Annotated in this window: 76 protein-coding genes, 1 tRNA gene and 3 rRNA genes (2 of these 80 cut by a window edge); 32 read left to right on the top strand and 48 right to left on the bottom strand. The window is 70.4% G+C overall.

The genetic code is table 11. The features are described from left to right. On the top strand, positions 1-101 hold the 3' end of the coding sequence (locus tag DEJ19_RS15335) for a PIN domain-containing protein (protein WP_027465940.1). 304 nt of this gene lie to the left of the window's left edge; 101 of the gene's 405 nt are visible here — the last part of the coding sequence; its start codon lies beyond the left edge, outside the window; the stop codon is at positions 99-101. Positions 102-108: 7 nt separating this feature from the next. On the opposite strand, the gene DEJ19_RS15340 is transcribed toward DEJ19_RS15335, so the two are convergent. Both DEJ19_RS15340 and DEJ19_RS15345 read right to left on the bottom strand, forming a co-directional pair. Continuing rightward, a complete protein-coding gene (locus DEJ19_RS15340; protein WP_111232838.1) occupies positions 109-360 on the bottom strand; it encodes a DUF6458 family protein in 252 nt (83 codons plus the stop codon). A gap of 64 nt (positions 361-424) precedes the next feature. Then, positions 425-2995 carry a DEAD/DEAH box helicase gene (locus DEJ19_RS15345; protein ID WP_111232837.1) on the bottom strand — a complete coding sequence of 857 codons (2571 nt, stop codon included), beginning with the start codon at positions 2993-2995 and terminating at the stop codon, positions 425-427. Between the two features lie 122 nt (positions 2996-3117). On the opposite strand from DEJ19_RS15345, the gene DEJ19_RS15350 reads away from it, so the two are divergent. After that, a complete protein-coding gene (locus DEJ19_RS15350) occupies positions 3118-4131 on the top strand; it encodes an LLM class flavin-dependent oxidoreductase (RefSeq protein WP_111232836.1) in 1014 nt (337 codons plus the stop codon). A gap of 511 nt (positions 4132-4642) precedes the next feature. Here DEJ19_RS15350 and DEJ19_RS15355 read toward each other — a convergent pair. Then, entirely contained in the window at positions 4643-7123 is a 2481-nt protein-coding gene (locus tag DEJ19_RS15355; protein ID WP_111232835.1) for a beta-glucosidase H, read from the bottom strand. 176 nt (positions 7124-7299) lie between these two features. Between DEJ19_RS15355 and DEJ19_RS15360 the strand changes: the two genes are divergently transcribed. Further along, positions 7300-7890 (top strand): TetR/AcrR family transcriptional regulator, encoded by a 591-nt coding sequence (locus DEJ19_RS15360; RefSeq protein ID WP_110864205.1) that lies wholly within the window; start codon positions 7300-7302, stop codon positions 7888-7890. Positions 7891-7938: 48 nt separating this feature from the next. Here DEJ19_RS15360 and DEJ19_RS15365 read toward each other — a convergent pair whose 3' ends face one another. Further along, positions 7939-8256 carry a hypothetical protein gene (locus DEJ19_RS15365; protein ID WP_146237681.1) on the bottom strand — a complete coding sequence of 106 codons (318 nt, stop codon included), beginning with the start codon at positions 8254-8256 and terminating at the stop codon, positions 7939-7941. A 296-nt stretch (positions 8257-8552) separates the two neighbouring features. Here DEJ19_RS15365 and DEJ19_RS15370 point away from each other — a divergent pair, with 296 nt between their 5' ends. After that, positions 8553-9416: an NAD-dependent epimerase/dehydratase family protein gene (locus DEJ19_RS15370; RefSeq protein WP_111232927.1), complete on the top strand. Its 864-nt coding sequence runs from the start codon at positions 8553-8555 to the stop codon at positions 9414-9416. Positions 9417-9419: 3 nt separating this feature from the next. Here DEJ19_RS15370 and DEJ19_RS15375 read toward each other — a convergent pair whose 3' ends face one another. Beyond that, a complete protein-coding gene (locus tag DEJ19_RS15375) occupies positions 9420-11042 on the bottom strand; it encodes a DUF7059 domain-containing protein (protein WP_258377358.1) in 1623 nt (540 codons plus the stop codon). Then, positions 11039-11404 (bottom strand): ArsR/SmtB family transcription factor, encoded by a 366-nt coding sequence (locus DEJ19_RS15380; protein ID WP_071245119.1) that lies wholly within the window; start codon positions 11402-11404, stop codon positions 11039-11041. The genes DEJ19_RS15375 and DEJ19_RS15380 overlap by 4 nt, the downstream gene beginning before the upstream one ends. 103 nt (positions 11405-11507) lie before the next feature. Here DEJ19_RS15380 and DEJ19_RS15385 point away from each other — a divergent pair, with 103 nt between their 5' ends. After that, positions 11508-12761, top strand: coding sequence for an MFS transporter (locus DEJ19_RS15385; protein ID WP_111232833.1), 1254 nt, complete (start codon positions 11508-11510; stop codon positions 12759-12761). A gap of 172 nt (positions 12762-12933) precedes the next feature. Here the strand turns inward: DEJ19_RS15385 and DEJ19_RS15390 are convergent, their stop codons facing one another. After that, entirely contained in the window at positions 12934-13383 is a 450-nt protein-coding gene (locus DEJ19_RS15390) for a TIGR02611 family protein (protein ID WP_071405873.1), read from the bottom strand. Positions 13384-13513: 130 nt separating this feature from the next. After that, positions 13514-13846: a TraR/DksA family transcriptional regulator gene (locus tag DEJ19_RS15395; protein ID WP_071405871.1), complete on the bottom strand. Its 333-nt coding sequence runs from the start codon at positions 13844-13846 to the stop codon at positions 13514-13516. A 50-nt stretch (positions 13847-13896) separates the two neighbouring features. On the opposite strand from DEJ19_RS15395, the gene DEJ19_RS15400 reads away from it, so the two are divergent. Further along, a complete protein-coding gene (locus DEJ19_RS15400; protein WP_111232832.1) occupies positions 13897-14934 on the top strand; it encodes an LLM class flavin-dependent oxidoreductase in 1038 nt (345 codons plus the stop codon). A 10-nt stretch (positions 14935-14944) separates the two neighbouring features. Here DEJ19_RS15400 and DEJ19_RS15405 read toward each other — a convergent pair whose 3' ends face one another. After that, on the bottom strand, positions 14945-15403 hold the full coding sequence (locus DEJ19_RS15405; RefSeq protein ID WP_220035299.1) for an ASCH domain-containing protein: 459 nt from the start codon (positions 15401-15403) through the stop codon (positions 14945-14947). A gap of 124 nt (positions 15404-15527) precedes the next feature. Here DEJ19_RS15405 and DEJ19_RS15410 point away from each other — a divergent pair, with 124 nt between their 5' ends. Then, complete coding sequence (locus tag DEJ19_RS15410) at positions 15528-15974, top strand: DUF2510 domain-containing protein (RefSeq protein ID WP_111232830.1); 447 nt, start codon at positions 15528-15530, stop codon at positions 15972-15974. A gap of 162 nt (positions 15975-16136) precedes the next feature. On the opposite strand, the gene DEJ19_RS15415 is transcribed toward DEJ19_RS15410, so the two are convergent. The 29 genes from DEJ19_RS15415 to infC form a co-directional block, all read right to left on the bottom strand. Further along, a complete protein-coding gene (locus tag DEJ19_RS15415) occupies positions 16137-17117 on the bottom strand; it encodes a site-specific tyrosine recombinase XerD (protein ID WP_111232829.1) in 981 nt (326 codons plus the stop codon). A 37-nt stretch (positions 17118-17154) separates the two neighbouring features. Continuing rightward, a complete protein-coding gene (locus DEJ19_RS15420) occupies positions 17155-17754 on the bottom strand; it encodes a DUF1349 domain-containing protein (protein WP_111232828.1) in 600 nt (199 codons plus the stop codon). After that, a complete protein-coding gene (locus tag DEJ19_RS15425; protein ID WP_071245128.1) occupies positions 17751-18326 on the bottom strand; it encodes an NUDIX domain-containing protein in 576 nt (191 codons plus the stop codon). The genes DEJ19_RS15420 and DEJ19_RS15425 overlap by 4 nt, the downstream gene beginning before the upstream one ends. A gap of 239 nt (positions 18327-18565) precedes the next feature. Further along, positions 18566-20281, bottom strand: coding sequence for a CTP synthase (gene pyrG / locus DEJ19_RS15430; RefSeq protein WP_111032684.1), 1716 nt, complete (start codon positions 20279-20281; stop codon positions 18566-18568). Between the two features lie 126 nt (positions 20282-20407). Then, a complete protein-coding gene (recN, locus tag DEJ19_RS15435; protein ID WP_111232827.1) occupies positions 20408-22102 on the bottom strand; it encodes a DNA repair protein RecN in 1695 nt (564 codons plus the stop codon). Between the two features lie 90 nt (positions 22103-22192). Beyond that, positions 22193-23116, bottom strand: coding sequence for an NAD kinase (locus tag DEJ19_RS15440; RefSeq protein ID WP_071245131.1), 924 nt, complete (start codon positions 23114-23116; stop codon positions 22193-22195). Continuing rightward, positions 23113-23925 (bottom strand): TlyA family RNA methyltransferase, encoded by an 813-nt coding sequence (locus DEJ19_RS15445; protein ID WP_258377357.1) that lies wholly within the window; start codon positions 23923-23925, stop codon positions 23113-23115. Before DEJ19_RS15445 ends, DEJ19_RS15440 begins: the two co-directional genes overlap by 4 nt. Positions 23926-23938: 13 nt before the next feature. Beyond that, the gene (locus DEJ19_RS15450; protein WP_181422652.1) at positions 23939-24106 is read right to left on the bottom strand and encodes a hypothetical protein; all 168 of its coding nucleotides are present in this window, start codon (positions 24104-24106) and stop codon (positions 23939-23941) included. Between the two features lie 10 nt (positions 24107-24116). Beyond that, the gene (locus tag DEJ19_RS15455; RefSeq protein ID WP_111032681.1) at positions 24117-25106 is read right to left on the bottom strand and encodes an HAD-IIA family hydrolase; all 990 of its coding nucleotides are present in this window, start codon (positions 25104-25106) and stop codon (positions 24117-24119) included. A gap of 13 nt (positions 25107-25119) precedes the next feature. Continuing rightward, positions 25120-25971, bottom strand: coding sequence for a tetratricopeptide repeat protein (locus DEJ19_RS15460; RefSeq protein WP_110864218.1), 852 nt, complete (start codon positions 25969-25971; stop codon positions 25120-25122). Next, positions 25962-26885 (bottom strand): hypothetical protein, encoded by a 924-nt coding sequence (locus DEJ19_RS15465; protein ID WP_181441483.1) that lies wholly within the window; start codon positions 26883-26885, stop codon positions 25962-25964. The genes DEJ19_RS15460 and DEJ19_RS15465 overlap by 10 nt, the downstream gene beginning before the upstream one ends. A gap of 433 nt (positions 26886-27318) precedes the next feature. Beyond that, positions 27319-27435, bottom strand: a 5S ribosomal RNA gene (gene rrf / locus DEJ19_RS15470). 152 nt (positions 27436-27587) lie between these two features. Next, positions 27588-30716, bottom strand: a 23S ribosomal RNA gene (locus DEJ19_RS15475). A 433-nt stretch (positions 30717-31149) separates the two neighbouring features. Then, positions 31150-32671, bottom strand: a 16S ribosomal RNA gene (locus tag DEJ19_RS15480). The 16S, 23S and 5S rRNA genes sit together here, the layout of an rRNA operon. A gap of 580 nt (positions 32672-33251) precedes the next feature. Further along, positions 33252-34565, bottom strand: coding sequence for a tyrosine--tRNA ligase (tyrS, locus tag DEJ19_RS15485; protein WP_111095341.1), 1314 nt, complete (start codon positions 34563-34565; stop codon positions 33252-33254). A 63-nt stretch (positions 34566-34628) separates the two neighbouring features. After that, a complete protein-coding gene (locus DEJ19_RS15490; protein ID WP_111233688.1) occupies positions 34629-35327 on the bottom strand; it encodes a DNA-3-methyladenine glycosylase in 699 nt (232 codons plus the stop codon). Continuing rightward, positions 35324-36760, bottom strand: a complete 1437-nt coding sequence (argH, locus tag DEJ19_RS15495; RefSeq protein WP_071405137.1) for an argininosuccinate lyase — start codon at positions 36758-36760, stop codon at positions 35324-35326. The genes DEJ19_RS15490 and argH overlap by 4 nt, the downstream gene beginning before the upstream one ends. Positions 36761-36837: 77 nt before the next feature. Beyond that, a complete protein-coding gene (locus DEJ19_RS15500; RefSeq protein ID WP_111047954.1) occupies positions 36838-38034 on the bottom strand; it encodes an argininosuccinate synthase in 1197 nt (398 codons plus the stop codon). An 18-nt stretch (positions 38035-38052) separates the two neighbouring features. After that, positions 38053-38976 (bottom strand): ornithine carbamoyltransferase, encoded by a 924-nt coding sequence (gene argF, locus DEJ19_RS15505; protein WP_110865444.1) that lies wholly within the window; start codon positions 38974-38976, stop codon positions 38053-38055. Beyond that, the gene (locus tag DEJ19_RS15510) at positions 38973-40196 is read right to left on the bottom strand and encodes an acetylornithine transaminase (protein WP_110865443.1); all 1224 of its coding nucleotides are present in this window, start codon (positions 40194-40196) and stop codon (positions 38973-38975) included. Before DEJ19_RS15510 ends, argF begins: the two co-directional genes overlap by 4 nt. Further along, on the bottom strand, positions 40193-41245 hold the full coding sequence (gene argB, locus DEJ19_RS15515) for an acetylglutamate kinase (RefSeq protein WP_071405141.1): 1053 nt from the start codon (positions 41243-41245) through the stop codon (positions 40193-40195). Before argB ends, DEJ19_RS15510 begins: the two co-directional genes overlap by 4 nt. Next, on the bottom strand, positions 41245-42444 hold the full coding sequence (gene argJ / locus DEJ19_RS15520; protein WP_111032408.1) for a bifunctional glutamate N-acetyltransferase/amino-acid acetyltransferase ArgJ: 1200 nt from the start codon (positions 42442-42444) through the stop codon (positions 41245-41247). The genes argB and argJ overlap by 1 nt, the downstream gene beginning before the upstream one ends. Beyond that, positions 42441-43538, bottom strand: coding sequence for an N-acetyl-gamma-glutamyl-phosphate reductase (locus tag DEJ19_RS15525; protein ID WP_111047952.1), 1098 nt, complete (start codon positions 43536-43538; stop codon positions 42441-42443). Before DEJ19_RS15525 ends, argJ begins: the two co-directional genes overlap by 4 nt. A 77-nt stretch (positions 43539-43615) precedes the next feature. Further along, positions 43616-46108 (bottom strand): phenylalanine--tRNA ligase subunit beta, encoded by a 2493-nt coding sequence (pheT, locus tag DEJ19_RS15530; RefSeq protein ID WP_111233687.1) that lies wholly within the window; start codon positions 46106-46108, stop codon positions 43616-43618. Continuing rightward, a complete protein-coding gene (gene pheS, locus DEJ19_RS15535) occupies positions 46108-47148 on the bottom strand; it encodes a phenylalanine--tRNA ligase subunit alpha (protein WP_111233686.1) in 1041 nt (346 codons plus the stop codon). The genes pheT and pheS overlap by 1 nt, the downstream gene beginning before the upstream one ends. Positions 47149-47244: 96 nt before the next feature. Continuing rightward, positions 47245-48096, bottom strand: a complete 852-nt coding sequence (locus DEJ19_RS15540) for a TrmH family RNA methyltransferase (RefSeq protein WP_111233685.1) — start codon at positions 48094-48096, stop codon at positions 47245-47247. 65 nt (positions 48097-48161) lie between these two features. Then, positions 48162-48545, bottom strand: coding sequence for a 50S ribosomal protein L20 (gene rplT / locus DEJ19_RS15545; RefSeq protein ID WP_017887975.1), 384 nt, complete (start codon positions 48543-48545; stop codon positions 48162-48164). A gap of 27 nt (positions 48546-48572) precedes the next feature. Then, the gene (rpmI, locus tag DEJ19_RS15550; protein ID WP_017887976.1) at positions 48573-48767 is read right to left on the bottom strand and encodes a 50S ribosomal protein L35; all 195 of its coding nucleotides are present in this window, start codon (positions 48765-48767) and stop codon (positions 48573-48575) included. 60 nt (positions 48768-48827) lie between these two features. Further along, complete coding sequence (gene infC, locus DEJ19_RS15555; RefSeq protein ID WP_081827403.1) at positions 48828-49502, bottom strand: translation initiation factor IF-3; 675 nt, start codon at positions 49500-49502, stop codon at positions 48828-48830. A gap of 284 nt (positions 49503-49786) precedes the next feature. Here infC and DEJ19_RS15560 point away from each other — a divergent pair, with 284 nt between their 5' ends. Next, positions 49787-50137: a DUF1844 domain-containing protein gene (locus DEJ19_RS15560; protein ID WP_027466553.1), complete on the top strand. Its 351-nt coding sequence runs from the start codon at positions 49787-49789 to the stop codon at positions 50135-50137. Between the two features lie 75 nt (positions 50138-50212). On the opposite strand, the gene DEJ19_RS15565 is transcribed toward DEJ19_RS15560, so the two are convergent. Further along, positions 50213-51553 carry a phosphotransferase gene (locus DEJ19_RS15565; RefSeq protein WP_220035332.1) on the bottom strand — a complete coding sequence of 447 codons (1341 nt, stop codon included), beginning with the start codon at positions 51551-51553 and terminating at the stop codon, positions 50213-50215. Between the two features lie 128 nt (positions 51554-51681). On the opposite strand from DEJ19_RS15565, the gene DEJ19_RS15570 reads away from it, so the two are divergent. From DEJ19_RS15570 to DEJ19_RS15585, 4 genes are all read left to right on the top strand, one after another. After that, positions 51682-53154 (top strand): CHAD domain-containing protein, encoded by a 1473-nt coding sequence (locus DEJ19_RS15570; protein WP_111233684.1) that lies wholly within the window; start codon positions 51682-51684, stop codon positions 53152-53154. 20 nt (positions 53155-53174) lie between these two features. After that, positions 53175-53630 (top strand): MaoC/PaaZ C-terminal domain-containing protein, encoded by a 456-nt coding sequence (locus DEJ19_RS15575; protein WP_110865435.1) that lies wholly within the window; start codon positions 53175-53177, stop codon positions 53628-53630. Positions 53631-53720: 90 nt separating this feature from the next. Then, on the top strand, positions 53721-55601 hold the full coding sequence (locus tag DEJ19_RS15580; protein WP_111233683.1) for a glycoside hydrolase family 2 protein: 1881 nt from the start codon (positions 53721-53723) through the stop codon (positions 55599-55601). Positions 55602-55751: 150 nt separating this feature from the next. Further along, on the top strand, positions 55752-56972 hold the full coding sequence (locus tag DEJ19_RS15585; protein WP_181441578.1) for a putative hexosyltransferase: 1221 nt from the start codon (positions 55752-55754) through the stop codon (positions 56970-56972). A gap of 16 nt (positions 56973-56988) precedes the next feature. Here the strand turns inward: DEJ19_RS15585 and DEJ19_RS15590 are convergent, their stop codons facing one another. Then, complete coding sequence (locus DEJ19_RS15590; RefSeq protein WP_258370888.1) at positions 56989-58047, bottom strand: amidase domain-containing protein; 1059 nt, start codon at positions 58045-58047, stop codon at positions 56989-56991. 105 nt (positions 58048-58152) lie between these two features. Between DEJ19_RS15590 and DEJ19_RS15595 the strand changes: the two genes are divergently transcribed. Next, entirely contained in the window at positions 58153-58536 is a 384-nt protein-coding gene (locus DEJ19_RS15595) for a response regulator (RefSeq protein WP_071405149.1), read from the top strand. 121 nt (positions 58537-58657) lie between these two features. On the opposite strand, the gene DEJ19_RS15600 is transcribed toward DEJ19_RS15595, so the two are convergent. Next, on the bottom strand, positions 58658-59485 hold the full coding sequence (locus DEJ19_RS15600; protein WP_111233682.1) for a glycoside hydrolase family 25 domain-containing protein: 828 nt from the start codon (positions 59483-59485) through the stop codon (positions 58658-58660). A 241-nt stretch (positions 59486-59726) separates the two neighbouring features. Between DEJ19_RS15600 and DEJ19_RS15605 the strand changes: the two genes are divergently transcribed. Further along, the gene (locus tag DEJ19_RS15605) at positions 59727-60059 is read left to right on the top strand and encodes a PadR family transcriptional regulator (RefSeq protein ID WP_111233681.1); all 333 of its coding nucleotides are present in this window, start codon (positions 59727-59729) and stop codon (positions 60057-60059) included. Continuing rightward, complete coding sequence (locus tag DEJ19_RS15610) at positions 60056-60901, top strand: permease prefix domain 1-containing protein (protein WP_111032401.1); 846 nt, start codon at positions 60056-60058, stop codon at positions 60899-60901. Before DEJ19_RS15605 ends, DEJ19_RS15610 begins: the two co-directional genes overlap by 4 nt. Here DEJ19_RS15610 and DEJ19_RS15615 read toward each other — a convergent pair whose 3' ends face one another. Further along, positions 60902-69337, bottom strand: a complete 8436-nt coding sequence (locus DEJ19_RS15615) for a non-ribosomal peptide synthetase (RefSeq protein WP_181441577.1) — start codon at positions 69335-69337, stop codon at positions 60902-60904. It lies immediately after the preceding gene. Between the two features lie 290 nt (positions 69338-69627). On the opposite strand from DEJ19_RS15615, the gene fabD reads away from it, so the two are divergent. The 12 genes from fabD (at position 69628) to DEJ19_RS15675 (ending at position 107057) form a co-directional block, all read left to right on the top strand. After that, entirely contained in the window at positions 69628-70875 is a 1248-nt protein-coding gene (gene fabD, locus DEJ19_RS15620) for an ACP S-malonyltransferase (protein ID WP_181441576.1), read from the top strand. A gap of 13 nt (positions 70876-70888) precedes the next feature. Then, a complete protein-coding gene (locus DEJ19_RS15625; RefSeq protein WP_111233678.1) occupies positions 70889-75526 on the top strand; it encodes an SDR family NAD(P)-dependent oxidoreductase in 4638 nt (1545 codons plus the stop codon). Between the two features lie 70 nt (positions 75527-75596). Continuing rightward, the gene (locus tag DEJ19_RS15630) at positions 75597-80513 is read left to right on the top strand and encodes an SDR family NAD(P)-dependent oxidoreductase (protein ID WP_111233677.1); all 4917 of its coding nucleotides are present in this window, start codon (positions 75597-75599) and stop codon (positions 80511-80513) included. A gap of 2 nt (positions 80514-80515) precedes the next feature. Next, positions 80516-81535 carry a hypothetical protein gene (locus DEJ19_RS15635; RefSeq protein WP_181441575.1) on the top strand — a complete coding sequence of 340 codons (1020 nt, stop codon included), beginning with the start codon at positions 80516-80518 and terminating at the stop codon, positions 81533-81535. Next, positions 81525-83444, top strand: coding sequence for a beta-ketoacyl [acyl carrier protein] synthase domain-containing protein (locus DEJ19_RS15640; protein ID WP_181441574.1), 1920 nt, complete (start codon positions 81525-81527; stop codon positions 83442-83444). Before DEJ19_RS15635 ends, DEJ19_RS15640 begins: the two co-directional genes overlap by 11 nt. After that, a complete protein-coding gene (locus tag DEJ19_RS15645; RefSeq protein ID WP_181441573.1) occupies positions 83441-84211 on the top strand; it encodes a thioesterase II family protein in 771 nt (256 codons plus the stop codon). The genes DEJ19_RS15640 and DEJ19_RS15645 overlap by 4 nt, the downstream gene beginning before the upstream one ends. Then, on the top strand, positions 84211-85152 hold the full coding sequence (locus DEJ19_RS15650; RefSeq protein WP_111032394.1) for an ABC transporter ATP-binding protein: 942 nt from the start codon (positions 84211-84213) through the stop codon (positions 85150-85152). Before DEJ19_RS15645 ends, DEJ19_RS15650 begins: the two co-directional genes overlap by 1 nt. A 7-nt stretch (positions 85153-85159) precedes the next feature. After that, entirely contained in the window at positions 85160-86296 is a 1137-nt protein-coding gene (locus DEJ19_RS15655) for an ABC transporter permease (protein WP_111032393.1), read from the top strand. Further along, the gene (locus DEJ19_RS15660) at positions 86293-87414 is read left to right on the top strand and encodes an ABC transporter permease (protein WP_111233674.1); all 1122 of its coding nucleotides are present in this window, start codon (positions 86293-86295) and stop codon (positions 87412-87414) included. The genes DEJ19_RS15655 and DEJ19_RS15660 overlap by 4 nt, the downstream gene beginning before the upstream one ends. A 2-nt stretch (positions 87415-87416) precedes the next feature. Next, on the top strand, positions 87417-88313 hold the full coding sequence (locus tag DEJ19_RS15665) for a CPBP family intramembrane glutamic endopeptidase (RefSeq protein ID WP_111233673.1): 897 nt from the start codon (positions 87417-87419) through the stop codon (positions 88311-88313). After that, a complete protein-coding gene (locus tag DEJ19_RS15670; RefSeq protein WP_146250690.1) occupies positions 88310-94636 on the top strand; it encodes a non-ribosomal peptide synthetase in 6327 nt (2108 codons plus the stop codon). The genes DEJ19_RS15665 and DEJ19_RS15670 overlap by 4 nt, the downstream gene beginning before the upstream one ends. Positions 94637-94661: 25 nt before the next feature. Next, positions 94662-107057 (top strand): non-ribosomal peptide synthetase, encoded by a 12396-nt coding sequence (locus tag DEJ19_RS15675; protein WP_111233671.1) that lies wholly within the window; start codon positions 94662-94664, stop codon positions 107055-107057. 558 nt (positions 107058-107615) lie between these two features. Here the strand turns inward: DEJ19_RS15675 and DEJ19_RS15680 are convergent. Further along, positions 107616-108977 (bottom strand): pyridoxal phosphate-dependent decarboxylase family protein, encoded by a 1362-nt coding sequence (locus tag DEJ19_RS15680; RefSeq protein WP_246552853.1) that lies wholly within the window; start codon positions 108975-108977, stop codon positions 107616-107618. Between the two features lie 105 nt (positions 108978-109082). On the opposite strand from DEJ19_RS15680, the gene DEJ19_RS15685 reads away from it, so the two are divergent. Beyond that, positions 109083-109919, top strand: coding sequence for a metallophosphoesterase family protein (locus DEJ19_RS15685; RefSeq protein ID WP_111233887.1), 837 nt, complete (start codon positions 109083-109085; stop codon positions 109917-109919). Beyond that, entirely contained in the window at positions 109916-110581 is a 666-nt protein-coding gene (locus tag DEJ19_RS15690) for a 4'-phosphopantetheinyl transferase family protein (protein ID WP_220035337.1), read from the top strand. Before DEJ19_RS15685 ends, DEJ19_RS15690 begins: the two co-directional genes overlap by 4 nt. A gap of 94 nt (positions 110582-110675) precedes the next feature. Here DEJ19_RS15690 and DEJ19_RS15695 read toward each other — a convergent pair. From DEJ19_RS15695 to galU, 4 genes are all read right to left on the bottom strand, one after another. Further along, a tRNA-Ala gene (locus DEJ19_RS15695) sits at positions 110676-110751 on the bottom strand. 72 nt (positions 110752-110823) lie between these two features. After that, complete coding sequence (locus tag DEJ19_RS15700; RefSeq protein WP_111233886.1) at positions 110824-111918, bottom strand: hypothetical protein; 1095 nt, start codon at positions 111916-111918, stop codon at positions 110824-110826. Positions 111919-112036: 118 nt separating this feature from the next. Next, positions 112037-112696: a GNAT family N-acetyltransferase gene (locus tag DEJ19_RS15705; protein WP_017887986.1), complete on the bottom strand. Its 660-nt coding sequence runs from the start codon at positions 112694-112696 to the stop codon at positions 112037-112039. Positions 112697-112783: 87 nt separating this feature from the next. Next, positions 112784-113674 (bottom strand): UTP--glucose-1-phosphate uridylyltransferase GalU, encoded by an 891-nt coding sequence (gene galU / locus DEJ19_RS15710; protein WP_027466560.1) that lies wholly within the window; start codon positions 113672-113674, stop codon positions 112784-112786. A 114-nt stretch (positions 113675-113788) separates the two neighbouring features. Here galU and DEJ19_RS15715 point away from each other — a divergent pair, with 114 nt between their 5' ends. The 3 genes from DEJ19_RS15715 to mscL all read left to right on the top strand — a co-directional run bounded on the left by DEJ19_RS15715 (position 113789) and on the right by mscL (position 115237). Then, entirely contained in the window at positions 113789-114373 is a 585-nt protein-coding gene (locus DEJ19_RS15715) for a 5-formyltetrahydrofolate cyclo-ligase (protein WP_111092765.1), read from the top strand. 1 nt (position 114374) lies between these two features. Continuing rightward, positions 114375-114665 (top strand): FmdB family zinc ribbon protein, encoded by a 291-nt coding sequence (locus DEJ19_RS15720; protein WP_111233885.1) that lies wholly within the window; start codon positions 114375-114377, stop codon positions 114663-114665. Positions 114666-114742: 77 nt separating this feature from the next. Continuing rightward, on the top strand, positions 114743-115237 hold the full coding sequence (gene mscL, locus DEJ19_RS15725; protein WP_111092766.1) for a large conductance mechanosensitive channel protein MscL: 495 nt from the start codon (positions 114743-114745) through the stop codon (positions 115235-115237). Positions 115238-115331: 94 nt separating this feature from the next. Here the strand turns inward: mscL and DEJ19_RS15730 are convergent, their stop codons facing one another. Next, a protein-coding gene (locus DEJ19_RS15730) for a CDP-alcohol phosphatidyltransferase family protein (RefSeq protein ID WP_051596961.1) crosses the window boundary here: on the bottom strand, positions 115332-115343 show its final stretch. It continues 573 nt past the right edge of the window; 12 of the gene's 585 nt are visible here — the last part of the coding sequence; the start codon falls outside the window, past its right edge; it ends in the stop codon at positions 115332-115334.

Genomic DNA, 115343 nt, shown 5'->3' on the forward strand with positions numbered 1-115343 from the left:
CCGTGCGGAACGGGGCAACCGTCCTCAGCTCGGATCGCGACTACGACCACATCGCCGACGCGGTCGCCGATTTCCGGCACGAGTACCTGCCGGAGCACTGACCGCGGGTCAGTAGGTCCCGTCGCGCCGATCCTGCTGCGTGATCTGCTCCCCCGACGCCGGGTCGACGCCCGAGCGCGTGGTGGTCGTGGTGCGGCGACCGCCGAAGGCCACGGCGAGGCTGATGATGAGCAGCACGACACCGGCTGCCATCAGGATGTAGCCGATCAGGCGGAGGTCGATACCGGCGAGCTGGATGTTCAGCGCGAAGGCGACGATCGCGCCGATGACGATCAGGGCGATGCTGGATCCGATGCGCATGACGCAGTCCTCTCGGGTGGGGGTGGTGCCGGAGACGGTACACGTCCGACAACCCCAGCGCCGATCAGTCGACGTCGACCTCGGCCCACCCGTCGAACCGCCCGATCTCGGTGACCCGCACGACGGCCTCGCCGACCTCGTCCGAGGCGTCCAGGTCGATCGTCGCCGAGAACCCGAAGTCCTTGTCGCCCTCGGGGTCGGCGAAGATCTGCCGCGCCTTCCAGACCCGGGGTGATGCGGTGGCGCCGCTCTCGTCGAGCACCAGGTACTGCATGGAGCGCGCGTCGGCATCGGTGCCGATGCTGTCGTGTTCCTCGTAGTACTCCTCGAGCACGTTGTCCCACGCGGCTCGGTCGAAGCCCGCGGTCGCGTCGAGTTCCCCGAGCCCGTCGATGTCGTCGGCCGCGGCGAGCAGCACCCGCTGGAACAGGGCGTTGCGCACGAGCACCCGGAACCCCCGCGGGTTGCCGGTGAGTCGTGCGGGCTGCGGCGGCGCGATCTCCTCGTGCTCCTCGGAAGCCAGCAGGACGTCACCGTTGAGCAGCGCCTCCCACTCGTCGACGAGCGAGGAGTCGGTCTGCCGCACGACCTCGCCCAGCCACTCGATCAGGTCGTCGAGCTCCTGGGTCCGCTGTTCCTCGGCGATGGTCTGCCGCATGGTCCGGTACGCATCGGACAGGTAGCGGAGCACGAGCCCCTCGGAGCGGGTCAGCTGGTAGAAGCGCACGAAGTCACCGAAGGTCATCGCGCGTTCGTACATGTCACGGACGACGGCCTTCGGGGACAGCTGGAAGTCGAGCACCCAGGGCTGTTCGGCGGCGTACGCCTCGTACGCGGCCTCCAACAGTTCGGACAGCGGGCGAGGCCAGGTGACCTCCTCGAGCAGCTCCATCCGCTCCTCGTACTCGATCCCCTCCTGCTTCATGCGGGCGACGGCCTCGCCGCGCTCCTTGAACTGCTGCTGCGACAGGATCGCCCGCGGGTCGTCAAGGGTGGCCTCGACAACCGAGACCATGTCCAGTGCATAAGTGGGAGAAGAAGGGTCGAGCAACTCGAACGCGGCGAGCGCGAACGGTGACAGCGGCTGGTTGAGCGCGAAGTTCGGCGCGATGTCGACGGTCAAGCGGTAGGCACCGTCGACCTTCTCGATCACCCGCGCGTTGATGAGGGTCCGGGCGATGACGAGTGCCCGTCGAGCCATGGCGAGCTGCCGGGAGCGCGGTTCGTGGTTGTCGTAGACCAGCGACCGGACGTCCGCGAAGGCATCGCCACCACGGGCGACGACCGACAGCACCATCGCGTGCGTGATCCGCATGCGCGACACCATCGGCTCCGGCTCGGCGGCGATCAGCCGCTCGAACGACGCCTGGCCCCAGGACACGAAGCCCTCGGGCGCCTTCTTCCGCTTGATCTTGTTCTTCTTCTTCGGGTCGTCGCCGGCCTTGGCGACGGCGCGGGCGTTCTCGATGTCGTGCTCGGGTGCCTCGGCGACGACGTCACCCTCGGTGTCGTAGCCGGCACGTCCGGCCCGGCCGGCGATCTGGTGGAACTCCCGCGCGGACAGCTGGCGCATCTTCGTGCCGTCGAACTTCGTCAGCCCGGTGAACAGCACGGACCGGATCGGCACGTTGATCCCGACGCCCAGGGTGTCGGTGCCGCAGATGACGGGCAGCAGGCCGCGCTGGGCGAGCTGCTCGACGAGTCGTCGGTACTTCGGCAGCATGCCGGCGTGGTGCACGCCGATGCCGGCCCGGATCAGGCGCGACAGGGTCTGTCCGAACCCGGCGCTGAACCGGAAGCCGGCGATGGCGTCGGCGATCTGGTCGCGGCGTTCGCGCGAGGCGACCTTCGCCGACATCAGCGACTGCGCCCGTTCGAGTGCAGCCGCCTGGGCGAAGTGCACGATGTAGATCGGCGCCTTGCCCTCCTCGAGGAGCCGTTCCACCGTCTCCTGCACGGGCGTCATCACGTACTGGTACTCGAGCGGCACGGGTCGCGAGACACCGGTCACGCGGGCGGTGGGCCGGCCGGTCCGGCGGGACAGGTCGTCGGCGATCGTTGTGACGTCGCCGAGGGTCGCCGACATGAGCAGGAACTGCGCACGCTCGAGCACGAGCAGCGGCACCTGCCACGCCCAGCCGCGGTCGGGGTCGCCGTAGAAGTGGAACTCGTCCATCACGACGACGTCGACGTCGGCGTCCGGTCCCTGTCGCAGCGCCAGGTTCGCCAGGATCTCGGCGGTGCAGCAGACGATCGGGGCGTCCGCGTTGACGCTCGAGTCGCCGGTGACCATGCCGACGTTCTGTGCACCGAACAGCTCGACGAGCTGGAAGAACTTCTCGGACACCAGCGCCTTGATCGGTGCCGTGTAGTAGCTCCGCTTTCCCTCGGCGAGCGCGGCGAAGTGCGCGCCGGCCGCGACGAGCGACTTCCCGGTGCCGGTCGGCGTGCTCAGCACGACGTTCGCGCCGGACACGAGCTCGATGACCGCTTCGTCCTGCGCCGGGTACAGCGGTCGGCCGCCCACCGCGGCCCAGGCCGCGAAGGCCTCGTAGACCTCGTCGGGGTCGACGACGCCGTCCACCGCCGCCGGGATCGCGGCGACGAGCGGGGGCAGGGCGGTGACGTCGGTCATGCGCCCATCCTCCCAGGTGCGGCCATGACGGACTGGAGGCGCGGTGCCAGCCCGCCACGGGCCTCCCGTCCGCCCCGTCGCCGACTCAGGCGCATTTCGATACGTGCGCATAGACTCGCGACATGCGCGAACTCGGCTTCCTCTCCTTCGTCCCGAACCACGGCGGCACCGACGGCGCCGCCCGCGCCCTGGAGGACGGCCTGCGCCTGTTCGAGACCGCCGAGTCGCTCGGCTACGGGACGGGCTGGGTGCGCGGACGGCACTTCGAGCCGTACCTGACGAGCCCGATGACCTTCTTCGCGGCCGCCGCGCAGCGCACGAGCACCATCGCGTTCGGCACCGCCGTGCTCGGCATGCGCTACGAGGACCCGGTGCGCCTGGCCGAGGATGCCAGCACGGTCGACCTGCTCAGCGGTGGCCGGGTGCAGCTCGGCATCAGCACGGGCATCGCCGGGTACGGCCCGATCCTCGACCCGGTGTTCGGCACGGTCGACCGCAGCTTCCGCGACGAGGCCGAGGCCCGCGCCGCACGGCTGCTCGAGGTGCTGCAGGGCGAGCCCCTCGGCAGTGCCGGCAAGGGCTACGAGAGCATCCCCGCCGGGGCCGACCTGACCCTGCAGCCGCTCAGCCCGGGTCTGCGCGACCGCGTGTGGTGGGGCGGCGGCAGCATGGGCACGGCGGTCCGCACGGCCGAGAAGGGCCTCCTGTTGCACTGCTCGACCCTGAACACCGAGGACACCGGCGCGCCGTTCGCCCAGGCGCAGGCCGACCAGATCGCCGCCTACCGTGAGCGGTTCGCCGAGCTGCACCCGCAGCGCGAGTCCAAGGTCGCCGTGGGCCGGATCGTGGTGCCGCTCCTCGACGACCACGACCGCGAGGTGCACGAGGAGTTCCTGACCGGGTACGCCTCCGGGATGGACGACGAGGGTCGACCGCTCTCGGGCACCCCGCCGTTCCGCTTCAGCAAGGTCGTGTCCGGCGAACCGGCGGCCATCGTCGACAGCCTGCTCGCCGACCCGGCGGTCACCGCCACCGACGAGCTGGTCATCACCCTGCCGGCGAACGGCGACCGTGCGGCGCACGAGCGGATCCTGCGCATCGTGGCCGAGGAGATCGCCCCGGCGCTGCGGGCCTGAGGGCCGGTGCCGCGAGCCTGAGGGCGGACGCCGCGGGCCCGACCACCTGCGGTCCCGCCGCCGCACCGCCACCGAGAGTCAAGGGCATCCGGCGGGGCTCTGATCGAGTTGGTGAGGCCCGAGAGCCCGGCCGGATGACCATCTCGTCCCTGATCCGCACGAGATGGTGCACCCATCGTTCCACCTACCGAGCGGTTTGTCACACCGTTCCGCGCACCTGGGACGTATGAAGTTGACCAAGTGTCACTCGTTTTTCCGAACCGGGACGAAGTGCGGCAACCGGTTCACCGGTGCGCATCCAGGCCGGAACGACGAATGCGTCCCCGCGCGGACGCGGGGACGCATTCTGGGACGCACCGGGGAGGCCAGGGCAACAACGGCCGGATCAGGAGACCGAGTCGCTCACCCAGCGACCCCGTAGTCGGTGCGTGCGCGGACGGTAACCAGCCGACTCGCGCAGAACGATGTTACTGAACGGAGTCGGGAGCTGCGCGGAAACCGGACGACTTCGTCACTCCAGTTCGAGGGACGCGGTTCCGGCGTCGTCGACGACCGAGGCGCCGACGTGCAGCGTGAAGGTCCCCGACTCGTACTGCCACGAGCCGTCCCAGTGGGCGAAGGCACGCGCCGGGACCTCGATCGAGACCTCCGTCGAGGCGCCCGCGGCGAGCCGGACGGGGGCGAACCCGACCAGCCAGCGCACCGGGCGGTCGACCGCCGACTCCGCACGGGACGCGTAGACCTGCACGACGTGCTTGCCGGCACGGTCGCCCGTGTTCACGACGGTCGCCGTGACGATGACGGCGTCGCCCTCGCGCACGGTCGGGGTCGCGGAGACGCCCTCGATCGACCAGGTGGTGTAGCCGAGGCCGTGCCCGAACGGGTACGCCGGCTCCGTGCCGGCCCGCAGCCAGGCCCGGTAGCCGACGTGGACACCCTCGTCGTAGGCGACCTTCCCGTCGACCGGGGTGACGTCGAGCACGGGGACGTCGGCCATCGCGACGGGCCACGTGGTGGGCAGGCGGCCGCCGGGCTCCTGCGCCCCCGTCAGCACGTCGGCCAGGGCGTTGCCGTACTCCTGCCCACCGAACCAGGTCAGCAGCACCGCGGCGACGTCATTCCGCCAGGGCATATCGACCGGCGACCCGGCGTTCACGACGACGACCGTGTTCGGGTTCGCCGCGGCGACCGCGCGCACCAGGTCGTCCTGGTGGCCGGGCAGTGCCAGCGAGGACCGGTCGTAGCCCTCGGACTCGACCTTGGAGTTCGTGCCGACCACGACGACGGCGACGTCCGCACCACGGGCGGCGTCCACCGCGGCCTCGATGAGCACGGCGGGGTCGTCGTCCGACGGCTCGGTGCCGAACTGGTACGCCAGCACCCCGCCGAGCGTCTCGTCCTGCACGATGTCGTACTCGATGCGGATCGCGACCTGCTGTCCCGCCGTCACCTCGACCGGCACCGACCGCGCCGGCGGGTTGAGGAATGCGGCACCGAGCTGGTCACCCTCGAACGGCACGTCCTCGTCGAGCAGCAGCTCGCCGTCGATCCACATGCGGGACCGTCCGGCCGCGCCGATGCCGAACCGCACGGTCCCGGTCGACTCGGCCGTGTAGGTGGTGGTGATGTCGAGCCGGTCGGCTTCGCGGGTCGGGGCGTCGCCGCCGAACCAGAACAGTGCCGTCGCGCGGCGGTCCTCGACGAACAGCTCCTCGCCGTCCTTGACGAAGGCGACCCGGGCGCCGGGTTCCCCGGTGCCGGGGTTCGTGATGGCGGACAGCGGGAACTCCGCGATGCCCTCCTGCACGACGGCGCCGATCGCGTAGTCCACGCTCGCGCCGGGGAACGCCGAACGGATGCCGTCCAGCGGTGACACGACCTGCGACGGCACGACCGTGGCCGAGCCGCCGCCCTGCGTGCGGGCCTGGTCGGCGTTGTGCCCGATCACCGCGATGCGCGACACGGCGCGGGCGTCGAGCGGCAGGACACCGGTGTTGCGCACCAGGACCGTGCCCTCGGCCTCGGCCTCGCGGACGAACGCGATGCCGTCCTCGACGTGCACGGGCGACGCGGCGACGGGCTCGAAGCCCTCGAGCGCGCCGACGCGGGCAGCCACGGTCAGGATCCGGCGGACCTTGCGGTCGACCGCCGCCATCGGCACCTCGCCGGACTGCACGGCGGCGAGCAGCGGGCCCTCGCTCCACCACGGGTTCGGCCCGGGCATCGCGACGTCCTGCGAAGCCTTCGCCGAGTCCACCGAACGCACCCCGGTCCAGTCGGACACGACGATGCCGTCGAAGCCCCACTCCGAGTTGAGCGGGGTCTCGAGCAGGTCGTTCTCCGACGCCGTCACACCGTTGATCGCGTTGTACGACGACATGATCGCCCAGGCGTGCGCCTCGGTCACGGCCTTCTCGAACGCCAGCAGGTACAGCTCGCGCAGCGCGCGGTCCGACACCTCGGTCGACGCGGTGAAGCGGTCGGTCTCGTAGTCGTTCGCGATGTAGTGCTTCGGGGTGGCGGCGACACCGTTCTCCTGCACGCCGTCGACGTACGACGCGGCCAGGTCACCGGTGAGCACCGGGTCCTCGCTGAACGCCTCGAAGTGCCGGCCACCGAGCGGGGACCGGTGCAGGTTGATGGTCGGGCCGAGCACGACGTCGACGCCCTTGCGGCGGGCCTCCACCGCGGCGGCGGCGCCGTAGCGCTTCGCGATCGCGCGGTCCCACGAGGCACTCAGCGCGGTCGCCGACGGCAGGTTCAGGGACGGGTCGCGCTCGTCCCACACCTCGCCGCGCACGCCCGACGGTCCGTCCGACATCAGGATCCGGCGCAGCCCGATCTTCTCGATGGGCCAGGTGGTCCAGAAGTCACGTCCGGTGAGCAGCTGCACCTTCTCGTCGGTGGTCAGCTGGCCGAGGAGCGCATCGATGCGCTCGGTCAGCGGCGTCGACGGACTGGAGGCTGTGCTCGCGTCGTTCACGGTGGTCACGGTGGTCGGTCCTCTCGTTCAGGGCCGCGGGGCGCCGCCTGGACAGCCGGGGCCTCGTCGCCCACACCCACCATCCACAGGGTTCGCCGCCCGCGCTGGCAGCTCCTGCACCGTACCACCCAAAACCAACCGTTGCTTGGTTTTCTCGGGTCTCCTGCGGGCGGTACAGTCTGGCCATGGCACGACGGGGTTCGTACGCAAAGGGCATCGCGAAGCGCGAGGAGATCCTCACGGTCGCGCTGGACCTCGTGGCGTCGCAGGGCTTCCGGCGGACGAGCATCAAGGACATCGCCGACGCCGTGGAGCTGACCCAGGCCGGCCTGCTGCACTACTTCGACTCCAAGGACGAGCTCTGGGTGGAGATCCTCCGCCGCCGTGACGAGCTCGACCTCGCGCACGACTGGCAGGCCGCGGACCCGGCAGCCCTGCTCGCGGCGATCGTGCGGCACAACGCCGAGGTCCCGGGCCTGGTGCAGATGTTCGTCAACCTGTCCGCCGCCGCTGCCACCGACGCCGAGCACCCGGCGCACGAGTACTTCCGCGAGCGCTACGAACGCAGCCGCCGCGTGCTGTCCGCCGACTTCCGGACCATGCAGCAGGACGGCCGGCTGCGCACCGACATCGACCCCGACGAGCTCACCAGCGTCCTGCTCGCGGTGTCCGACGGCATGCAGATCCAGTGGCTCTTCGACCCCACTCGCGACATGGCCGAGCACGTCGAGCTCGTCGCCCGCCTCGCGATCGCCCAGGTCGCCCCCACCGCCTGACGGGAGGCGCACCGCACGTCCGCGCCGAGCCTCCCGCCGGCCAAGTGGTCAGGGCAAGCGCACGGCAGCGAGTTCGTCCGCCGCGGTGCTCCACGCGCGGACCTGCGTCTTCGAGAGGGGCTCCTCCGGAGACATCGACCAATCTGAGATGTTCCGGCCCCGCATCTCCCGCGCGAGGTGGTCACGCACCGCTCGCTTCGAATCCGTCGACAAGGCCGCTCCGTAGTGCTCCGCACCAGGAACGTCGGCCAGTTCGGTCAGGTACGCCTGGCAGAACCAATCCGCTGCTTCGGCCCGCAGGTACGGGCTCTCGAGCGTGGCGTACCAGCGGCGGAAGAACTCGTCGTACGGGCCAGAGTCCTGCATGAACCCACCAGAAGCAAAGAGGAGTTCACGGACCCGCTGAGGGGTGAGCCCGCGGGCGGCTCGGACGGCATCACCGATCCTTCCACCGTCGACGAGGTGCGCTATCTCGCTCATTTCATTGCTCATGAGGTCTGCGATCGTTCCATGGTCGAACACTGGCGCATGGGTGTCGACATGTAAAACGGGACCAGCCGCCAGCTCCGGGGTACGGACAGGGCCTGGTCGCGTCAGGTGCGGCGGGGCAGGATGGTCGATGCCCGCCAGGGTGTGTTCCGACGACGATGTGGAGTGACGCGATGACGCGTGTAGTGGTGACCGGTGGCAGCGGCAAGCTCGGACGAGCGGTGGTGCGTGACCTCGATGCGCACGGGTACGACGTGGTCCTGCTCGACCGTGTCCCCTCCCCCGACAAGCCCGAGCGTGTCCCGTTCGTGCGGATCGACCTGACCGACCACGGCCAGGTCCTGAACGCCCTGCTCGGCATCGACGACCGGTACGACCACGTGGACGCCGTCGTGCACCTCGCGGCGGTGCCGGCCCCGGGGCAGGTCCCCGACGTGGCCCTCATCACGAACAACGTGACCTCGTCGATCAACGTCTTCCACGCCGCACGTGCCGCGAAGATCAAGAACGTCGTGTGGGCGTCGAGCGAGACCCTGCTCGGCATCCCGATGGGCGAGCACCACCCGCCCTACCTGCCGGTCGACGAGGAGTTCGCGGTCCGCCCGCAGTCGTCGTACTCGCTCGGCAAGGCGGTGGAAGAGGAGATGGCCCGCCACTTCACCCGCTGGGACCCGGAGCTGAAGATGATCGGCCTGCGCTTCTCGAACGTGATGGACGAGACCGACTACCCTTCGTTCCCGTGGGACGCCACCCCCGAGGCGAAGACGTTCAACCTGTGGTCGTACATCGACTCCCGCGACGGGGCCCAGGCCGTCCGCCGGGCACTCGAGGCCGACCTCACCGGGTTCGAGGCGTTCGTCATCGCCAGCCCCGACACGGTGATGGACACCCCGACCATCGAGCTCGTCGAGCGCTTCGTGCCGGACATCGAGCGCCGTGCGGACATCGACGGCGTCAGCTCGCTGCTGTCGTCGGAGAAGGCCCGCGAACTCCTCGGCTACACGCCCGAGCACAGCTGGCGCGACCACCGCGCCTGATCGTCAGGCGGCGGGGACGAGCAGCCCGTCGAGCACCAGGTCGCGCGCCGCCGGCAGCAGGTCGGCGGCGAGCGCCTGCTCGTCCACGCCGGTGATCTGCGCGAGCGCTCCGATGATCGCGGCGACGGACAGGTCGCCGTCGCACGCGCCCACGAACGCCGCGAGCGCGGTGTCCGCGTCCACCCGGCGCCCGAGCCCGCCACCCTGCACCAGGGTCATCACGGTCGGGTCGTCGTTGCCCGGCCAGTAGTACCGCTCCTCGGTGACGTCACCGGCCACCGACAGGTGGGCGGCGGCGAGCGCGGCATCGTCGTGCGCGGCGAGCCAGGCGGCTGCGTCGAGGACGCGGGCGACCGTCGCGCCGAGGCCCGCGGGGTTGGAGCCGAGCGTCTCGGGGACCCGCTCGAACCGGCGGAGGCGGGACGGGCCTCCTGGCAGGGGTCGACGCACCACGACGTAGCCGAAGCCGACGCCGGTGACGCGACGGTCCGCGAAGTCGTCGAGCCAGGCGCCCATCAGGTTGTCGAACTCGGCCGTGCCGGGCTTCGTCCCGCCGTCGCGGATCCAGGTCTCCGCGTAGGACGTCGGGTCCTGCCGCTCGCGCTCGATCACCCAGACGTCGAGGTCGGTGTCGGCGAACCAGCCGCGCACGCGGTCCAGGCCGTCGACGCCCCAGTGGTACTCCCAGTTGCCGAGGAGCTGAGCGGTGCCGCCGGGCTCCAGGTGGTCGGACAGGCCGCGGAGCACCGTCTCGACCAGGGCGTCGCCGACCATGCCGCCGTCGCGGTACTCGTACGACGGGACGCCCTCGCGACGGGGTGTGATGACGAAGGGCGGGTTCGAGACGATCCGGTCGAAACGCTCCCCCGCAACCGGCTCGAACAGTGAGCCGAACCGGAAGTCGATGCCGTCGATGCCGTTGAGTCGGGCGTTGAACCGGGCGATGTCGAGGGCACGGCGCGAGATGTCGGTGGCGACCACCTGGTCGGCGAAGCGCCGCGCGTGCATGGCCTGGATGCCGCACCCGGTGCCGAGGTCGAGCACACGCTCGACCGGGACGGGCACCTGCAGGCCGCTCAGCGTCGTGGTGGCGCCGCCGATGCCGAGGACGTGTTCCTCGCTGATGGCGTGCCCGAGGGCGAGCTCGCCGAGGTCGGAGACGATCCACCAGCTGCCGGCGCCGAGGTCGTCGACGAAGGCGTAGGGGCGCAGGTCGACGGTGGGGTGGACGAGCACGTCGGCGCCGCTGCCGTTGCCGTCGCCGTCGCCTTCGCCTTCGCCTTCGCCTCCACTGCGCAGCAGGCCCGCGGCGATGACGGCGTCGAGCCCGGCGGTCGGGAAGGCCGCGGCGGCCTCGGCCCGCGCCACCGGCAGGCCGAGCACGAACAGCGTCGCCAGGGTGCCGAGCGGCGTGGTCTCGCGGGCGGCGAGCGCACGGAGCGCGGCGACCCGCGAACCGCGGTGCAGCGATGCGGCGGCCTCGGCCCCCCACAGCGAGTCGAGCCGGTCGACGGTGAAGCCGGCCGCCGTCAGGTCCACGGCGAGCGCCGTGGTGACGGCGGGGTCCGCGGAGATCGACGGCAGCGTGCGCACCGTGTCCACGCCGGTGCCCGCGCCGGCGCTCACGAGGCGATCCCCTCGCGCAGCAGTGCCGCGGGGACCTGCCAGTCGAGCACCAGGTCGAGGAGCCCGGGGAACCGCTGCTGCACGTCCTCGACGCGGACGCGGCTGACGCGGGTCAGGCCCTCCAGGTGCTGCTCGAGCAGACCGGCCTCGCGCAGGACCCGGAAGTGGTGGGTCAGCGTGGACTTCGGCCGGTCGATGCCGACCCAGCCGCAGCTGCGCTCACCCCCGGCCGCGTCGACCAGGTAGCGGTGCAGGATCGCGAGCCGGATCGGATCGCTCAGGGCGTCCATCACGACCGGGAGGTCCATCTCGGCCACGGACGGCTGCGGCAGCCGTTCAGGAGCATCGACGTGCGCGGGCATGGACGGGACGCTACCACCGTTCGGCTTGCTGTACGACTTGCGTCGTACTGTTCGAGTGCGGTACGAATGCAGTCGTACTGCACGGAGATGGAAAGGGGTGCGCATGCACCAGTCAGCTCGTTCGGTCGCCGGGTTCTGGATCCTGGCGGCGATGCTCCTGGTCTCGGTCGCGTCGTCGGCCGTGCCGTCGCCGATCTACCCGGTCTACGCAGCCGAGTGGCACCTCACCCCGCTCATGCTCACCGGGGTCTTCGCCATCTACGTCGCCGGCCTCCTGGCGAGTCTGCTCGTCGCGGGCCGCCTGTCCGACCACGTCGGCCGCAAGCCCGTGCTGGTCGTCGGCGGCCTGGGCGTCGCGCTGTCGCTCGGCCTGTTCGCGATGGCGGACGGGGTCGTCGCGCTCATCGTCGACCGGATCGTGCAGGGTGTCTCGGTCGGGCTGCTCATCGGGGCCCTCGGTGCGGCCCTCATCGACAACTCCCTCGAACGCCACCCGACCATGGCCGGCGTGCTGAACGGCGTCATCCCGCCGATCGCACTCGCCACCGGCGCGATGTCGAGCGGCGCGCTGGTGCAGTGGGGCCCGGCACCGGAGCAGCTCGTCTACCTGCTGTTCGGCGCGCTCCTCGTGCTGCTGGTGCTCGCACTGTTCGTCGTCCCCGAGCAGGTGCAGCGTCGTCCCGGCGCTCTTCGCTCCCTGCGTCCGACGATCAGCGTGCCGCGGTCCTCACGCCGGCTGTTCCGCGGCGTCGCCGGCTCGCTCGTCGCCAGCTGGGCCCTCGGCGGCATGTTCCTGTCGCTCGTCCCCTCGGCGCTGGGCACGGTGTTCGGCATCACCAACCACTTCGCCGCCGGTGCGCTCATCGCCGTGGTCACGGGCGTCGGCGCGCTGACCGGCCTGGCGATCCAGCGGATGGACACCCGTCGCGCGGTCCTGCTCGGACTCGTGGCCCTCGTGCTCGGCCCGATCGTCACCGTGTCGTTCGTGTTCACACACTCCCTTCCGGGCATGGTCGTCGGCAGCGCGATCGCCGGTGTCGGATTCGGCGCCGGGTTCCAGGCGCCGCTGCGGATGCTGCTCGCCACCGCTGCCCCGACCCACCGCGCCGGGCTGCTCTCCACGATCTACGTCGTCAGCTACCTGGCGTTCGGGGTGCCCTCGGTCATCGGCGGGCTGCTCGAGCCCTCGGTCGGGCTCGTCCCGGTCATCGCCGGGTACGGCGGTTTCATCGTGCTCGCTGCGGTCGTCGCCCTCGTGCTGCAACTGTCGTCGAAGGACGCCGCCGAGGTCGAGGAGCGCGCCGCCGAGATCATCGAGCGCACCGCCACCGGCTCGATCCGGGTCGCGGCCGAGTAGCGAGCCGTCCGGCACGGTTGGACACGCTCGCACAGTGCGACGCGCTCGCACGGTGCGGAGATGCCCATTCGGTGCGAGGTTGATCGCTCGGTGCGGGCCTGCAGCGCCGCACGGAGCCATCAACCTCGCACGCGGTGACCAGCACCACCAGCGCCCGTCCGCAGCGGCCCGACTAGTGGCCCGGTCGCGCCGAGTTCGTCCCGCGAGCGCGCGCACGCACGCCGACGGTCCGCGCCGCACCGGTGTGCGCAGCATCGACGTCAGCCTTGCCCCGGTCCGCAGCATCGCGCAGACGCTTCGGCCCGTGCCGCTTGGCCCAGTCCCAGAAGCGGTGCAGCTGCGCCTTGAGCCACGTGATGATCTTGTGGAAGAAGTGGAACTCGCTCGCCAGCACCGTGAGGCCGATGAACACCACGAGCCACCCCGGGCCCGGCAGCGGCACCAGGATCAGCCCGATGATGACGACCAGCCCGCCCACCAGACCGACCAGCACCTTGTAGAGCAGGTGCACGTGCGGCCGCGCGTGGATCCAGGTGCGCAGGCGGTGGAACCACTGGAAGCGCTGGCGCGGCGCGCCGTCGGCCCGGGCTTCGCCGGGTCGGTCGTTCGGGTCGCCGTCCATGCCGAAAACGTAGGGCGCGCGGCTGGGAATCAGCGGCGCACGGGGTGGACGCGGGGTGCGCATGCCGGGAGGTGCGTGCCGGGGACACACCGCGCCTCCAGGCCGTCGGGCGGCACCGATCGCGTGCCCCTCACGCGTGCGCGACGCACGTCGCCGCCCACGGGACGGCGGCCAGCCGGGCCTCCGGGATCGGCTCACCACCGACCGTGCAGCGCCCGTAGGTGCCGTCGTCGAGTCGTGCGAGCGCTGCGTCCACCTGGCGGACTCGCAGTTGGGCGCCGTCGCGGACCGCACCGAGCGAGCCGCGTTCCCAGGCCAGGGTCGCACCCTCCGGGTCGTGTTCGTCGTCGGAGTTCGCGTCCTGCCGGGCGTCACTGACGTCACGCATGCTCCGCTCGACGTCGAGCAGCAGCCGTTCGTTGCGGGCGCGTTCGGCCTCGAGTGCGGGGCGGGGGTCCTCCATGCCGGCCACGGTAGTCGCGGCGGAATGGCCCCGCCTCCGGATGCGTTCGCATGGACATGACGAAGATCGGGTTCCTGTCGTTCGGACACTGGCGTGACATGCCGGGGTCGAAGGTGCGCAGCGGGCGGGAGGCCTTGGTGCAGGCGATCGACCTCGCGGTCGCAGCCGAGGAAGCCGGCGTCGACGGCGCCTACTTCCGCGTCCACCACTTCGCGCCGCAGCAGGCCGCACCGTTCCCGCTGCTCTCCGCCATCGCCGCGAAGACCAGCCGGATCGAGATCGGCACCGGCGTCATCGACATGCGCTACGAGAACCCGCTCTACATGGCGGAAGAGGCCGCGGCCACCGACCTGATCTCCGGCGGCCGACTGCAGCTCGGCGTCTCGCGGGGATCACCCGAGACCGCCCTGGCCGGCTACCAGCAGTTCGGGTACGTGCCCGACGCCTCCGACGAGAACGGCGGCGACATGGCCCGAGCGCACACGAACGTGTTCCGCCGCGCGATCGCCGGCGAGCCGATTGCCAACGCCAACCCGCAGATGACCGGGTCGGTCGGGTCCCTGCCGATCTCCCCGCTCTCCGACTCGCTCGTCGACCGGATCTGGTGGGGTGCCGGCACCCGAGCGACCGCGGAGTGGACCGCAGAGCAGGGCATGAACCTGATGTCCTCGACCCTGCTGACCGAGGACACCGGCGTGCCCTTCGACCAGCTGCAGGCCGAGCAGATCGAGCGCTTCCGCCGGGTCTGGTCGGAGTCCGGCTGGGACCGCGAACCGCGCGTCTCGGTGTCGCGGAGCATCATCCCGATCATCGACGACGAGTCGCGCCACTACTTCGGCGTCCGCGCGCAGGTCGAGGGGCAGGACCAGGTCGGGCACCTCGACGGCGGGCTGGCCCGGTTCGGCCGGTCCTACATCGGTGAGCCCGAACAGCTCGTCGCGGAGCTCGCGGCCGACCAGGCCGTCCGTGCTGCCGACACCGTGCTCGTCACCGTGCCGAACCAGCTCGGTGTGGACTTCAACGCCCGGCTGCTCGCCGCCGTGAAGGATGTGTTCACCGAGGTCGACGCGGAGCCGGTCCCCGCCTGACCGGAAGACCTCAGCCGTCCGGCCAGAGCAGCCGGAACCGCTCGCACACGACCGGCATGTCCGGCGCGAACCCCCGCGGGTTCTCCGAGTGTGTGCGCCAGAACGCCTCGTGCACCCTCCGCCAGTGGTCGAGCGTCCGGTCGCCTTCCCCCTCGGCCCAGGCGTGGTCGGCGTCGACCTGGTCGAACGGCACCACCCGGACCGCCGTCGTCTCGATGACGGCACGGGGCGCACCCGAGCCGTCGGTCACGATGCTCACCTCGTCGGCCGCTGGCAGCGGATCGCCGGTCGCCTCGTAGTCCCAGAGCGACGACGCCGTGCCGACCTTGACCCCGTCGAGCACGAGCTGCAGGAGCCCGTCCGCCTGCTCCGGGGTCGCGCCGAAGGACCACGCCTCCGGCACCGCCGTCGGAAGACTCGGACGCTCGCTGCGTCGCGCGGTCCAGAAGTCGTCGAGCGTCGAGGGCACGCCCCGACCGTAGTGCACCGGTCCGGTCCCCCCTTGTGCTGACACCCGGCTGGGGACTGGGGCGAAGCCGACCGCGCTCCTAGGCTCGGGAGCGTCGATCCACCCCGCACCTCGAGGAGCAACCGTGACGCTGCCGGCCGCAGGCTGGTTCCCGGACCCGCAGGACGCCCGTCGTCTGCGCTGGTGGGACGGTCGCACCTGGGGCGCAGCCACGCGGGTCCCCGCGGCCGCTGCTGACCCGGTCGCGCCGATCGTCGTCGCGCCGGTGGGGCCGTCGTTCTCGGTGCAGACCGCGGCGATCCGGACGGACGCGTGGGCATCGGGCACCGCCGGCGCCCGTCGGCTCTGCGTGTTCACGGTGCTCGCGGTGCTGCTCGCCGTGGTCTCGGTCGTCGCGAACCCCTGGGGCCTGGCGGGGCTGCTCGCCGTGGCGTGCGGGGTCATCGGCATCGTCCGTCCCGGGGCCGTCGGTGCCTGGGCCGTCCTGGCGCGGAGCGCTTCGGCGAGCGCCCTCGTCGTCGCGGTGACGACGACGGTCATCGCCGCGTCGGCCCAGTTCCACCTGTTCTGAGCGCGTAGGGACCGCCTACCGCCGCGGTCCACGGCACTTCGTGAGCAGAAATGGTCGGGTGAGACGGCGCGACCCGACCATTTCTGCTCACGAAACGCGCCCCTCGCGCACCCGCACCCGCACCCGCACGGCCCAGGCACCCGCACGGCCCACCGGGCCCGCCTACCGCCGCGCCCGCGGGTGTGCCGTCTGGTACACGTCCCGCAGCATGTCCGCCGTGACCATCGTGTAGATCTGCGTCGTGGCGACACTCGCGTGGCCGAGCAACTCCTGCACCACGCGCACATCGGCACCGCCCTCGAGCAGGTGCGTCGCGAACGAGTGCCGGAACGTGTGGGGAGACACGTGCGCCTCCAGGTCGGCGGCAGCAGCGGCGGCCTGGATCACGAGCCAGGCACTCTGCCGCGACAACCGCGCTCCACGGGCACCGAGGAACAGCGCCGGCGTCGACGGCCCTCGTGCCGCGAACACCGGCCGTGCCCGCACCAGGTACGCGTCGATCGCTGCACGGGCGAAGCTGCCGAGCGGCACGATCCGCTGCTTGTTGCCCTTGCCCGTGACCTTCACGACCGAGAGCTCGCCGTCGGCGTCCGACAGCGTCGTCACGTCGTCGACCGACAGTCCCACCGCCTCGGAGATCCGCGCACCGGTGGCGTAGAGCAGCTCGAGCAGGGCCTTGTCCCGCAGCTGGACGGGGTCGTCAGCATCGACGGACACCGCCCCGAGCAGCCGTTCCATGTCCTCGACGGGGATCGCCTTCGGCAGTCGCATCGGGGCCTTCGGCGGCCGGACGGCGGTGCCGGGGTCGAGCGGCAGCCAGCCCTCCCCCGCGGCGAAGGCGGTGAACGACCGCACCGAGCTGAGCATCCGCGCGATCGACCGCGGTGCGAGCGGACCTTCCGGTCGGGTGGCCAGGTGTGTCACGAACCCCGAGACGTCCGCCCGTGCCAACCGTGCCACGTCCTGCAGCACCGAGGAGCCCCCGGCCCGGTCCGCACCGTCCGACTCGACCACCGGTGCGGCCTCGAGCCACTCCGCGAACACGGCGAGGTCCCTCCGGTACGCCGACAACGTGTGCTGCGAGAGTCCCCGCTCGATCGCGACGTGCCGCAGGTACGTCTCCGCGGCACGGTCGAGGGGCATCACCTCAGCAGGCTAACCGGCGCGGGGCCACCCGCCGTCAGTGCAACGCCTCGTCCGGCGTGCCCACGCGGAACCCGGTGAACGTCACGGTCAGCCCGGCCCGCGTCGGCCCGGCGCACAGCAGCCCCGCGGACACGACGGCGTCCGGGTCGAGGTACGCGACCCGGACGAGGCGGGGTTCCTCACCCTCGGCCCACGCCCGGATCGTCACGGCGTCGCCATCGCGGCTCGCGCGGACGGTCACCACCCGGTCCGCCCACTCCGGCACGGGCGACACCGACCAGTCCGAGAACCCCCGCGTCACCACGGCGCCGAGCTGCGGCGCTCCGTCCGAGAACTCCACACCGGCCTTGATCCAGGTCTGTTCGTCGACGCGCAGGAACACCCCGGCCTGGTCGAACTGCTCGGTGTAGTCGAGCACGAACGACGCCTCGACCGAGAACGGCCCGTCCGTCGGCTGCAGCAGCGCGTGCTCGGAGTCGTGCACGAACCCGTACGAGGTGGTCCGCCAGGCGTCACTGCCCTCGACCGCGGTGACGCGGAACACGTCGCCGTCGAACCCGGCGACCTCCGGCTCGTGCGTCCAGCTGCCGGAGGTGACCAGGTCGCGCAGACCGTCGGCCGCGGACCCGCTCACTTGCCGCGCTGTTCGATGGCCTCGACGGCGAGCGTCGCGACGACGAGGGCTGAGTTGTTGAGCCGACCGCCCAGGATCCCCTCGAGCAGCTCCGCCCGCGGGACCCAGCGCGTCACGATGTCGGCCTCTTCCGCCTCGCGCTCGAACGCAGACTCGGTCGACCGGACACCGCGCGCCCGGTAGATCTGGATGAACTCGTCGCTGCCGCCCGAGGACGTGTTGTACCGGACCAGGGGCTCCCACGTGTCGGCCTCGAGGTCGGCCTCCTCGCCCAGCTCGCGCTTCGCGGCCGTCAGGTGGTCCTCGCCCTCCATGTCGAGCAGGCCCGCGGGCAGCTCCCAGTCGCGCAACCGCACCGGGTGCCGGTACTGCTGGATGACCAGGACGCGGCCCTCGTCGTCCTCCGCGTACACGGCGACGGCACCGGTGTGGTCGATGTACTCGCGGACCATCGAGTCGCCGTTGTACGCGACGGTGTCGCGGCGCACGTCCCAGACGGCGCCCTCGTACACGACGGTGGATTCGGTGACCTCGAAGGAGGCGGACTCGTCAGCGATCGGTGCGTCTGTCACGTCCCCATCCAAGCACGCGCCCCCCTGACGCCCCCATCGGAACCAGGTTCCGGACACAGCACCGCGTCGTTCCGCGGTTCCGTGTCCGGAACCAGGTGCCGTGGACGCGACCCCGGACGGACGGGAGCGCGCCCCGCTCAGCGGCAACGCGAAGCGTTGCGCGGGGCGCGCCGACCGAGCCTGCGAGGGAGGAGTGCCAGCTGGCACCGCGCCTCCCGTCCGATCGTGGAGACCGGCGCTTACGCGACCTGCTCCTCGGTCTGCGGGTCGAACAGGCTGGACGCCTCGTGGCGCTCGATCGCGGCCGCGACGAGCCCCGCGAACAGCGGGTGCGCATCGGTCGGACGCGAGCGGAGCTCCGGGTGCGCCTGGGTGGCGATGTAGAACGGGTGCACGTCGCGCGGGAGCTCGACGTACTCCACCAGCGTGCCGTCGGGCGAGGTACCCGAGAAGACGAGGCCGGCGTCCGCGATCTGCTCGCGGTACTTGTTGTTCACCTCGTAGCGGTGACGGTGGCGCTCGGAGGCCTCGGGCGCTCCGTACAGCTCCGCCGCCAGCGAGCCTTGCGTGAACGACGCCGGGTACAGGCCCAGGCGCATCGTGCCGCCCAGGTCGCCGCCCGCGATGATGTCGACCTGCTCCGCCATCGTCGCGATGACCGGAGTGGAGGTCTCCGGGTCGAACTCGGTGCTCGACGCGTCGGTCAGACCGACCTCGTGGCGGGCGTACTCGATGACCATGCACTGCAGGCCGAGGCACAGGCCGAGTGTCGGGATGCCCTGCTCACGCGCGAACTTCAGCGCGCCGAGCTTGCCCTCGATGCCGCGCACGCCGAACCCACCGGGGATGCAGATGCCGTCGACGTCGCCGAGCTGCTTCGCCGCGCCCTCGGGCGTGGTGCAGTCGTCGGACACGACCCACTTCAGCGTCACCTTGGCGTCGTGCGCGAAGCCGCCGGCACGGAGCGCCTCGGTGACGGACAGGTAGGCGTCCGGCAGGTCGATGTACTTGCCGACCAGGGCGATCGTGACGGCCTTCTTCGGCTCGTGCACGGCCTTCAGCACCGGGGTCCACGCGGTCCAGTCGACCGGACCGGCGTCGAGCTTGAGCGCCTCGACGATGACCTGGTCGAGGCCCTGGTTGTTCAGCAGCGTCGGCAGGTCGTAGATCGAGGGGACGTCGACGGCGTTCACCACGGCGTCCTCGTCGACGTCGCACATCAGCGCGATCTTGCGCTTGTTCGACTCCGACACCGGACGGTCCGACCGCAGCACGAGCGCGTCGGGCTGGATGCCGATCGACCGGAGCGCGGCGACGGAGTGCTGCGTGGGCTTGGTCTTCTGCTCACCCGAAGCGTTCATGAACGGCACCAGCGAGACGTGCACGAAGAACACGTTGTTGCGGCCGAGCTCGTGCCGCACCTGACGGGCGGACTCGATGAACGGCTGCGACTCGATGTCGCCGACGGTGCCACCGACCTCGGTGATGATGACGTCGGGCTGCGGGTCGTTCTGCGCCTGCTCGCGCATCCGGCGCTTGATCTCGTCGGTGATGTGCGGGATGACCTGCACCGTGTCGCCGAGGTACTCGCCGCGACGCTCCTTGGCGATCACCGTCGAGTACACCTGACCGGTCGTGACGTTCGCGGCCTGCGACAGGTTGATGTCGAGGAAGCGCTCGTAGTGCCCGATGTCGAGGTCCGTCTCCGCACCGTCGTCGGTCACGAAGACCTCGCCGTGCTGGAACGGGTTCATGGTGCCCGGGTCCACGTTGAGGTACGGGTCGAGCTTCTGCATGACGACCTTGAGGCCGCGAGCCGTGAGCAGGTTGCCGAGGCTGGCCGCCGTCAGGCCCTTGCCGAGAGACGAGACGACCCCGCCGGTCACGAAGATCTGCTTCGTCACCTTCGGGGTCGAGTTCGAAGAATTGGTACCGCCGCTGAGAGTGTCCGCCACGGGATTCCATCGTACGTCAGAACTGCCGGGAGGCGCGACCTCGGTTCGCCGTGGGCGTTGCGCGGGTGGGTGGCTGGGTCCTCGGGCCGTGGCCGGGTCGGCGGGCGGCACCCGCCTGCTTGGTCGTCAGGCTCGCTGGCCGGCCACGTCGAGCAGCTCGCGGGCGTGCTCGATGCCGCTGGCGCTGTCACCGAGTCCGGAGAGCAGCCGTGCCATCTCCTGCAGCCGGTCCTCGCCCTCGAGCCGGCGCACGCTCGACGACGTGACGGCCCCGCTGGCGTCCTTCACGACGTTGAGGTGGTTGTTCGCGAAGGCCGCGACCTGGGCCAGGTGCGTGACGACGATGACCTGCGTGCGCTCGGCGAGCTTCGCCAGCCGTCGGCCGATCTCGATCGCCGCCGCCCCGCCGACACCGGCGTCGACCTCGTCGAAGACGAACGTCGGCACCGTGGTGCTGCCGGCCATGACGACCTCGATCGCGAGCATCACGCGCGACAGCTCACCGCCGGACGCCCCCTTGCCGATCGGCCGGGGGTCGGTGCCGGAGTGCGGCTGGAGCAGGATCGTGACCTGGTCACGGCCGTGGCGGCGGTACTCGCCGGCGTCGGTGACCTCGACCACCAGCGTCGCGCCACCCATCGCGAGGGTCTTCAGCTCAGCGGTCACGCGCTTCGCCAGGTCGGTGGCCGCCTTGGTGCGCGCCGTCGTGAGCGCGGCGGCGGCGGACTCGAGCGCCTGCTCGTCCTGCTCGACCGACTGCTGCAACGCCGCGATCCGGTCGTCGTCGCCGTCGAGCTCGAGCAGCCGGTCGCTCGCGCGCTGTCCGTAGGCGATGACGTCGTCCACCGTCTCGCCGTACTTGCGGGTGAGGCCGGCCAGCAGGGCTCGGCGTTCGTTGATGAGTTCGAGGTCGTGCCCGGCCTCGGGTTCCAGGGAACCGAGGTAGCTCGAGATGCTCGCCGAGGCCTCGGCCGCCTGGATCCCGAGCTCCGTGAGCTGCTCGAGCACCGGCTGCAGGGCACTGTCCGACGACGCGACGCGCTCCACGGCACGGCGTGCGGACTCGACCAGGCCGACGACGTCGGAGACGCCGTCGAGGGACTCGCTGGACAACGCCTCGTGCGCCAGGGCCGCGGACAACCGGAGCTCCTCGAGGTTCCCCAGCCGTTCGGCACGCTCGGCCAGCTCGACGGCCTCGCCGGGCTGCGGGTCGGCGGCTTCGATCTCGTCGGAGGCCGCACGGATCCGCTCGGCCTCGGCCACCCGGTCGTCCCGGTCGCGGACCAGGACCTCGAGTTCACCCGCGTGCTGCTGCCAGGCGTCGTAGGCGGCGACGTACCGGGCGAGGGCCTTCTCGACCGAGGCTCCCCCGAACCCGTCGAGGGCAGCCCGCTGTGCCGTGGCCGAGGTCAGGCGGATCTGGTCCGACTGCCCGTGCACGGTGACGAGCTGGTCGGCGAGCTCGCCGAGCACCGCCACGGGCGCACTGCGACCGCCCACCGTGGCACGGCTGCGTCCCTCGGCGGAGACCGTGCGGGTGAGGATGAGTTCGCCGTCCTCCACGGTGCCGCCGGCGTCCTCGACACGTTCGGCGACGGCGTCCTGCTCGGGGACGTGCCAGCGACCTTCGACGACGGCGCTCGACGCACCGCGGCGCACCGAACCGGCATCGGCCCGCGCACCGAGCAGCAGCCCGAGCGCCGTGACGATCATGGTCTTGCCCGCACCGGTCTCGCCGGTGACGACGGTGAAGCCAGGCCCGAGTTCGAGCGTGGTCTCACCGATGACACCGAGGTCGCGGATCGCGATCTCCTCGATCATCGGTCGTCCTCCGTCGTTCCCTGCGCCACGGCTGACCCGGCGGAAGCGATGCTGCACCCTTCCACGCCGATCATCGGTCGTCCTCCGTGCTCATCGGTCGTCCTCGTCGCTCTGGGGGCCGCGCCACCCGGCGACGGGCAGCTGGAACTTCGCGACCAGGCGGTCCGTGAACGGAGCGTCCTTGAGGCGGGCGACCCGCACCGGGTCGGGCGAACGCCGGACCTCGACTCGGGCGCCCGGGGGCAGGTCGTGGGTCCGTCGGCCGTCGCACCAGAGGACACCGACGCCGCTCGTGCGCCGCAGGACCTCGATCGCGAGCGTGCAGTCCGGCCCGACGACGATCGGTCGGGCGAACAGGGCGTGGGCGCTCAGCGGCACCATGAGCAGCGCGTCGACGTCCGGCCACACGATGGGGCCACCGCCGGAGAACGAGTACGCCGTGGAGCCGGTCGGGGTCGACACGACCACGCCGTCGCAGCCGAACGACGACAGCGGGCGGCCGTCGACCTCGGTGACGACCTCGAGCATCCGTTCCCGGGAGGCCTTCTCGATCGTGGCCTCGTTCAGCGCCCAGCTCGAGTAGACGATCTGGTTGCCGACGACCACGTCGACCTGCAGGGTGACGCGTTCCTCGACGTTGTACTCGCCGGACAGCGCGCGCTCGACCGTCTCGGACAGGCCGTCACGCTCGCTCTCGGCCAGGAACCCGACGTGCCCGAGGTTCACCCCGATCAGCGGAGCGCCGGTGTTCCGCACGAGTTCGGCCGCGCGGAGGATCGTGCCGTCGCCACCGAGCACGATGACGATCTCGAGCTGGTTCGGCTGGACGTCGACGCCGAGGATGTCGACCTTGCCGACCGACGCTTCGGCACGACGGATGTCGGCGTACTCGTCGAAGGGCATGACGGGCGTGAGACCGGCTGCGTGCAGGAGGTCGCAGACCTCGACCGCAGCGTCGATCGAGTCGCGGCGACCCGTGTGGGACACGAGCAGGATGTGCCGTTCGTCACTCATGAAGACCCTTCCGTGAGTTCGGTCGCCCGGACTCTCCATTCTGTCGGATTGCCCCCGACACCGCGCTGGAAGCGGGCCAGGTACTCGTGGTTGCCGTGTGTCCCGACGATCGGGGACGCGGCGAGCCCACTGGTGCCGAGGCCCAGGTCCCACGCCGCCCACAGCACGTTCATGAGCGCGTCGTTCCGGAGCCCGGCGTCGTGCACGATGCCCTCGCGCACACCGCCACGACCCACTTCGAACTGGGGCTTCACCAGGAGCACGAACTCGTCCGCGGGGACGGCTTCGGCCAGCGCCGGCAGCACGAGTCGGAGCGAGATGAAGGACAGGTCCCCCACCACCAGGCTCGTCTCGGCGGCGGCGCCGTCGAGCGCCAGGTAGTCGGCGCGCGTGAGGTTCCGCGCGTTCGTCCCCTCGACCACGGCGACGCGTTCGTCGAGCGCGATGGTCGGGTGCAGCTGTCCGTGCCCCACGTCGAGCGCGATGACACGGCGCGCGCCGCGTGCGAGCAGCACCTGGGTGAACCCGCCGGTGCTCGCGCCCACGTCGAGCACGACCCGACCGGAAGGGTCGACGTCGAACGCGTCGAGTGCACCGACGAGCTTCCGGGCCGCGCGCGAGACCCACTCGTCCGCGGCGTCGACCTCGATGTCCGCGTCGGACGCGATCGGCGTCGACGGCTTCAGGACAGCACGGCCACCCACGAGCACCCGGCCGTCCTGGATCAGCTTGCTGGCGACGGTGCGCGACCGTGCGAGCCCGCGTGCAGCGAGGAGGGCGTCGAGGCGGACCTGGGTCGCGTCGTGCACGGCTCCGTCCGGCTCAGGCACTCGCGGAGCCGCCGCTCTCGAGCCGCGTCCGCAGCTCGTCGTGCAGGGCGGAGAAGGCGTCGGCGCGGTCGGCGAGCGGCAGGGCCTCGGCCTCGGCGGTGCGCGCGGCGAAGGCGTCCTGCTGCTCGGGTTCGGCGGACGGCTGCTCGGGGTTCGGCACGTCCGACACGCTACTCGCCGCCGTACAGCTGCGGGTCCACGTCGAGGCCGTAGATGGCCAACCCGGACTCCCAGATGAGCGTCGAGCCGGCACGGAGCCGATCGATGTCCGTCCCGGCGTCGAGCACCCGGACGACGTGGCCGCGCATCGCCACCGTCGCAGTACCGACGGTCACGTACCGGGTGCCGTCCTCGTCCTCGCGCCGCACCGTCTCCGGGTACGGCTGGGACAGCCCGCGGAGGTCTTCGAGCACGTAGGTGGGACGCGAGCGCTGGTCGGCCGCGAGCACCTGCTTCGCCTTGTCGATGCCGGTGAGCACGAGCACGCTCGGGATCCCGACGTCGTTCGCACCCTTGATGTCGGTGTCCAACCGGTCCCCGATGAACAGGGTCCGACCGCCGCCGAAGCGCTCGACCGCCGTGTCGAAGATCGGCCGCTCGGGCTTGCCGGCGACCACGGGCATCCGGCCGACCGCCTGGTGCACGGCGGACACGAGCGTGCCGTTGCCGGGCGCGATGCCCCGCTCGACCGGGATCGACCAGTCCATGTTCGTGGCCACCCACGGCACGTCCGGGTCGGCCAGGGCGAAGGAGGCCTCGGCCAGTTCCTTCCAACCGAGGTCCGGTGAGAAGCCCTGGATGACCGCGGCCGGGGAGTCCTCGGCACTCGAGGTGACGGTGAACCCGGCTTCCTCGACGATGCTGGACAGCCCGAGCCCGCCGGTGACCAGGACGGTCGCTCCGGCCGGCACCAGGGTCGCGAGTAGCTGGACGCCAGCCTGTGACGAGGTGACGACGTCGCCCTCGGACACCTCGAGCCCGTAGCGCTCGAGGTGCTCGGCGACGTCGATCGGCCGGCGCGATGCGTTGTTCGTGATGTAGCCGACCCGCGCCGTGAGCGACGCCCGGGTCAGGGCTTCGACCGCGTGCGGGATGGCGTTGCGGCCCCGGTAGACGACGCCGTCGAGGTCGGTGAGGACCACGTCGACGCCGTCGGTCAAGGCCGCCGAGTGCTCAGCCGGCTGCGGAGCCGTCGACGTCGCGGGGGTTGTCGTCGTCGATCTCGCCGGGCTCGTCGGCTGCGGAGGTGTCGTCGTCGAGGTCGTCGAGGGCGGGTTCGTCATCGAGGTCGTCGTCGATGTCGTCGGCGGATTCGTCGTCGCCGTCGAGTTCGTCGGTCGCGACGTCGTCGGCTCCGAGGTCATCGGCGGCGTCGTCTCCGGCGTCTCCGTGTTCTTCGACTTCGAGCGTTTCCTCGACCACATCAACTGTCTCCCAAGCGTTGTCGTCCGCGATTTCGGCGAGGGCCGCTGCCGCGCGGTCCACACGGGCCCACCATTCGTCGGCCTCGTCCTGTCGACCGAGCTCCTCGAGCGTGGCCGCGTAAGCACTGTAGAGCGCGGGGGACCACGTGTAGGCGGTGGACGGGTCGAGCTGTGGAATCTCCAGCTCGCCGAGGGCGGCTGTGGGATTCCCGAGGTCGAGACGAGCGCCGGACATGGCGATCGCGAGCTCGACCTGCACCGGGGTCTCGAGGGCCGAGCGCTCGACCGAACGACCGAGCTCGAGTGCCCGCTCCGGACGGCCCAGGCCACGCTCGCAGTCCACCATCATCGGCAGCTGGTCGTTGCGACCGGAGATCCGACGGTAGGTGCGGAGCTCCCGGAGCGCGGTGGCGAAGTCGCCGAGGCGGTACGCGGTGATCGCGGCCGTCTCGCGGACGACACCGACACGACCGGCACGACGAGCAGCACTCAGGGCGTGCTGGTTGGCCGTCTCGGGGTCGTCGTCGACGAAGAGCGCTGCAGCCACGAGGTGACGCGCAACCCAGTCGGCGTTGTCCTTGCTGAGGGTCTTCAGCTCCATCCGGGCCGCAGGGTCGAGGTCGCGCGCCTGGATCTCCTCGGGGATCTCCGGGTCGTCGTGGCGCGGACGGATCGACTTGGTGCCGTAGGGGTCGCGGTCTTCCCAGTCGTCGCGCGCGGCCTCACCGAAACGGGCGCCGGCGTGACGGCTGCCGTCACCGAAACGACGACGGTCTTCGCCGCCGTCGCGAGCCGGGCGATCCGACGAACCCCCGCGGAACGGACGGTCGGACGAACCACCACGGTACGGACGGTCGGACGAACCACCACGGTACGGACGGTCCCCGTCACGAGCGGGACGATCGGAGCCCCCGCGGTACGGACGGTCCCCGTCACGAGCGGGACGATCGGAGCCCCCGCGGTACGGGCGGTCGCCATCGCGACGCGGACGGTCAGAACCGCCCTGGAAGGGTCGGTCCCCGTCACGGCGGGGCCGGTCCGACGACCCGCCACGGTACGGACGATCACCATCACGAGCCGGGCGGTCTGACGGGCCACCGCGGTACGGGCGATCGCCGTCACGCGCCGGGCGGTCGGACGATCCACCGCGGTAGGGGCGGTCGCCGTCACCAGCGGGACGATCGGACGATCCACCGCGGTACGGGCGATCGCCATCACGACGCGGACGGTCAGAACCACCCTGGAACGGGCGGTCACCGTCACGGCGCGGACGGTCAGAACTCCCGCCACGGAACGGACGATCACCGTCACGAGCCGGGCGGTCCGAGCCACCACGGAACGGACGATCGCCATCGCGTCGCGGACGATCGGCACCGCGCGGACCATCGCCACGCGGCGGCCGGCCGGAGTCACCACGGTCGCCCTGCCACGACGGACGGTCGTTCCGGTCGCCGGACCGGAACGGACGATCCCCATCGCGACGCGGAGCGCTGTCCCGGCGGGGTACACCGTCACGGAACGGACGGTCTCCACCCTGCGGACGATCACGACGGTCGCCTTCGCGGCGCTCGAACTCACGAGGACCGGACGACCAACGACCATCGCTCTGGCCGTCCCGACGCGGAGCGCCGTCGCGACGCGGGAACCGGTCGCCGTCCCGCCGGGGTCGATCTCCGCGGTCCCCGTCGTTCCGCCGCTGATCGTCGTCGTTCGCCACCGTTGCTCCTCATCGCGTGCCCGGTGCAGTGCCTCGGGCGTTCGTCCGCTGTGTCGTTGTGTTGGGTGCCGCGTCGGTCAACCGACGTCGGCCTCCAGTCCATCACGAACCAGAGCCGGCGTCGAGCGAACGGCGGCAGAAACAGAAATGGCCACCGGCCCCGACCGAGAACGAGGGTTTCCCCTGCGAATTCTCGATGGAGGGCCGATGGCCACATCTTTCATACGTTAAGTCCGGCGGCGTCCTACTCTCCCACAAGGTCCCCCTTGCAGTACCATCGGCGCTGAGAGGCTTAGCTTCCGGGTTCGGAATGTGACCGGGCGTTTCCCTCTCGCTATGACCACCGGAACACCTTCGACCATGATCTGGTCTCAAATCTGTCCCGGCTGCTGCCCTCCGTGAAGAGGGCAGAGCGGTGTATTCAGTTTCGATTCCCGATCGTCTGTCGGGAACCACAAAGTGGACGCGAGCCCGTGCAACAAGTGCACGGAAATCAGTGTGTTATCAAGTCTTCGGCTTATTAGTACCGGTCAGCTCCACGGGTCGTTAGTCCCCGCTTCCACATCCGGCCTATCAACCCAGTAGTCTGCTGGGAGCCTCTCACACTCAAGGTGCATGGAAATCTCATCTCGAAGACGGCTTCCCGCTTAGATGCTTTCAGCGGTTATCCGGTCCGAACGTAGCTAATCAGCGGTGCCCTTGGCAGAACAACTGACACACCAGAGGTTCGTCCATCCCGGTCCTCTCGTACTAGGGATAGATCTTCTCAAATTTCCAACGCGCGCAGCGGATAGGGACCGAACTGTCTCACGACGTTCTAAACCCAGCTCGCGTACCGCTTTAATGGGCGAACAGCCCAACCCTTGGGACCTACTCCAGCCCCAGGATGCGACGAGCCGACATCGAGGTGCCAAACCATGCCGTCGATATGGACTCTTGGGCAAGATCAGCCTGTTATCCCCGAGGTACCTTTTATCCGTTGAGCGACAGCGCTTCCACAAGCCACTGCCGGATCACTAGTCCCGACTTTCGTCCCTGCTCGACCTGTCAGTCTCACAGTCAAGCTCCCTTGTGCACTTACACTCGCCACCTGATTGCCAACCAGGTTGAGGGAACCTTTGGGCGCCTCCGTTACTCTTTGGGAGGCAACCGCCCCAGTTAAACTACCCATCAGGCACTGTCCATGAACCCGATCAGGGTCCTACGTTAGACATCCAAAGTGACCAGAGTGGTATTTCAACAATGACTCCACGAACACTAGCGTGCCCGCTTCACAGTCTCCCACCTATCCTACACAAGCCACTCCGAACACCAATACCAAACTGTAGTAAAGGTCACGGGGTCTTTCCGTCCTGCTGCGCGTAACGAGCATCTTTACTCGTAGTGCAATTTCGCCGAGTTCGCGGTTGAGACAGCTGGGAAGTCGTTACGCCATTCGTGCAGGTCGGAACTTACCCGACAAGGAATTTCGCTACCTTAGGATGGTTATAGTTACCACCGCCGTTTACTGGGGCTTAAATTCAGAGCTTCGCCCAAAGGCTAACCCTTCCTCTTAACCTTCCAGCACCGGGCAGGCGTCAGTCCGTATACATCGTCTTGCGACTTCGCACGGACCTGTGTTTTTAGTAAACAGTCGCTTCCCACTGGTCTCTGCGGCCTTCAACGCTCACGGAGTAAATCCGGTCACGTGTCCGGCCCCCCTTCTCCCGAAGTTACGGGGGCATTTTGCCGAGTTCCTTAACCACGATTCTCTCGATCTCCTTGGTATTCTCTACCTGACCACCTGAGTCGGTTTCGGGTACGGGCGGCTGCAACCTCGCGTCGATGCTTTTCTCGGCAGCATAGGATCACTGATTTCCCCTTACGGGTACGCGTCGGATCTCAGGCATACAGACGACGGATTTGCCTATCGTCAGCCCTACATCCTTACACCAGGTTCACCTTACGGATACCATCGCCTGGCTCAGCTACCTTCCTGCGTCACACCTGTTCATACGCTAACCGCACCAGCATGGGGTCGAGCGTTAGACCGGCCACCATCACCCCGAAGGGATCCGGTTGTACCGGGTTAGGACTCTTAGCACCACTGGATTAGCTTGGGCGGTTGTTCGCCGGTACGGGAATATCAACCCGTTGTCCATCGACTACGCCTGTCGGCCTCGCCTTAGGTCCCGACTTACCCAGGGCGGATTAACCTGGCCCTGGAACCCTTGGTCTTTCGGAGGACGGGTTTCTCACCCGTCTTTCGCTACTCATGCCTGCATTCTCACTCGTGTAGCGTCCACGGCTGGATCACTCCGCCGCTTCACTCGCCACACGACGCTCTCCTACCACTCCGCACGACTGAACCACGAAGGCTTGTCTATAGTGCGAAATCTACAACTTCGGTGGTGTGCTTGAGCCCCGTTACATTGTCGGCGCGGAATCACTTGACCAGTGAGCTATTACGCACTCTTTCAAGGGTGGCTGCTTCTAAGCCAACCTCCTGGTTGTCTGTGCAACTCCACATCCTTTCCCACTTAGCACACGCTTAGGGACCTTAGTTGGTAGTCTGGGTTGTTTCCCTCTCGACGATGAAGCTTATCCCCCACCGTCTCACTGCTGCGCTCTCACTCACCGGCATTCGGAGTTTGGCTGACGTCAGTAACCTGTTGAGGCCCATCGGCCATCCAGTAGCTCTACCTCCGGCGAGAAACACGCAACGCTGCACCTAAATGCATTTCGGAGAGAACCAGCTATCACGAAGTTTGATTGGCCTTTCACCCCTATCCACAGCTCATCCCCTCCATTTTCAACTGAAGTGGGTTCGGTCCTCCACGACGTCTTACCGTCGCTTCAACCTGGCCATGGATAGATCACTTCGCTTCGGGTCTAGAACATGCGACTCAAACGCCCTATTCAGACTCGCTTTCGCTACGGCTGCCCCTCACGGGTTAACCTCGCCACATATCACTAACTCGCAGGCTCATTCTTCAAAAGGCACGCCGTCACCCCTACTAAGGAGGCTCCGACGGTTTGTAAGCAAACGGTTTCAGGTACTATTTCACTCCCCTCCCGGGGTACTTTTCACCTTTCCCTCACGGTACTTGTCCGCTATCGGTCATCTGGGAGTATTTAGGCTTATCAGGTGGTCCTGACAGATTCACACGGGATTTCTCGGGCCCCGTGCTACTTGGGATACACATCCGGCCATAACACCATTTCGTCTACGGGGCTGGCACCCACTACGGCCCGGCTTTCAAACCGGTTCGACTATGATGCGCTGTAACCGTCCCAGTCCGGCAGAACTGAGTGACGTGTCCCACAACCCCGACCATGCAACGCCCGCCGGCTATCACACATGATCGGTTTAGCCTCATCCGCTTTCGCTCGCCACTACTCACGGAATCACATGTTGTTTTCTCTTCCTGTGGGTACTGAGATGTTTCACTTCCCCACGTTCCCTCTACCCGCCCTATATATTCAGGCGGGAGTCACCAGGTCGCAAAAGCGCCTGGCGGGGTTTCCCCATTCGGAAATCCTCGGATCACAGCTCGATTATCAGCTCCCCGAGGCTTATCGCAGATTTCTACGTCCTTCATCGGCTCCAGATGCCAAGGCATCCACCGTTTGCTCTTAGAAACTTGACCACAAAGATTAAAATTGCGATCCAACGTCACACCACACCAACCCGAAGGCGGATCATGGATGACGCGAATCAAAGATGCTCGCGTCCACTGTGTAGTTCTCAACATACGATCGGCACCAGCACTCCCCCACCACAACGGTAGGTTCACCCTGGCCCGACGAAGGACCCGTAGGCCCAACCCCCACCACCACTCACGTGACAGTAGGAAGCCTGGTCCCTCAGGACCCAACAACGTGCACCAGCCGGCAGCTCCACCCACGACCCGTCCCAACCCTGCAAGCAGAGCGTACTGAGGTCGGAAGCATCACTCCCAACTGCACTGTCAATGTTCCACCCATGAGCTACCCGTCGGACACGTTCGGTCCGAAACAGGCGCCTGGACCAGCAACCAACCACCCATGATGGGCGACCAGCACTGACCAGATGCTCCTTAGAAAGGAGGTGATCCAGCCGCACCTTCCGGTACGGCTACCTTGTTACGACTTAGTCCTAATCACCGATCCCACCTTCGACGGCTCCTTCCACAAGGGTTAGGCCACCGGCTTCGGGTGTTACCGACTTTCATGACTTGACGGGCGGTGTGTACAAGGCCCGGGAACGTATTCACCGCAGCGTTGCTGATCTGCGATTACTAGCGACTCCGACTTCATGAGGTCGAGTTGCAGACCTCAATCCGAACTGAGACCGGCTTTTTGGGATTCGCTCCACCTTACGGTATCGCAGCCCTTTGTACCGGCCATTGTAGCATGCGTGAAGCCCAAGACATAAGGGGCATGATGATTTGACGTCATCCCCACCTTCCTCCGAGTTGACCCCGGCAGTCTCCTATGAGTCCCCGGCATAACCCGCTGGCAACATAGAACGAGGGTTGCGCTCGTTGCGGGACTTAACCCAACATCTCACGACACGAGCTGACGACAACCATGCACCACCTGTACACCGACCACAAGGGGGCGACCATCTCTGGCCGTTTCCGGTGTATGTCAAGCCTTGGTAAGGTTCTTCGCGTTGCATCGAATTAATCCGCATGCTCCGCCGCTTGTGCGGGCCCCCGTCAATTCCTTTGAGTTTTAGCCTTGCGGCCGTACTCCCCAGGCGGGGCGCTTAATGCGTTAGCTACGACACAGAAACCGTGGAAAGGTCCCTACATCTAGCGCCCAACGTTTACGGCATGGACTACCAGGGTATCTAATCCTGTTCGCTCCCCATGCTTTCGCTCCTCAGCGTCAGTTACGGCCCAGAGATCTGCCTTCGCCATCGGTGTTCCTCCTGATATCTGCGCATTCCACCGCTACACCAGGAATTCCAATCTCCCCTACCGCACTCTAGTCTGCCCGTACCCACTGCAAGCCCGAGGTTGAGCCTCGGGATTTCACAGCAGACGCGACAAACCGCCTACGAGCTCTTTACGCCCAATAATTCCGGACAACGCTTGCACCCTACGTATTACCGCGGCTGCTGGCACGTAGTTAGCCGGTGCTTTTTCTGCAGGTACCGTCACTTTCGCTTCTTCCCTACTAAAAGAGGTTTACAACCCGAAGGCCGTCATCCCTCACGCGGCGTTGCTGCATCAGGCTTTCGCCCATTGTGCAATATTCCCCACTGCTGCCTCCCGTAGGAGTCTGGGCCGTGTCTCAGTCCCAGTGTGGCCGGTCACCCTCTCAGGCCGGCTACCCGTCGTCGCCTTGGTGAGCCATTACCTCACCAACAAGCTGATAGGCCGCGAGTCCATCCCCAACCAAAAAATCTTTCCACCACCAGACCATGCGGCCAGTGATCATATCCAGTATTAGACGTCGTTTCCAACGCTTATCCCAGAGTCAGGGGCAGGTTACTCACGTGTTACTCACCCGTTCGCCACTAATCCACCCAGCAAGCTGGGCATCATCGTTCGACTTGCATGTGTTAAGCACGCCGCCAGCGTTCGTCCTGAGCCAGGATCAAACTCTCCGTAAAAAAATACAGACCCAACACCCGAAGGCATCAGACCGAGTTGATTCTGACTGTTGACTGTCTACTGACAATCTTCAATCCAAAAGGAATTGCTTCATGACCCAGTCAGCAAGCCGACCAGGCACGAGGTCAATCAATAAATTGGCATTGACAATGTGCACGCTGTTGAGTTCTCAAGGACCAGACGCACTTGCTCCTCGGCTCGAGTTCGAGCTTCAGCCACAAGGCTTGTGTTCTTGGCTGCCACCGGTTGTTCGTCGGACCCGGAGGTCCATTGGCTCATCCCGAGGGGAGAGAACCGGTGGGCTTGTCATCCTAGGCGTCGAAGCGATCCGGCGCAAGGCCAGATCTGAACTTCAGTGGAGGATGGTCCCGCTTGAGGGCCGACGTGCTCTGGGCTTTCGCTCCAGCCGCTCCGCCGCACCTTTGGGGTGACGAGTAAGAACTATACGCAGCCCTGAGCGAGTGCGCCAAGCCAGCCCCCATCCCGGGCGTGTCGCGTTGTGCAACACACGTCGCCCGGACGCAACGATGCCCGGTTCCACAGGGGAACCGGGCATCGCAGGGGGTCGAGCAACCGGGATCAGGCGAGCGTCACTCCGGCGAGGGTCTTCTTGCCACGACGGAGGACGAGCACTCCCCCGGGCAGGGCGAGTCCGGACAGCGGGGCGGCCGGGTCTTCGGCCCGGACGTTGTTCACAGAGACGCCGCCCTGGTCGATCGCGCGGCGGGCTTCACCGAGGGACTTCACGAGTCCGGTCTCCACGAGTGCCCGTGCGACGTCCGCTCCGGAGTCGAGTGTGACCGACCCCGGCAGCGCGGCGATCGCCGACCGCAGGGTCTCCACGTCGAGCGCACCGAGGTCACCGTTGCCGAACAGCGCGGCCGCGGCATCGATCGCCGCCTGGGTCGCCGCGACTCCGTGCACGATCGAGGTGACCTCGAACGCCAGGGTCCGCTGGGCCTCTCGTCGGAAGGGTTCGTCGGCGACGACCTGCTCGAGTCGTTCGATCTCGGCACGCGTCAGGAACGTGAACTGCCGCAGCCGGGCGATCACGTCGGCGTCCGCGGTGTTGAGCCAGAACTGGTACAGCGCGTACGGCGAGGTCATCTCGGCATCGAGCCAGATGGCGTTGCCCTCGCTCTTGCCGAACTTCGTCCCATCGGAGTTCGTGATGAGCGGGGTCCCGAGGGCGTGCACCGTGGCACCTTCGGCACGACGGATGAGTTCGGTACCGGAGGTCAGGTTGCCCCACTGGTCCGAGCCGCCGGTCTGCAGCGTGCACCCGTACTGCCGCCAGAGTTCGCGGTAGTCGAGCCCCTGGAGGATCTGGTAGCTGAACTCGGTGTAGCTGATCCCCGCATCAGAGTTCAACCGTGCGGCCACCGCGTCCTTCTTGAGCATCGAGTTGACGCGGAAGTACTTGCCGATGTCGCGCAGGAAGTCGATCGCCGACAACGGTGCGGTCCAGTCGAGGTTGTTCACCAGCCGGACGCCGTTGTCGCCGTCCGGACTGAGGAACCGGGACACCTGGGTCTGCAGCCGGGACACCCACTCCGCCACGGTCTCCGGCGTGTTCAGCGTGCGCTCGGCCGTGGGACGCGGATCGCCGATGAGACCGGTCGAACCACCCACCAACGCGAGCGGCTTGTGCCCGGCGAGCTGCAGCCGACGCATGGTCAGGAGCTGCAGGAGGTTGCCGCAGTGCAGCGACGGCGCGGTGGGGTCGAAGCCGCAGTAGTACGTGATCGGCTCACCGTCGAGGGCCTCTTGCAGCGCGGTCTCGTCGGTCGAGACCTGCACCAGACCGCGCCACTGCAGTTCGTCCCACACCGAGTCGAAGGCGGGGTCGTTCTGCTGGCGCGTCAGGACGTCTTGAGCGGTATCACTGGACACCCCGCCATCGTAGCGGCGACGGACGTCCGGCAGGCGCGGCAGCCGGGAGGCCCGTGGCCGGGTTCACGAGTCGAGGGCGCCCTTGTGCCGCCGGTACGTCGAGACCGTGGGGTCACCCGTCAGCCAGAAGCGCCAGGGGTACCGCGCCCCGCCGGCGATGCCGCCGACGCCGGTGCGCGGGCCCCGGGAGATCCGCGGGACCGCAGCGCCCGCGGGCGGACCGGCCAGGGTCTCGGACAGGAGCTCGTCGATCACGTGGGCCGGTCCGGCAGAGGCGAGCCGGGCCTCCAGGCCGGGTGCCAGGGTGAGCTCGAACGGGCCGGACCCGTCGAGGAGCGACGTGCCGTCGTCCTGCCCGAGGACCGCTCCGAGCGCACCACCGAGGTTGCCGGGCCCGCGTGCCAGGGCGACGTCCGCGACCTTCGACCCGCGACGCGCTCGCGCGACGTCGAGTCCTTCGACGACCTGCGCACCGCGCAGCAGGGAGCCCGACGAGGTGCCGGCAGGCCCGCTCACGACGTTGACGCAGGTGTGGATGCCGTACGAGCGGTAGGCGTACAGCGTGCCGGGCGGACCGAACAGGTGGCGGTTGCGCTCCGTCATCCCCCGGTGACCGTGTGATCCGGGGTCGGTGGGGCCGGAGTAGGCCTCGACCTCGGTGATGCGGAGCGCCACGCCGCGCCCCGCGATCGTCGCACCGAGCAGGGCCGGCGCGGCGATCGGGGCGGGCTCGGCGAGCAGCGCGGCGATCCCCTCGGTCATCGCGAGAAGGGCGCGCCCTCGGCCAGGTCGCGGACGCGGCGGGTGACGGACGCGAGCTGCTCGGCGACCCGGTCGGGTGCGGTGCCCCCGACGCCGGAGCGCGATGCGACGCTGCCCTCGATGGTCAGGACGGCACGGACGTCGGGCGTGAGGTGCTCGGACACCGACCGGTACTCGTCGTCGGTCGGCTCGTCGAGCTCGATGCCGCGCTCCTCGCAGTACCGGACGAGCGCGCCGGAGACCTCGTGCGCATCCCGGAACGGGACCCCCTGGCGGACAAGCCACTCGGCGACGTCCGTCGCGAGCGAGAAGCCCTGCGGCGCGAGCTCGGCCATCCGGTCGGTGTCGAAGGTCAGGGTCGCGATCATGCCGGTGAACGCGGGCAGCAGGACCTCGAGCGTGGCGACGGAGTCGAAGACCGGCTCCTTGTCCTCCTGCAGGTCGCGGTTGTACGCCAGCGGCAGTCCCTTGAGGGTTGCGAGGAGCCCGGTCAGGTTGCCGATCAGACGCCCCGACTTGCCCCGGGCGAGCTCGGCGATGTCCGGGTTCTTCTTCTGCGGCATGATGCTCGAGCCGGTCGAGAAGGCGTCGTGGAGCCGGACGAAGCCGAACTCCTTCGTGTTCCAGAGGATGACCTCTTCCGACAGGCGCGAGACGTCGATGCCGATCTGCGCGAGGACGAACGCGAACTCGGCGACGACGTCACGGGCTGCCGTGGCGTCGATCGAGTTGTCCGCCGGACGGTCGAAGCCGAGCTCCGCGGCGATCGCGGCGGGGTCGAGGCCGAGCGAACTCCCTGCCAGCGCACCGGCACCGTACGGGCTGACGCTCGCGCGGCCGGCCCAGTCGCGGAGGCGCTCGAGGTCGCGGACGAGCGGCCAGGCGTGCGCGAGCAGGTGGTGGGCCAGGAGCACGGGCTGTGCGTGCTGCAGGTGCGTGCGCCCCGGCATGATCGCGGCCGGGTGCTCGGTCGCCTGCTGGGTGATCGCGTCGACGAGGTCGATCACGAGCCGGCCGATGCGCCGCCCGTGGTCGAGCATGTGCATGCGGCCGAGGGTGGCGATCTGGTCGTTGCGGCTGCGACCCGCGCGGAGCTTGCCACCGAGTTCGGGACCGAGGTCGGCGATGAGCAGGCGTTCGAGGGCGCCGTGGACGTCCTCGTCGGAGTCGTCGGGCTGCAGTGTGCCGTCGGCGTGCGCCGCTTCGAGCCGGTCGAGGCCGGCGAGCATCCGTTCGAGCTCGTCGGCGGTCAGGTAGCCCGCGGTGTGCAGCGCCCGGGCGTGGGCTCGGGACCCCGCGATGTCGTACGGCGCGAGCTGCCAGTCGAAGTGCGTCGACTTCGAGAGCGCGGCGAGGGCCGCACTCGGGCCGTCGGCGAAGCGGCCGCCCCAGAGGGCACCGGTGTTGGTGGCGTCGGTCTTCTCGTCGGTCATGTCGTCCTGCGTCGTTTCGTCGGTGCCCGGGTGAGGCTGGGGCCGCGGGCTGTTGGTCGGTGCGGGGCTGCTGTCGGTCAGTTCGCCGCGTCGCGGCGGGCGGAGATCTTGCTGGGCAGTGACCAGAGCTCGATGAACCCCCTGGACACGGACTGGTCGAACGCGTCGCCGGTGTCGGACGTCGCCAGGTCGAAGTCGTAGAGGCTCTGCTCCGACCGACGGCCCGTCACGGTGGCACGCCCGCCCTGCAGCCGCAACCGGACGTCGCCGGAGACGTGCTGCTGGGTGTGCTCCACGAACGCGTCGAGGCTGCGCTTGAGTCCGCCGAACCACAGGCCGTCGTAGACCAGGTCGGCCCACTCGGACTCGACGCCGCGTTTGAACCGGGCGACGTCGCGCTCGAGGGTGAGGCTCTCGAGCTCCTCGTGCGCGGCGATGAGCGCGATCGCGGCCGGCGCCTCGTAGACCTCGCGCGACTTGATGCCGACCACCCGGTCCTCGACGACGTCGATCCGCCCGACGCCGTGCTTGCCGGCGACCGCGTTGAGCTCCTGCACCATGCGCAGCACGCTGAACCGCTGCCCGTCGAGGGCGACCGGGACACCGCGGTCGAAGGTGATCGTGACCTCGTCGGCCTGCTGCGGGAGCGCCGGGTCCTGCGTGGTCGCGTAGAGGTCGTCGGCGGGGGCGGTCCACGGGTCCTCGAGGAGCCCGGTCTCGACCGCTCGGCCCCACACGTTCTGGTCGACCGACCACGGCTCCCGCTCCGAGTGCTGGATCGGCAGCCGGTGCTCCTCCGCGTAGGCGATGGCGCGGTCGCGGGTGAGGGCGAGGTCCCGCACCGGGGCGACGGTCCGCAGGTCCGGTGCGATCGCCGCGACGGCTGCTTCGAAGCGGACCTGGTCGTTGCCCTTGCCGGTGGAGCCGTGCGCGACGCTGTCGGCACCGAGTTGCTTCGCCGTCAGTGCGAGGTGCTTCGCGATGAGCGGGCGGCTCAGTGCCGAGACGAGCGGGTACCGCTTCTGGTAGAGCGCGTTGGCCCGGAGCGCCGGCACGATGTACTCGTCGGCGAACTCGTCCTTGGCGTCGACGACGAGCGACTCGACGGCGCCGCAGTCGAGCGCACGCTGCCGGACCGCCTCGAGGTCCTCGCCGCCCTGGCCGACGTCGACCACGAGCGCGACGACGTCCTTGCCGGTGGCGTCGCGCAGCCAGCCGATCCCGACGGAGGTGTCGAGACCGCCGGAGTACGCGAGGACGACGCGGTCAGCCACTGGTGATCGGTCCGTCGGCTAGTCGTTGGCGAGCAGCCAGGCCAGCAGCGCCTTCTGGGCGTGCAGACGGTTCTCCGCCTCGTCCCAGATGATGCTGCGGGGGCCGTCGATGACGTCGGCGGTCACCTCGAACCCGCGGTCAGCCGGCAGGCAGTGCATGAAGACGGCGTCGTCGGCGGCGTGCGCCATGAGCGCGTCGTCGACGCGGTACCCCGCGAAGGTGTCGAGGCGCGACTGCTTCTCGGACTCCTTGCCCATCGACACCCAGGTGTCGGTGACGACCACGTCGGCACCCGCGACCGCGGCCACCGGGTCGCTCACCACGAGGACGGAGCCGCCCGTCACGGCGGCGCGTTCCTCGGCGTCGGTGACGACCTGCGGCGACGGGGAGAACTCGGCGGGGGCTGCGACGCGGACGTGCATGCCCGCCGTCGCCCCGGCGAGCAGGTACGACTGCGCCATGTTGCTCGCACCGTCGCCGATGAATGCCACGGTCTGCCCGGCGAGGGCGCCGCGGTGCTCCCGGATGGTGAGCAGGTCGGCGAGGAGCTGGCAGGGGTGGAAGTCGTCGGACAGCGCGTTGACGACGGGGACCGTCGTGCCGGCGGCCATCTCCTCGAGCCCGGCCTGACCGTAGGTGCGCCACACGATCGCCGACACCATGCGCTCGAGCACGCGGGCGGTGTCCGACGGGGTCTCCTTGCCGCCGAGCTGGCTGTTCGCCGTCGAGATGATCAGCGGGCTGCCGCCGAGGTCGGAGATACCGACGTGGAAGGACACCCGGGTGCGGGTCGACGACTTGTCGAAGATCACCGCGACGCTCTGCGGACCGGCCAGCGGCTTCTCCGCCCAGCGGTCGGCCTTCATGCGGTCGGCGATGTCGAGGATCGCGGACTGCTCGGCCTGGCTCAGGTCGTCGTCACGGAGGAAGTGGCGGGTCATGCGGTGGGCTCCTGCGCTGCGGCGACGGCCGCGAGGCTCTGGGCGAGGATCGACAGGAACTCGTCGATCTCGGCGTCGGACACGATGAGCGGCGGCGCGATGCGCAGGCTCGACTCGTTGGGGGCGTTGATGATGAGGCCACGCTCGAGGGCGGCTGCGTTGACGGCCGGACCGATCGGACCGGTCAGACCGACGCCGATGAGCAGGCCGGTGCCACGGACCTCTTCCACCAGCGGGGAACCGATGGCGCGGATGCCGTCACGGATCCGCTCGCCCTTGACCACTGCGCCGGCGACGAGTTCCGCACGCTCGATCTCCTCGAGCACCGCGTTCGCGACGCGGGTGCCGAGCGGGTTGCCGCCGAAGGTCGACCCGTGCTGGCCGGCCGAGAACAGGTCGGACGCCCAGCCGAACGTGACGAGGGCGCCGATGGGGAAGCCACCGGCGATGCCCTTCGCGACGGTGATCGCGTCCGGCGTCACGCCGTGGCCCTGGAACGCGAACCAGTTGCCGGTCCGGCCGACACCCGTCTGGATCTCGTCGAGGATCAGCAGTGCGCCGTGCTCCGCGGTCAGTCGGCGTGCCGCCAGCAGGAAGCCCTCTGGCAGGTCGACCACGCCGGCCTCGCCCTTGATGGGTTCGAGGATCAGGGCGGCGACGGAGTCGTCGATCGACGCTTCGAGCGCCTCGATCGAGGTGTCGATGTGCTCGACACCCGGGATCATCGGCAGGAAGTCCTGCTGCAGCGCAGGCTTGCCGGTGAGCGCGAGGGCACCCATCGTGCGCCCGTGGAAGCCCTGCTTGAGCGCGAGGATCCGGGTCTTGGTGCCGTCCGCACCCTTGTTGAGGCGGGCCAGCTTGAACGCGGCCTCGTTCGCCTCGGCGCCGGAGTTGCCGAAGTAGACACGGCCGGCGTCGCCCGCACCGGTGATGCGCTTGAGGCGCTCGGCGAGTTCGAGCTGCGGCGGGGTGGCGAAGTAGTTCGACACGTGCACGAGCTTCGCGGCCTGGTCGGCGATCGCCTCCACCAGGGCGGGGTGCGCGTGGCCGAGCGAGTTCACCGCGATGCCGGCGAGGAAGTCGAGGTACTCGTTGCCGTCGACGTCCCAGACGCGGCAGCCCTGGCCACGCTCGAGCATGATCTTGGGCGGGGTCAGGGATCGCATGAGCGACGCCCCGAACCGGTCGTTCCAGGTCTCGGTCTGCGTCTCGGTGCTCACTGCTGGTGTCCCTTCTCGTCCGTACCCGCCACGTGCTGGCCGGTACTGCTGTCGATCGACGGCGACGCCACGCGACGGCCGATCTCGGCGTGGGTCATCTGGTTCTCGGTTCGTCGGCTCGGGTCCGGGATCACCTCGGTGCCCGCACCCCGCAGGGTGAAGACCTCGAGCAGGATCGAGTGCGGGATCCGGCCGTCGATGATCGTCGCACCGCCGACCCCGCCGACCACGGCGTCGAGGCACGCGGTCATCTTCGGGATCATCCCCGACTCGAGGCTCGGCAGGAGTTCGCGGAGCTCGTCGACGGCGATGAGGTCGACGATCGAGTCACGGTCGGGCCAGTTGCGGTACAGGCCGGGGACGTCGGTGAGCATCATGAGCTTCGAGGCCCGCAGCGCGATCGCCAGGGCACCCGCCGCAGCGTCCGCGTTCACGTTGAGTGCCTGGTCGGGGTGCGCGTCGTCGATCGCGATGCTCGAGACGACCGGGATCCGGCCGGCCTCGATCGCGGCGAGCACACCGGACGGGTCGACGTGGGTGATGTCCCCGACGTGGCCGAGGTCGTACTCCTGCCCGTCGACGACGACGCCCTTCTTCTCGCCGGTGAACAGCGAGCCGCCGTCGCCGAACACGCCGACGGCCAGGCCCTCGCCGTGTTCGTTCACCAAGTCGACGATCTCGCGGTTGACCTCGCCGGCCAGGACGTCGCGGACGACCGTGATCGCCTCGGTCGTCGTGACGCGGTAGCCGCCGCGGAACTCGGACTCGATGCCCTGTTCCTTGAGGGCGGCGGAGATCTGCGGCCCCCCGCCGTGCACGACGACGGGGTGCAGGCCGGCGTAGCGCAGGTAGACCATGTCCTCGGCGAAGGCGCGCTTCAGGTCCTCGTTCACCATGGCGTTGCCGCCGAACTTGACCACGACGACCTTGCCCGAGAAGCGCTTGAGCCAGGGCAGCGATTCGATGAGCGTCGCGGCCTTGACCGCGGCGAACTCGTGTTCTTCTTCCTTCGTGAGGGGCGTGCCGGCCCCGTTCGTGTCCGCCGCCATCAGCTGGAGTACGCGCTGTTCTCGTGCACGTAGTCGTGCGTGAGGTCGTTGGTCAGGATCGTGGCCGAGTGCGTGCCGACACCGAGGTCGATGCGCACGTGGGTGTCACGCGGGGTCAGGTCGACGGTGTCGCTCGGCTCATCGGGTGCGCCCGCGTGGCAGACCCGGACGCCGTTCATGCTGACGTCGACCGCGTACGGGTCGAACTCGGCGTCGGTCGTACCGATCGCCGCGAGCACCCGGCCCCAGTTCGGGTCGTTGCCGAAGACAGCCGCCTTGAACAGGTTGTTCCGGGCGACGCTCCGACCGACGGTCACGGCGTCGTCCTCCGTCGCGGCGTGCACGACCTCGATCGCGATGTCGTGGCTGGCACCCTCGGCGTCCTGCTGCAGCTGGCGGGCCAGATCGGCGCAGACCGCGGTCAGGGCCTCCTGGAAGTCACCGACCTCGGGCGTCACCCCGCTCGCACCCGACGACAGCAGCACGACGGTGTCGTTCGTGGACATGCAGCCGTCGGAGTCGACCCGGTCGAACGTGATGCGGGTGGCGGCGCGGAGCGCCTGGTCGAGCTGGTCCGGCGTCTGCACGGCGTCGGTCGTGATGACGACGAGCATCGTCGCGAGGCCCGGGGCGAGCATCCCGGCGCCCTTGGCCATGCCGCCGACGGTCCAGCCGTCCTCGGTCACGACGGACTGCTTGGCCTTCGTGTCCGTCGTCATGATCGCGGTCGCCGCGTCCGGGCCGCCGTCGCTGCTGAGTGCAGTGCTCGCCAGGTCGACGCCACGGAGCACGTTGTCGCGGAAGGTCTGGTCGCCGACACCGATGAGCCCGGTGGAGCAGACGACGACGTCGCCGGCTCCGATCCCGAGGGCGTCGCCCACGGCCTCGGCCGTCAGGTGCGTGGTCTGGAAGCCGAACGGGCCGGTGAAGCAGTTCGCGCCGCCGGAGTTCAGGACGACGGCACGAGCGACGCCGTCCCCGACGACCTGGCGGGACCAGATCACGGGGTGCGCCTGGGCCCGGTTGCTGGTGAAGACGGCGGCCACGGCCGCGTCGGGGCCGTCGTTGACGACGAGGGCCACGTCCGGCTTGCCGCTCGTCTTGAGGCCTGCGGTGACACCGGCGGCGCGGAAGCCCGCTGCCGCGGTGACGCCCTGGAGGCCCGGCTCGGTCTGGGTGGTCGTGCCTGCGTCGGTCACGGTGCGACTCCGTCCACGCTGAGGCCCGTGGTCTCGGGGAGACCGAGGGCGATGTTCGCCGACTGGACGGCGGCGCCGGCCGTGCCCTTGGCGAGGTTGTCGAGCGCGGTCACCGCGACGACGCGGCCGGCGGCCTCGTCGACGGCGATGCCGACGAGCGCGGTGTTCGCACCGATCGTGTCCGCGACCCGGGGGAACTCGCCCTCGGGCAGCAGGTGGACGAAGGGCTCGTCGGCGTACGCCTGCTCCCAGGCGAGTCGGACGTCGCGTGCGCTGACGCCGGGCGAGAGCTTCGCGGTGGTGGTCGCCAGGATGCCCCGCGACATCGGGACCAGGACCGGCGTGAACGAGATCGTCACGTCGGCGGCCCCCGCGACCTGCAGGTTCTGCTGGATCTCGGGGACGTGCCGGTGCGAGCCGCCGACGGCGTACGCGCTGGCGGACCCCATGATCTCGGAGGCCAGGTAGGTGGTGGCCAGCTTCTTGCCGGCACCGCTCGGGCCGACGCTGAGCACTGCGACGAGGTCGTCGGACTCGACGAGGCCGGCCTGGATGCCCGGCTGGATGCCGAGCGTCACCGCGGTGACGTTGCAGCCGGGGACCGCGATGCGCTTCGTGCCGACCAGGGCGGAACGCTGCTTGCCCTGCGACGCGATGTCGTCGACCTCGCGCCATTCATCGGCCGAACCCGGGGTGGGCGCCGCGAGCAGGAGCTCGGGCAGCCCGTAGGTCCACGCGCCGAAGTAGTCACCGCCGTAGAACCGCTCCCACGCCGCCGGGTCCGTCAGCCGGTGGTCCGCGCCACAGTCGATGACGAGCGTGTCGTCGCCGAGTTCCGCGGTGATCGCACCCGACTGGCCGTGCGGCAGCGCCAGGAAGACCACGTCGTGCCCGCGCAGCGTCTCGGCCGTCGTCTCCGCCAGCGTCAGGTGCGACAGTGAACGGAGGTGCGGCTGGGTCGCGATCAGGGGCTGTCCGGCGTTCGAGAACGCCGTCACCGTCCTGACCTCGAACTCGGGGTGGGCGGAGAGCACGCGCAGGAGCTCACCACCCGCGTAGCCGGAGGCTCCCGCCACGGCGACGGATACGGACATGGGATTCCACCTTTGGTCGGACTGGTCGTCGAGAGAGTCGGAGGCGGCGACCCCGGGCGGTGCTGATCCCGTGTGGGTCAGTCGCGCAGGGTCGCCCCGAATCGCTCGCCGGCACGTCGGACAGCGCCGTCACGGGCCTCGGTGGCCTCGGCAGCGGTCAGCGTGCGGTCCGTGGCACGGAAGCGCAGGGCGAACGTCAGGGACTTCTGTCCCTCGTCCACGCCGGAGCCCCGGTAGTCATCCACGAGCCGAGCATACTCCAACAGGTCTCCGGCGCCAGAGCGCACCGCATCCAGGACGTCACCGGCCGGCACACCGGAGTCGACGACGAGCGAGAGGTCCTGCGTGGCCGCCGGGTAGGAGACGATCGGCGCGACCGCGACGAGTTCCGGGGCAGCGGCGACGAGCGCGTCGAGGTCGAGCTCGACGACCGCCACCACCCGCGGCAGGACGGCGGCTTCGGCCAGTTCGGGCAGGAGCTCACCGGCGACGCCCACGACCCTGCCGTCGACGAGCAGCGACGCGGCACGGCCCGGGTGCAGGGACGGGTGGGTCGTCTGCGCGACGGTGAGTTCCACACCGACGGCCCGGGCGACCTGGCGAGCCGCATCGATCGCGTCGGCGATGCCGAACGGTTCTGCCGTGGTGCCGGGCTGCTTGACGACCCGGTGGCCGGTGAGCAGTGCGGCGACGTGGAAGGGCTGGGCGGGCAGGGAGGCGTCCAGCGCCTCGAGCGTCGCACGGTCGGGCCGGGCAGCGCCCGCCGGGACCTCGTCGGTGCCGAGGGTCACGCCCGTCACCGGCAGGAACACCCGGGACGTCTCGTACAGCGCGACGTCGACGAGGCCGCGCGACACGTTGCGACGGGCGGCGTCGACCAGCGCCGGCACACCGCTGCGGCGCAGGAGGTTCTGCGCGCTGTCCAGGGCGTTCGCGAGCACGACGCTCGGTCCGCCCTGCGGGTCGATCCCCGGGTAGGCGTCCTGCGTGGCCGCGGACACGAACGGCGCCGTGACGACCTCGGTCAGGCCCGCCGCGGCCAGCGCCGAGGCGACCCGACGACGAGCCTGCTGGTGTCGGGTCAGGCCCCGGCCGGACGGAGCGACCGGCAGCACGCTCGGGATCCGGTCGTAGCCGACGATGCGCGCGACCTCTTCGACGAGGGTGGTGTCGTCGGTCAGGTCGGGACGCCAGGTGGGCGGAGTGACCGCGAGCTGCTCGCCGTCGGCCTCGACCGTGGCGCCGATCGCGCGGAGCGTGTCGATGACCTCGGCGTCGGTGTACTCGACGCCGACGAGCTCGGCCGGACGCGAGAGCCGCATGGTCACGGTCGCCCGCGGCTCGGTGTCGACGAGCGTCGACCCGAGGGCGTCAGCGGTGCCGCCGGCGAGCTCGACGAGGAGTTCGACGGCACGGTTCGCCGCGGCCTCGGCCACCTGCGGGTCGACACCACGCTCGAAGCGACGGGATGCCTCGCTGGGGAGCTTGTGGCGACGAGCGGTGCGGGCGATCGAGACCTGGTCGAACCCGGCGGCCTCGATCAGGACGTCGGTCGTGCTCGCCGAGATCTCGGTGCGGGCTCCGCCCATGACGCCGGCGAGGCCGACGGGACCGTCGTCGTCGGTGATGACGAGGTCTTCGGGGTCGAGCTTCCGAAGGGCGCCGTCGAGGGTCTCGAGCGTCTCGCCAGCGGTCGCCCGGCGCACGCCGAGGCCGCCCGCGACGGTCTGCAGGTCGTAGCCGTGCAGCGGCTGGCCGAGCTCGAACATGACGTAGTTCGTGATGTCGACGGGCAGGGAGATGGAGCGCACCCCTGCCAGCGACAAGCGCGACACCATCCAGGACGGTGTCTTCGCGCCCGGATCGATCCCGCGCACGACGCGCGTGACGAACGTCGACGCTCCGGCCCGACCCCGGATCGGGGCCTGGTCGTCGATCGCGACCCGGAACCCCTCGGCCGCACGCGGCGCGACGCGGTCGACGGGGTCGTGGAAGCTGGCTCCGGTGGCGTGCGCGTACTCACGGGCGACCCCGCGCATGCTGAGGACGTAGCCGCGGTCCGGCGTGACGTTGATCTCGACCGCGGCGTCGTCGAGGCCGAGGAGCGCGATGGCGTCGGCACCGACGGTGGGGTCCATGCCGAGGTCGGCGAAGCGCACGATGCCGTCGTGCTCGTCGCCCAGCCCGAGCTCGCGGGCCGAGGCGATCATGCCGTCGGACACGTGCCCGTAGGTCTTGCGGGCGGCAATCGGGAACGGCCCCGGCAGGACCGCGCCGGGCAGCGTGACGACGACGAGGTCGCCGACGTCGAAGTTGTGCGCGCCGCAGACGATGCCGCGGGGCTCGGCTTCGCCGACGTCCACCTGGCACCAGTTGATGGTCTTGCCGTTCTTCTGCGGCTCGGGGACGCGCTCGAGGACCCGACCGACCACGATGGGACCGGTCAGGTCGAAGGTGTGGACGTCCTCTTCCTCGAAGCCGACCGACACGAGCGCCGCGTGGACGTGCTCGAGGGTGACGTCCTCGGGGAGGTCGACGGACTCACCGAGCCAACGGAGTGGGACGCGCATCAGACCACCGTTCCGAACTGCTGCGAGAAGCGGATGTCGCCCTCGAGGAAGTCACGCATGTCGTTCAGGCCGTTGCGGAACTGCAGCGTCCGCTCGATGCCCATGCCGAACGCGAAGCCCTGGTACTCGTCCGGGTCGATCCCGGCGGCACGCAGGACGTTGGGGTTCACCATGCCGCAGCCACCCCACTCGACCCACCGCGCGCCACCCTTGGCGTTCGGCTGCCAGACGTCCATCTCGGCGCTGGGCTCGGTGAACGGGAAGTAGTTCGGGCGGAGCCGGATCTGCGCCTCGGCGCCGAACATCTGCCGGGCGAAGTGCTCGAGCGTCCCGCGCAGGTGCGCCATCGTCAGGCCCTTGTCGATCGCGATGCCCTCGACCTGGGTGAAGACCGGCAGGTGCGTGGCGTCGAGCTCGTCGGCACGGTAGACGCGACCCGGCGCGATGACGTACAGCGGGAGGTCACGCGACAGCAGCGACCGCACCTGCACCGGCGAGGTGTGGGTGCGCATGACCAGGTGCCGGTCGACGGGCTCGACGAAGATCGTGTCCGCCATGGCCCGGGCCGGGTGGTCCTGGTCGAAGTTCAGCGCATCGAAGTTGAACCACTCGTGCTCGAGCTCGGGGCCTTCTGCCACTTCCCACCCCATGCCGACGAAGATGTCGGCGACGGCTTCGTTCAGCAGCGAGAGCGGGTGGCGGGAGCCGGTGGCGCGGTGGACCGGCAACGCGGTGACGTCGACGCGCTCGGCTTCGAGCCGTGCGTGTTCCTCGGCCACCGCGAGGACGGATTCCTGCTCGGCGATCGCCGCGTTCACCCGCCCACGGGCCTGCCCGACGAGCTTGCCCGCCGCGGCCTTCTGCTCCGGCGGCACACTGCGCATCGATGCGTTCATCCGCGCCAACGGTGACTGCTCACCGGTGTGCTCGGCCCTGGCCTGCTTCAGTTCGGCGACCGTCGTCGTGGCACGGACGGCGGCGAGGGCCGCGTCCACCGCCTCGGCGACGGCCGATTCGCTGATCTCGAGAGGTTCTGACACGAGACCCAAGCCTACCGGCCGTCGGGATACCACCCACCTGCACCGAGCGGACGGTGGATGACCGACGCCGACGACCGGCCTGGGGAGGGAGGAGCGTCAGCTCCGGAGCGCGAAGGCCGACTCGTACAGGCACACCGACGCAGCGGTGGCGAGGTTCATCGACTCCGCCTGCCCGTAGATCGGCACCTTGACGGCCCGGTCGACGAGCGCCAGGTCGTCGGCGGTGAGTCCGCGGGCCTCGTTGCCGAAGACCCACGCGGTCGGACCGTCGAGCATCCCCTCGGCGCGGACCACCGGCAGGTCGTCGCCGGAGACGTCCGCCGCGAGCACCGTGTAGCCGAGGGCCTTCGCCCGCTCGATCGTGTCCGCCAGGGTCACGCCGACGGACACCGGGACGTGGAACAGGGACCCGGTCGTCGACCGGACGACCTTCGGGTTGTACGGGTCGACCGAGCGTCCGGTCAGCACCACCGCGTCGGCGCCGGCCGCGTCGGCAGCCCGGATGATCGTGCCGGCGTTCCCCGGGTCCCGCACCTCTTCGAGGATGGCGACCAGTCCGGGCAACGCGGCCTGCTCGTCGGACGCATCACGGGCCTCCTGCTCGGCGGCGGCGGCATCGCGGTCCGGGAAGACGTCCTTCACCGACGTCGGGAACTGCTGGCACACCGCCACCACGCCCTGCGGGGTGACCGTGTCGGCCATCGCGTCGAGCACCTGCTCGGTCACGAACCAGGTGTCCACCGGCGCGTCGTCCAGCCCGTAGCGGGCTGCGGCGGTCGGCGTCACGTAGAGCTCGCGCAGGAGCTCCGGGGCGTACTCCAGGGCTTCGCGGACGGCTTGGGGTCCTTCCAGCAGGAACAGGCCGGTCTCGGCCCGGACGTCCTTCTTGGCCAGGGCCGCAACGGCCTTCACGCGTCCGGCACGGGGGTTCTCGAGGAGATCGCTCACGACCCAAGTCTAGGAACGACGAAACCCCCGCCGTGCGGCGGGGGTTTCGCGAGCAGAAGAACTGACTACGCAGCCTTCGGGGCCGAGGTGTCGGCCGGGAGGGCCTTCTTCGCGGTCTCGACGAGCGCGGTGAAGGTCTCGGGGTTGTTCACCGCGAGGTCGGCGAGGATGCGACGGTCGACCTCGACGCCGGCCAGGTTGAGACCCTGGATGAGGCGGTTGTAGGTCAGGCCGTTCGCACGGGACGCAGCGTTGATGCGCTGGATCCACAGGCGACGGAACTCGCCCTTCTTCGCGTGACGGTCGCGGTACGCGTAGACGAGGGAGTGGGTGACCTGCTCCTTGGCCTTGCGGTACAGGCGCGAACGCTGGCCGCGGTAGCCCTCGGCGCGTTCGAGGATGACGCGGCGCTTCTTGGCGGCGTTGACCGCTCTCTTTACTCGTGCCATTGCACTATTCCTTTACGATCCGGGGGCTCAGTGGCCGAGGAGCTTCTTGACGTTCTTCGCGTCACCCTTGGAGAGGACCTGGTCCTCGTTCAGGCGGGCCTTGCGCTTGGAGCTCTTGACCTCGAGGTTGTGACGCATACCGGCCTGCTGCTTCATGATCTTGCCGGTACCGGTGACCTTGAAGCGCTTCTTCGACCCGGAGTGGGTCTTCTGCTTGGGCATGGTGGTGCCTTTCCGTGGGATGGATGGGGGGCCGCGTCGTTGCGGGTTCGGTCCGGGGACCTATTCGGCCGCGGCGTCCGTGGATTCCGCAGCTGCCTCGGACGTGGAACCGGCCTCGGCCTCGTCCTTGCCCTTCGCGGCGTGCTCGGTGGCACGACGCTCGGCCTTCTGTGCAGCACGCTTGGCGTTCTGCTCGCCCTTGACGTCGGACTTGTTCTTGAGCGGGGCGATGATCATCGTCATGTTGCGACCGTCCTGGGTCGGACGCGACTCGACGACACCGAACTCGGCGATCTCTTCCGCGAACTTCTGGAGGAGACGGACACCCTGCTCCGGACGCGACTGCTCGCGGCCACGGAAGAGGATCATCGCCTTCACCTTGTCGCCGCCGAGGAGGAACCCCTCGGCGCGCTTGCGCTTCGTCTCGTAGTCGTGCACGTCGATCTTCAGGCGGAAACGGACCTCTTTCAGGTCCGTGTTCACCTGGTTGCGACGGGCTTCCTTGGCCTTCTGAGCGGCCTCGTACTTGAACTTGCCGTAGTCCATGATCTTGGCCACGGGCGGCTTCGAGTTCGGCGCGACCTCGACCAGATCCAGTTCGGCTTCCTGCGCGAGACGCAGTGCCATGGCGATCGGGACAACGCCGACCTGCTCACCCTGCGGACCGACGAGTCGGACTTCGGGAACGCGGATTCGGTCGTTGGTACGGGGATCGGTGATGCGGAGCTCCTTCAATCAGGTGGTGGCCGTCCGGGGCGTTTGCCCTGGACGACAGCACGAGAGAGGAGATCTGACGCACGGGATGTCGACCCGTTCGGCAGCCGCCCTGCATCGGATCCGTGGGATCCGACCGACGGGTGCAACACGTGCACTCGCGGAGCGGTGGTGACCCGGTAGCCTGGTGGAACGCGGCCGCGGGTGGGAGAGACTCCTCTTTCGTGACACCGTCCGGATGTGATCAGAAAATCTGATGGCACTCGGACAGCATCTGCCGCGGGCAAGCCTAGCAGAGGAGCACCGTGAGCGACACCCCGATCGACGACACCGGCATCGACGCCGCCAGGGACATCGCGGAGGTGCCTGCGGTCGAACTCATCAACACCGTCGCGGTGCACCTGCTCAGTGCCGCGGCCGTGAAGGTCGGCCTGGCAGACGACCCGCAGGAGCAGACCGACCTGGACGAGGCGCGGAAGCTCATCACCGCGCTGGCCGGCCTGGTCACCGCAGCCGCGACCGAGATCGGCGACCACCACGCCCGTCCGCTCCGCGACGGGCTGCGTTCGCTGCAGCTCGCCTTCCGCGAGGCGTCGGCGATCCCGGACCCGATCGGTGCCGGACCGGGCGAGAAGTACACGGGTCCCGTCAACTAGACGACGTCACCCGATGACGGACGGGAGGCCCGTGGCGGTGTCGCCACGGGCCTCCCGTCCGTTCGTGGGTCGCGGTCAGGACCCGCTGTCGCCGACCAGGCGCGCGACGGCCGTGAGCGGGATGCCGACCCAGTCGGGTCGGTTGCGGGTCTCGTAGACGACCTCGTAGACCGCCTTGTCGAGTTCGAAGGCGTCGAGCAGCGCGCTGTGGGCGGCGAGGTCCGCACCGGTGCCCCGCTGGTAGCCCTCGAGGAAGCGTGCCCGCGCCTCGGCCGCCCAGGCGGCCGCGTCGACCGGTTCGGCGTCGTGCGCCAGCGCACCAGCGACGTAGTCGAACGAGCGGAGCATGCCCGCGACGTCGCGCAGGGTGACGTCCGGGAGCGAGCGTTCGTCGAGGGGGCGGAGGGGTTCGCCCTCGAAGTCCAGGAAGACCCAGCCACGGGGATCCGGTGCCGACAGGACCTGTCCGAGGTGCAGGTCACCGTGGATGCGCTGCAGGTCCGGCCACGTCGCGTCGGCGGCACGGGCGTAGACCGCGCGGACGGCGTCGGCGTGGTCGGCGACGGCCGGGGCCTCGCGGGCGGCGGTGTCGAGTCGCGCGTGCATCGTCGCGACGGCGGCGTCCCGTCGGGGTGCGTCTGCCGGTTCCGTCGGCAGCGCTCCGGCCAGGGTGCGGTGCACGTCGGCGAGCGCGGTGCCGAGCTGCTCGGCGCGATCACCGAACGGGGTACCGGCCTGCGCCTCCTGCAGGGCGACGCGCCAGGCGTCGTCGAGCCCGGGGAGGAACTCCTGGGCGAAGGCGAGGTGACCCGTCGCCGTGCCGTCCGGGCGTCCGACGTCGGGCCAGTCGGCGCGGAGGGCGCCGTAGACCCGCGGTACGCGCGTGCTGCCCGCCGCCGTGAGCGCGAGCTGCGTGGTCACGTCGGGGTTGTCGCCGTGGTGCAGCACGCGGAAGACCTTGATGATGACGCGGTCGCCGGACTCGGTGTCGCAGATGACCGACGTGTTGGACTGCTCACCCGTCAGGACGCGGGCCGCGGTGACCCGGCCGATCGGGCTGAGGCTGTCCGGTGCCGCGTCGATGCGTGCGGCGAGTGCCGACACCCACGCGATGTCGGTGGTCGCGTCGACGACCGCGCCGTCGGGGGCACTGGTGATCGGTGACTGGTAGAGGACGGGGACCACGGGGGCCTCGTCGAGCACCAGCCGGGTCCCGTCGTCGGTCGAGATCGTCCGGAGGCGTGGCACGGACCCCTTCGAGGCGTACCAGCGGCGGTCGGCGATCCAGGACTCGAGGTCGCGGTCGCTCGGCGTGCTGGCGTCCGGGGCGCTGGTGTCGGGGGCGCTGGCGTCTGCGCGGGTGTCTGCGCTCGTGTCTGCGCGGGTGTCGGGGGCGCTGGGTGCTCCGTCGCTCATGCAGCGGAACCTACGCGCCGGGGCCTGGCGAGGTGCCGAGTCCCCCACAGGACGGGCCGGGGAGCGCTCCGTCCACAGAACCCCGCTGCCCCCGGTCTGACACGGGTGCGCCGGACGACACTTGCGGCATGCCCCGATCCGCTGCCGCTCCTGCCTCCGCCGCTGACGCTGCACCTGCGCTCCCCGACCCCCGCCGGACCTGGCGGATCCTCGACGACCGCAGGCTCCCCGCACTCGAGCCGTTCGCCGCCGACGTCCGCCGTCACGAAGCGGTGACGGTGCGCGAGACGGTGTGGGACTCCGACGACCGGGTGCTCGCCGCCGAGGGTGTCGTGCTCACACGCTCGCCGGACGGCACCTGGACGATCGACCGGGGCGCCCACGGGGTCGGTCCGGAACCGCTCGACGCTGCGTCCGACGGTCCCCCACGCGACGCCGTCGAGGTGTTCCTGCGTGGTCGTCCACTGCGGACCGTCCTGGTCCGTGACACCACCACGACGCTCGTGACCCTCCGCGGCAGGGACGGCCGGGTGCGGGCCGAGGTCGCCGACGTGCGCGTGGACGACGGCGACCCGGACACCACCGTGCTGCGGTCGTCGCGGTGGTGGGCCCTGACGGACGACGGACGCGACGGCGCCACGGAACGAGCGGCCGAACGAGCGCTGCACGACGCGGCGACCGATCCGGTGGACGTCTCGTCGGTTCCGCTCCCCCGCGGCCCCGAGCCCGCCCCGGAGCGCCGACGCGGCCGAGCGAAGCGCCCCCGGTCGGACACCGCCGCCGGGTTCGTCCTGCGGGTGCTCGATGCCCTGCGGCGTGACCTCGTCGCGGTGGATCCCCGGGTACGGGCCGACGAGCCCGAAGCCGTGCACGACCTGCGGAAGGTGCTGCGCCGCCTGCGGAGTGTGCTCGCGGCGTTCCGCGGCGCGCTCGACCGCCAGGCGACCGAGGAGCTTCGTGCCGCCCTGGCCGAGACCGGACGGATCGCCGGGACCGCTCGCGACGCCGAGGTGCTGCACGCCGGCCTGTCCCGGTCGGCGGCCGACGCCCCCGACGGGTACGTGGACACCGAGACCCTGGACCGCATCGGCGCCGAGACCGCGGAACGTCGCAGCGTCGCCGCTGCTGAACTCCGGCGAGCGCTGCGCTCCGACGCCTGGTTCCGGACACTCGATGCCCTCGACGACCTGCTGCTGCGGGCACCGGCCGGCCCGCACGCTGACGACGACGCGGCCACGTTCGCCGCCCGGCGCATCCGGCACGAGCGGGCACGCGTCGGTCGGCTGCTGGGTGATCCGAGCGATGACCTCGACACCCTGCACGAGGTCCGGAAGGCCGCGCGCCGGTTGCGCTACGCCCTGCAGGCGGCCGGTGACGTGCCCGACGTCGGGAAGCGCCGGCTCGGTCGACTGCGACGGGTGCAGGAGACCCTCGGCGAGACGCTCGACGCCGCGCACGCCGCCGATGCGTACCGACGGCTGGCAGGCGTGGCAGCGCAGCACGGCGAGGACACGTTCGGGTACGGCGTCCTGGCGACGACCGAGCAGACGGCCAGCACGCAGGGCCTGCACCGATCGCGGAAGCTGCTCGCGCGGCTCTGACCGGGTGCGAGAATCGGGCCGTGCCGCACTACTTCGAGGACCTCGCTGCCGGACAGACCTTCACCACGCCGGGGCGCACCATCACCGAGGCGGACGTGGTGTCGTTCGCCTCGTGGACGAACGACAACAACCAGGTGCACACGGACGTCGAGTTCGCGGGGAAGACCCGGTACGGGCAGCGGATCGTGCACGGGCTGCTCGGCACCTCGCTGTGCCTCGGGCTCATCGCGCGCACGGGCGTGTTCGAGGGGTCCGCGGTGGCACTGCTCGGGATCGACCAGTGGCGGTTCACCGAGCCCGTGTTCATCGGCGACACCGTGACCTGCACCGTCGAGGTCCTCGGCACCCGGCTGACGAGCTCGGGGACGACCGGGATCGTCGAACGAGCAGTGGCCCTGCGGAACCAGCACGGCGTGATCGTCCAGCAGGGACGGATGGACGTCATGGTGCTCACGCGCGACGCCGCGATCGGCTGAGCGACCACTCGACGAGCGCCCCACGGAACCTGCTCCGCGCAATCCCGACTCCCTCTTTACAACGATGTACCAGCACGGGAGCATGGACGCATGAGCACGCTCGACGGCATCGTGGCCGCACCTGACTCCGCTTCCGCCCCCGGCCTCCCCCTCGCTTCGCGGCAGGACGGCACGTACCCCCGGCCGCAGATGCTCCGCACCGCCTGGGCCGACCTCGACGGCACGTGGTCGTTCCGGAACGACGGCGACGACGACGCCTGGCGCACCGGCTTCACCGACGCCCGGGACATCGTCGTCCCGTTCCCGCCCGAGTCCCCGGCCTCGGGCATCGACGAGCCCGGATTCCACCCGGTGGTCTGGTATTCCCGCGCGATCACCCGCTCGGAGCTCGACGCCGCCGGGTTCGGCACCGGCGCGCCTCGGCTCGTGCTGCACTTCGGTGCCGTCGACCACCGTGCCCGCGTCTGGATCGACGGGCAGTTCATCGGCGGGCACGAGGGCGGCCACACCCCGTTCTCCTTCGACGTCACCGAGGCGCTGACCACCGACCCCGACGCCGTGCACACCCTGGTGGTCCGCGCCGAGGACGACCCGCACGACCTGACCCAGCCGCGCGGCAAGCAGGACTGGCACGAGGACCCGCACGCGATCTGGTACCGCCGGACCACCGGGATCTGGCAGACGGTCTGGCTCGAGGCCGTGCCGACCGCCTCGATCGCGTCCCTGCGCTGGACGAACGTCGACCACGCGACCATGCGCCTGACCGTCCGGCTCGACGGTCACCGCACCGGCGGCGAGCGCCTGCGCGTCGAGGCCCGCTGGGACGACCGCGACGAGCACCTCGCCACGGTCGAGACCACCGTCGGCGAGACCGGGGACGAGTTCGACGTGGTCGTGCCGATCGCGCGGCAGACGAACGGGCAGGCCGAGGACGAGCTGCACTGGACGCCGGACACGCCCCGGCTGATCGACGCCACGGTCACGCTGCTGCCACGCTCCGGCAACGGCACGACGGTGGGCACGGGCGCGCTCGACGCCGTCGCCAGCTACTTCGGGATCCGGACGGTCGGGGTCGACGGCGGCGCGTTCCTGCTCAACGGCCGACGCCATGACGTCCGCAGTGTCCTGAACCAGGGCTACTGGCCCGAGTCGCACATCGCCGCCCCGTCCCGCCAAGCACTCCGCCGCGAGGTCGAACTCATCAAGGAGCTCGGCTTCAACGCGGCCCGCAACCACCAGAAGATCGAGGACCCGCGGTTCCTGTACTGGGCCGACCGGCTCGGACTCATGGTGTGGGGCGAGGCCCCCGGCGCCTACGCGTTCTCCCCCCGCGCCGTGCAGCGTCTGATGCGTGAGTGGATGGACGCTGTCGAGCGTGACGCCTCGCACCCGTCGATCGTCACGTGGGTGCCCGCCAACGAGAGCTGGGGTGTGCAGCACATCGCCACCGACCCGGCCCAGCAGGCCTACGCCCGGGCCCTCGCCGACGTCACGCGGGCGTTGGACCCGACGCGTCCGGTGATCTCGAACGACGGGTGGGAGCACACGAACTCCGACATCGTCACGATCCACGACTACGAGGGCGACGGACCCCGGCTCGCGGCCACCTACGCGGACGAGACCGCACGGACCCGACTCCTCGGTGGGATCGGCCCGGCGGACCGCCGCATCCTCGTCGGCGGCGCCGAGGACCTCGGCCAGCCGGTGATGCTCACCGAGTTCGGCGGCGTGAACTACCAGCCCGGCGTCCAGCGCGAGGACGGCTGGGGGTACACGTCGGCCACTGACGGCGACGACTGGGTCGCTCGGATCACCGCGCTGTACGACGCGATCCGCGCGAGCTCGTTCCTCGCCGGGTCCTGCTACACGCAGCTCACCGACACCATGCAGGAGACGAACGGCCTGCTCAACGCAGACCGCTCCCCGAAGGTCCCGATCGAGCAGATCCGTTGCGCGGTCACGGGGCGCTAGCCGGGAGGCCCGCACTTCGTGAGCAGGAATGGTCGGGTCCGGCAGGCGGACCCGACCATTCCTGCTCACGATGCACACGGGTTGCCTCGCGCCGGGCGGGTGGCGGCCCGCGATGCGGGGCGCGGCCTGCGATCTGGGAGGATCGGGCGGGTGACGAGCGTGGCGGAAGCGAGCCGGGCCTCCAGGCGGGGGTTCCGCAGCCTGCTGACCGGACGGCGCAGCGCCTGGACCGCACCGCTGCTGATCTGGGCGGGCTCGCGGGTCGTCAGCACGGTGCTGCTGGCGACCGTGTACCTGCTGGCGACCGCGAACGGCTGGGCGTTCGCCTCGTACCGACAAGATCCCTCGTTCTTCACGTTCTCGGGCTCGTGGGACGCGTCGTTCTACCGGATCATCGCCGAGCACGGGTACCCGGCGACGCTGCCGGTCGACGACTCCGGGCACGTCCTGCCGAACACGTGGGCGTTCCTGCCCGTCTTCCCCGCGGTCGTGCGGCTCCTGATGACGCTGACCGGCGCCTCGTTCTGGGTCGCCGGGGTCGTGGTGGCGTCGATCGCCGGAGCGGGCGCCTGCGTGCTGCTGTACCGGCTGGTGCTCGCCGTCGGGTGCTCGCACCGGGCCCGCTGGGCGACAGCCCTGTTCGCGTTCGCGCCGACGGGGTTCCTGCTGCAGGTCGCCTACGCGGAGAGCCTGCTGCTCGTGCTGCTGTTCGGCGCGCTGCTGGCGCTGGTGCGGCGTCGGTACTGGCTGATCGCGCCGCTCGGTGTCGTGGCGGCGTTCACGAAACCCGGGGTCCTCGCGCTGGCGCTGGCACTGGCCGTGCACCTGGTCCTGCGGTGGGTGGCCTGGCGCCGGCAGCAGGACGCGTTCCCGTGGCGGGACCGGATCGCGATCGTGGTGGCCGGCCTGGTCGTCGCGGCTGCGGGACTTGCGTGGCCCGTCATCGCGACGGCCGTGACCGGGCGACCGAACGCGTACCTGGACACGGAGCTGTCGTGGTGGGTGGGGTTCGTCGGGCGGCAGCACTTCGCGCCGCTGACGCCGTGGTTCACGATGGCGTCGACGTGGCTCGGGCCGCTCGGCATCGTGCTCGTCGTCGTGGTGCTCGCCGGCGCGGTGTGGTTCTTCTCGCGCAGGAGCACCCGGGCCCTGGGTACCGACGTCCTCGCGTTCACAGCCTCCTACGGGCTGTACCTGGTGGCGGTGTTCCTGCCGCAGCAGTCGTTGCCGCGGTTGCTCATGCCGATGGCGCCGCTGCTCGGCTCGGACGTGTTCGTGGGGACACGGCGGCGGGCGGTGACGTGGCTGGTCGTCGGGGTGTGCCTGCAGCCGCTCGCCATCGTGTTGCTGTGGTTCCTCGGGTACCCGTGAGCGGTGCTGGGCAGCGCTACGCGTCGAACGTGTGGAACCAGGCCGATCCGCCGGGGTGCTGCACCGTGATCATCTCGTCGAGGTCGCGGTAGGGGCCGTCCTGGTTGTGGCTCGCCGACTTGATGCGGATGGTGCCGTCGGGTTCGGTGAAGACCTCGGACACGATGGTGGTGTGGTCCGGTGACCCGTTTGCGTTCCAGTCGAAGAACACGATGTCGCCGACCTTCACCTTGTCGCGCTCGTCCGACGACCGCCGGGTGAGCCCGAACTCCGCCGCGTTGGTCTCGAGCCACGGGTCCATCGTCGGGCAGTAGGTCCACGTCGCACTGTGCTCGGCACCGGCCGCGCGGTTGTACCAGTCGGACCGCTGCTCCCACCCGCGGGCGATGAGCGTCTGGCTGACGTAGTTCGCGCAGTCGCCGCCGATCGGGTTCATCGTGCCGTACTCGGCGAGGTTGTAGTCCTTCCAGTACCGCATCGCGTAGGCGAGCTGCCGGTCGACGTCGGTCAGTGCGGCGTAGGCCAGGGTGGTCGAGGCGACCGCGCTGCCCGCAGCGGGCGTCGCGGCGGCGGTCGGGGTCGGCGTGGTCGTCGCGGTGTCCTGGGTGGCGCCGCTCTGCCCGTCGTTCGCGGCGCTGCCGTTGCCGTCAGAGGACTGGTTCGCCGACGCGGTGGGCTCGATCACCGAGGTGAAGAGCGCGACGTCGGCGTCACCGGCCGTGTACATCGCCTGGTGCGGGGCCGTGAAGGTCACCTTCGACGCGGTCGCCGTGACGTCGCGCGCAGCAACACCGCCGACGGTGACGCCCTTGACGGCGGCGAGTCCGGTCCCCGTCACGGTGATCGTGACGCCACCGGCGAGCGGGACCTGCGCCGGAGTGACGGCCTTCGCGACGGGCTTCGCCGTCGGGGTGGACGATGCGTCCCCACCCCCGGAGCTCCCACGCCCGCCGCCCGAGCCCTTGCCCGAGTCGCCGCCCTTGTCGCTGCCGGAAGAGCACGCCGCGACGGCGAGCCCGATCCCGGCGACGCCGGCGAGGGACAGGAGTGCGCGGCGGTTCATCGAGGCAGTCATGACACGACCAGCGTAAGCGACACCTCCGTCGTTCCGACACGGCATGATCGTCTTCGGGGGCGAGCGTCCTCCGTGTCCCAGCGGACCCGTTCGGAAGGAACACACATGCCCGAGAGCCACGACTTCTTCGTCGCCACCGACCCCGAGACCGCCCGTGCCCAGGTGCGTGAGGCGCTGTCACGCGAGGGCTACACCGTCGACGACGCCGAGCAGGGGGCACTCCGTGCGACCCGCGGCAGCCTCGGCCTGACGCTCCTCATCGGCGGCATGGCGAACGACCGCACGTTCCACACCCGCCTCGACGTGCAGATCATGATCGCCCCGGACGGCCGCACGGTCGCCCGACTGCTGCGCGGCTCGGGCAAGTCCGCGATCAAGGGTGGAGCGCTCGGCATCTCCCGCGGCAACCGTGCCTTCGAGCAGGCCGCGAACGCGATCCACACCACCTTCGCGCAGTCCGGCGTGCTGACGGAGAGCATCGCCGGCTGACACGTCGACGGCGGGGACGGGTCCGACGCGACCCTCGGACGGACGGGAGGCCCGGTGCCAGCTGGCACCGGGCCTCCCGTCCGTCAGGGGGTCACGACGTCACGACGTCACGACCGTGCGATCACGTGCAGGAGACGTTGCGGTCGATGCTGCCGGACCCGTAGGGCACCACGACCTGGACCATCGCGATGGTGCCGCCAGGCAGCGGGGTGCCGGAGCAGGCCTTGCGCGCCTTGGTGACCGTGCTCTTGCCGAGCGCGATCCAGTTCGACCGGCCGTAGAGCGGGCTGTTCGACTTGACCGTGCCGGCGATGGTCTTCCACTGCGAAGTGGTCGAGTAGAGGCCGATCCGCTTCACGCCGGCCGTCTTGAGCCCGACGATCATGCCCTGCATCGCCGCGCGGTTCTGGGCGGTGTCGCGCTGGTAGGACAGACCCGTCTCGACGTCGATCCACCAGCGGTAGGCGGACGGGTTCGGGACGCCACGGCTCTGGACGTCGTCGTACCCACGGGCGTAGCCGTACATGAACGAGCACGCCAGGGTGACCTGCTTCTTGCCGCCCTTGGTCACGCACTTGCCGAACGGGTTGGTGGGCACCGTGCCCTGGTACCGGTTCGAGGTGGGCCAGACCGACGCCTTGAGGCCCGGGTTGGCGAACAGCGCGTACAGCTGCGTCTTCGGTTGGGCCGAACCCCCGACGGACTTCGCCGACCAGGCGAGCTGTTCGGCGAGGCACGGGTTCGTGGTGTTGCCGAGGGACTCGTTGACGCCCACGATGCCGAACGCCTGGTCGGTCGGCACCTGGCTGCCGCACTGCGGCCAGGAGATGTCGACACCCAGCGGCGTGACCGCTGCGGATGCACCCGACGACGGGCCGGCAACGGCGATGCCGGCGGCCACCACCACCGTGGTCGCGATGGTCGCGACGAGACGACTGATACGGAACATGCTCTCCCCCTGATCTGGCCGGACGGGCCGACCGCGCCCCACCGGCGCACGGGGAGTCTAGGTGGAAGCTTCGGACGACACACCGGCTCTGTCCGTCGACTGTGTCGAACGACGCACTGCACTCGGTCTGTGGAGGACTTCGCGGAGCAGTCGACACCGCACACCCTAGAAGATCACCTTGCTCGGCGTACTACGTCCGGCGTACTATGTGCAGCACAGTGCGCAACGAGAGGGGGTCCCGATGATCAGCGCCGATGCCATCCGCGGGTACGTCGACCTCATCGTGCTCTCGCTCGTCCGGTCCGAGCCGTCCTACGCGTACGAACTCGCGCAGCGGATCAGCACCGTGACCGGGGCCGACTACACGATCAAGCAGACGACCCTGTACTCCGCCGTCAAACGCCTCGAACTCGCCGGGCTCGTGACGTCGTTCCACGGCACCTCCGAGTCCGGCAAACTCCGCACCTACTACCAGATCACCGGATCGGGTCGCGCGCACCTCGACGACAAGACCGAGGAGTGGCGCGACACCAAGTCCGTCATCGACCGCTTCGTGGAAGGGACCAACGCATGAACGAGATCAGCGAGTACCTGGAGACGATGTTCCGCCCCTACCCGCAGACCCCCCGCCTGCGCGAGGCGAAGGCGGAGCTGCACGGGATGATGGAGGACGCGTACGCCGGACTCATCGCCGACGGTGCGACACCGAACGAAGCGATGGTCCAGATCGTCAGCGACTTCGGCAGCCTCGACGAGCTCGCGCTCACCCTCGGCATCACCGCGGACCTGGAGCCCCGGGCGGGCGGTCCGGTGCGCCCCTCCGACGAGCGGGTGCCCGTGCACGCGCCCATCTCGATGGACGAGGCGAAGGGCTTCACCGAGGCGCACCGTCGGACGGCGCCACGCCTCGGTGCCGGAGTCGCGCTCTACGTCCTCGCCGCGATCCCACTCGTGCTGCTGCTCGGCGCGTCGGACCAGCCGGGTTTCCCCCTGGACGCCGGCGTCGCGATCGCGATCGGGCTCGTCCTCGCACTCGCCCTCGGAGCGATCGCGACGGTCACGATCGTACGGGTCTCGGGCGCGTTCGCTCCCTTCGCCCGGATCCAGGAGCGCCGTTTCAGCCCGGACGCGGACGTCATCCGCTGGGTCAACGAGGTCGCCAGGGCGAACGAACGACGTCAGACGAGGTCGCTGACCGTCGGGGTCCTGCTCTGGGTCCTGTCGCCCGCAGCCCTCATCATCGTGGTGCTCGCACCGCCCACCTCGCTCCAGAGCGTCTGGATCGGGGCGAGCACGGCGTTCCTCCTGCTGGTGGTCGCGATCGGCCTGTTCGTGTTCCTCCGTGAGACGTGGGCGAGCAGTGCCGCCGGCGCCATCAACCGCGGCGTCCCGAGGACCGCCACCGTGCCGGTCTGATCACCCCGTCCGGGCGAGGAGCCCTTCGAGGAGGGTCGCGTACCGTGCCGCGATGAGCGTCGCAGGTCGCAGGTCGACGCGCGTTCCCTGCGGCTCCACGGCCAGCGTCACCCTCGAGTCACCGGTGTCGAGCACCACGGTGACGTCGACCGTCTCGTGCGCCGTGGTCGGTGCGGACACGGAGCCGAGCCGGACGGCGACGACCTGCCCGCCGCCCTCGACCCGGACGGGCGTGTGCCGCGTGACCGGGGTCGCCGTGACGAGGTGCCGCTCGATCTGGTCGACGTTCGCGTGGTGGTCCGCCGACTCCGGGAACGGGACGCTCCGCAGCCCGTCGTCCTCGTGCACGAGGACCGCCTGCGGAACCCGCGTCGCCGTCAGCCGGAGGGCGAGCATGAACGCGTACACCGCCCGCGCCCGGTGGCGCTGGTCCCAGGACACGTCGACGACGATCCGACCGAAGAGTTCGTCGACGCCGTCGAGCTCCGGAACGGTGACCCGCTCGACGACGAGTCGACGGTTCCCGGACGCTCGGACGCGGTCCGCGAGAGCCCGCAGGTCCGGGCAGGAGAACAGGTCACCGATGGTCAACGCCCCGGGGAACGCGGCATCGAGCTGCCCCTTGACCTGCATGATCGTGAGCGAATCGCCACCGATCTCGAAGAAGCTGTCGGTGACCGCGACACCACGGATGCCGAGGACGTCCGACCACACCGCCGCGATGCGCTGCTCGACGTGGTCACCCTCCGCCGTGGACGTCGGCAGTGCATCCCCGTGCGGGCCCCCGTCATCACCCGCCGGCCACGGCAGCGCACCCGTGTCGAGCTTGCCGTTGACGTTGAGCGGGAGGGCCGCGAGCGGCACGATGTGCCGCGGCACCATGTAGTCGGGGAGCAGCCGGCGCAGCCCCTCGCGCACCGTCGACGCGGTGACGTGTGCCGCGCCGACGACGAAGCCGGCGAGGACCGTCGGGGAGCCCACGACGCTCCGCGCCACGACGACGACGTCGCGCACCCCGTCGACCTGCGCGATGGCCGCTTCGACCTCGCCGAGCTCCACGCGGAACCCACGCACCTTCACCTGGGCGTGCTCGGTCACCCGGCCGAGGAAGACGAGCGTGCCGTCGGCCTGCCACTGGACGCGGTCGCCGGTGCGGTAGCCGACGACACCGTCGAGCACCGGGAAGCGCTCGGCGGTCCGGTCGGGCATCCCGAGGTAGCCGAGCGCGAGGCCGAGACCCGTCGCGACCAGCTCGCCCTGCTCGCCCGGTCCGCACAGCGATCCGTTGCGGTCGAGGACGACGACACCGCCACCCGCGATCGGCGCACCGATCGGCACGGTGCGCCCGACGGGGAGCACCCGAGGGATCCGGTACGCCGTCGTGAAGGTGGTGTTCTCGGTCGGGCCGTACACGTGGAACATCTGCAGCGCACCGCTCGCCCCGTACAGCTGCCGCATGTGCTCGGCGTCCGCTCGCTCGCCGCCGGTCATCACGACGCGCAGGGCCGCCAGGACGCCCGGGTCCTGACCCACGAGCGAGTTGAAGAGTGACGTCGTCACGAACATGACCGTCACACCGTGGCGAGCGAACAGCTCGGCGAGCGCCGACGCGTCGACCAACGTCGCACGGTCGGCGATCACCGCCCGGCCGCCGTGCAGCAGCGGCCCCCAGAGCTCCAGCGTCGCGGCGTCGAACGCGACGGAGCTCCCGGCGAGCACGACGTCGTCGCCCGTGATGGGGATGTCCGGGTTCTCCCAGGCGATCCGGAGCACCGCCCGCTGCGGCACCACGACCCCCTTCGGGCGTCCCGTCGTCCCCGACGTGTACATCACGTACGCCTCGTCGTCGCCCCGTCGCTCGACCGGCACCATCGGCGGTGCCGTCCGCCCCTGCTCGACGCCGATCACCGGCAGCGGGAGCCCCGCCTCGTCGGTGAGCCGCCGACCGGCGGCATCGACCGCGAGGACCGCGGTGACGCCCGCGTCGTCGAGGACGAGCCGGGCGCGGGCCGACGGCGCGTTCACGTCCACCGGCACGTACGAGCCACCGACGAGCACGACCCCGACGAGCGCCACGGTGGTCGCGATCGATGCCTCCCCCGCGATGCCCACGCGGTCACCGGGGAGCACACCGCCTCGGCGGAGGTCCAGCGCAACGGCGGAGGCGCGGGCCCACAGCTCGCGGTACGTCAGCGACTCCAGATCGTCGGCGATCGCGACTCGGTGCGGCACCCTGGCGGCGACGGCGACGAACGCCGCGCCGAGCGCTCCCGGCAAGCGCGGAGCGACCGCGCCTGACGTGTCCTGTGGCAGGGCGGCGAGGACCCGTTCCGGAGTCGCGCCGGCCTGCGCGACCGACATCCCGTCGTCGTGGCAGAACGCCTCGAGCACGTCGATCACCCGGTCACCGAGCCGGTCGATGTCCGAGCCGCCGAAGTGGCCGGCGTCGTACAGCCAGACGAGCAGCAGCTCGTCGCCGGTCCGCTGCGCCGTCAGCGTGAGTGGAGTCTCGGTCTGCTCTCGGCCGCGCACGAAGGCGAGACCGGCGTCGTCGAGGGCGTCCGCGTCGAGGCCGTAGTTCTCGAAGGTGTAGAGACACGACACGAGTCGGTCGTGACCGACGAGGCTCTGCACCCGCGCGAGCGCCGTGTGGTCGTGCTGCATCGCGGCGACGGCCTGCTCCCGGACGTCGTCGAGCAGTGTCCGCACGGTCTGCGCCGGCTGCCAGCGGACGCGCGCCGGGATGGTGTTGATGAAGAGGCCGGTGGCGTTCTCCAGGCCGGCGGCCGTGCCGTCGCGGCCCGACACGACCTTGCCGATGACGACGTCGTCGACGTCGAGCGCTCGACCGAGTGTGAGGGCGAGTGCGGCCTGGACGAGGTGCGCCAGCGTCGTCCCCGTCGCCTGGAAGCGGGCGGTCAGCCGCGCTGCGAGCGCCGCATCCGAACTGCGGCGGGCACGGGCAGCCGTCGACGACGCCGCGAGCGACTCGGTGAAGGGCAGAGCGGTCTGCAGCTCCGGCGCTCCGTCGTACCCGTCGAGGACGTTGCGCCAGTACGTGTCCGACGCGTCGAGCGGTCGGCGAGCCGCTGCGGCGATGACGTCACCGAAGACCGTGCGCTCCGCCGGTCCGATCGCCTGGAGCTCCTCGCCCCGCAACAGTGCGACGAGTTCGTCGAGGATCCTGGCGAGACTCCACCCGTCGAGGATGATGTGGTGGTAGGTGAGCACGAGCGTCTCGACGTCGTCGGCACGGGAGGTGTCGGTGACGACGGTGACCCGCATCAGCGGTTCTGCGGCGAGCACGAAGCCGCGCTCGACGTCCTCGTGCAGGAGGGCATCGAACGCGTCCCCGCCGTCGACCGACGCGGAACGGACGGACGGCCCGGAGTGCTCACCCGCTGCGAGCACCACCTGCCGGGGCCGGCGCAGACCGTCCGCCGCGAAGCGGGTCCGCAGGACCGGGTGTCGTGCCGCGAGCTCGGCGACGGCCGCTCCGACCCGGGCGGAGAGGCCGCCACCGGAACCGCGCCACGGTGTCGCGGAGGTGCGCCGGAGCGGCTCTCCGACCTTGAAGACCTGCTGCACGACGGAGGCGCGACTGCCCGGCTCCCGGAGGTGGTGGAGGAGCATCCCGTGCTGCAGGGGACTCAGGTCGATCACGTCGTCGACGTCGCCGTACGCGCGTTCGATCGCCTCCTGCTCGTCCAGGTGCAGGTCGGAGGCCCGCACGAGGTCACTGGGCGTGCGTACGCGAGCCGACCCGCGCCTCCCGGCCGTGGCGAGTGCCGCGAGGCGGGGGCCGAGCTGCTCGACGGCGGTCACGATCACCGGGTCCGCACCCGGGCCCACGGACGTGAGCACCCGCAGGCGTCCGTCGGCGACGAAGGCGTCGACCTGGACGCCGACGGGGACGCGGTTCCCCGGAGCCGATGCGGTGCCTGCGGCATGCAGACGGTAGGCGCCCGAACCGGCGCCCCGGGCGGCGGCACCCTGGTCGCCGATGTAGTTCACGGAGATCGACGGCCGGGCACGGCGATCCTGGTCGTCGTCGACGCGGTACCCGACGCCGCCGAGCGGGACGCGACGGACCGCCTCCTTGGCGAGCACGATCGAGCGGTGCGGTGATGCTGCGTCGCACTCCACGAGGACCGGGTGGATCGCGGTGAACCAGCCCACCGTCCGCGACACGTCGGGCAGGAGCGGGTGTTCTGGTCGTCCGTGCGCCTCACGCTGGACGACGATCGACGACCGTCCGTCGACGGCCGCGACCGCCGCGCCGACAGCGGCGAGCAGCAGGTCCTCGATCGTCGCTCCGTAGGCGACGGCCACCCGCTTCAAGCGGGCGGTCTGCTCGGCGTCGAGCACGATCGGCGCCGGTTCGGCCTGTTCGGCCGGTTCGGCCGGTTCGGCCGGTCCTGCCGGTGCGGTCGATCCGGCCGGTGCCGTCGGCAGGTGGTCGACGGGCGGGTCCTCCGGACGCTGCTCCGCCACGAGGGCGCGATCGATGTCGCTCCACACCGTGCGGTCCGACGCCGACTGTGCGCGGACCGCCGACACGATCGCCTCGGACCACTCCCGGAGCGAGGCCGTCGAGGGCGGCAGGGTGACCTCACGGTGTGCACGCGCCGCGTGGACAGCGCTGACGAGGTCCTCGACGAGGACGTGCCAGGAGACCACGTCGACGACCAGGTGGTGCGCGCAGAGCAGCAGCGTCGCACCGCTCGGGGCCTGCACGAGACCGGCTGCGAGGAGCGGGCCGGTCCCGAGGTCGAAGCCTGGCTGCAGCTGCCGCGCCAGGTCGGCCACCGCGCCGTCCACCTCGGCATCCGCCGCGACGTGCACCTCGGCGAAGACGTACCGCGCGTCGTCCGGACGTCGGACGGTGAGCTGCTGCCCGTCGAGGACCGCCCGCAACGCGTCGTGGTGGACCCAGACGGCGTCGAGCGCCACGCGCACGTGCGCCGTCGACACCCTGCCGAGGTCGACCACGGCGTCCTGGTTGAAGTGCGCGGGCTCGGCGAGACCCCAGGCGAGGAACTCGTCGACCATCGGGAGACGCCCCACCGGCCCGTGCAGGTGCCGGACCGGGGCGGCCGCCGGTGCCGCCACGTCGATGTGCCGAGCGATCTCGTCCACTGTCATCGACTGCATCACCCGGCTCACCGAGCAGTGGTAACCCGCTTTGCGGAGCAGCGAGACCGTCCGGATGGCCGTGATGGAGTCACCGCCGAGCTCGAAGAACGAGTCGTTCCGCCCCACACCCGCCAGCGACAGGACGGTGGCGAAGGCGTCCGCGACGGCCTGCTCCGCGCGGGTCCGCGGAGCAGCGTCGGCCGCGGCCACGGCCGGGTGCTCCGCATCGAGGGCCTGCAGCGCTGCGACGTCACGCTTGCCGTTCCCGGTGAGCGGGATCGACGGGGTCCGGAAGGCACGGGCGGGAACCATGTACGAGGGCAGGACCCGCGCCGCACGTTCGCGGAGGTCGGCGGCATCGGTGTCGGCGACGAAGTAGGCGTGGAGGCGGGTCGTCCCCGAGTCGTCGCGCCGCGCCGCGACGACCACGTCGTCGACGCCGTCGAGGGCCAGCAGGGCAGCCTCGACCTCGGCGAGTTCGACCCGGTGCCCCCGGACCTTCACCTGTCGGTCGTCACCGATCCGGCCCAGGTACTCGACGGTACCGTCCGCCAACCAGCGACCACGGTCACCGGTGCGGTACTCGAGACCGTCGGACGTGCGCACGAAGGACTGCGCCGTCAGCTCCGGCGAACCCAGGTACCCGTCAGCGACGCCGTCCCCACCCGCGACGACCTCGCCGACCTCGCCGATGCCGCAGGCACGGTCGCCGTCCCGGACGATGCGCACACGGGTGTTCCCGATCGGCTTGCCGATCACCACCCGCGTGAAGCCGCGCTGGAAGGGGTGCACCGTCGTGAAGGTCGTGTTCTCGGTCGGCCCGTAGCCGTTGAACACCTGGATCGCAGGGTTCTCCCGGTGCAGCCGGTGCACGTGCTCCGCGGCGACGGTCTCTCCCCCGATGACGAGCCGCTCGACCCCGTCGAGCGCCCACGGGTCCGTGGTCACGACGTGGTTGAACAGCGAGACGGTCAACCACATGACCGTCACGTGGTGCTGGTCGACGAGCGCGCCGAGCGACGCGGGGTCGACGACGGCGTCACGGTCGTCGAGCACGAGCGTTCCGCCGTTGAGGAGCATGCCGAACACCTCGAAGGTCGACGCGTCGAACGCGAGCGACCCCGTGAGCAGCAACGTGTCGGAGGCGTGCAACGGGAGTGCTTCGTTGTCGAGGACGAGCCGGAGCACGGCGCGGTGCGGGACCACGACACCCTTCGGTCGCCCTGTCGTCCCCGAGGTGTACATCACCGAGGCGGCGCTGTCGGGCGTCGGGGCGCCCGGCCCACTGCCCGTGTCCGCCGTTCCGCCGGCGGCGCGCCGGTCGGCGTCGGGCAGGGCTGACGCGTCGAGCACGAGGACCGGGTCACGGGGGTCCAGCAGCCCCCAGGCGTCGACGAGTCGGGCCGCCGACGCGTCCGCGCAGACGACGACCCTGGTACCCGCGTCCGCGGCGATGGCGCCGAGCCGCTCCGGCGGAGCTGCCGGGTCGAGCGGAACGAAGGCGGCACCTGCCAGCGAGATGCCGAGGATCCCGGCGAGGAGCGGTGCGGTCGGAGTGCCGAGGACACCGACGCGGGCGCCAGGACCGACCCCTGCCTCCGTGAGGACCGACCGCATCCGGTCGGCCATCGCGGCGAGCTCCGCGTACGACAGGGGAACCCCTCGATCCACGACTGCGGTGCGGTCGGCGTTGCGGGTCGCCGCGGCCGTGAACGCCGCACCGATCGACGACACTCCGAGTGTGCTGTGCGAGGTGGTCGCGAAGCCGTCCACCGTCACGCGCTCCTCGGCACCGACGCTGTCGACCGCACCGACGAGGGCGTCGTCCTGACCCGCGAACGCCCCGAGCACCCGGACGAGTCGATCGACGACCGTCTTCGCATCGGCGACCGCCAACCGCGCCGGATCGACCATGACCACGAAGCGCAGGGCGTCGTCGACCGGCTGCACGGTGACCGTGAGGGGGTAGTCGGTCTCCTCGCGCGCCGACTCGAACCGCAGCCCCGCATCGACGAGGTCCTCGTCCGCGAGGGCGAAGTTCTCGACGGCGAGCAAGCACTCGAACAGATCGCGGTGCTCGGCGAGGGACTGGATGCGCGCGAGCGACCCGTGCGAGTGCGCGGCTGTGGCGAGCGCCTGTGCGCGAACGACGTCCAGCAGACGGTCGACCGTCCCGCTCGGGTCGACGGTGACCCGGACCGGGACGGTGTTGACGAACAGCCCCACGACCTCGTCGAGACCGTCGACGTCCACGTCGCGACCGGACACCACCTTGCCGAACACGACGTCCGTCGTGCCGGTGGCGCGCGCGAGCACGACGGCCAGCGCAGCCTCGACCAGGTGCGCGAGCGTGATCCCCCGCCCCGCGTACCGCGTGGCGAGGACGCCGGGGAGGCCAGCGGCCGTCGTCACGGCGTACCGCGCGCGGTCGGCCGGGGCTCCGTCGACGGCGTCCGCGCCCGTCCCGTCTGTGTCGGTGGCGCCGCCCGTCCCGTCTGCGTCGGCGGCTGCGCCGCGCGTCCCGTCTGCCCCGCCTGCCCTGTCTGCCCTGTCTGCTCCGTCTGCTCCGTCTGCTCCGGCGGCTCCGCCTGCTCCGTCTGCTCCGGCGGCGGCGGCGTGCTCGGGTTCGCGCTCCACGCTGGCGAGCCGTGCCGGCGGCTCGACACCGCGCATCAGGTCCGACCAGTAGCGGTCGAACGCCGCGCGGTCCCGCGAGGCCGACCAACCGACGTAGTCGGCGTACTGCTTCGCACCGACGGCGTCCCGGTCCGCCCGACCGAGCACCTCGTCACGACTCCCCGTCCGGGCCAGGTCGCTGTACTCGCGGAAGTCCGCGAACAGGCGCGCCAGGCTCCACCCGTCCATGACGACGTGGTGGTAGGTCCACACGAGCCGGAGCCGATCGACGCCCTCGCGGCCCGTCAGGACCGCGGTGACGCGCAGCAGTGGATCGAGGTCGAGCCGGAAGCCCCGGGCGACGTCGTCAGCGAGGAGCCGATCGAGCCGGAGCTCGGCGTCGGTGTGCGAGTGCGCCCGGAGGTCGACCACGGTGAACTCGGGCTCGCGGTCGGTGAGGACCACCTGACGGGGCCGCGCCACGCCGCTCGTGACGATGCTCGTCCGGAGCACGGCGTGCCGACGTGCGAGCGCCGCGACCGCGACCCCGATCGCCTCGACCTCGTCCGCCGGGTCGCCGAGAGCATCCACCCTGAAGATCTGCTGAACGACGTACGGGCTCGTGTCGCTGTCGGTCAACGAGTGGAAGACGAGGCCTTCCTGCTGCGGTGCGAGATCGAGCACGTTCTCGATCCTGGAGCTGACGATCCGCTGATCCATTGGGTCCCCTCACCATCTGGTGCGTTCCGGAGTCGCTCGTCGAACACGTCCCCGAGGTCCATCTTGGTGTGTCGGAGCGATGGATCATGCAGTCGCCGGAGAAAAAAGTCGGCATGTGATCACGCAGACCCTTCTCAACCTCACAGCTTGCGCTAGAGTCTCGGACGGGGGACGAACGGCTGGATCGCGATGACGCGATCCAGCAGACCCCGTCGAGCTCGATGACGACGACGGATCAAGGTGGGGGCAGGGCGATGACGAAGGCCGCTTTTCTGTGTTCGGGGCAGGGCTCGCAGTACGTGGGCATGGGGCGCGAGCTCGTCCGCGACTCGACCGCTGCCGCGGCGGCGTTCGACGAGGCATCGGAAGCCATCGGGATCGACCTGCGCGCCCTCTGCTTCGAGTCCACCGCAGCAGAACTCGCCCGTACCGTCAACACCCAACCGGCGATCCTCACCCTCAGCGTCGCGCAGGCCCGCGCGAGTGCCGAGCGTGAAGCACTGGACCCGGCCGTCATCGCCGGCCACAGCCTCGGCGAGATCACCGCACTCACCCTGGCCGGGTCGATCGGGTTCGCTGACGCCGTCCGGCTCGCCCGTCGGCGTGGCGAGCTCATGCAGCAGGCCGTACCGGAAGGCCACGGGCTCATGCTCGCCGTGATGACGCGAGAGCACGAAGCCGTGATCGACCTGTGCGCCCAGGTCTCCGAGCAGATGTTCGACGTCGTGCAGGTCTCCAACCTGAACTCGAACACCCAGGTCGTCGTCGCCGGAAGCGCGTCAGCGGTCCTCGCCGTCCACGGTCGACTCGAGGACGACGGGATCCGCTCGACGCCGCTCAACGTGAGCGTTCCGTTCCACTCGCCGCTGATGGAACCGGTCGTCGCCCCGTTGCGCGAGCAGCTGGCGTCCATCGAGATCACCGCCCCGCAGGTGACCGTGCTCTCGAACGCGACCGGACGCCCGTACCGTGACGAGGACGAGATCGTCGAGCTGTTGCTGCGTCAGGTCGTCGAGCCGGTCCGCTGGGTGGAGAACCAGCGGTGGATGCGCATGCACGGCATCGACTACGCAGTCGAGTTCGGTCCCGGACAGACGCTGTCCGGACTCATGCGGCACACGCACCGCGAAGTCCCGGTCTTCAGCTACGACTCAGCCGACGCCCGCGCATCGCTGCAGGTCATGATCGAGCGGACGACCGTGCCGTTCCTCGCCCGCGCACTCGGCATCGCCGTCGCCGTGCGCAACACGAACTTCGACGCCGACGACTACCGCGAGAAGATCGTCACGCCCTACCGGTCGCTCGAGAAGCTCAGTCGCCTCGTCGACCGTGAACGGCGTGACGCCACCGGCCAGGAGCGGCGTGAGGGTGCCGAGCTGCTCATCGGGATCCTCCGGGCGAAGGGCAGCACGCCTGCGGAGATCCAGAGCCGGCTCGACACCCTGTCAGCGGACTCCCGCACGGAGCCGCTGTCCGTCGACGACCTGCTCGCCCACGTCTGAGCGCCGCACGTCGATGCTGGGCAACGAGGACCTCGACGCGCTGCTGCGGGCCGCAGCGGGCACACGACCGGACGGTCTCACGATCGAGTCCCCCGCTGTGTCCGCCGACGCGACCGCCAGGGCAGACGGAGCCATCGCGATCATCGGGATCTCGGCCCGGGTCGGTGCCGCCGGGTCCGCCCGGGCGCTCTGGGATGCGGTGAACAGCGGTACGGACCTGATCAGGCCGTTCCCGGCGGATCGGTTCGCCGATGCTGACGAGCTCGCGCTCAGTGCTCTGGGCTCCGCCCTGGCGGACCCGGTCCCGTACGCGTACCTCGACGACGTCGACCGTTTCGATCCGTCTCGGTACGGGATCTCCCGCACCGAGGCAGAGCTCATGGATCCCCACCAGCGACTGTTCCTCGCCGCCTGCGTCGACGCGATCGAGGACGCCGGGTACGGTGGCGTCGCGTTGCGCGGCTCGAAGACCGGCGTCTACGCGGCATCGGGACTCGTGCCGGGGCTCTACCTCAGCGGTCACGAAGCGCGCGACGCCGCGGAGGCTGGGCTCGGTACGTCCGGTGGCATCGCTTCGGTCGTGGCCAGCCGCATCAGTCACATGCTCGACCTCACCGGTCCCGCGATGATCATCGACACGGCGTGCTCGTCGTCCATGACGGCCCTCATCACGGCGTGCCAGGACCTCCGCGCCGGTCGCGTGACGACGGCGATCGCCGGTGCCGTCCGTCTCACGCTCGTCCCGCCGACGCACAAGGAGCGTTCCTTCGGCATCGAGGCGGCCTCGCACCGGACGCGGACCTTCTCGTCCGACGCCGAGGGCACCGGCGGCGGGGAGGGCACCATCGCCTTCCTGCTGAAGCCGCTCGCCCGGGCGCAGCGCGACCGCGACCACGTCTACGGCGTCGTCAAGGGCTTCGCTGCGAACCAGGACGGTGCGACGACCGGCATCACGGCGCCCAGCGCCAGCGCTCAGGCGGCCGTCGTGCGAGCGGCGTGGCGGGATGCCGGCATCGATCCGGGCACCGTGGGCTACGTCGAGGCCCACGGGACCGCGACGAAGCTCGGGGACCCCGTCGAGATCGACGGCCTCGTCGAGGCGTTCTCGTCGTGGACGGACGCCCGGCAGACGTGCGCCGTCGGTTCGGCCAAGTCGAACGTCGGCCACCTCGACTCCGCCGCCGGGGTGACCGGGGTGCTGAAGGTGCTCGGGATGTTCGCCGACCAGGTCATCCCGCCGACGCTGCACTTCGTCGCCCCGAACACGGAGATCGACTTCATCGATTCCCCGGTGTTCGTCGCCGACACCCTGCGCCCCTGGGCGAGCAGCGGACCGCGCAGGGCCGGCGTGAGCTCGTTCGGGATGAGCGGCACCAACACGCACGTCCTCCTCGAGGAGCCACCGGTCCTGCCCGAGCGTGCAGTGGACGCCGGACCGACCTGCGTCACCGTGTCGGCGCAGTCGTCGCCCGCACTCCGCCGAGCACTCACGGACCTGCTCGGCGCCCTCGACGACCAACCGGACCTCGCCCTGGTCGACGTCGCACGGACGCTCAACGCGGGACGCGCCGTGCTGCACCACCGCGCAGCGCTCGTCGTGCGGTCCGTCGACCAACTCCGCGCCCACATCCGCCTCCTCCTCGCAGGCACCGTGCCGACCGGGGCGTTCCTCGGCGAGCGGGGCACCAGGCCCGTGCAGGACACCACACCGTCCGATGCCGAGGGACCGCTCGACGAGCAGGCTGCCCGAGCGATGCGGAGTGTCGCCGGCGGTGACCGCGACGACGGACTCGTCCAGCTCGCCGCACTCTTCGTCGCCGGCGCCGACGTCGACCTCGCCCCCCTCGACACCGCCGGCACCGCGCGGCTCGTGCCGCTCCCCGGCGTCGTCGGCCAGCCGACCCGCGTGTGGCGGCCAACGACGGGCAGTGGACCCGGTGCGTCCCGGCACGGGGCCGGCGCGTCCCGGCACGGTGCCGGCTCCGGCCCGCACCCCCTCGTCCACCGGCACCAGTTCAACGGGCCCGGGGTCGACGTCTTCGAGTCGGACTTCTCCGCATCGCGCACCTTCGAGCTCGGCGAACACGTCGTCGACGGCAGCCACGTGATGGTGGGCACCGGGTTCCTCGAGATGGCCTACTCGACCGCACGTCGATTCCTCGGCGACGCGGTACGGATCGACAACATGCACTACCTCGACCCGCTGGTCACGCACGGAGACGAGGTCCGTCGTGTCCAGCTGGTGATGAACCACCGCCCCGACGAGGCGTCGATCGACTTCCTCGTGCGGTCGTTCGACGTCGCGACCGACGTCTGGGCCGAACACGCCCGTGGCGTGTTGACCGCGCTCGACACGAGCCGACGGCCGGAACGCGTGGACGTCTCGGGGCTGCTCGCCGACTACCGCCGGGCCGACGGACCGATCGTCTACCGCCGCGACCTCGTGCAGACGGCGGGTCGGTACTGGAACGCCGCCCAGAGCACGCACTTCTCGGACGATGCGCGCATCCTGCTGCACTTCGAAGCCGACGCCCCGACCCGAGCCGCCAAGCGGGACTACGCGTTGTTCCCGCCGATCATGGACTCGTCCCTGAACCTCGCGCTCCTGAACGAGGTGGACGCGTTCCTGCCCCTCGCACTCGGCCACGGCGAGATCTACGGCCCGCAGCCGGACGCCGGCTACAGCTGGATGGTGCCCGAGGTCCGTGACGAACTCGCCGACACGTCCGTCCGGACCTCGCGGGTCGTCATGTGCGACGAAGCGGGCAACGTCTTCGCGAGGTTCGAGAACTACACCGTGGGACGCCTGACCGACCGGTCCAGGTTCCAGCGTCCCGACGACGGTGCCTCCCCGTTCCACACGATCACGTGGCGCGAGACGGTCGCGCGCCACGAGACCCCGGCGGCCCGGCACGGGATCACGGTCATCGGTGGTCCGGAGGACCAGGACCTGCTGCGCGAGGCCGCCGGCGCGATCGGAGCTGCCCACGCCGTCGTCCCCGCTGATGCGTCGGACGCCGATGTCGAAGCGGTCGCGGACGAGATCGAGGCCGTCGGGACCACCGACGTGGTGCACCTGCTCGCCGGCCCGGGACACCCGGCCGAGGCTCGCCTGCACGGGCTGTTCCGCCTGCTGCGCGCCCTGCACCGACGGCCGTGGACCGCAGGGCTGCGGTACCGTCTGCTCACCCGCGGAGCCCACTCGGTCGTCGACGGTGAGACGGTGGACCCGGCCGCCCACGCTGCCGACGCCATGGTCGTCGCGCTCGTCGGCGAGCACACCCGCCTCACCCTCGGAGTCCTGGACATCGCGGCCGACGGAAGGGCGGACGTCGTGCACTCCGGTGTCGAGCGGGCACTCGCCGACCTCCCGCGCGCACGGTCAGCCCTGCGTGACGGACGTCTGTTCGAGAGCACGATCGCCGCGGCGCAGCGGGACGACGTCCCCGTCCCTGCCGGTGCGGTCCTCGTCACGGGCGGGACGGGCGGCATGGGCACCGCCATCGCCCGTCGCCTGGTGCGGGACGACCCGGACCGGACCGTCGTGCTGGTCGGACGCCGGTCTCCGGCAGAGGTCGCCGACCGGTTCGCCGAGCTGCCGGCGGAGGAGCGGGATCGCATCCTGGTGCTCCGCGCCGACGTGCTGGATCCGGCGCAGACAGCGGCGGCGATCGCCGTCGCACGCTCGCAGCGAGGGGGACTCGCCGGCGTCGTCCACGCGGCTGGACTCCCGGGTGACGGCTTCATCATGTCGAAGGACGACGCGACCTTCGCCGCCGTCCTCGAGCCGAAGGTGCGCGGTACCGACGTCCTCCTCGCTGCGCTGGCGGACGACCCGCCCGCGTTCGTCCTCCTCTGTTCCTCGATGACCGCCGTCTTCGGCGCGGTCGGCCAGTCCGACTACGCCGCGGCGAACGCCTACCTCGACGGCACGGCGCTCCGAGGCGGTGCCACACGGATCGTCGCGCTCGACTGGACGGGTTGGGCCGAATCCGGGATGGCCCACGAACGCGGCATCGAGGGCGGCGGGTTCCGGACGGCCTTTGTGGACGACGAGACCGGAGCCGGCCTCGCCGTCGCCGCGATCGGGTCCCGATCGGCGCGTCTGCTCGTCGGCTCCTTCGACCCGGAGGTCGTCGCGCGGGAACACGACGAACTGGAACGCGTCGTGGACGTCGCCCTCGTGTCCGCACGTGCTCCGCGGGGTGTCACGCCCGCCGCGCGAATCGTGTCGGGCAGGGCCGGGCTGCGCTCCCTCGAGGAGATCGTGGTGCGCGGGGTCGACGAGAACGCGATCAGCGACGTGGAGCGCGTCGTGATCGAAGCGTGGGCGACGGCACTCGGCGTCGACGAACTCGACGTCGACCAGGCCTTCTTCGACGCCGGCGGCAACTCGCTCCTGGCATCCCGGCTGCAGGTCATCCTCGACGAACGGTTCCCCGGCGTCCTCAGCATCGTCGAGCTGTTCGTGTACGACACGGTCGCCAAGCTCGCGGCGTACATCACGGAACAGACCGTCCCCGCGGCGGACCGACGCGACGGCGTGCACCGGTCGTCGGCGCCGAGCCGAACACCGGCGGCGCCCCTCGCCCAGCTGCTCGACGAGTTCCTCGAGGGGAAACGGAGCATCGAGGACGTCCTGAGCGAATGAACCACATCGACTCCCGCTGCGGCGGACACAACGACATCCCCGGCCTGCCGGGGCGGGAAAGGCCAGTCCGATGAGCGGTGTCAAGCGCGTCATCCTCGAGAACCTCTCGAGCGGGAACCTCACCAAGCAAGAAGCCCTGGAAGCGCTCGAGGCGCTCGATGCCGGCGCACGAACCGGCCCGACACCGAGCGCCCCGCTCGAGGAGATCGCGATCATCGGCATGGCGGGGACCGTCACGATGGCGGAGGACCTGGACCAGTTCTGGGACAACATCGTCAACAACCGCAACTGCTTCGTCTCCAAACCGGCCGAGCGGCTCGTGGAGGACCGTGTCTGGGCCAACCCGCACTACGCCGAGCTCTTCGAACGCCGTCCCCACGAGGACAAGGACGAAGACCTGGAGCGCTTCGTCGGGCCGTACCTGCCCAGCACGACGGGGTTCGACGAGAAGTTCTTCGGCATCAGCCCCGAGGACGCCGACACGATGGACCCCCAGCACCGCGTGTTCCTGCAGCAGGCATGGCGGGCTTTGGAGGACGCCGGCTACAGCGAGCGGACGGTCCGCGGCTCACGGACCGGGGTGTTCGCCGGTCGCGACGGGACGAGTTCCAACATCTACCGACGGGTCATCGAGACCGACAACGTCGGCGGGATCTGGGAGGGGATCCTCTCGAGCCGGATCAACTACGAGTACGACCTCAGGGGTCCCGCGTACGTCATCGACACGGCGTGCTCCTCCAGCCTCGTGGCGATCCACATGGCCGCGCAGGCGCTGCGGAACGACGAGTGCACGATGGCGATCGCCGGCGGGGTCTGCTTGACGGCCGGCGGCCTCGACCACGACGAGGTCGACCTGGCGTCCATCCGCCAGCGCACGCCCGCCCCCGGCAACGTGGTGTCCAAGCACTTCACGATCTCCACGTTCGACGCCAAGGCCGACGGCACCGTCTTCGGTGAGGGGGCTGCTGCGATCATCCTCAAGAAGCTCTCCGACGCCGAGCGCGACGGCGACCACGTCTACGGCGTCATCGCCGCGACCGCCACCAACAGCGACGGGGCGTCGAACGGCCTGACCGCACCGAACCCCCGCGCGCAGTCGCTCCTGTTGGCCGATGTGTGGGAACGGGCGGGCATCAACCCGGAGCACATCGACTACATCGAGGCGCACGGCACGGGAACGACCCTCGGGGACCCGATCGAGATCCTCGGCATCTCCAACGCGTTCAAGCGGGTCACCGACCGCCGGCAGTTCTGTGGGATCGGCTCCCTCAAGACGAACATCGGTCACACGGCCGGCGCTGCCGGCGTCATGAGCATCATCAAGTTGCTGCTCTCCATGCGGGAGGAGCTGATCCCGGCCACCAGGAACTTCGAGGAGCCGAACGGCCAGATCGACTTCGTCGACTCCCCCGTGTACGTCGTCGACCGGAACACGCCGTGGCCCAAGCGGGACACCCCGAGGTACGCCGGCGCGTCGGCCTTCGGGTTCTCCGGAACCAACGCGCACGTCCTCCTGCGCGAGTACCAGGGACCCGCCGGCGCACCGGTCGAGATCGAGCCGGTGCGTCCGCGGCTGTTCACGGTGTCGGCGAAGACCGAGACGGCCTTCGAGAACTACCTCGCGCGGTACGAGGAGTACTTCGACTCGGCGCCGGTGGTGTCGCTGCGCGACCTCTGCTTCACTGCGTCGACGGGTCGGGACCACTTCGAGTACCGCCTTGCCATCGTCGCGACGAGTGTCACCGAGCTCGCGACGAAGTTCGCGCTCCTCCGGGAGTCCGGCAACCGAGCGAACCCGGCGAAGGGCATCGTCATCGGTCGTCACCGGGTGGTCTCCGAACGCACGTCGACGCTCGAACAGGGCGACATCAGGACGTCCGAGTGGAACACGCTCAGCACCGACGTCGTCGGACGCGTTGCCGACCGCGCTCGGGTGGAGACCGCCACGGGGCTGGCCGAGATCGCGCGTGACTACATCCGTGGCGCCGACGTCGACTTCGCGTCGCTCTTCGCGCCCGGTTCTCGACGCGTCCCGCTGCCGACCTACCCCTTCGACCGGAACGTGCACTGGGGCCAGTCCCGCGTCACGCGGATCGAGCCGGAGCGCACGGCGACCGGCGACCCCGTCTCCATGCCGTTGCTGCACCGGCGTCTGGTCAGCACCGAAGAGGTCACCGTGTACGAGACGACGCTGGACCACTCGCAGTGGGCGATCACGGACCACAAGATCCTCGGTCAGTACTTCGTCGCGGGCACGGTGCTCCTCGAACTGGCAGCGGAAGCACTGTCGGACCACTTCGGGACCGACGCCCTGCAGCTCGACGAGGTCCTGTTCCTCGCGCCGGTGCTCGCCCAGGAGACCGTCCCGATGGCGGTGCAGGTCGTCCTGCAGCAGGACCGGGCCGGCGCCGTGCGTATCCGGATCGCTTCCCGCCCGGCAGGGTCCGACCAGGACTGGACGTCCAACGTCACAGGCCTCGGACGCTCCCACGCCGAACAGCCGCCGGTACCGGTGCGCGCGGGCAAGGACCTCGACGGCGACCCGGACCTCACGGCCTACCCGCCGGTCTTCCGGAACGTGGAGTTCGGACCACGATGGAAGAACCTCGTCACACTCTGGCGCTCCGCGGACGACCCCGACGTCGCCTACGGATTCGCCGAGCTCCCCGCTGCGTACCGCGGGACCGCGGACCACAAGGCCTACGTCCTGCACCCAGGACTCATCGACTGCACGGTGTCGATGGTTCCCTTCGTCACGTGGCTGCGGCCACGCGTGTTCCTCCCGATGACGTACCGCAACATGACAGTCTACCGTTCCGTCCCGGACTCGTACTACGTCAAGAGCGAGCGCCTGCCGAGCAAGAGCGAAGAACTGATGAGCTTCCGCACCGTGCTCTTCACGGAGACGGGCGAGGTCATCGCCGAGATCGAGCAGTTCGCGATGAAGCGGGTCACGGAGCTGAACGACTTCGTGTCGGGGTCCCTCAGTCGACTCTCGTGGACCGAGACGCCACGGTCCGGGCCCGCTGCGCAGCGTACGGGAGCCATCCTCGCCATCGGGGCCCCGGAGGCGGTGCTGACCGAACTGGCCACCCAGGCCCCCGGGCGGACCATCGCCGCTCTCGACCTGTCCGTGCTCGGCGCCGACGCTCCGCTCACGCAGGAGACCGTCGGCGCGGCGCTCCGCGACGTCGACCTCGCTGGCGTCTCGGACGTGCTCGACTTCTCTTCGTACGCCCCGGCGCGGGGACGCGTGTCCGAAGCAGACCTCGACCGCGGCGTGACCGAAGGCCTCGACGGGCACGTCACGTTCCTGCAGGCACTGTTCGCCAGCGCCAAGACCGGGCTCGACCTCGTCGTCGTCGTCGACAACGCCCACTCCGTCACCGGCACTGAGCGCTACGTCGACGCTGTGCACACGGCGAAGGCCGCTGTCGTCCAGTCTGTGCGGCACGAGGTGCCGAACATCGGCTTCGGCGTCCTCGACGTCGACGACGCCACACCGGTTGAGACAGTTGTGGCCGAAGCGCTCAGCGGGTCGGTCGGCCCGCTCACGGCCTTGCGCGGAGGGGACCGCTACACCGCGCGGCTCGTCGAGATCCCCCTCGAGGACGCCCCTACTCGTCCGGTCACGATCAAGCCGCACACCGAGGGGTTCTACCTCGTCACGGGCGGGCTCGGTTCGCTCGGCTCGGCGACCGCCTTGATCCTCAGCCACCAGTCCGATCAGCCGATCGCGTTCGCGCTGTCGAGCCGGCGCAACCACCTCCCACCGCGGGACGAGTGGGCGAGCGTCCGGGACGCGGATCCGTCGTCGAGGACGGGCCAGATCCTCACGAGCCTGCTCGAGCTCGTCGCGGGCGGACACATCGTACGGATCGTCGAGATGGACGTGAGCGGCGCCGACGCGGTCGCCGGCGCACTCGATCCGCTCCGCGCCGAGTTCGGGCCACTGCTCGGCATCGTGCACGCTGCCGGTGTCGCGGGGGACGGCTACCTCTTCACCAAGTCGACCGCGGAGTTCCAACGGGTGCTCGCTCCCAAGGTCAGCGGCCTGCGCAACCTCGTCGCGTGGACGGGTGACGCCCGGCCCGACTTCATCGTGTCGTACTCGTCGATGACCGCCGTCATCGGCGGTGCCGGCCAGTCCGACTACGCGGCGGCCAACGCGTTCCTCGACGGGTACACGCAGCAGCTCCGTCGCGACGGCTACAACGCGTCCTCGATCAACTGGCCGGGGTGGTCGGAGCGAGGCATGGCGGTCGATGCCGGGCTCGGCGCGAACGAGACCTTCTTCGAGCACCTCACGACCGGGTCGGGTGTGACCGCCTTCATCGAACTCCTCACTCGAGACGTCACCGGCACGATCCCGTCGCGGCCCAACATCGCGATGCTCGCGCGGGTCGGTGAAGACTACTTCGCGTTCGACTTCTCCGATCCGCTCCGACGGTCCGTACGCCGACACGTCGCCAGGCTCTCGTCTGCGTCACCGTCGGGCGACGTCGCCGTCGCCCCCGGTGCTCCCGAGCTCGGCGGACGATCGGAGATCGACGTCAGCTCGATCTCGATCATGGGCAAGGCGGACGAGCATCTCGACGACGTCGAGCGAGCCGTCGCGTACACGTTCGCATCGGTGCTCTCGATCGAGGAGATCCACGTCAACGATTCCTTCACCGCGATGGGCGGGAACTCGATCGCCGCGACCGAGCTCATGCGTGCGCTCAACGCACAGTTCGACGACCTGTTGAACATCTCCGACATCTTCAGCTACAACTCGCCCGCAGAGCTGTCCGGCCGGATCATCGAGCTCGGTGGCGCTGCTCAGGCACCCGCCTCTGCGCTCTCGGCCCCCGCTGACCCGCAACCGACGACGCGCACCCCGACGCCTGCCCCCGAAGCCCCGGACTACGACGACATGGTCGACGCGCTGGAACGCGGCGACATCGACGCCGCGTCGTTGCGCGAGTTTCTCGCGAAGGAGCTGTGACGGTGGCCGCGCACGCCACGAGCGGCTCTTCCGATCCGGGGGACCGGACGGTGCCGTCCGTCGCACTCGTCTTCGGCGGTGTCGATGCGTACCGGGTCGAGATGGGCGTCGAACTGCACGAGCACTCCCCGCCCTTCGCGGAGAGCGTCGAGGCGCACGACGCCGTGATGCCCATGCCCCTGGCGGATCTCCTGTGGTACCCGGCAGCGTCAGCGGCCCCTCCCTCCGGGCTGCAGCGCGCTGCGGCCGTCCTCACGATCGGGGTCGGCGCAGCCCGGGTGTTCCGGAGCGAGTACGAGGTCGAGGTCTCCCGGTACTCCGGACGAGGCGTCGGTACCGTCGCAGCTGCCGTCGCCGCGGACCTGGTGTCCCTCCCGGAGGCGCTGCACTGGCTCGGCACAGAAGGGGTGCCCGCGGGGGAGATCCGCCGGCGCATCGAGGAGCGCCGTGCCGGATCGCCGATCCTGACCGCGTACGGAGAGCCGGAGGAACTGCTCGGGGCCGCGACCGACGTCGACGCGGTCGTGGACGTCGGCCCGGGGGACGCGGAGGCACGCCTCCTGCGGCGAGCCCCAGGACGAGACGTCCCCGTCGGCTCGTGGGACTCGGCCACCGACCGACTCCGGGTGCGTGACCACCTCAACCGGCACCCCTTCTACAACCCTCGATACCTCGTCGAGCGCACACTCGGAGAGCTCGCGAGCACGCGGAGGACACCCCGGACGGCCGACGACCATGCTCGCGTCACCGAACTGGCGCGCTCACTGCGGACGGTCCTGCGCCGGACCGACCTGCCGACGAGTGTCGTCCGTGCGGACACGGAGCAGGTCTCCGCACTCATCGGCGACGCGGTGTCGACCTGGATCGAGAACGGTCGGTCGAAGGGACACTCCCCCGCCGAGATCGTCGCGAGCATCGCCGCGCTCGAGGACGAGACGCTCTTGCCACTCCGCCGATCCCTCGGCCTGGACACCGACCGACTCGAGATCACCGAGAGGAACCGGCCCCGCCATGCGTCATGACATCAGTGCGCTCGTCCTGCGCGAACTCGAGGCCGGCACCATCGAGCGCGGCGCCGCGGTGCGCCTCCTCAAGCAGTTGTCGCAGAAGACCCCGATCGCCATCGTCGGGATGGGTGCGATCGCCCGGGACACGGACGACTACCGCGCCGTGTGGCGCCGGTACCGCGCGGGCGAGTCGTTCATCGGGCGTGCATCGCAGCAGCGTGGCGACCTCATCCGTTCCGCCCTGCCGGCTCCCCTGGTCGGAGCACCCGAGCAGATGGCCAAGGGCAACTTCCTGGACGACATCGACACGTTCGACCACGACCTCTTCGGGTACTCCGCCGACGAGGCCAGGAACCTGTCCCCACACGCTCGCCTCGCACTCATGGCAGCGTTCCGTGCCGTGGAGGACGCCGGTCTCGGCGCGGAAGGCGACGCCGCGCACACGACCGGTGTCTTCGTCGGGAACAACTTCGTCCGTGACCAGATCTTCTCCTACATCAACATGGCGCTGCGTCAGGGGGGCGACCCCGAGGAGCTGCTGTTCGGGAACTGGACCTCGGGGATCGCGACACGGATCTCCCGCGCCTTCGACTTCCGCGGTCCGTCCCAGGTGATCGACGGCGCGTGTGCCTCGTCGACGATCGCGATCGTCAACGCCTGCAACCAGCTGCACGAGGGCTCGATCGACGCTGCGATCACCGGCGGCCTGTACCTGGACATGACGCCCATCACGACGTTCAACCAGCCGGGTGTCTTCGCCACGGCGACGGAGGACGCCGTACCGAAGCTCTACGGACGCGACAACGTCGGTGGGTTCGGCGGCGAGTACCTGGGGTTCGTCGCGCTCAAGACGCTGGAGCGTGCGACTGCCGACGGCGACCGCATCCACGGAGTGGTCCACGGCTGGTCGGAGAGCAACGCCGGCGCAAACGGCGGTTTCGACCAGACGTCGCCGGACTCCGCCGCGGCCGCTGTGCGTGACGCGCTGAAGGCATCGAGGACGGACGTGCACGACCTGGGACTCGTCTTCGCCGAGGGCTTCGCCCAGCCGATCGAGGAAGCACTCGAGACCGACGGGATCGCGAAGGGGATCGCATCACTCACCGATCGTCGGCAGTTCGCCGCGATCACCACCGCCTCTCCTGCGATGGGGTACATGCAGTCGGCCATCGGTGTCGCACAGCTCCAACTGATGGTCCAGGCCCTCGGCGACGAGGTCATCCCGCCCACCCTGTACTTCGACAGCCCGACGGAACTCGTCGACCTGGTCGACTCGCCGTTCTACGTCCCCGCGCAACCGCAGGACTGGCCGCCACCGGAGAGCGGCGAACGCCGAGGGTTGCTCTACTCGAACGCCTACGGCGGGTTCTACCTCACCCTGGTTGTCGGCCCGGCCCCAACGGCCGCGGTGCCGTCGACCGCCGAGTCGGCCGACGCGACCCTGCTCATGGTCGTGACGGGATCGAGCGTGGAGGGGCTCAGGACGAAGCTCGCCGCCGACCTCGAGATCGTCCGTGATGCCGACCCCCGACGAGTCGCGGAGCTCTGCTACTCGAGCGCTGTGCGGCGTCCGGCGCAGGTCGAGCACCGGGTCGTGGTCGTCGCCGACGACGTTGCCGCGCTCGTCGACGGGCTCGTCACCGCGCTCGAGACGGCGGACCACGACGGGTCGCGATCCGGGGCAGGGTGGCGCCTCTGGTCTGGTCATGGTCGCTCCACGATGACCACCAGGACCTCTCCCACCGGCGACCTGGGCACGCACGAAGCCGCAGAACGGTTCTGCCGTGGCGAGCACGTGCGGTTCGGACACCTGTTCGCCCCCGTCCAGCGACGCTTCGCCCCGCTCTCCCCGCACCCGTTCCAGCGCACACGGGCGTGGGCGATGCCCGAGTTGCGCCTCGATCAGATCGGAGAAGACCAGTGAGCCTCCCGTTCCTCTTCTGCATCCCCTACGCGGGCGGATCGGCGTCGGTCTTCCTGAAGTGGAAGCGCCCGCTCCAGGACCTCGTCGAGGTCGTGCCGATCGAGCTCGCCGGGCGTGGTGCACGCATGGCCGAGCCGACCGTGTCCAGCGCACGCGAGCACGGCGAGGACGTCGCCGGCGCCATCGCGGCGCGCCTCGCCGACGAGCCGGATCGGGCGTACGTGATCTGGGCCCACTCGATGGGGACGCTGGTGGCCTACGAGGCGTACCACGCGCTCCGCCGTCGGCGCGAGCGGGAGCGGACGCTCGAGCTCCCGGCACACATGGTGCTCTCCGGGCGGACGCCGCCGCACGTCCCGGTGACGAAGACCGAGTACCACCGGTTCGACGACGAACGATTCATCGACGCCGTCGACTCCTACGGTGGCGGGACAGCCTCGGTCCTCCGCTCGTCCCCCGAGCTCCGCGAGCTGTTCCTCCCCATCCTCCGAGCTGACTTCCGTGTCTCCGAGACCTACGAGTGGACGGACCCGGGGGTGCGCATCGCGAGCGCCCTCACGGTGCTCAACGGAGGCGACGACCGCAGCATCGACCATGCCCTGCTCGACCGGTGGCAGGAGCTCGCCGAGCGGCCGGTCACCCACCGCACCGTCGGCGGCGGTCACTTCTTCCCGTTCGACCAGGACGACATCGTCCGCGAAACCGTGCACGCCGTGGTGTCCTCCATGCCCACGCGTGCGTCCACCTCTGCACGAAAGGCGCTGTGATGACCATCGAGGCGAAGGACCTCCGCAAGACGTTCGGGAAGCACGAGGTCGTCCGGGGCGCGAGCTTCGTGATCCCGGAGGGGCAGACCGTCGGACTCCTCGGTCCGAACGGTGCCGGGAAGACGACCACGATCAACATGATGCTCGGGCTGCTCAGACCGACCTCCGGATCCGTGACGGTCTTCGGACGTCCGGCAGTCGGACTGCCCGCGGAACTCAAGAGCAGGATCGGCTACGTCCCGCAGGACATGGCGTTCTTCCCCGAGCTGTCGGGGCTGGCCAACGTCACCTACTGGGGTCGGCTCTACGGTCTGCGCGGAGCAGCGCTGAAGGCCGCCGTGCAGGAGTCGCTCGAGTTCACCCAGCTCTGGGACCGACGCAAGGACGCGGCGAAGAGCTACTCGGGCGGCATGCAGCGACGACTCAACATCTCCTGCGGCATCGTGCACAAGCCGAAGGTCCTCTTCATGGACGAGCCCACCGTGGGCGTCGACCCGCAGTCGCGCAACCACATCCTGGAGTCGGCTCGGCGCCTCGCTGAACTCGGTTCGAGCATCGTCTACACGTCGCACTACATGGAGGAGATCCAGACCCTCTGCGACAGCGTCATCATCATCGACGAGGGAACGGTCGTCGCCGACGGGCCCCTCGATGCCGTCATCGCCGAGAACGCGCCGGAGCCGTCCGTCGTCCTCGACTTCGGCGACGTCGCCACCGCAGGTGCCGGGGAACAGGTGCTCCTGGCGGACGGACTGCTCACCGAGGGTCGCTACGTCACCCGCGGCGACACGATCCAGCTGCACCGACCCGCCGACGTGAGCTTCACCGCCTACGCGCAGCGCGTGCTCGCCTCCGGGCTCGACCTCACCAGCGTCCGCGAGGACCGGCCGACGTTGGAGAACGTCTTCCTGAACCTCACCGGGAAGAAGCTGAGGGACTGATCGCCGTATGAACAACTTGATCACCCACTTCACGTTCGCCCTGCGCAAGGCGTGGGTCGAGAAGCGTGTGAACGTCCTGCGTCTCGGCCAGTTCGTCCTCGCGACCGTCATCCTGTCGTTCGCCTTCGGGTCCGCCTTCCAGACGAGCGACTTCGAGAAGGTCGACATCGCCTACTCACTGGAGGACGCAACACCAGCGGTGGAGGCGTACTTCGACCAGCTGACCGAGAACGAGGACCTCGGCGCCCTCGTCGAGTTCCACGAGGTCGGTGACTTCGACGACGGACGAGCGAAGGTCCAGGACGACGACTTCGGCGCCTTCGTCTACGCGACGACCGAGTTCGCCGAGGCACTCGACAGCGACGACGAGCAGGCGACGCTCGAGGTCTACTCCCAGCAGTACTCGGGCATCAACTACATCGTCGTCTCGTCCGTCGTCGATGCGTACAACAGCGGCGCCAACGCGACCTGGGCGGCGCAGCAGATCGGCACGCAGATCGACCCGGCGAGCTTCTCGACGCCCGCGATCGAGGGAACGAGCGTCGAGCAGGACCGTGCGATGACGTCGCTCATCTACTACTCCGTCGGCATGCTGCTCTTCCTCCTGCTCTTCGCGACGGAGTTCGGCTCCTTTGGCATCTCCGACGAGTACCTGGGCACGATGCAGTCCCGCAGCATGCTCGCGCCGCAGAAGCAGTGGCAGATGATCCTCGGCAAGCTCAGCGCCTACTCGGTGTTCGTCCTGGCGATGGCCGCGCTCTACATGCTGGCGACCTGGTTGCTCCTGAAGATGGACTGGGGGCCGAACCTCGGGCTCGTCCTGCTCGTGGTCTACACCTTCGCAGTGCTGTCGATCGCGCTCGGCATGGTCTTCATGGTCCTCACTCGGGACATGCAGCGGACCACCGTGCTCATCCAGGTCGTGGTGATCGGGTTCACGCTCCTCGCCGGCGGCTTCATCGCCACCGGCTTCGGCGGGCTCGAGCGGATCTCGCCGAACCTCTACGCACGAGACGCGCTCTTCGCAGCGATCTTCGACGACCGCATCGACGAGGTCTGGTCGAACCTCGGCGTGCTGTGGGTCATCACCGCGGTCCTCATCGCCGTCTGCACCATCGCGTCTTCCAGGAGGGCGAAAGCATGACCATCTTCACGAACAACCTGCGGCGGCTGCTCCGCAAGCCGTCGAGCTGGGTGTACCTCATCCTGATCCCCGTCGTCATCAACGTGTTCGTCGTCGGCCTCAGCATCCAGCAGGCGCAGTGGGTCATCGGGGTGCACGACTCCGACGACACCCGGGTCACGCAGCAGTTCGTCGATTCGTTCGGGGCCGACGGCAAGATCGTCGTGATCGAGGACCCGGCGACCGTGACCGCCGACCTCGACGACGCTCGGTACGACATCGCGATCGACTTCCCCGCCGGGTACACGCAGGACGTCATCGACGGGAACAGTCCCGTGCTCGAGGTCGTCGACCGCGGGGACAACAACCAGACCGACTCGCTGAAGGTCGAGTTCTCCTCCCACTTCGCCAGCGTCAACGCCCTCGGCGTCGCCGCCGACGGCGACCAGGACGCGTTCTTCGAGGCGTTCGGGGACTACGTCGACGAGAAGTTCACGGCGGACTACCTCAACTTCGACGGCGGTTCCACGGAGGAAGCGTCGCGCACCATCGTCACCCTGGGGTACCTGTCGTTCGGCATCACACTGATGATGTCGTCGGTCGGCCTCCTGCTCCTCGCCGACCGGCTCAGGGGCGTGTTCGACCGTGCACAGTTGACTCCGCTCACCAAACCGAGCTACTTCGGGCAGTACTTCCTCAGCATGCTGGTGATCGCGGTCGCCCAGCTGGCGCTCGTCATGGTCGTCCTGCCGATCATGGCGCCGGTGAGCTACGGAACCACGCTGGCCCAGACGGGTGGCGTGGTGCTCGCCGCACTGAGCTTCACCCTGTTCATCGTGGCGAAGAGCTTCCTGATCCACCGCCTCGCGAAGAACCAGCTCGTCGCGGCCACCGTGAGCTCGGTGATCGACCTGCCGATGCTGATGCTCGGTGGTGCCCTGTGGCCCCGCGACGTCGTCCCGGAGCTGCTCCAGCAGATCGGTCAGTTCTCGCCGGTGTGGTGGTTCCTCGATGCTGCGGAGCACGCCCTGCGCGGGGCGGACGCGGGGGCGTACGCGGTGCCGGTGCTCGGTCTGCTCGGACTCGCGGTCCTGCTCATCGTCATCACGTTCTCGGTCCGCACGGAGCGCGTGCGTTGAGCATGCGTGACGAGGCCGAGCTGCCGACGAAGGGGCACATCATGAACGGCAAGGTCGTCGCGCTCGCCGTGAGCGCGCTCGAGGTCGCCGTCTACCTCGTCTCCGTCGTCGTGACCGGGATCGTCGCCGGGGCGGTGACCAGGGCCGTCGAGGAACTGGACACGACAGGCGGCATCACCGGCGCGGGGGTGGCCGCCGACATCCTCCAGGTCATGCCGGCCGACGCGCTGCTCGGCTGGATCCTCGTCGACGCCGTCATCGTGCTCATCCACCTGGACGACCTGCGCGGCACCGGCGCGCCTCCGCCCAGGAACGGACGGGCAGGGTTCGGCGGACTGATCCTCCTCGTGCTCGCCGTCCAGGTCGGTGCCCTCGCGCTCGTCAGGTGGACCGGGCTCGACGCGGGTTGGCTCGTCATCACCGAGACCGGTGAGCAGGACTTCCTCGCGGGATCCGACATCCCCACGGCGCTCATCATCCTCGCTGTCCTGCTCCACCCGATCGCGGTCGAGGTCTTCTTCCGCGGAGAGTTGATGCACCGGCTCCGAGCCGCTGGATTCGGTACCGCACCGGTCGTCCTCGTCCCGGCCGTGCTCTTCGCGCTGGTCCAGCCCAGCTGGGTCCTGGCTGCCGTCGGTCTCGTCTTCGGTGTCGCCGTCGGGACCGTCCACCTGCGTACGCGATCGCTGCTGCCGGCGATCGTCTCGCACATCCTGTTCCTCGTCGCTGGCGTCGTCGCCTGGCAGGTCGTCCCCGGGGCAGGACAGGGCGACGTCGTCCCGGTCGTCTTCGTCGTGCTCTCCGTGCTCGCGACGGCACTCGCGCTGTGGATGCTGTGGCCACGGCACGCCGAGGAGCCGTGGGACGAGCCCGCGCGGACGAACGGTGCAGCGGCGTGAGGGCGACGGATGCGAGTGCGTCCCCCGGACTCGACACCACCGCCCTGCGAGTCGCCCCGGCGATCGCGGAGCACGCCGACGAACGACCAGAGACCGTCGCCGTCGTGGACGGCGACTCCCGCCTGACGTACGCGCGGCTGGCTGCACGCGCCGAGGCGGTCCGGACGTCGCTCGTCGAACGCGGCGTCGGCGCCGGTGACCGCGTCGCGCTCGTGCTCCCGCCCGGCTGCGCGCAGGTCGCCGCGGTGGTCGGCGTCCTCGCCGCCGGAGCCGCCTACGTGCCGATCGACCCGGAGGAGCCGGCAGCGCGCCGGGCGCACATCCTCGCCGACGCGGATCCGGTCCTGACCGTGGTCGACTCAGCCACCCACCTCGGATCGGTGGACGGGTCCGTCCACATCGGCGACCTCGACATCGCCACCGCCGACGGCACCGCGCCCCTCCGTCCCGCTCCGGTCGCGGACGACGAACCGATCTACGTCATGTACACGTCCGGCACGACCGGGGACCCCAAGGGCGTGGCGCTCACACACGGCGGGGTCGGGAACCTCCTGCACGCGCTCGTCGAACGCTGCCGACTCGACGACGTCGGTGCCGTCCTCATGCGCACACGGTTCTCGTTCGACGCGTCGGTGCCGGAACTGCTCCTGCCGCTCGCCTTCGGCAAGACCATCGTCGTGGCTCCCGACGGACGCGACCTGCCCGCGGTCCTCGACCTCGTCGCCCAGCACCACGTGCAGATGGTCACGATGGTCCCGTCCCTCACGGCGGCCCTGCTCACGTCGGGCGCACCACTGGGAGCGCTCGCCGGGGTTCGACGGTGGCTCTCGGTCGGTGAGGCCCTGCCCGCACGGACGGCCCGTGACCTGCTCGAACGTGCCAGCGCTGAAGGCAGCCCGATGCAGCTCTTCAACATGTACGGCCCGACCGAGGCTTCCGTGTTCCTCAGCGGCGGGCGGGTCTTCGAGGAGGACGTCCGCACGGGCCTGGAACGGGTGCGGCTCGGACGCCCGTTGCGGAACTACCGGGTCCACGTCCTCGTCCCCGGTTCGCTCACTGCCGTCCCCCCCGGGGAAGTCGGCGAGATCTGCGTCGCGGGTCCCGGCGTCGGGCTCGGGTACCTCGGGCGCGCGGTCAGCCAGGCGTTCAGCGAGGAGCCGACCACCGGGCACCGGATGTACCGCACCGGCGACCTCGGATGCGTCTTCCCGGACGGCACGCTCGACTACCGCGGCCGACGCGACGACCAGGTGAAGATCCGTGGGCTCCGTGTCGAGCTCGGGGAGGTCGATGCTCGGCTCGCCGCGTGCGCGGGCGTCGTCGACGCCGGGTCCGCCGTCGTCCACGACGGACCGCACGACACGCTCGTCGCCGCCGTCGTCCTCGAGGACCCGGGAGCAGGGACGTCCGGTCTCCCCGCTGTGCTCGCCGACTCGCTGCCCGCCCCGATGATCCCGACGACGATCGTCGCGGTCCCCGCGCTCCCAACCACTCCCAACGGGAAGCTGGACCGCGCCGCCGTCGCCGCGGCTGCGGCCGTCACGGCTCCGATTGACGCTGCGGGGACGGACGGGACGCTGGATGCGGACGAAGCCCTCCTCGCCGAGGTGCTACTCGCGGCAGGGCACGGTCGACCGACTGGCGGTGTCGGCCCGGCATCGACGGCCTACGACCTCGGCGTCGATTCGCTCGGCGCGACGGTCGCGGCCGGCATGCTGCGTGCCCGCGGACGTTCGCTCCCGGTCCGCGACGTGCTCGAGGGCCACACGCTCCGCGTCCTCGCCACCCGCCTCCGCACGATCGAGTCGGCAGACGTCGCGTGGGCCGACGACGGCTGGCAACCGAGCGCGTGGCGTCCACACGGGAAATCCGGTGTCGACGCGGTCGCTCCGCTCGTCCCGGTCCAGGAGGGCCTGCTGGCCGTCGCGGCGCAGGACCCGTCCTCCACGCACTCCATCGTCCAGCAGGTGTACGACGTGGCCGACGGACGGATCGACGGTGGGCACCTCGCCGACGCGCTCCGCGAGGTCACCCGGCGTCGAGCTGCCCTGCGGACCAGCATCAGGGCCACCACGGACGGGTACGAGCAGGTCATCCACAGCGCCCCCACGACGTCGTTCGCTTCGCACGACATCGCGCGCCCCGGGCTCGCCGACGACGTCATCGCGGCGGACCGGTCGAGCCTGTTCGACCTGGGGACCGCTCCACTCGCCAGACTGACCTGGATCACGGGAGTCGACGGCACGGCCCTCGTGCTCACGTACCACCACGTGATCCTCGACGGACCAGCGCAGGACGCTCTCGTCGCCGAACTCGTGGCCGAGCACGACAGGATCGCCGCCGGGGTGGTGGCGCCCGACGCGGACGCGACGAACGCAGCCGTGCGCGAGGACGTCCTCGCCCACACGTCCCGGTTGCGGGCACTCGCCCACGCGGCCAGGACCGGCACCGAAGCCGCGTCCTCGTACTTCCGCGACCTGCTCACCGGCCTCGAACCCGATCGTTCGCTCGCGCTCTTCCGCTCACGCACCCCGGACGGCGCTCCGATCGGTTCCGTCAGCGTCGCGGTGCCGCCCGCGGTGGGCGGCGCAGCGGAAGCACTCGCCCGAGCAACGGGGGTCACGGTCTCGAGCGTCGTCGAGGCGGCCTGGGGTGTCCTCCTCCGCCAATTCTCGGGCGTCGACGACGTGGCCTACGCAAAGGTCGTGACACGCCGGGACCTGCCGATCGCCGGCACGCCCGGGGCAATCGGTCCGTTGTTCGCGACCATCCCGGCGCGTGCCCGGGGCATCACGGACGAGAGCGTGCACGACCTCGTGCGCCGGACCCACGCGCAGTCGATCGCGTCGACCGAGCACGCGACGTTGCGACTCGAGGACGCGATGCGGGCGGCCGACCAGCCAGCCGGCCAGCTGCAGACGCTCTACCTCTTCGAGAACCACTCGGCCTCACGCCGTCGCAGCGGGGAGGCGGGCGTCGTCCTGCGCCCCGGGAGCACGGAGCAGACGGGTTTCGACCTGACCCTCGTCGCTTCACGGTCGTCGGACGGGCTGCGCCTCACCGGCCTCCACGACGGCATGGTCATGGGGTCGTCCGACGTCGCGTCGCTCCTGCGGCGGATGGTCGCGGTGCTCGACGCCATGACGGCCGCGGGGTCCTCACCGGCGCGACTCCTCCCGGTCACCACGCCCGGCGACGAGGACGTCCTCGCCCGGGACACGTTCGTCCTGTCTCCCAGCCCACATCCGCGCATCGAGGAGGTGTTCGACCAGGTCGCGTCGCGGCACGCCGACCGGTGCGCCCTGCGGCACGGCGACAGGACGCTGAGCTACTGCGAACTCGATGCCGCCGCGCATCGTTGCGCCGAGGCCCTCCGCCGAGCCGGAGCGTCAGCCGGGGACGTCGTCGGCGTCGCGGCTCGGCGCGGGATCGAGCCGATCGTCGCGATGCTCGGCGTCCTGCGCCTCGGTGCCGCCTACGTCCCCGTGGACCTCGACGCTCCGCTCGACCGCCTCGAGCACGTCGTGCGCGGCAGTGGCCTCCACGTCCTCGTCACCGACCCCGTGACCGCCTCGCACACCGGTGCCGCCCACGTCAGGACGCTGGGCATCGACCTCGTCACCATCCGGCTCGACGCCGGTGTCAGCGAAGGAACCGACGAGGAGGGCCGCGAACCGCTCGCCCGCGAACCGGGACCGTCCGTCGATGCGCCCGCCTACATCATCCACACCTCCGGGACGACCGGGCTGCCCAAAGCCGTGAGCGTGCCCCACCGCGGTGTCACCCGCCTCGTCATGGACCCGGCCTACAGCCGGCTGCACGGGGACCAGACGGTGCTCCAGACCGTGGCCCTCACCTTCGACGTGTCGACCCTCGAGATCTGGGGAGCACTGCTCACGGGTGCGACCCTCGTCGTCGCCGACAAGGAAACGCTCGTCGATGCGGTGGCGCTGCGGGCGGCGGTGCGTCGCGAGCGGATCTCGTGGATGTGGCTGACGACCTCGTTGTTCAACCTCCACGCCGACGCCGACCCACACCTCTGGGACGGGATCGACGCGGTGGTCGTCGGCGGCGAGAAGCTCTCCGAACGGCACGTCCGCGCGTTCTTCGCCGCGAACGACACGACGGTGCTCATCGACGGGTACGGGCCGACCGAGGCCACCACACTCGCGACCAGTCACGTCGTCGAGCGCGACTTCGTGACGATCCCGATCGGACGGCCGATCCCCCGGACGGGCGCGCACGTCGTGTCGAGCGGCCGTGTCGTCGGTTGCCTCCTGCCCGGGGAACTCTGGATCACCGGTGACGGAGTCGCGCTCGGGTACGTGGGTGATGCCGCCCGGACCGCTGCGTCCTTCGTCCCCTCGCCCGCCGGCGACGGGACGGCCTACCGGACCGGCGACGTCGTCCGGCGCAACCTCGACGGCACCCTGGAGTACCTCGGCCGCGTCGACGACCAGGTGAAGATCCACGGCCACCGTGTCGAGACGGACGAGGTCGCCGCAGCCCTGCTCACCGGCAGGGAGGTGACGCAGGCGGCAGTCCTCGTGCGGACTGGGGCCACCGGTCGCTCCGAGCTCGTCGGCTTCGTCGTCGCCACGGACGTGGCGGAGTCGACGCTGCGGGGGCGACTCGTCGCAGCCCTGCCACCCCACGCGGTACCCGCACGCATCCACCTCCTCACGGACCTGCCACGGACGTCGTCCGGGAAGACCGATCGGTCGAGGCTGCTCGCCACGGCGGCGGAACGCGACGCGGTGCCGGCGAGCCCCGACGGTGCCGACGGTACCGACGGTGCGGGGATCGAGCGCCTGTACTCCGTTGCGACCGGCGCAGTCGCGGTCGGTCCTGACAGTGACTTCTTCTCGCTCGGCGGCGACTCGCTCACCGCCATGCGACTCGTGCACCTGCTGCGGAGCGGGGGCGCCGACGTGCGACTGCGCGACGTGCTCGCGGCCCCGACCCCGCGCCTGCTGTCGGAGCTGCTCGACGCCCGTGCGTCGACCGTCCGGACGCCCACCGACGACGGCGCGACCACGTCGACCGCAGTGGACTCGAAGCCGTGGGCGACGGCCAGGGGCGCCGTCGCTGCCCACCTGCGGGACCCGGACTCACGCGCCCACAACGTGCCGTTCGCGCTCCTCGTCGACGGCCAGGTCGACCTCGCGGCGCTCCGCAGGCGGGTCAACGCCCTGATCCGTCACCAGCCGATGCTGCGGACCAGGTTCACACTCGAGCGACGAACAGACCGTGCCACGGAGTGGCTGCGTCAGGAGACGCTCCCGGCGAACGGTGCCACCGCGGTCGACGTCTCCCGTCGCACGGTCACCGAGCCGTCTGCGTGGACCACCGAGTCGATCCACGATCACCTCCGCCGTGCCGCCGTGCCGTTCGACCTCGCTCGCGGCCCGCTCGTCCGTGTCGAGGTCGTGTCCGCCTGCGGTAGCGACCTCGTGGTCGTCGACGTCCACCACAGTGTCTTCGACGGTACGAGCCTCGACGTCTTCCTCGCAGCGGTGAGTGCGGATGCAGATCGAGGGGTGCGCCGCACTGTGACGGCGCGCCCGTCCGATCCGGACACGACCGATCTCGAACACTGGCGGGCACGGTTCGCCTCGCTCCCCGCTCCGGTGGACCTCGACCTCGCGTGGGAGCGGTCGGACAGCAGCCTCGGGACCACGAGCACGACGCTGGCGCCGGAGACCTCGGATGCCGTCCGCACCAGGTGCGCAGCGCTCGGTATCACCGAGTACGCACTGTTCGCGAGCGCGGCCGCAGTCGTCCTGCAGCGGTACACGCTCGCCGAGGACCTGGTCGTCGGCATGCCCGTCGACCTCCGTCGTGGGCCATCGGACGCCGAGAGCATCGGCATGTGGGTGTCGACGCTCCCCGTGCGGATCCGGGTGTCCGACGACCACACGGTGAGGCACCTGCTGACGACGGCAGGGGCCGAGGTCCTCGACGCGCTCGACCACGCGAGTACTCCGCTGGACGTGATCCAGACCGCGATCCAGGCCGAGCACCCCGGCGAGCGCGTCGACCTCCTGCACGCGATCGTCGCGGTACGTCGAGCCGGTCTGACGTCAGTCGACCTGGGTGGGGTGTCCGCACGGCTCTTCGGCCCCGTCAGCATCGAGGCGAAGACCGATCTCGAGTTCACGGTCGAACTGGACGGGGCCACGCACCTGGTCGGCATCGAGCACCGTCGCAGCGCGGTGGACGACGACACGGCAGCCGGGATGCTGGAGCAGCTCCTGACGCTCATCGCAGACCTCGCATCAGCGGACCCCGGCTCCGACATCGGCGCACTGGCCGGCGCGTGACGCGTCGAGCACCACGAAGGAGATCATGAGCACCATCGAACGCATCTGCTCGCACATCGCGGCCACGCCTGCGAGCACGGCGATCTCGCAGGGGACGACGAAGATCACCTACGGCGAGCTCGGTGCCGCGGCGAGCGCCCTCGCGCGTGCCATGCGAGAGCGCGGCGTCGGTGCGGGGTCTCGTGTCGCGATCACCGGTTCCCGGTCGCCGCGGCTCGTCGTCGCCCAGGTCGCCTGTCTGCTCGTCGGCGCGGCGTTCGTGCCGATCGACGCTGCCGCGCCGGCGGCCCGGCGGGCCGACCTGGTGCGGCTCGCTCGACCGGATGCGATCGTCGATGCCGACGCCACGCTCTCGGCGGACGAGTACGACGCCCCGGTGATCACCTTCCCCGCCAGCACGTCCAGGGGTGGCACGGTGCGCCCGCCCCGTACGGATCCTGATCGACCCGTCTACGTGATCTTCACCTCGGGTTCGACCGGACGACCGAAGGCGGTCGTGGTCTCCGACCGGGGGCTGGACAACCTCGTGTCCGCCTTCGTCGGTCCCCTCTTCGACGCGCACGGGGTCTCGACCGTCGGTGTCGTCTCCCCGTTCACGTTCGACGCGTCCATCAAGATGACCTACGGTGCGCTGACGACCGGTCGGACGCTCCACATCATCACCGAGGACGAACGCGACGACGTCGCCACGATGGGTGGGCGGCTCACCGCTGCCGGCGTGGACGCGTTGGACGGCACACCGTCCTACCTCGCCGTCCTCGCCGCGCAGGACCCCGCGACTGCACCTGCGTTGGCCTGCATCCTCGTCGGTGGGGAGCCGCTGTCGGCCGAGCTCGCCGATGCCCTCGCTGGGTGGTCCGGCGCGCAGGTCGTGAACGTCTACGGTCCGACCGAGGCGACGGTCGACGCGACCTCCCACACGCACGTCGTCGGCGCCGCCCGCGTGCCGATCGGGGCACCGATCGCCGGCGTCGACGTCCGCATCGCACGGGGCGGGCGGCTCGTCGCGGTCGGGCAGCCCGGCGAGATCCACATCGGCGGTGCCGGAGTCGCGCTGGGGTACCTCGACGACGCGGACCTGACCGCGGAGCGCTTCGTCGTCGACCCGTTCGGCCCTGGCAGCGGACGCTTCTACCGGACGGGGGACCTCGGGCGGAAGCTGCGCGACGGCACCATCGAGTACCTGGGTCGGATGGACGAGCAGCTCAAGGTCCGGGGCCACCGCGTCGAGCCCGTGGAGATCGAACGCGTGCTCGCCGGCATCGGTCCGATCGTGTCAGCCGGCGTCGTCGTCGTGAAGCACCGTGGGACACGGCTCGTCGCGGTCTGCACGTCACCGGTGGAGCTCGACGGCGAGGCCGTCATGGCCGCCGCGGCCGACCTGCTGCCGACCTACATGCTCCCCACATCGGTCGTGCAGGTCGACGCCCTCCCGCTCAGCGCGAACGGCAAGCTCGACCGCAGGACCCTCGCGGCCGTCGCCGTCGACCGCCTCGGGTCGGATGACGACTCCGCACCCGCCGTGGAACCCGTCACCGATGCCGACCGAGCCGTGCTCGCTGCCCTCCGTGAGGTGCTGCCCGCCGATGCCGTCGACGGCGCCCACCTCGGCTCGTCGCTCGTCGCCCTGGGCGGGGACTCCATCTCGGCGATCCGCCTCGTCGCGGCCCTGGCTCGCTCCGGGTACCGCACGTCCGTCCGCAATGCCCTCGCGGCGCCGTCGCTCGTCGCCCTGGCTGCCGAGTGCGTCCGGATCCCACGTACTGCTGCTGCCGCCACGATCGACCAGGCCGGCCCGGTCCACCCGACGCCCGTCATCACGGACTTCTTCTCGCGCGGCCTCGCTGAGCCGCGGCACCACCACCAGTCGATCCTCGTTCCCCTCTCGGACGACGAGCACGAACGCGTGCCCGCCGCACTCGACGCGTTGCTCGACCGACACCGTGTGCTGGCCGCGGCGGTGACGGACGGACGCCTCGTCGTGCCCGCCGACGGCGAGGTCCCACCGATCGTGGTGGCCGGGTGGGACCTGACCGGCCGGACGCCTGCCGACGTTGCGACCGAGGCGGCGCGTCGAGCCACGGAGCTCATGGCCGGCCATGCGTGGACCCGTGGACCGCAGCTCCAGGCCGCGGTCCTCGTGTCCGACGACGTCCGGGCCGGTCACCGCCGGCGCGAGCTCTTCGTCGCAGCGCACCACCTCGTCGTCGATGCCATCTCCTGGAGCACGATCGAGCGCGACCTCCGTGCGGCGCTCGCGGATCCGGCTGCTCGAGCGGTCGAGCGGACGGGCACACCGTTCCGCGCCTGGGCGGAACGCCTGGCAGCGTTCGGACGCTCGCCGGAGGCCGAACGTGACCGCGCACTGTGGCAGGCGACCATGCAGCGCGCCGCGGGTTCCGGAGCCGCTGCGGCGATCGAGGCGGCGCGCGGGAGCACGATCGACCAGCCGGAGACCACGACACCTCGGCGGAGTGAACGGCTGTCGTTCGACGTGGCTCAGGTCCCCGCCCTGGCGCCCGGTCGCCGGGACCGCGGCACGGCACGGCCGGAGGAGATCCTCATCGCCGCGGTCGCCCGAGCGGCGGAAGCGACGTGGGGCGTCGCCGAGGTGCCCCTGCTGATCGAGTCCCACGGGCGACCCGACGACATCGACGCGTTGGCGGACTGCGACGTCACGTCGACGGTCGGGTGGTTCACGACCGTCTACCCGGTCGTGGTGTCGGCCGGCCCCCGGACCAGCGCACTCCGAAGTGCGCGCTCCGCACTCCGCCGCGTCCCCCGCGGAGGACTGACGGCCGAACTGCTCTTCCCGGGGGCGGTACGAGGTTCAGGCGTCGGCGTCGTGAACTACCTCGGTTCCCTCGTCGGGGGCTCCGGCCTGAACCCCCTCGGCAGCGTCTCCGACCCCGGCAACGCCGAGACGCACCCCTTCGTCGTTGATGCGTGGCGGCAGGGAGACGAGTTCGTCGTGGACGTCTCCCTCCGCATCGACGCCCTCGGAACAGCTCCGGCAGAGCGATTCGTGACCGAGCTCCGTTCGGCTGTCGTGTCGACCGGGACGGACCGGACGAGGACCGAAGACCTGGGCGCCGTGCCCGCGGACCACGGTGAGAACGACCTGACCATCGCCGAGTTCGACACCCTGCCAGGGGACGCCGGGGAGATCCTGCCCGTCAGCAACCTGCAGGCAGGCCTGCTGTTCGAGCACCTCGCCAGCGCCGACGAGGCGCACCGCGAACACGTCGTGCAGGTGTCCTACCGGCTCGATGCGCCCTTCGACGCCGATCGTCTCACCCGCACCGTGCAAGCGCTGTTCGACGACGTCCCCGCGCTGCGCACGACCTTCCACTGGGAGGGACTCCGCGAGCCGCACCAGGTCGTCCGGCGGCACGTCGAACCGATCGTCCGCATCACCGACCTGACCGGGGTCGACGAGGCGACGTGCGCCGACCGGATCGCCGCGATCTCGGCGGAACGACGTGCCCAGACCTTCGACCTCGGCACCCCGACGCTCTTCGTGACGGATGTCTTCGCGACCGACAACTGCGTCCGCGTGACGTTCACGCACCACCACATCATCCTCGACGGATGGTCACTGGCCGAGGTCGTGCGTCGGTTCACCGCGCACCACCACGGTGCCGGTGCCCTCGAGCCCGTCCCGAGTACGAGCGACCACCTCGCGTGGACGCGCACCCGGGACGCCGACGTCGCGCGTGAGTACTGGGGGCAGGTCTTCTCGGGTCTCACCGCGGGGACGACGGTCCAGAGCGCACGTGGGCTGGAGACCGCCATCGCCGGGCGATCGCGGAGCGGAGCCGGAGCGACGCCGGCGGCGGGCGACCCGACGCGGATCGAGGTCCGGTCCGACACCGCGCTCGCGGTCCGGGTGTCCCGTGCCTTCGCTCCGCTCGGCGTGAGCACCTCCAACGTCGTCGAAGCGGCACTCGCGACGGTCCTGGCCCGGATGAACGGCAGCCGTGACGCGGTGTTCGGGGTCGTGCTGTCCGGTCGCGACGCGCCCGTCCGCGACGTCGAACGCATGGTGGGGCTCTTCATCAACACCGTGCCACGACGTGTGCGGGTCGACGGGTGCGCACCGGTGTCGAGCCTGGCGCTCTCGGTGCGCGACCAGGCGCTCGCGTCGGCCGAGTTCTCGACGGGTCCGTTGTCCGCGGCGCTCGCGGAGGCCGGACCGGACAGCGCGTTCGACTGCCTGTTCACGTTCGAGAACTACGAGGGCTCCGATGCCCGCGACGCCGACGTCCTCCGGTTCGACGGCGCCGTCGAGCAGACGAACTACCCGCTCACGGTGACGGCTGAGATCGACGGCGACGAACTCCTGCTCACCGCGATCCGGGACCCGCGCGTGCTCGATGACGCCGACGCCCACAGGATCTTGCGCGCGCTCCGCCGGGTCTTGGAATCGTTCGCCGACGCGCCGGACCGCCCCGTGTCGTCCGTCTCGTCGGTACCCGTCGTTCCCGGACCAGGCGGACCAGAAGGAACCAGCGGAACCAGCGGAACCAGCGTGACCAGCGTGACCAGCGAGACCAGCGAGACCGGACGTATCGACCGCACCGACCGCCCGCGGGACACGCTCGCGACGGCGTTCGCCGACAGCGCGCGCACACACGCACGCTCGATCGCCCTCGTCGACGCGACGCGGACGCTCACCTACGAGGACGTGATGGCCCGCGCCACCAGGGTCGCCCGGCTCCTCCGCGCGAGCGGGGTCAGCAGTGGCAACGCCGTCGGTGTGGCGGACCTCGGGGTCGACGGCATCGTCGCGATCATCGGCACCGTGCTTGCCGGGGCGGTCTACGTCCCGCTCGACGCACGGACGCCGACGGCGCGGGCCCGGCTCATGTTCGAGCAGGCCGATGTCCACGTCGTCCTCGCCTCCCAGCCAGGAGCACACGAACGGGTAGCAGGACTCTCGTCGGCCGGCCTGGTCGTGGTCGATGCGAGCGACGACGCGCGGCGCGACGCGGACGAAGACGAAGACGCAAGCAACGCGAGTGACGGCGAGCACGCCCCAGTCGACGACGTCGCCCGGCAGCCCGAAGCGGACACGACCGACAGCGACGGTCCCGCTTACGTCATGTACACGTCGGGCACGACGGGGACACCCAAGGGCGTCGTCGTCCCGCACCGAGCGGTCCTGCGGCTCGCAGTCGGGAACACGCACCTTCCGTTCGACTCGTCCGACGTGGTCATCATGACCAGCTCGCTCGCCTTCGACGCGTCGACCCTCGAGATCTGGAGCACGCTCCTCAACGGCGGGTCGCTCATCGTCGGGGACCGCGACGAGGTCCTCGACCCGGATCGCGTGCGTGGGGCCATCGCACGTCACGGCGCGACGACCATGTGGCTGACGGTGTCGCTGTTCAACCAGTTCGTCGCGGAGGACGCGACCGTCCTCCGCGGACTGCGGCGGCTCGTGACCGGCGGTGAGCGGGTGAGCGCCGACCACGTGGCACGCGCCTACGCCGCCTGCCCCGACCTCGTCGTCCTCAACGGCTACGGTCCAACCGAGAACACGACCTTCACGACGGTGCACGCGGTTCCGCGCGGCGTGCGGGCCCGCGACGAAGTACCGATCGGCACGCCCCTGCAGGGCACCTCCGTGATCATCCGGGACGTCGACGGACGCACCTGCGGCGTCGGTGAGCCAGGAGAGCTCGTCGCCGCCGGGGCAGGGGTCGCCCTCGGCTACGTCGGCGACCCCGACGGGACCGCCGCGGCCTTCGAACCCGATCCGGACCGTGCAGGACTCCGCTACCGGACGGGAGACCGCGCCCGCTGGCTGGACGACGGCACCGTCGAGTACCTCGGTCGGACCACGTCGGACTCGCAGGTGAAGGTCCGGGGCTTCCGCGTCGAGATCAGGGAGGTCGAACGCGTCCTCCGCGCCGTCGACGACGTCCGCGACGCGGTCGTGCGGCCGCACGTCGAGTCGAACCTGTCGACGGCGCTCGTGGCGTACGTGGTGGTGCACGGTGCGCTCGACCAGGCACGGATCCGTGCGGACCTCGCGGAACGCCTCCCCGAGTACATGGTGCCGGCCTACCTCGTGGCGCTCGAGGCACTCCCCCTCACCACGAACGGCAAGATCGACGAGACGGCGCTGCCGGAACCCGTCGTCCCGGTCGCCGGGCAGACCGGGGGCACGGCCCGGGTCTGCGCGGGCCGTGAGGACCCGGCGCTCACCACCACCCTCGACGCCTTCGGTGCGGCGCTCGGCCGGCCGGTGTCGCCGGACGAGAACTTCTTCGAGCTGGGGGGCGACTCGATCAAGGCGATCCGTGTCGTGTCCGTGATCCGCCAGCGTGGGTTCACGGTCTCGGTGAGCGCAGTCATGCGGGCGATGACGGCGCGGCGACTCGCGACCGGGCTCAGGACACACGTCGTCGACGCCCGAGCGGACGTCGCCGAGGGCCGGGTGATCCCGACGCCGATCGTGACGGAGTTCGAGCGGTGGGACCTCGCCGACCCGAGCCACTTCAACCAGGACGTCACGGTGGAACTGACCGGGGCGACCACGGCGCAGATCCGTGCCGCGTCGGACGAGCTGTGGACACGACACGGCGCGCTCCGGGCGGTGTTCACCGCCGGCGCGCTCGTCGTCCGGCCGGGTACGGCGACGTACCCGTTCGCCGAGTACGCCGTGGACGACGTCGATGCGGACGACGCGCTCCACGAGCGCGCCTCGGCACTGCACAGCAGCTTCTCGCTGGCGGACGGACCCCTCTTCGGCGTCGTCGTGATCCGGTCGGAGGTCAGGGTCCGCGTCGTGCTCGCCGCCCACCACCTCGTGGTCGACGCCGTCTCGTGGGGGATCCTGACGGACGAGCTCGTCGGCTCGGTCCGCGAGCGGATGTCCGGGGTCGCCGGCGGCTCCCGACGCTCCACGACGACCCTGCGGTCCTTCGCGGACAGCCTCGCCGAGATCGGCCGGCACCCGTCGCCTCGCGCGGACCGGTTCTGGCAGGAGGTCGACCGGGCCGCCGCGGCAGCACTCCCGCGGTTCTCGCCCCGAGCTGACGCCGAGGCGCAGGCCCAGGCACGTGGTCGAGCCCGAGCCACGGTCCAGCTGGAGCGCACGCTCGCCCCCGGTCCGACGCAGGATTCGGTCCGTGCCGTCATGCGGGCCTACGGCGCGTCCGGTGAGGACCTGCTGCTCGCGGCGCTCGCCCGGGCGTTCGAGCGGATCACCGGGCAGACGCAGATCGCGGTCCGTCTCGAACGCCACGGCCGCTCCGAGACTCGAGGACTCCCCGCAACCGACCGCACGGTCGGCTGGTTCACCACGATGTACCCGCTGGTCGTGACGGCGGTCGCCGATCCGGGTGACGCCGTCGCCGCGGTCAAGGACGCCGTGCGCGCCGTCCCCGAGGACGGCGTCACCTACGGCCTGCGCCCAGCTGGGTACGCCGACATCACCACGCCGCTCACCGTCAATTACCTCGGTGACCTCGGCCGATCGACGGTCGACGGCTTCGGCAGCACGGTCTTCAACAGCGCCGGGACCTCCGTCTCGCCGACGAACGCCTTCCTGCCCGGGGTTCGTGCGAACGCGATGATCCTCGACTCGCGCCTCGTGCTGCGCATCTCCCACGAGACCACGGTCGCGTCCGAGGCCCAGGTCGAGCGACTCGCCGACGCCTGGCTGCGAGAGGTGGAGGCGATCGGCGAGCACTGCGCCGGGATCGGTCCCCGCATCCGCACCGCAGCCGACTTCCCCGACGCAGTCGAACTGACGCGCCACGACATCGACGTCATCGAGCGCTTCCCGGAGCACGTCGAGGACGCCGTGGAGCTGACGCCGCTGCAGGAGGGGATGCTCGTGCACAGCCTCGCGGGCGGAACCGACTACGTCGTCCAGCAGAGCTACCTCGTCGTCGACCCTCTGCGTTCCCTGCTCACACCGTCGCGGTTGGCGACCGCCGCCCTGGCGGTCGCTGCTCGGCACGATGCCCTGCGTTCGGCGTTCGTGACCGACTCGTTGTCCCGTCCGCTCCAATTCGTCCTCGCCGAGCGCGACGTCCCGGTGGCGTGGGACGACCTCCGCGGCCGGTCCGCGACGTCAGCGGACATCGACGGGCTGCTCGCGTCCGACGTGGCGCACGGGTTCGACCCCGCGACGGACCCGCTGCTGCGCATCCGGGTCGTGCGGTCCGACGCCACCGACTCGACCGGGAGCGCGGTCGGCGAGGAGACGCGGCTCGTGCTGACGATGCACCACCTCGCCGTCGACGGCTGGTCGCTCTCGCACATCCTCAGCGAGCTGGTGGACGGGTGCCGCAGCCTGGCAGCCGGTGCGTCAGCGGCGACGGTGCTCGACCGCGCACGGGAGCGCCGGTCCGCCACGGCCCAGCCGCGTGACCAGGTGCGGTGGATCCGCGACCAGGACGACGGTGCGTTCACGGCGTTCTGGGCGGACACCCTGGCCGGCTACGAAGCGACAGCAGAGTTCACCTCGGCTGGCCGGTCACCCGTGCTCGACGCCGGCGCCGCCCCCAACTCCACCACCGACCCCTCGGTCGATGCGCACGGTGTCGGTCGTCTCGAATCCGCGACGGCCTCCGATCTCCGGCGGCGCCTCGACGCGGCGCACGCCTCGTCCGGCATCACCGTGTCGAACCTGGTGCACGCCGCGTTCGCGCTCGTCCTCGGGCGGGAGAGCGGCTCCGACGACGTCGTCTTCGGCTCGGTCGTCTCGGGCCGCGACCACGACGTCAGCGGACTCGCCGACGCCGTCGGACTCTTCATCAACACGATCCCGGTCCGGGTGCAGCTCGCACCGCACCTGTCGACGGACGACCTGCTCCGGTCCGTCCGGGACCAGGCCCTGGGGAGCGCAGACCACGCGTACGGTTCCCTCCGCACCGTCGAGGACGCCGCCGACCTGCACGGCTCGGTGCGGTGCCTGCTCGCCTTCGAGAACCACGAGGACCGGGACCCGGCGGCCCTCGGCCTGCGCTTCGACCAGTCCCGTGAGCAGACGAACTACCCGGTGACGGTCGCTGTCCGACCGGTGGGTGACGATCTCGCGATCACGGTGCTGTACGACAGCGGCACCATCACACACAGCGATGCGGAGCGGATCCGGGGACGGCTCGAACTCGTGCTCGAACAGTTCGCGACGGACACGACCCGCCCGGTCAGCGCGATCCGCACCCTCGACGATCTCCACGAGCACGAGGTGCTGTGGTGCTTCGGGGCGAACGAGGTGCCCTACGACCGTGACCAGACCGTCGTCGACGCCTTCCTCGCCCACGCTCGGGTGCACCCGACCGACGTCGCGATCGTGATGGGCGAGGCGGAGTACGACTTCGCGACGGTGGCCGACGCGGCACGCGCGGTCGCCGTCGCGGTGGCCGCGCAGGTGCCCCGTGGCGGACGGGTCGGGCTCCTCACGACACGCGGACCGCGAACGGCCGTCGCGATGATCGGCACCATGATGGCCGGCTGCGCCTTCGTTGCGCTGGACGTCGATTCGCCGGACGCGAGGCTCCTCGACGTGTTGGCGGATGCCGCGCCCGCCGTGGTCCTGACGGACGGGGACGTCGCGCACGACACCGCGCTGCGCGTCACCGCGGAGACACGCGTCATCCGCCTGGACGGTGTCCTCGAGGACGGACCGGGCGGCGGAGCACTGGATCCCGACCGCCTCCCCGCTCCGGACGACGTCGCCTACTGCGTCTACACGTCGGGCTCCACGGGCAGGCCGAAGGGCGTCGTGCTCACGCACCGGGGGCTGGCGAACCTCCGCGCGCACCTCCGGCAGACGTACGCACCGCAGTCGTCCGACCGCGTCCTGCAGTTCGCGAACAGCGTCTTCGACGCCTCGGTGTGGGAACTCACCCTCTCAGTGCTCAGCGGTGCGGCGCTCGTCGTCGTGCCGAAGGAGATGCTCTACGAGACCGATCTCCTGGAAGCGGAACTCCGACGGACCGGGGTGACGCTCGGGCTCCTGCCGCCGCACTACTACGTGCACCTCGACTCGGTGCCGATGCGGATCCTGACGACCGGCGGCGGCGCGTCGAGCCCCGCCGTCGTCGAGAAGGCTCGCAGCGCCGGAGTCCGCTACGTGAACGCATTCGGTCCGAGCGAGACCACCGTGCTCGCGACGGGGTGGGAAGACCCGGGCGACGGACCCGTCCCGTCGCGCATCCCGATCGGGCGACCAGTGGCGAACACCCACGTCGTCGTCGTCGTCCACGAGGGCTCACACGTGCGTCTCTGCGGCGTCGGCGAGGTCGGCGAACTCTGTGTCGCCGGGGACGGCGTCGCCCAGGGGTACCTCGGCCTGCCGGAGGAGACGGCCCGTGCGTTCGTGCCGAACCCGTTCTCGGACGGGCCCCTGTACCGCACCGGAGACCGTGTGCGGTGGCTGCACGACGGCACGCTCGACTTCCTCGGCCGGATCGCGGACAGTGGCCAGGTGAAGGTCCGCGGGCACCGGGTCGAGGTCGCGGAGGTGGAAGCGGGGGTCCGCCGCGTCCCGGGTGTCCGCGACGCCGTCGTGGTGGCGTCCCCGACCGAGGACGGCGCGACGCTGACGGCCTACGCCGTGTTCGACGACGCACGGGAACCGGTCCTCGTCCAACGTGCGCTGCGTGACCTGCTGCCCGGGTACATGATCCCCCAGGCCGTCGTGCCCATCGACGTGATCCCGTTGAACCGTTCCGGCAAAGTCGACCGCTCGGCCCTGACGACGGCCGACACGAGCCGCACGAGCCGCACGACACCACAGCCGACCGACATCGACGGGTCCGGCGCCGGACACGCCCGTGGCGACGACGCACGCCGGACGTCGGTCACGACCACCGCGGAACAGGCCGTGATCCAGGTGTTCCGCCAGGTGCTCGTCCGCCAGGACGTCACGCTCGACGACAACGTCTTCGAGATCGGTGGCGATTCGATCAAGGCGATCCGGATCGTCTCGGCGCTGCGCGCGGCTGGTTTCACGACCACAGCACGGGACGTGATGGGTGCCATGACCCCCCGGGCGATCGCACCGTTGCTCCGGACCGCTGCCGGTCCTCGCGCATCGCAGGGCGTGGTGACCGGGGTGGTGGGCGGAACGGCGATGGTCGAACAGTTCTTCGCCTGGGACCTCGCCGTGCCGGACCACTTCAACCAGGACCTGCTGATGGAGATCGGTGTCGGTGCGTGGCGCGCGACGATCGAGCAGGTCGCGGCGGCTCTGTCCGCTGTCTGGTACCACCACGACGCGCTCCGGGCGGTCGTCCGGGCGGACCGGCTCCACCTCCGCGACGTGGCCGAGGCCGGTGCCTTCCCACTCGAGAGCGTGGAGACGTCCGCCGACGGCCTCGACGGGGTGCTGCAGCAGGGCGGTGACCGTCTGCACCGGGGCCTGGACCTCGTCGCCGGCCCGCTCGCCCGCGCGCTGCTCGTGTCCACGCCGCACCGGCAGTGTCTGGTGATCGTGGCGCACCACCTCGTCGTCGACCTGGTCTCGTGGCAGGTCATCGCCGAGGACCTCCGTACGGCGCTCGACCAGGCGGTGGCCGGCGAGGACATCACGCTGCCCGCCAAGACGGCGTCGTTGCGCGAGTGGGCGGATGCGCTGGAGGTCTTCACCACCCACCGCGCCACCGAGACCGACACCCACTGGTCGGCGGTGCACCGTGCCCTCCCAGGAGCGGACCTGCGTGTCGAGGTGCCGACCCCGGAGACTCCGGCGGCATCGGCCCGGACGGAGGCGTTCGTGCTCGATGCGGCGGCGACGACCGCCATCGTCGACGACGGCACCCGGGCGTACTCGTGCTCCGTGGAGGACCTGGCGCTCACGGCCCTCGGGGAGGCTGCGAGGCGTCTGACCTCGCAGGAGCGACTCAGCGTGCGGTTGGAGAGCCACGGTCGGCTCGAGCACGACATGCTGCCTCCTGTGGACCGGACCGTCGGGTGGTTCACGTCGGCGTACCCCGTCGTGCTCGAGACGACGGGGGACCTGACGCAACGCGTGCTGCAGACGAAGGAACTCGTCCGCGCGGTCCCCGACCTCGGTGTCGGCTACTCGGCGGCAGCTCGTGTTGTCGACCGAGCCGACGTGACGCTCACGCTGAACTACATCGGGTCGGTCGGGGGCCGGGATGCCGCGCGGGGCAGCACGGTCGGCACGCCGTCGGCGGAGGGCAACCGGGCGTTCGGCGGGGTCTCGGTCGTCGTCGGCGTCGAGGGTGACGTCCTGCGCGTGGTGACGGCGGTCGACACCACGGTGACGACCGACCGGTGGTTCGAGGCGTTCGTCGGCGCGCTCCGGGCAGGCCTCGAGGACCTGGCCGCTCACTGTCGACGGCAGGACGGGGTCCACCGCACCACGTCGGACCTCACGAGCACCGACCTCGACGACGACGATCTGGAGGCCCTCAACGCGCTCTTCGGCTGAGGGCGATGCCGACACCGCGGCCGGAGCACGGCTCCGGCCACGACGCCCCGGCCGCCGCCCGCCAGCCGCGGGCGCGCAGCCACTGGCGAGCAGCCAGCGGCCGGCCCCTACCGGCGAGCGCTCACCGCCCACCAGCCAGCGGCCACGCCGACCGGCCGACACGCACCGCCCCGACACGCACCGCCCAGCGCGCAGCGCTCACCGCTCACCGGCCGACCTCCCACGGGTCCGGATCACCCCTGACCGCCGACCGCCGGACCGCGACCGCCGCTCACCGGCCGACCCCCCACGAGCCCGGAGCACCGCCGACCGCCCACCCCCGACCGCCGACCGGCCGCCAACCGCCAACCGACGACCGCCAACCGACGACTTCGAACGGCCTTCCGCAAACCGCCCACGGCCCACGACCCCGGCCCACGACCCCGACCACCGCGCACTGCGCTCCACTCGCCACTCGCCGGCCGACAGCGCCCGGCCGCCTGACAACCGCCCGGTCAGCCACGGCGCAAGAGTCAACGGCCAACGGTCAACGGCCCCCGACCGCCACCGCCACCGCCCTCACCTGGAACGCGGCTCGTCCAACGTGTCCAGGATCCGCAACAGCAGCTCGACCGTCGTCCGCGGGTTGATGATCGCGAAGCGGAGGTGCGGACGTCCGTCGGTGGAGGTGGGCGCGACGAACCCGACCTGCTCGGCGAGCAGCGTCGCGCTCCACGCCGCGTAGTCGCCGTGGCCCCACCCGGCCCGCTCGAACGCGACGATGGAGAGCTGCGGATGCCGGATCAGGCGGAGGTGGGGCCGTCGCTCGATCTCCTCGGCGATCGTGCGCGCGGTGGTGATCGTGGAGGTGATGGCGGCACGGTACGCCGCGGCTCCGTGCGAGGCGAGGGAGTACCAGAGGGCGAGACCGCGTGCGCGCCTGGTGAGGTGCACGGCGTAGTCGGCGGGGCTGGGCTCGACGTGTTCCGCCGTCACGTCGAGGTAGGGGGCTCGCTGCGTGTGGCTGCGGCGGGCTCCTTCGGGATCCCGGTAGATGAGCGCGCAGGCGTCGTGCGGGGCGAAGAGCCACTTGTGCGGGTCGACGATCACCGAGTCGGCGTCCGCCACCCCGTCGAACAGGGGTCGGGTCAGGGGCGACAGCATCCCGGCGAGTCCGTAGGCGCCGTCGACGTGGAGCCAGAAGTCGTGTCCGGGGCGGAGGCCCGCGATCCCGGCGATGTCGTCGACGGTCCCGCAGTTGGTGGATCCCGCGGTCGCGACGACGGCGAAGACGGAGTCGCCGTGAGCGTCGAGCGCTGCCCGGACGGCGGGGCCGCGCATCGATCCGTCGGTGTCGCAGTCGACCAGCACGACGTCGACGTCCATGACGTGTGCGGCGCTGACGATGGAGGAGTGCGCCTCCCTGCTGCACACGACGCGCCACCGGTCCGGGGCGACGGGGGTCCGGCGGCGTGCCCGGTCCCGGGCGGCGACGAGAGCGGAGAGGTTCCCGAGGGTGCCACCCTGCACGAACGTCCCCCCGGAGCTCGTGGGGAGGCCGAACTCGTGGGCGAGCCAACGGATGGCCTCGTCCTCGGCGAAGACCGCACCGGATGACGTCTGCCGGAACCCGGCGAAGATCGACGACGCCGTGACCGCCAGGTCGAACGCGATGGCGGCACTGGTCGGGGCTGCGGGGATGAACGACAGGTAGCGGGGGTCGTCGGCGGCGATGCACGCTGGAGCGAGCACGCGCGTGAAGTGGTCGAGGACGGCACTCGTCCCGTGTCCGTCCTCGTCGATGGTGACCTCGCTCCGCTCGGCGAGGTCGCGGGAGGACAGGACGGCACCGAGCGGCAGGTCGTCGTCGAGGAGCCGGTGGCGGACGAGATCGAGGATCTCGTCGACCGTCCGGACCGAATCGTCGCTGATCGTGTGCATCCCCGCCCCACCCGCCGTTAATCGCTGTCCTGAGAGACTACTCATCAAGTCCGCACCCTACCGGAGCGGTGTGGCGGGTCGGGTCGCGCACTACTGTGGATCCGTATGGCCGACATCCTCGCGATCAGCGACCTGCACGTCGGCCACGCCGGCAACCACGACTTCGTGTCCCGGATCGCGCCACGATCAGCCGGCGACTGGCTGATCGTCGCCGGGGACGTCGCGGACCGTCTGGACCAGGTGGTCTCGACGATGCGGACGCTGCGGGAGCGCTTCGAGACGGTGATCTGGGTCCCCGGCAACCACGAACTGTGGTCGCTCCCGGGTGACGTCGGGGGTCTCCGGGGAGTCGCACGCTACGACGCCCTCGTGGCGGCCCTGCGGTCGGTGGGTGTCGTCACGCCGGAAGACCCGTACCCGGTGTGGCCGGGACCGGACGGGCCGCTCGTCGTGGTCCCGCTGTTCCTGCTGTACGACTCCTCGTTCCGCCCTCCGGGAGCACGTTCCGCCGCCGAGGCACTGACCATCGCGGAGCAGGCGGGGGTCGTGTGCTCGGACGAGTTCCTCCTGCATCCCGACCCGTACCCGAGCCGTGCCGCGTGGTGCGCCGCACGCGTCGCGGCCACGCGTGCGCGGCTCGACGCACTGCCCCCGGGCAGCCGCACGGTCCTCGTGAACCACTTCCCGCTCGTGCGGGCGCCCACGGACCGGTTGCGCTACCCGGAGTTCGCCCTGTGGTGCGGCACCGAGGAGACGGCGGACTGGCCGATCCGGTACCGCGCCGAGGCGGTCGTCTACGGGCACCTGCACATCCCCGTGACGGACCGCATCGACGGCATCCCCCACCACGAGGTGTCCCTCGGCTACCCGGACGAGTGGGGAAGCCCCGGGGCGTCGGCGCGTCGGGTCGTGCGGGTCGTCGGTCCCGGAGCGGGCGCGTGACCGGGGCGCTGCGCGGTCTCCTGCCGCACGAGGTCGAGGTCGAGGTGACGACGACGGACGAGGGCGCCGAGTCGCCGTTCGCCGAGGAGCGCGTCGTCGTGTCGCGTGCGGTCGCGGCGCGGCGGGCCGAGTTCGCGACCGTGCGCGCGTGCGCGAGGCGGGCACTGGGCCGGTTGGGGGCCCCGGTGGGCCCGATCCTCCCCGGCGCCGACCGGGCACCCCGCTGGCCCGAGGGCTTCGTCGGCAGTCTGACCCACTGCGACGGGTTCCGGGCCGCGGCGGTCGCACGGGCGTCCGACGTCGTGTCGCTCGGCATCGACGCCGAACCGCACGGCCCGCTGCCGGACGGTGTCGAGGAACTGGTCGCCCTGCGGCAGGAACGCGACCGGCTGACGTCCCTGGCTGCCGGGTCTCCGGACGTCGCGTGGGGTCGGGTGCTCTTCAGCGCGAAGGAGAGCGTCTTCAAGGCGTGGTCCCCGTTGACCGGTCGGTGGCTGGACTTCTCGGAGTGCGAGCTCGTGATCCAGCCGACGGGTACGTTCGACGCGTCGTTCCTCGTCCCCGGGCCGGTCGTCCGCGGCCGGCGCGTCGACGGGTTCGACGGCCGCTGGGCCGTGCAGGACGGACTCGTCGTCACCGCGGTCTGCCTGATCACCGGGTGACCGCGGAGCACGCGAGAACGCGGGTCGACGCTGGGCGAGCAGGTCCGGGAACGACGACGGCCCCGGGAGACCCGGGGCCGTCGTCCGGACCACTTGGTGGAGCTAAGGGGATTCGAACCCCTGACCTTCTCATTGCGAACGAGACGCGCTACCAACTGCGCCATAGCCCCAAGTGCTCGACCACACTAGCACCCCCGGTCCGCCGATCCGAAATCGCACGGGGGCCGTCGGGCGTGCCGCGGTCAGACCGCGCGACGCCGCCGCATGATCGCGTCGAGGTCGGCCTGCTGGTACGCGTCGTCGTCGAGGACACCCATGCCGGCCCACTTGCTCGGCGGAGCGGCGGGCTCGTCGGCGGGAGCGGGAGCAGCGGGGGCGGCGGCGGTCGGCGCCGCCGGAGCCCTGAGCCCGAGCCGCTCGGCCAGACGCCCCTGGTCGTGCGCGGACAGCGACGCGGCGGCCTCCTCGAGCTCGGGCCGCATCCGGGACACGCGTGCCAGCGACGGGTCGGACTCCCCCGCACGGATGGCTGCCGCTTCGGCCTCGGCCTCGGCCTTGGCGGCGGCGACGCGCTCCTTCAGACGGGCGGCGAGCTCTGCGGACGACTCCGGCGAGGCAGCCGGTGCCGTGGGGCGCTCGACGTACAGCGGCTTCGGCACGCGGTTCGGCGTCCAGGTGCGGTCCGCCGTCGGCGCGGCGGGCTGGTCGGTGGAGAGCGGCGGGGCCGGATCCGTCCAGGTGGTCGTCGGCCGGGAGGCGCGGCTCGCGCCCGCCTCGGACGCCGGGATCCGCTGCTTCCGCGCCGTCGCCACCTGGTGCAGCTGGGCCAGGACCGCTGCGGACCCACCGGCGGCGACGAGTCCGGCGACACCGACGAGCCAGAGCGACGGTGCCGCGACGAAGACCACGAGGGCGATGACGACGCCGAGCGTGCCGAACAGGGTCGCCCCGAGCCGGGAACGGCGCATGCGCATCGCGGTCAGGGCCGGCACGGCGGACGCCCGCTCGAGCACCGGTGCCTGCTCGGCCAGGCGGCGGGTGATCTCACGCTGCCGCGCGGCTTCGTGGGCTCGGACGATGGCGGTGCGCTTGGCCTCTTCGGACCGGGCGACGCGCTGCGCCTGGGCGAGGGACTTCGCGTTCATCTCGATGCGGACCTCGTCCGGCAGCTCGGCGGTCTGCGCGAGGATCCGGAGGGTCTGCTGCAGCCGGATGGCGTTCCGCTCGGTGGCCAGGTACTGGCGGCGGGCGGCCCACGACGGCATCAGGTAGACGAGCCAGAGGACGGCCGCGACGAGCAGGACGATGCCGCCACCCCACGAGCCGATTCCTGCCATGCGAACACGGTAGGGGCGGCGGTTCCCGCGCCGCGTCATTGCCGGACGCGTGTTGCGCGTGTCGGGACGGAATCCGTGGGAGGCGAGCCGCGCCTCCAGGCCCGTCAGACGTGGGACGTCAGATGCGGGGCGTCGTGTCCAGGGGCATCGCCGCCTCGTCGCGTGCGGCGAGCGGCACGGTCCCCACGCCGGGCGGCACCTGCCCCTGCACCCAGCGCTCGAGGACGCCCCCGCGGACCTCTTCGGCCACCAGCGCGAAGCAGAAGTGGTCGCGCCAGTCCCCGTTGATGTGGATGTACCGGCGACGGAGTCCCTCGTACCGGAAGCCGAGCTTCTCGACGACGCGCAGGCTCGGGGCGTTCTCCGGCCGGATGCAGATCTCGATCCGGTGCACGCCGAGCGAGCGGAAGCAGTGGTCGACGGCGAGGGCGACGGAGATCGGCGTCACGTTGTGGCCGGCGGCGTCCTCGACGACCCAGTAGCCGATGGAGGCGCTCGCGAGCGAGCCGTAGGAGATGCCGGAGACGTTGAGCTGCCCGACGAAACGGCCGTCGAGTTCCATCGCGAACGGGAGTCCCAGTCCCGCGCGGGCGTTGGCCTGGAGCGCGCGGATGCTGCCCCGGACGTCGGTGGAGACGTGTCCGGAGGGGTTCGTGGCCTCCCAGGTGCGGAGCCACGAACGGTTCGTCGCGAGTGCCGCGTCGAGGTCGCGGGTGTCGCGGAGCCGGAGGGGCCGGATGGTGACCCGCCCGTGGGACAGGGTCGGGATCGTCGTCATCGCTGGGTTCCTCCGGGGTCCCGCCCCGGTGCGGGACGGGGTGTCCCGCCCGGGTCCGTGATCACCGGACCCGAGCGGGATGGCCGACTATTCGCCCGCGTTGAACTCCTTCAGCCACGACTTGAGGTCGGGGCCGAGGTCATCGCGGTCCGAGGCGAGCTGCACGATCGCCTTGATGTAGTCGAGTTTGTCACCCGTGTCGTACCGGCGTCCACGGAACACGACGCCGTACACGCCGCCGGTCCACTCTTCGGCGCTCGCCATCTTCATGAGCGCGTCGGTCAGCTGGATCTCGCCGCCCTTGCCCGGCTCCTGCTTCTCGAGGACGTCGAAGACCTCGGGACGGATGACGTAGCGGCCGATGATGGCCAGGTTCGAGGGCGCTTCGCCCTGCGGGGGCTTCTCGACGAGGCCGGTGATCTTCACCACGTCGTCGGTGTCGGTCGGCTCGACCGTGGCGATGCCGTACAGGTGGGTCTGCGACTCGGGGACCTCGAGCAGGGCCACGATCGTGGCGTTCTTCTCGCCCTGGACCTCGATCATGCGCTGGAGCAGCGGGTCACGAGCGTCGATGATGTCGTCACCGAGGAGCACGGCGAACGGCTCGCGGCCGACGTGCATCTTCGCGCGGAGCACCGCGTGGCCGAGGCCGAGCGGGTCACCCTGTCGCACGTAGTGCATGTCGGCGAGGTCCGTCGACTGGTTCACCTTCTGCAGCTTCTCGTGGTCGCCCTTCTTGCGGAGGGTCTCCTCGAGCTCCGACACGTGGTCGAAGTGGTTCTCGAGCGCGTTCTTGTTGCGCCCGGTGATCATCAGCACGTCGGTCAGCCCGGCACCGACAGCCTCTTCCACCACGTACTGGATGGCCGGCTTGTCGACGACGGGGAGCATCTCCTTCGGCATCGCCTTGGTCGCGGGGAGGAAGCGGGTACCCAGCCCTGCGGCCGGGATCACCGCCTTCGAAATCTGGAAGCCCATGCTCAGACCGTATCCGATCCCCCTTTCGAGGGCATGTCGTCGCTCCGGGGGACACGGGACCCCGCGTGTTCCCGGCGGGAAGCCGCAACCGTGCCCCTCGGTAGACTCCTGCGCATGATCGCCGATCTCGGGAACGAGAAGCGCGCCCTGCGAGCCGAACTCCGGCAGCGGCGGCGCACCCGGACCACGACCGAACGCGACGCGGACACCGAGACCCTGACCGCGACCCTGCAGCGCTTCGTCGAGGAGCGCCAGGTGACGTCCCTCGCCCTGTACCTGTCCGCACCGGACGAACCGAACGTCCGGCCGTTCCTGAACTGGGCGTACGGGCAGGGCATCCGCGTGCTGCTGCCGATCACCCGCGAGGACGGCCTGCTCGACTGGGCCGTGGGCGACGGCGAGAGCGAGACCGAGAGCCTGCTCGGCCTGCCCGAGGTCGTCGGCGAGGTCCTGTCCCCGCTCGCGATCAACGACGTCGACGCGATCCTGGCCCCGGCGGCGGCGGTCGGGCACGACGGCGTCCGCATGGGCTGGGGGCGCGGCTACTACGACAAGACCCTCGGGTCCATGGCGAACCGTCCGCCCGTCTATGCTGTGATCTTCGACGCGGAGTACCTCGACGAGGTCCCGCGCGAACCCCACGACGAACCCGTTGACGGCATCATCACGCCGTCGCGCATCATCACGTTCCGGAGCTGACGTGCCCACCTACTCGTACCGTTGCACCGAGTGCGACAACGCGTTCGACATCAAGCAGTCCTTCTCCGACGCCACCCTGACGGAGTGCCCGGTCTGCGGCGGCGTCCTGCGCAAGGTGTTCTCCCCGGTCGGCGTGACCTTCAACGGCGGCGGCTTCTACCGCACCGACTCGCGCCCGGCCCCGAAGTCCGAGGGCTCGTCGAGCACCCCCGCGAAGTCCGAGCCGAAGAAGTCCGAGCCGGCGAAGAAGTCCGCGTCGAAGCCCAGCGGCTCGAAGCCCGCCGCGTCCTGACGCGGTCTGCGCTCTCCGGATAGGTTGGGGCGCGTCGCCACTCGGCGGCCGTCCTCGACCCGGAAGGAGACCCTCGCATGAAGGGCTTCAAGGAGTTCCTGCTCCGCGGCAACGTCATCGACCTGGCCGTCGCAGTCGTCATCGGTGCGGCGTTCACCGCGATCGTCAACAAGATCGTCCAGGCGCTGATCAACCCCCTCATCGGTGCGGTGTTCAACGCCTCGAGCCTCGACGACGCCCTGAAGGTCCGGATCCCCACGGTGTCTGGTGACCACGCCACGCTCTACTTCGGCGCCATCATCGGGGCGGTGCTGAACTTCGTCATCATCGCCGCGGTGGTCTACTTCGTGCTCGTGGTACCGGTCAACCGTCTGAAGAAGGTGGCGTTCGAGCGCGTCAAGAACGACGAGGAGCAGACCCCGCAGGACGTCCCCCCGACCGACGTCGAGGTGCTGCTCGAGATCCGCGACCTGCTCCGCCCGCAGAACGGCGGCGCGACCAGCACGGGCGCGCACATCGCCCCGTCGAACGCTCCCGAGGGGCCCGGCATCGGCGGCTCGACGAAGCTCTAGCCCAGGCGCCTTCGCACGACACCGGTGTTCCCGCTCCGCACACCCGCAAACCGCGGTGCGCAGCGTGAACACCGGTGTTTTGCGCGGGGGCCCGTCAGGCGGCGGG

The sequence above is a fragment of the Curtobacterium sp. MCSS17_016 genome, from assembly GCF_003234255.2.
Lineage (GTDB): Bacteria > Actinomycetota > Actinomycetes > Actinomycetales > Microbacteriaceae > Curtobacterium > Curtobacterium flaccumfaciens.

Bases quoted from the DNA above. Each gene is read 5' to 3' on its own strand.
- DEJ19_RS15340 (WP_111232838.1), bottom strand. From the start codon at position 360: ATGCGCATCGGATCCAGCATCGCCCTGATCGTCATCGGCGCGATCGTC.
- DEJ19_RS15345 (WP_111232837.1), bottom strand. From the start codon at position 2,995: ATGACCGACGTCACCGCCCTGCCCCCGCTCGTCGCCGCGATCCCGGCG.
- DEJ19_RS15350 (WP_111232836.1), top strand. From the start codon at position 3,118: ATGCGCGAACTCGGCTTCCTCTCCTTCGTCCCGAACCACGGCGGCACC.
- DEJ19_RS15360 (WP_110864205.1), top strand. From the start codon at position 7,300: ATGGCACGACGGGGTTCGTACGCAAAGGGCATCGCGAAGCGCGAGGAG.
- DEJ19_RS15365 (WP_146237681.1), bottom strand. From the start codon at position 8,256: ATGCAGGACTCTGGCCCGTACGACGAGTTCTTCCGCCGCTGGTACGCC.
- DEJ19_RS15370 (WP_111232927.1), top strand. From the start codon at position 8,553: ATGACGCGTGTAGTGGTGACCGGTGGCAGCGGCAAGCTCGGACGAGCG.
- DEJ19_RS15380 (WP_071245119.1), bottom strand. From the start codon at position 11,404: ATGCCCGCGCACGTCGATGCTCCTGAACGGCTGCCGCAGCCGTCCGTG.
- DEJ19_RS15385 (WP_111232833.1), top strand. From the start codon at position 11,508: ATGCACCAGTCAGCTCGTTCGGTCGCCGGGTTCTGGATCCTGGCGGCG.
- DEJ19_RS15390 (WP_071405873.1), bottom strand. From the start codon at position 13,383: ATGGACGGCGACCCGAACGACCGACCCGGCGAAGCCCGGGCCGACGGC.
- DEJ19_RS15395 (WP_071405871.1), bottom strand. From the start codon at position 13,846: ATGGAGGACCCCCGCCCCGCACTCGAGGCCGAACGCGCCCGCAACGAA.
- DEJ19_RS15400 (WP_111232832.1), top strand. From the start codon at position 13,897: ATGGACATGACGAAGATCGGGTTCCTGTCGTTCGGACACTGGCGTGAC.
- DEJ19_RS15415 (WP_111232829.1), bottom strand. From the start codon at position 17,117: ATGCCCCTCGACCGTGCCGCGGAGACGTACCTGCGGCACGTCGCGATC.
- recN (WP_111232827.1), bottom strand. From the start codon at position 22,102: ATGATCGAGGAGATCGCGATCCGCGACCTCGGTGTCATCGGTGAGACC.
- DEJ19_RS15440 (WP_071245131.1), bottom strand. From the start codon at position 23,116: ATGAGTGACGAACGGCACATCCTGCTCGTGTCCCACACGGGTCGCCGC.
- DEJ19_RS15460 (WP_110864218.1), bottom strand. From the start codon at position 25,971: ATGGAGCTGAAGACCCTCAGCAAGGACAACGCCGACTGGGTTGCGCGT.
- DEJ19_RS15490 (WP_111233688.1), bottom strand. From the start codon at position 35,327: ATGACCGAGGGGATCGCCGCGCTGCTCGCCGAGCCCGCCCCGATCGCC.
- argH (WP_071405137.1), bottom strand. From the start codon at position 36,760: ATGACCGACGAGAAGACCGACGCCACCAACACCGGTGCCCTCTGGGGC.
- argF (WP_110865444.1), bottom strand. From the start codon at position 38,976: ATGACCCGCCACTTCCTCCGTGACGACGACCTGAGCCAGGCCGAGCAG.
- argB (WP_071405141.1), bottom strand. From the start codon at position 41,245: ATGGCGGCGGACACGAACGGGGCCGGCACGCCCCTCACGAAGGAAGAA.
- DEJ19_RS15525 (WP_111047952.1), bottom strand. From the start codon at position 43,538: ATGTCCGTATCCGTCGCCGTGGCGGGAGCCTCCGGCTACGCGGGTGGT.
- pheT (WP_111233687.1), bottom strand. From the start codon at position 46,108: ATGCGCGTCCCACTCCGTTGGCTCGGTGAGTCCGTCGACCTCCCCGAG.
- rplT (WP_017887975.1), bottom strand. From the start codon at position 48,545: ATGGCACGAGTAAAGAGAGCGGTCAACGCCGCCAAGAAGCGCCGCGTC.
- rpmI (WP_017887976.1), bottom strand. From the start codon at position 48,767: ATGCCCAAGCAGAAGACCCACTCCGGGTCGAAGAAGCGCTTCAAGGTC.
- DEJ19_RS15565 (WP_220035332.1), bottom strand. From the start codon at position 51,553: ATGAGCGACGGAGCACCCAGCGCCCCCGACACCCGCGCAGACACGAGC.
- DEJ19_RS15570 (WP_111233684.1), top strand. From the start codon at position 51,682: ATGCCCCGATCCGCTGCCGCTCCTGCCTCCGCCGCTGACGCTGCACCT.
- DEJ19_RS15580 (WP_111233683.1), top strand. From the start codon at position 53,721: ATGAGCACGCTCGACGGCATCGTGGCCGCACCTGACTCCGCTTCCGCC.
- DEJ19_RS15590 (WP_258370888.1), bottom strand. From the start codon at position 58,047: ATGACTGCCTCGATGAACCGCCGCGCACTCCTGTCCCTCGCCGGCGTC.
- DEJ19_RS15595 (WP_071405149.1), top strand. From the start codon at position 58,153: ATGCCCGAGAGCCACGACTTCTTCGTCGCCACCGACCCCGAGACCGCC.
- DEJ19_RS15600 (WP_111233682.1), bottom strand. From the start codon at position 59,485: ATGTTCCGTATCAGTCGTCTCGTCGCGACCATCGCGACCACGGTGGTG.
- DEJ19_RS15605 (WP_111233681.1), top strand. From the start codon at position 59,727: ATGATCAGCGCCGATGCCATCCGCGGGTACGTCGACCTCATCGTGCTC.
- DEJ19_RS15610 (WP_111032401.1), top strand. From the start codon at position 60,056: ATGAACGAGATCAGCGAGTACCTGGAGACGATGTTCCGCCCCTACCCG.
- fabD (WP_181441576.1), top strand. From the start codon at position 69,628: ATGACGAAGGCCGCTTTTCTGTGTTCGGGGCAGGGCTCGCAGTACGTG.
- DEJ19_RS15625 (WP_111233678.1), top strand. From the start codon at position 70,889: ATGCTGGGCAACGAGGACCTCGACGCGCTGCTGCGGGCCGCAGCGGGC.
- DEJ19_RS15630 (WP_111233677.1), top strand. From the start codon at position 75,597: ATGAGCGGTGTCAAGCGCGTCATCCTCGAGAACCTCTCGAGCGGGAAC.
- DEJ19_RS15640 (WP_181441574.1), top strand. From the start codon at position 81,525: ATGCGTCATGACATCAGTGCGCTCGTCCTGCGCGAACTCGAGGCCGGC.
- DEJ19_RS15650 (WP_111032394.1), top strand. From the start codon at position 84,211: ATGACCATCGAGGCGAAGGACCTCCGCAAGACGTTCGGGAAGCACGAG.
- DEJ19_RS15655 (WP_111032393.1), top strand. From the start codon at position 85,160: ATGAACAACTTGATCACCCACTTCACGTTCGCCCTGCGCAAGGCGTGG.
- DEJ19_RS15660 (WP_111233674.1), top strand. From the start codon at position 86,293: ATGACCATCTTCACGAACAACCTGCGGCGGCTGCTCCGCAAGCCGTCG.
- DEJ19_RS15665 (WP_111233673.1), top strand. From the start codon at position 87,417: ATGCGTGACGAGGCCGAGCTGCCGACGAAGGGGCACATCATGAACGGC.
- DEJ19_RS15675 (WP_111233671.1), top strand. From the start codon at position 94,662: ATGAGCACCATCGAACGCATCTGCTCGCACATCGCGGCCACGCCTGCG.
- DEJ19_RS15680 (WP_246552853.1), bottom strand. From the start codon at position 108,977: ATGCACACGATCAGCGACGATTCGGTCCGGACGGTCGACGAGATCCTC.
- DEJ19_RS15685 (WP_111233887.1), top strand. From the start codon at position 109,083: ATGGCCGACATCCTCGCGATCAGCGACCTGCACGTCGGCCACGCCGGC.
- DEJ19_RS15700 (WP_111233886.1), bottom strand. From the start codon at position 111,918: ATGGCAGGAATCGGCTCGTGGGGTGGCGGCATCGTCCTGCTCGTCGCG.
- DEJ19_RS15705 (WP_017887986.1), bottom strand. From the start codon at position 112,696: ATGACGACGATCCCGACCCTGTCCCACGGGCGGGTCACCATCCGGCCC.
- galU (WP_027466560.1), bottom strand. From the start codon at position 113,674: ATGGGCTTCCAGATTTCGAAGGCGGTGATCCCGGCCGCAGGGCTGGGT.
- DEJ19_RS15715 (WP_111092765.1), top strand. From the start codon at position 113,789: ATGATCGCCGATCTCGGGAACGAGAAGCGCGCCCTGCGAGCCGAACTC.
- mscL (WP_111092766.1), top strand. From the start codon at position 114,743: ATGAAGGGCTTCAAGGAGTTCCTGCTCCGCGGCAACGTCATCGACCTG.